This window comes from Haloarcula sp. H-hyl2 (assembly GCF_056934385.1).
The window spans coordinates 57,098-164,742 of the sequence record NZ_JBRIIJ010000001.1; the positions used below are offsets into that span (position 1 = coordinate 57,098).

The window sequence follows — 107,645 nt, forward strand, 5'->3', positions numbered from 1 at the left end:
GAGATACTGGAGCTTATCGACAAGCGATTCCGGGCGGCCGACCGACTGCTCGAAGACCACGACGTCGAGTTCCTCCAGGTGACGACGTTCTATCTGAACTCACTGCATCACTTCTTGTGGGACAGCGAAGCCACGCTCCGGGGCTGGCAGACCGTCGACGAACATCTCGGTCGCTATCTTGACCGGGGCCACAACGTCGTGCTCATGAGCGACCACGGCTCCACTCGCATCGAGACGGCGTTCAATATCAACTCGTGGCTCGAGTCGGAGGGGTATCTCGCTCTCGATACCGGGACGTCCGACTTCCTGCACCGCTTCGGAATCACGACCGACCGCCTGATTCGCCTCGCAACGGCGGTCGGTGTCCAAGACATCGCCGAACGATTCGTCCCGGAGTGGCTGATAAAACACGTCCCGGATGACTCGGGCGAGTTGACCCGAGAGAGCAAGACGGACAACGTCGACTGGCAGTCGACGACCGCCATCGCGAGTGGTCAGGGACCGGTGTATCTAACCGCTGACCCGTCCGATCCGGCATACGAATCCACACGAACGGCACTCAAAGACGCCCTCGAAGGACTCACTGACCCCGCAGGCCGGCCGATAGCCGCCGCCGTCCACCGTGGCGAGTCGGTCTACGACGGACCGTACATCGACGAGGCGCCGGATCTGGTCGTCGAACAGCGACCGGGCGTCCACATCACCGGCGGCATCGGGCGGGACGAAGTGTTCACCGATCCGAACGAGGACGGGTGGCTCGGCGAGAACAAACGGTCCGGGCTTTTCGCAGCGACCGGCCCCGACTTCACGAGCGGCGTCCTGTCGGACCTCTCGATACTCGACCTCGCGCCGACGTTGCTCCACCTGCACGGAACTGCCGTTCCGACCGACATGGACGGTCGGGTCGCGATGGACGCGTTCAGCGAGACGAGTGACGCACGGGACCGGCAGGTCCAGTATCGCGACGTCGAGGGACGCAAGCGGGAGCGCGAGCGGATACGAAACGTCGCCCGTCAGGTTGACCTGCCTCACTCTAGGTAGCCGAGGTCTTCGAGTCTGTTGGTGACGCTCTCGTCGTCGCTGGCAGTTCTGTTGTCACGCTCTGTCTCGGCTTCGAGTTCTCGAACCACCGTCTCGATGATGACTGCGCCGTACGCTTCGGCGGATTCAAAACCGTTCTCCGCGGCCCGACTGGACAGCAGTTCGTACACCTCGCGGTCGATATCTAGTTCCATACTACGACAATTGCCACAGCCAAGGAAATAGGTTCTTTTCTGTGGCCGTCACGGTGCCGAGAGGTTAGCCATCGTTCGAACTTCAACGTCACCATCTTGTTGGGCTCGACCGAGTCGCTCGATGAACTGCTTGACGATGGGGAACTGCACGTCGTTCGAGATGTTGAACAGATGGCTCCACAAGTGGGTTGACGACTCCGTATCGATAGTGCGGTCGAGAGCGCTACGGAGATACCGCCTGTGGATGGCTTTCCGGACCTGACGTGGTAACACCCGAAACGCGGGGTGGGGCGGTTGCTGTCCTATCTGTAAGTACGGTGCCGACAGTGACGTGTTCATGCTCGTTGGCGTTTCGAGTATGCCGTCGACCCGTGTTGGCTCTCGAACTGGATGACTGCGAGTGAGATAGTGCACGAACCTCTCGGTGCTGGTGCTGGGCGTTTCGCCCACTGGAACCCGGACACGGTCGATACTGCTGCGTCTGAGGACAGCACGGCTTGGAGGGCTGTGCCGGGGTGGAACGAGCGATACCGGGGCGTCCAGACCGTGCGCTTCATGCACCGAGCCAGCGCGACGCAACTCCCATTCGAGGATATCTTCGGAGAACTCCGCACACGGGATGTGGGTGTAGGTGTGTGTGCAGATTTCGTGCTCGACAGTGGCCTCCTTAATCCGGTTGAGAACATCCGGCGCGTGATACAGATGTTTGTCTGTCCCGTCGATGAGTGCCGTGGGCCACCAGTCGTCGGTGTGTGGCGACTGCTCGATGCCGTGGCCCGGGGAATTGAGCAAGTAGCCGACGATGTCGAAACTTACTGGCACGTCGGCGCTGTCACACACCGCGAGTAGACGGTCAAGCGTCCGGTGTTCGATAGCGCACTCGTCGGAGAACAGCTCCGACCCGTCTGTCTTATCGTGGAATCCCCAGCCCAGCTCGATTTCGAGACTGAGCGTCACTATCCCCGGCATCTATCGACCCTCCCGGGTGACGCTCCATGACTGCGCTCCGAGTTTCGGCTCACACATAACCAACTGAGAACACGCCGTGTTCATGCCTCTTCGGTTTCTTCGGACGTCACCGATGCCATCGCATCGAGAACGCTCTCGGTGAACTGTTCGATGGAGAATCGCTCGGTAGTCGCGTCGTCTGGATCCGTCTGGCTGCTGGAGACAGTTTCGCTGATTGCTGTGGGCATCGACTCGAGTGTCGCCAGAGTCAGTTTCGGGTGGTCGATTTCCGGGAGGATGCCGACGGGTGTGGCGACAACTGGTGTCCCGAGAGAGAGTGCCTCGAAGACGACGGTCGGGTACGCCTCAGCCGAGGATGTCAACACCAGTACGTCGGCGGCTGCGATAATCTTTAATGTTTTTTTGTGTGGTTGGTGGCCCAATAGGTCGACCCGATGGTCGACATCTGAGTCAGACACGGTACGTTCAACGACTGGACGATAGTCACCGTCCCCGACTAGTAGCAACCGGAAAGACTCGGATAACTCAGTGAGCAACTTGACCGCCTCGTCGGGTCTCTTTATCCGAACACACCTACCGACTGAGACGAGAATCGATTCACTCTGCTTGACCCCTAACTGGTCGCGTACAGACCCGATATCGGTCTGTTGTATGTCTTCGATAGCGGTTTGATCAATGAGCCCATGTACCAGTCGAACGTCCGACCGAGATCGCTCTTCGATTCGGTTGCGGACTGTGGGTGTTCGACACAAAACGAGGCGACTCATGAACAGCGTAAAAATAATCGCCTCGAAAAGATTCCTGAAATCAAGTGGATGCAGTTCAGTTCGTTCGCTAGGGGAGTAGCCGACGTAGTTCACCACAGGGATACGATATAGGAGACCGAGCAACTTTGCAGTTGGGTGTAGCAGGTGGTTAGTTGAATAGATTACATCAAAACGTTCGGTCCAAAGGATCCTCATTAGCCGAGCAGTGAGTACACAGACAAACAGGACACGATGAAAGACATTCCATAGCGAGTTCGGATGCCCACCAGCGGGGGTCGCAGCAAATGGTCGCCGGATTTCGACTCCATCAACGCGCTCTTTCGACGGCATCTCAGCCCCCCGTGGTGTGTACACCGTTACATCGTGTCCACGTTCCGCACTCAATCGTGAAAAGTTCCAGTCCTCGAACGCTCCGCCGGATGTGTCTGGGTAAAAGTCTTCCGACAGTTGTAATATATTGAGCCTGTCTCCCACTGCTTGTCCACCAGTGGTGCCCGAGGGCGGATGAGTGTCAGTCATTTGTACCCCAGTGCCTCGAGCCGGTCGGAGACATCGTCAGGAACCTCCGCACCCACCGTGTCGTCCGCCGTGGTCAGTTTCGAGTTGCTCTCCTCGTAGAGTTGGTCAAACAACCCCGTAACACTGTCGTCGGCCTCCTCAACTGGGACTTCGGACGCTTCGCCCGTTTGAACGTCGAAGAGGCGTTTCGAGACGATGCGGCCGGACTCCGTTTCTCGATCCATCTGACACAGCCAAGACTCGCTACGGAGTGCAAATCGCCTGATATTCGCGTCTTCATCCTCTCCCTGTGCGCTGCTAAACACGGGCCTTGAGACTGATTTCTTCCGGGGCCCCTCCCGGGCGTCAGCGAGCGGTATCCCCGGGAGCGAGGAAGCGTCGAGACCAGCCCACGCGAGTGCGGTCGGGACGATGTCGAGGGTGCTGACTGGACCCTTGACGACGCCGGTGTCACTGTTTGGTGTCGAGATGATGAGCGGTACGTGCAACAGCTCCTCGTGTGGGTACCGCGGATGCGTGTAGTATCCCCATTCCCCGAACGCGTCACCGTGGTCGGCGGTGACAACGATGAGCGCGTCCGAAAACAGGTCCCGTTCGCGTAATGCGTCGAAGAGTTCGCCGAGTTTGGCGTCGAGATATCTAATTTCGCTATCGTAAAGATCGACAAGCAGTTCCTGTTCTTCGTCGGTGATGCTTTCCGGGTCATCGATGGTCCGCTGATAGAGTTTCTGTGCCGCATTGTTCGAGAGAGACTCCGAAGTGTACTCCCGATATGTGTCCGGCGGATTGTAGGGTCCGTGAACGTCCATGTAGTGGTTCCATAGAAAGAACGGGCCGTCCGTCTCCGAGCGGGAGTCGAGCCACGAGAGCGACCGCCGGTTGAGTTCCTCGGCCCGAACGTGGTACGTTCCCCGATTGAACACGAACTTGTTCAGTCCCCGCTGTATGAGCGCTAACAGGCGGTTGTTACCGAGATAGAGATCGTCATAAAACTTATCGAACTCACCGTCGTAACCGTAGGCCCGCGAGAGGTACGGGTTCGAGTGAAATCCGGCAGTGGTGTATCCCGCCTGTTTGAGGTGACCAGCCACGCTGTCGGTCACGAGCCGGTATCCTGACGAAGCGAATGTATGAGGGGGCTTTCCAGTGAGTAGCGACGGGACTGCCTCACGGGTATGCGAACTGGCAGATATGGCGTTGGAAAACGACACACTGCTGCCAGCTAATTTGTCCAGTTGAGGGGTCGTCTCCCGATGGTATCCCTGATAATGGAGATGGTCCGCCCGGAGCGCGTCAATGGTTAAAAATATAATATTTGGGTTTGGCACAGGCAGCAATTGATTCTTCCAGTTCTAAAGTATTGTTTTCCAAGATGGGCACTACTAGCTCGGTGAGCGTAGCGAGCCGTTTCGATACCAGACGATAGAGGCCCGATATGCGGACTCGCGGTCCGGTTGACTTGGAGGAGTATCTCGGTAGAGGTACGCTGCAATCCGCCAGTTCCCTGTTTGTGTCGGTGGTGGCACCGCAACGACCTGCTGCCAAGACTGGTTGTGTCGGAGTCGGAACGTGTACTCTTCGATCAGTCGCTGCCGTTCAACGGTGACGGATTCGCCGGCGACGGCGGCATCCTGAGACGCCACCACGAGATGGTACTCAGTCGGTTTGAACTCGTTGTTCTGAACCCCGACAGTAGCGGCCCCACTGGTTGAACGGTCGCCCGTAGAGATGTTCGCTGCGGCCGGTGAATTGGCTGGGAGCATGTACAGTTCAGAGTATGACTGGCCTGATTTCGGCACGGCCATGGCGTAGGCTACTGTCGCTGTCGCGACTAGAAGCGTCGCGACAACTGTGATGTTTAGCAGCAGTTCATTGCGTGAATCGTCCGTTACCGATCGTTGAAACTGCGCCCGTAGCATCTCAGTTGTCACTCGACACTGCTTGGTCACCGGGAGCGACCGGCGGCGGTACTGTGCGGCAAGACAGCACGCACACATAGTCGTGGAAAGAGCGGCTGCTACTGCGGGCGCCGTAACACCAACGCCGGCCCAAACGGCGGCCACAGCGATAGCCGCCACGACGCCAATGCTGACCGCGACGGACAGGGCAACGCGGTACACCATTTCGTACGGTTTTGAATCGGCGAACGCGCCCATCTGTGGGAAGAGAGCGATAATGATTGGCCAACCGGGCGCAAAGAGCGTCATCACCAGTCCTGCGAAGGGGCGAACAAAAGTTTCTCGCAGACCCGGTGTGAAGACCGCTACAGGCCCCAGTACCGCTACGAGGCCCACCGCTACCAGATCGAACGAGAGTTCTCGCACCCGTCGTGGAAACAGCAAGCGGAGATTGACGGACATTCTCAACCTGTCCTTTTACATGAGACCTGAAAACCACTCGGGTTTGTTCCTGCTGAAACGACCGGTCGCAATGTCGAGACATGCTCCATCGCGCGTTACGATGAGTCCGACCCCGTCAACCTCGTCATTGAGTGCGCTGACGGCGTGTCACTCGCCCGCCGGCAGAACGACCCTCCGAAACAAGAGTGGTTCGTCCCCGGCGCCGCATTCAGAAGGGCGAACCATCTGCGAGGCAGTCCACCGGGTCGGCCGCGAAGAGTTGGCGTCAAAATGACTATCGAGACGGAATTGCGTACCTACGACCACTTCTGGGAGACGACCGGGGTTAAAAAGACCGGCGGAATACACTACGTCGTCCACAGTTACCGCGTAACGCCCGACTCGGAGGCATCGAACTGGACGACACGCACGACGGCAGCGGCGTGTTTCAGACCGGCGACCTCCCCGAAATCCATTCCTACGTCAAGGCGTACCTGATCGACGCGAGTCTGATAAAAGACGCTGATTGAATGTACCGCCCTCGGAACCTTGGTCGCGTCGCAAAGCAGTCTAGAGTTTGCCTCTGGTGCTCTCAATTGAGAGGTCACAGCTCATTGCTGTTTTGGTCGATCGGTGGAGCAGTCCGTCGAGGAACGATTGGTAGTACTCTGGATCGGCATACTTCACCAGCCGAAGTTGGAGTATCGCCTCTAATCCCTCTGCTGTCCAGCGCATCCACTGGTTCTTACAGCGCTTGCTGACTTCCCCTATCACCCGTTCGACGGGGTTCGAGGTCCACGGCACCTCGAACCCCTCGATGGCCTGCTCGGCAAACGTCACAATCGACGGCAACCACCGCCGGAGATACCCCGAAGCCTTCTCTGACCCGTACTGATCCAACTGCCACGCTGTCTTCTCGATACGCTCGGTCGTTCGCGCGATCCGCTCGCGGATCGCCGCGAACTCCTCGTCTGGACGGTGTTTTGCGACCGAGTTCTTCAGATGGAACACCTCGTCGATCACCTCCGAGACGATCTTGTTCCGTCGATCCAGGGAGAAGACTCCGTCGTCCCAGAGGTTGTAGTCCAGCGTCCGGCCGACGTGGACGAGATCGATCTGGTGATCGCGGTTCTCGTCGGTAAAGGACGTAACGATGCCGTCAGCCGCGTCACTGACGACCGTCGCGTCGTCAGTGACTGCGTCGATGTCATCAAGGCCAGCTGCTGTCTCGTCCCAATCAGCGTTCACCGAAAGATCCAGCAGGGAGCGTGACTCCTCGGCAGTATCTTCGCCGAGCGTGGCTTAGACGGAGTGGTACGAGCGGTCGTCGTCTTGGCTGTGACACTTCGTACCGTCAGGAATGACGGCGTCAGCGTCTGTGTCAGCGACACAGTCTGGAAGGAACTGCTTGAGCTTGCTGCCGTATTCTCTGGCGCGGCGGTTAATCGTGGTCGGCGACGGCATCTTCGAGAGGATGCCGTCGCCGTGGTCAGCAGCGTCACGATAGGTGAGCGAGGTAGCGAGATCGGCGCTTTTCGCGGCGATATCCTGCTGATAGCGGTTTTGCCCGTCGAAGTCGAGAACGTCTTCGACGGGCCGGAAATAGCTGGGTTCGTCGTGGTCAGCGGCGGTATCTTCGACGTAGTGAAGGTTGAATTCGTGTTCACCGGCGGTTGTGACGGCTGTGCGGGTGTCGGTACCGGCGCGTTGGAATCGCTGATCACCATTGCCGTGAGCGTGTTTCTCGCCACAGAGCGCCTCGACGCGAGCGGCGTCGAGGCTCTCGACCAGTCCTTCGAGAAGAACTGATTCGACGCTCTGGTCAGTGATGAACTCGGCAAGCGTGGCCAGCGGTATCGTTTTGTCGTCGTCGATGCTAACCGTCAACCGCACGTCGATTGTGGCGTGCATGGGACACCTCTTGGGTGGACACCAGAGGCGTCCCGTTCCTCACGGGAGCCAGTTGCTACTGAACTCTAGAGGACTTTGCGACACGACCGGAACCTTGATAAAGCTTCCATCAGGTCCCCCTCAATACAATATTTGGCTCGCTCGTCGGCGGTGTATAATTAAGGGTGAAAAGTGAGGCGGGAGAATTTCTTACTGCTTTATGACAGAAATCACCCGCCTCAACGGCAATAGAGAGTAGATTGATTTGGATTTTGTGGAGCGCGAGCGGACACCCGAGTCGGCGATGGCGTTTGGAATTTAATCGCGCGTTGCGGGACTTTCGCTGTCTAATACCGTCGAATTACTCGATTGTTTGGGTGTCCAACGGAGTCGAAAAGCCATTCACGATTGGGTACAAAAAGCCGATCTACAGCCCGAATCTGGATAACTCTGAATCAGGCTGCACTTGACGAAACGGTGATTCGCATCAACGATCAGCAATTCTGGCTGTACGCTGCCGCCAATCCGCAGTGGAACGAACTGCTTCACGTCCGATTGTTTGCGACAATTACGACCACTCTCACGGAAATTTTCCACGTAAAATCTGAGAAAAGCAAGATGTTGAAACTGCCGTCTTTCTCGTTGATGGCGCTCAACACCTCCAAACTGTACTTCAACGAACTGGCCACCGATTTCAGATGTGTCGCCACGGAAATCGGAACGCCGTCGAACGGATTTTTGAGAGCTGAAGTGTCGAACCTCGTCGTTTTCTAACTGCTTCAACCACGTCAAGCCGGAAACAGTCGAAAATTGCTTGCAGAGTTTCGCTCGCTGGCACAATACTCCAAACTAAACACTACCCTTGCGCTTATGCCGGTGTTAATTACGGATTTTGATCCGGCACCGAAGCCATCAGTTACCGAGAGCTGGTGGCAGCAGAGGAGATATGTTCCAAGGGAGCACGAGTCTCTTTGTCAAGAACGGAAATCTTGTACTCACTTGCCCGAACTCGCACCGGAAACCAGCCTTCCTCGTCGACACTCAGCAAGGCCTCCGAGTAGCCGTCGTCGTCGTTCCCAGCCTTCGCCGATCGCACCCAGTTCACCTCGCGCTCGCTCAGGCCGAACCACTCAGCTAACTCCGACGCCGCTTCGTCTACTCGATGAATGAGCGTCATCGAACACAGATTAGCGATCGTCCGAGCCTCCGGTGTCAACGCGAACTCGCCGCCGGTCTGGGTAACGAACTGCAGAGACAGGTCGTATTGGCGACTGTGTCGAACAGCCGTCTCCAAGAAGCCGAGTGACGTAGAATCATTCATCAGATAGTGTGCTTCGTCGATGACGAACAGCACACGCTTGTCGGTCTGTTTCGCGCGCTCATAGACGGCGTTGAACAGCACCTGCATCATGAGACTCGTCTCGGGGCGTCCACGACTCCCTTCATCCTGATGGAGGTCGATGTAGATGACGTCGCTCTCGAAGTCGAAGGCTGTCGGCTCAGCCAGGTTCGCGAGATCCCCACCCTCGCGGAACGACGGTCGAAGATCGATGAGCAAGGACTGGACGTCCGAGCGGACACGCTCCTGTTCACCCTCAGTCACGTACTCGAAGTCCCCAGGATCCGAAAGCATAGCCTCCAGAACCTCGATAACGTCCCGAACTGTCGGCGAGGGACTCCCGTGAGTATCTGGATCCTGCGTGATGCCTTGGCGCTCGTATGCTTCCTGGGCGGCCCGCCGAAGCGTCTGTTTACGACTTTCCAGCGGGCTACTCGCGACTGTCGCGAAGAACGTCTTGAAGAAGGCGAGCACCCAGGCGATCTGTTCGGCCCAGGGGTCCATATCTGGCACTGAGTCGAGGACGTACTGGGGCGTCTGTTTCAACTCCAGCGGATTGACACCGCGGGAGCCACCAACTGTAATTCGCTCGCCACCGAGTGCGTCGCTCACCCCCGCAAAGCCCTCCAGTGGATCGAGCATCACCAGTATCGTATCGGCGTCGTACATCGCACGACGAACCAACTGAAGTTTCGTCGAGAAGGACTTCCCAGCGCCGAGTTTCTCGATGACCATCGCACAGTACCCCGTCTCTCGGGCGAAGCGATCGAGGATGAGCGGGCTCTCGTTGAGCGCGTAGGTACCGTACTCGATGCCGGGTTCGGCGAGTGCGCCAGCGACGAAGGGGAACATCGCGCCGACAGCGCCGCCGAGCATGGGCGTCGTCGCCTGTAGGGATTCGTCGAGACGGTCGACACCCATCGGGCTCGCGGAGATCAGCGTGTCCAGTTGCGCCCACTGTGGCGTCACGGGCGTGAGGTTCGCCGGCGAGCGACGAGCGGTGTTAGCGACCGCATCCGTATCGAGTTTCTCGCGAGTGGGACCGCGAACGGTGAGATACATGGACGTATCGAACGCTCGTATCGACGTGTTCCGTAGCGTATCGTAGAGCTCGCGGTAGTCGTGCAGGTCCTTCTCGACGCCCCGAGCGCCTGTCCGGCGTTTCTCCGAGAGGTACTCGAAGTCGGCTTCGAGATCTTCGATCCGGTTCTCCAGTGAGTCGAGCGTCTGGTGGGTGTCACGCGGATCGAGGTGGATCGAGATGTCCGTCGTCCGGGTCTCTGCGGTCGAGTACAGCGTCTCGAAGAGGCCGTTCTGTGGTGTGTCGGGGTAGCCACCGACCCAGAGTGTTCGCGTCCACGTGTCGCCGGTCCGGACGCCGTTTGGTACTTCCTCGATACTCGACGGTGTGACGAGCGTCTGGTGCACGTCTGCAGTCGAGTCGAAGTCAGTCCCAGTCGGCTCGTAGGCGGCGATCGCATCCTCGGCCTCCGACTGCTCGGCTGTCTCGTTTCCCTCTCGTCGCCAGAACGCCAGCGAACCTGTTGCAGCAGGTCCGCCGCAGCCGGTTCCGACACGAACCGGCTTAGTGGGAACATATCGGGTACCGCTGTCGCGGTGCTCTTGCCCTCTTCGACCTTCAGCAGTGCCTCTCGTAATCAACAATCTACTTCTCAAGAGCGATCTTGTAATTTTGATGTATGTCGGGGGAACGCTATAGCGGTTATAGACGTGTTCAAATCGATGCTTGTAGCTATCGGTCAGAATATGCAACGAGATTTAAGAGCTCCTACCGCAGCGTAATCTTGGCATTCCTGTTGGGGGAGATGAAGCCGGCGAGCTATACCCGCTGCATCGTCGTCACGACCTCCCGCCCAGTCACCCGCCACTGACACCCGGTCCACACCGATTCCACCCGTTCGAAGCTCCCATCCGATCGCGGCTCGAATTCGATCTTCCGCTTGGGGCCACGCACAGGCTCGTAGATGAATGCCATCGCGTCGGCTACGGATTGGGTCATGCTTCCACCCCGTCGACAAGCTGGCCGACCAGGGACTTGTCGAGCCGAACCTCTGCCCAGCCACAGCAGTCAGCGGCCCACGCGGCGACCCACGCCCGCGGCGTATTCGCACTGTAGTACTCACCCCGATATACCGTCGGCTCCAACACGCCGTCGGCAGCAAGCGCGTCGAGGTCGTGGACTTTGAGAACACGACTGGCATCACAGATGAACACGCGGTTGTCGGCCACGCTGCCGGCGAGGCGGTGTTCGTGACCGTTAGTGTCGATCCCGATGAGAGCAGTCCCATACGGGAGGTCGATACGCTCTTGTGGAGCGGATTGCGTAGTTGCCATTGGTTCTTTCCCGGAACCACGCGCCTCGGTGTCCTACCACCGTGGCGATTTCGGAAGAAATCGAACAGCGGCGCGTGTGTTCCTAAGTGTTACTGTTGTCCCAGGGGAACAAAAAACTATTGCTCTAGAGTAACAACTGGGGATTGAAACAGAATGGTTACTCGTGGACCAGAACGGCAGGTCAGTGACAAAGAGCTACTTGACTGCTTCGACGACGTTGACAAGCCGTTCGTGACAACAGCAGATATCGCAGCCCGTGTAGATCTGTCCCAAACCAGAATTCGCCAGCGTCTGAAGTCGATTCAAAAGAACCAGCAGATAGAACGCCAGAAAGTTGGAAACGCGGTCGTCTATTGGCTTTCTGATGAGAAGTTGGGGTCCAACTGAGCACGGCCTAGATCCGTAACCCAGTACACCCGTGCTCGGCCCACACGCTCCGATTCGACCCAGTTCTTCTCTTCCATATCTTGCAGTTTGTTGCTAACGGCAGTATTGCTAATATCCAGTCGTTCGGCGAGGTCTTTTGGTGCCTGCACCGGCGGATAAGCAAGCCGGAGTTCTCTCAGGACATCGATTTGAGTGACTGACGGATCGGGTCCGGGCTTAGACACTTTGGCGGAAATTCGACCGGTCCAAACATAGTAATGTCTCTCGACAAGTGTTCTCCTAGAACAAGTATTATGGGTGTGGCTCCAACAAAATGAGATAGAGGGACGTCCACTAACCGCGGCGTCCCAGCGAACCAATGACCAGAAACAAGCCCACACACGATGAGAGGCATCGCTCTCACCCGGTCGAAGCCAGGAGATGGCACTGTCCTTGGCCCTGCCGGACTGTAGTCACTCACCTGCCCATGGGGTCCCGAACTCACGGGGTTCCGGCGCGATCTCCTGACGGCGATCCCTGGCTGGTGGTCGTCACCATCGATCGTCCCACCGATCCAGTCCGTGCAGTCCTGGGCGCTAATCTGGCAGACAAGCGCTCCAGCACTGCAGGACCAGGACTCGTAGCCATGTAGCCAGCGGCGATCTGCCGGAACAGACTGCCCAGCCACTGGTGAGCGACAGCTCTCGCTCGCCCTATCGACTGCCCGTGCCGAGGTCGGGTCGTCCCGGTTCGAGTCCGGGCGCGGGCCTGCCGTATGCGTACCATAACAACCCAAACCGAACAGCGGACTCGCTTGCAAGCACCTCATGCTGAGACTGTCCCTGCGGAGGCCGACGGCGATGTGTGAAGACTGCCTGACCCGGGAGGAGGTCGAACAGCTCATCGAGGAGAAAACGGCTGACCTCCAAGCGGAACTCGAGGCAGAACGCCGTCGACGCCGCGAGGCCGAAGCCGAACGCGACCTCCTCGTGCTCTTCGTGGTGATGCAGGGAGAAGTCTCCGTTCTCGAACCATACCACTTCTAGACGAGCGCTCTGAACGCGCTACGGATAGAATCCGGCATTGTAGTGACGGATGACGCGATCCGGCGCGAATTCTGGTTGGTGTTCGACTTTGGTGAAGCGGTCATCTGTGGCGAATCGCTTTGCGATGACGTTAAGCCGGTCGAAGTCGGTCGGTGCTCGCTGAATACTGTCTTACGGCGAGCGCGGTAGTGACTCCTCACCCATCGGATTCGTGGAAATTAGCTAGATAGCGGTCACCGAACAAGAGGACGAGCGCTGCACCTACGAGATTGAATACGAGGTCGAGAACGGTATCTTTCCTGCTGTAGAATACGAGGATCGGCTCAATCCCGAGGCGGTTGGCCGTGGCGTGAATGAGATACTCGATGATCTCCCAGAGGACTCCCAGCGTGGTGACTGATCCGAGCACCAGTGGCAGAGGGTCTTTCCCACGACGTTTGGCTGATACGAACGTCGCTCCGCCGAGGATACTCGCCGACAGGGTATGCGTAACGTGATCCCACCCCCGGATATCGTCATACGGCCCGAGCATCCCTATCGCATGCAGAAACATGGCGGTTGCCACGTACAGACGTTGCCAGGGCCTGAACTCAATGGCGAACGCTCGTTCGATCATGGCGGGGACGCAGGTCCCGACAAATGCGAAGACCGCGTTCACCACGGCACCGGGATTGCGCTGACGGACCCCGATAATAAACACGGCCACGATCCCAGATCTGATGCTCCGTTCGACAGCCTGGTCTGACCACACTGGTTGTTCACCCGCTCGGAAACGGATGGAGCCACTCGATAAATAGCTTTCATCTTCCTGTTCTGCACCAGCAGCGCTCGTGTGGGGGCAACTACTTTTCAGCGGATGTACCTGGCAGGGAGGTACGCTAACAGGCGATCCGGAAGCATCCGCTTGAGGAAGCTATCAACGAGTGTTTCGACGGCGGTGGCGAGCCTGCGGCGGAGAACAGCGTAGCCTATCGAGACGGTTAGGGCGCCGATCACGATCCATCGGAACTGGCCGTCAAAAACGAACAGGAGTGGGCCAGCGATCGAGAGCGACAGGAGAAAATCCTCTGGGGCTCCGTCGTACCGGATCAACCGTCGCGGGGCGATCCAGTGATTATGAAAGTGATTGTATACGGCCCGTTCCGAATTCGCTTCCCAGGGTCGCAGTTCGAGTCCGCCACCGAAAATGTCCATCCCGCTGTGGACGGCGGCGGCAACCAGACCGACCGTGACCGCGATGATCCACGGCGTCCGAACGAGCACAGCGGCCGATAGCACGACTCCGCTGAGGACCGAGTAATAGACGGGGAAGTGGAGCGTTTTCCGGTGGCCGATATACAGATCGAAATCGGGGAAGACGCTACCGAATAGGCCACTGAAGAGAAACAGACTGGCGAACTCCGGGAACGCGAGCGAAACAGGTAACGCGATCGCCAGCCCCATGAGAGCGTGTGTCGGAAGCATCATAGCAATGGGTATATCGAGTCGTTCGACTGTTTGAACGTATCGCTTCTACAATAGAGGACGTGCCTCTCGGTAATAACGATGGCTGCAGAACAAAAATCCTCCCGAACATCCCACCGAGGCAGGCTATCGTACTCTCTCGAAATCTGTCATACAGTATTAAGCTTCAGAAGCACGTTCTAGGTATCGGTCAAACTATCAGACTAGTGAGCGTTACAATGCCAGAGTACGAGGTCACAGACGGAAGCATCGCACATGTCGAACTCATCTCCGAGGACGTCGACGCCTCAGTGCGGTTCTACGAGGCGGCCTTTGGCTGGGAGATCGCCGTCGACGAGGAGAGGGACTACACGATGTGGCGAGCGCCAAACGCACCCAGCGGGGCGTTCTTCGACGCGAGCGAGTGGCCGTCGACGCCGCCGTCGGCGCTGTTTTATGTGACCGTCGCCGACCTCGATGCGACGACGGCCGCTATCCCGGACGCTGGCGGTGAAATCGTCATACCGGAGACTGTCGTTCCCGAGATGGGCAAGTTCGTCGTGTTCCGTGACCCCGGCGGCATCGTAGAAGCTGTCTGGGAGGACACCTACGATGGTGATCCGAACGAGGGCGAGTGGCTGCTGTTCACCGATGACCCTGAAGCGTCCAGCCTCGTCCACTTCGAGTTCTACAGCGAGGATCCTGCGGCGACACAGCGGTTCCACGAGGAGGTGTTCGGCTGGGGTGTCGAACGACTCGAAGACGACGCGTATACGATGGTCTACCCGCAGACCCCTCCCTACGGTGGCCTGATGCAAGCGACCGACGAGATGCCCGCCGGGACGCTGGTGTATCTGTTGGTCGGGAATGCTGCAGACGCCTGCAGCGCAATCGAAGCGGCTGGGGGCACCATCCTCCGCGATCCGTACGAAGTCGAGGGCTGGGGCCACATGGCCATCTTCGAAGCTCCCGGCGGTATCGTGCAGGCGGTCTGGGAGAACGTCGAGGATACGGGCGAAACCGTCGAGGAAGCCCAGCGCCGCACCGTCACCTGAGCAGGCTCACTCCGGCGAGTGCTACCCCCGGCGAACGACGCCCGACTCGTCGAGAATTACCCGGATTTCGTCGATGTCCACCATCCAGATATCCAGCAGCTGGCTCGGTGGGCGCCGTCGCAGAACGCTGGTCAAACCGAACACGTGACGGATACTCATCATACGCATCGAGAGACTCCCACCGATTGCGGCGGACGAGGATGTCACGGAACCGTTCTGCTACAAATCTTCATCGTTCGGGCGGACACATTCTCCGGTATGATCTCGAAGCGCTCGACTGACTCGTCCACTGAGGAGTCCCCGGCCTCCTCCGAGAGGAAGACCGATTCGAGAAACCGGCGGCGAATCCCGGACTTGACCAACCTCGTCGTGTTCGGGTATCTATCGCTCCCGGGCTTTTTCATCAGTGACCTCGCACAGCTCCGCGTCCTCGCGCTGTTTTTCCTGTTCGGGTTCTGGCCACTCGTGAGTTCACTCGGTGCCTCGCGTGACGACCCGCCGGCGGGCTGGATCCAGACCGGGGATCGCTTCACCGTCGCACGGTTCGTTCTCTCGTCGCTCGCGCTGGAAGCGAACCCGTACGTATTGCTCCAGTCACTGCACCAGATGGCCGGCCAGCTGACCATCTACGTCAGGTACCGGTTCGACCTTCCCGACCCCGACTCGTACGAGCAACGGACCACCTACCGACTCCCAGTCGAAGGAGTGTGGACGGTCGCCAACGGGAGCTACGACCGCTCGTCTCACCCTGAGGCGTTCTTGGCCAGCGCTACGTCTACGACTTCGTCAAAACCGACGACGAGGGGTGCACTCACGCCAGCGATGGAACCGCCTGGGAAGACTACTACTACTGGAACCAACCGGTCGTCGCACCCGCGGACGGTGTCGTCGTCGCTACCAGCGACGGCCACCGGGACGCGCTCTCGACCATCGGCTGGCTCAACCTGAGACAGCGGGATATCCGCGGGAACTACGTCGATATCGAACACGCGGGCGAGGAATACAGCCTGCTCGCCCACCTGCGCGAAGGCTGTATCACCGTCAGCGCAGGGGATTACGTTAGCAGTGGCCAGCAGGTCGGGGGGTGTGGTCACTCGGGGAACTCGACTGAACCGCACTTCCACTTTCACGTTCAGGACAGCGCCTCGTTCTACCGGGGAATGGGACTCCCCGTGGCGTTCACGAGCGTCGACGTCGGGGAGGGGCCGACTGAGGGGACGAGGCATCTCGACGAGGTACTGCTCGCAGCTGGCCAGCGTGTCCGCCATCGGACCCGGACGACGCCAGACTGAAAATACAGCTCCCAGAACACGCTGCGAAGAAGACGACGCTTACTCTCCGAGCAGCTGATCGACGATCGCCTCGGGGTCGAACTTCTCCAGGTCGTCGTAGTCCTGGCCGGTCCCGAGGAAGAGGATCGGCTTCCCGGTCACGTGGGCGATCGAGATCGCAGCGCCACCCTGCGGATCTGCGTCGGCCTTCGTCAGCACGGCGCCGTCGATCTCGGCGGCGTCGTCGAACTCTCGGGCGCGGTTGACCGCGTCCTGGCCGGCAACGGCCTCGTCGACGAACAGCGTCATGTCGGGGTCGATGTTGCGGTCGATCTTCTCCAGTTGGGCCATCAGGTCATCGGACGTGTGCAGCCGGCCGGCCGTATCGCCCAGCACCACGTCGATGTCGTTGGCGTTGGCGTACTCGACAGCGTCGTAGACGACCGCGGTCGGGTCCGAACCCTGCTCGTGGGCGATGACCTTCTTGTCTAAGTTCTCGGCGTGTTGCTGGAGTTGCTCGTTGGCGCCGGCCCGATACGTGTCGCCGTTGGCCAGCACCGTCGAGAGGCCGCGGTCCTCGAAGTACCGGGAGAGTTTGGCGATGGTCGTCGTCTTGCCGACGCCGTTGACGCCGGTGAAGACGATGACGACGGGCTTGTCGGCCGCCGCGACGCGCTCGTCGAAGTCGAACTGGCCGACGCTGATGACGTCGTACAGCGCCTCGCGAACCGCGTCCTGGACCATGTTGCCCGTACTCGACAGCCGACGGCGGGTCTGGCCGGTGAGGTTGGCCTTCACGCCCTCGAGGATCTCGTTGGCGACGCCCATCTCGACGTCGCTGGACAGCAGCGCCAGTTCCAGGTCGTCGAGGTGGTTCTGGAGGTCCTCTTCTTCGATGACGGTCTTCCCGGTGGCCATGATCTTTGCCTTCTCGGTGAGGCTCCGGCCGCCGCTGTCGTCTTCTTCCTCGGCGGCACCTTCTTCGTCGGAATCTGCCTCGCCGGCGTCGGCTTCCTCCGCCTCGCCTGGCGCGTCGGACTCGCTCTCGTCGGCGACGGCGGCGTCTGCCATCTCGGCCTCGGCCGTCGGCGCTGTCTCCTCGGACTCGGGCGCAGCCGTCGCTGCTGAATCGTCGGCCTCGGTCGCTTCAGCGTCGGCTTCGCTCGACGCCGTTTCCGAGTCGGCTTCGACCGCGTCGGCTGCCTCGTCAGCAGCCGCTTCGTCGTCGACATCTTCTTCGACGGCGTCCTCGTCGACGTCCTCCTCGACGTCGCTCGTGAAGCTACTGAGCTTGTCTTTCAGTCCGTCGAACATGGCGGCCTTACTCGTCGTCGGCGTCTTCCTGCTGCTGTTGCTGTTGCATCATCTGCTGCATCTGCTGCTGTTGCATCTGCTGGGCCTGCTGTTCGAGTTCCTCCTTCTCGGTCTCGACCTCGGCCTTGTCGGACTGGAGGTCCTCGATGTGGTCGTCCAGCGTCTCCTGCTTGGTCTCCAGCGTGCTGATGGCGCCCTCCTGGTCGCGCTCGGCGGCGTAGCCGCCACCCAGGGAGACGACGATCTGGTCGATGTCGTCGACCGTCGCGCGGATGTAGGCGTCGCCGCCGACCGGGACCTGCACCGTCGAGCCGGTCTCGAGGGTCTCGATCGCCTCGACGGCGTCGTCGATGTCGACCTTCTTGTCGCGCAGGCGCTCGATCTCCTCGTCGATAGCCTGGACTTCCTGTTCCATCTGCTCGATCTCCTGGGAGATCTGCTGCATCTGGCCGCCGCCGCCACCGCCACCGCCGCCCATCATGCTGCCACCTCGTCGATGGTGATCTGTGTGCGCTTGAGGCCGTGCTGGGAGCCGAAGTTGCTGTAGACGCGTTCTTCGGCGACGTCCTCGTTGGGCGCTTCGACCTCCTGCTCGAACTCCTGGGGCCCGTCTCGGGCCGGGAAACTGCCGCGAACAGTGTACGTGCTCATACCTTCTGGTGTGAGCAGGGCAGGGAAGTATCTTCCCCTTCCACCTTTTTCGTCGTCGGGTTCGAGTCGCGCCGTCGGCGCGCTCGAACCACTCCTCGAAAAACGTGGGCGAAAAAGGCGGGACCGTCGCTTCGCTCGGTCCCGTGAAACCGCTCGCTCCGCTCGCGGTATGCTCTCCGGCAGCCCTGCCCTTCCCCGGGTCGGCCGACGGAGCGGCCTCCCGGCCGACCGCACAGCACCGCGACCGCCTGCTCACGCTCCGCACCCACACGCACACCGCACCACTCGGCACCGTACCGCTCACGAGGGGTGCTGATAGGCGATGCGTTCGGCGACGGTCCCGGGCACCTGCGTTCCGCAGTCGCTGCACTGCCAGGTCCGCGTGGTCCCGCTCCGGTCGACAGTGAGGTCCTGTCTGTACCGCAGTGTCTTCCCGCAGACACACCGGTGAGTCGTGCCCATGGGATAGGGTTAGGACCGGCGTCGCAAAAACCGTCCCGAACTAGTGTCAACCGTTAAGATGGATGCCGGCGAAAGGCCAGTATGGTACAGCAAGAGGCCTCACAAGACCCCTTCATGTGCCGGAAGTGCGACTACTCGACGGACGTGCTCAGAGCGTTCTGTCCCGAATGTGGCGGGGACATCATCTCGAATCCCAACGCCGGGTAGTCACAGGGTCGCGATCGTCAGCGCGTTCAGCGCGACGACCACCAGTGAGATCACGGCGAAGACGGTCAGCACGACCGTCGCCCGGTGGTCGTCGAGGACGGCCCAGAGCGTGACCACGAGCACCAGCGCGCTGAACTTCAGGAGGCCGATGCCGGGACTCCCGTAGGTCGCGACGAACGCTCTGGCGACGGCGTTGCCCTCCGTCAGTCCCAGTTCGAGGCCGACCATCGTCGTCACGACGTCGAACAGCGACGCGAGGATGACGACGGTCCAGAGGACGGCGTGGTTCTCCGAGAGCTGTCGCTGACTCGGAAAGAGCGTCCGGATATCGTCGCTTCGCGACTGGTCGGAGCCCACCGTTCTGTCCGTGCCAACGGAGCGGCGGGTCAAAAAGCCACGAGATACGCCCTAGTTGCGCAGGACCGCGACGGTGACGTTAGCACCGCTGTCGGTCGTCACGTCGACGGAGTAGCTGCCACGGGGTTCGACCGCCCAGAGGGTTCCATCGTCGCCGGTCGCACCGATCCGCCTGTCGCTGATCGAGACGGTCCCCGGGACGGGCATGCCCGTCTCGTTGTCCGTGACGGCGATCTGGATCGGCCCGGTCTCGTAGGCCCTGGTCACCTCGACGCGGACGGAGTTGTTGACCGTCGAGCGGGTCCCCGTCGCTCTGACAGTCGATAGTTGCAGGCGCTGGGATTCGTGGAAGACGTCCGTCGTCCCGCCGTCGATGTAGGTCGCCAGCTGCCCGCTGGGATGGTTGGCCGTCAGCTGGTAGATACTACTGGTCCCGTAGGTGTTGACACTGGGGAGTTGCTGGTCGTAGAGCCACGGGTAGAGATCCTCGGCGCGCGTGTTGGCCGCCCGGAGCGGGTCGGTGTCGCTCGTGACGAACTGGTCCTGTGCGCCCGGGTTCCGGGCGCTCGCCAGATGGGTTTCGCGGATGTACTCTGTCTGTGTCGTCGTCGCGAGCATGTAATCCTGCGTGGACACCATCACGTACACTGGGGTGGAGGTCGTGGCGCCGGTGAACGTATTGCCCATGCGTTCGCCGACGGGCCCACGGAGGACACGGAGTTCGCCCCTGACGTTCTCGAGCCGTGTCCGCTGGCCGCTCGTCATCGTGAACGATGGTTCGCTTCGTTCGACGCGGTCGATCATGTCGAGCGTCTTCGCCAGTTCGCGGGCCTCGGTGTCGACGAGCACGCGAGTTCGGATGAACCCATCCGCCGTTATCGATCCGTCCGCGTACTGTCCGAGGCGTCGTTGCTGGTGATCGACGAGCGCCTGCTGTTGTTGCTCGATGTTGTTCAGTTCCGAGCGGATCAGCTGGGTCCGTTCGGACTCGCTGTCTGCCCTGTAGAAGGCGCGCTCGAACGTCCGTGTCTCGTGTTCTCGCTGGAGGCGTTCGGAACTCATCGAGATCGCGGCGCCGACGTCGATACTGGTTCCGGTGTGTTCGGCTTGCTGGACGTCTTCGTCGGGAATCGTCAGATGGTTGGTGAGGTTGTCGACAGTCGTCACCCGTGGGAGGTCGTTCCCATCGGCTCCTGCAGCAGTCCCGGTCGGGGTGGCACCCGGAACTGCGGGGACGACGAGGGCGATCACGACGAGGAGGATGCCCAGGAGAGCGGGGAGGCGTCGCATCAGTGCCGGATAGAGCGCCGGAATACAAAAATGCCCCACATTCGTTCACTACAGATACTGGTCGGAGAAGCGCCGAGACCTTTCACGCGGGGCGTTGAAGTTTTATTCCCGGATGGAAAGCGTTTTCCCCACGGGCCGTGGACTGACGCGTGGAAAATGTCCCCGCGGGTACTCGTTTCCCTCTTTGCCCTCCTGCTCGCGACTCTCCTCCTGGCGCCGGTAGCCACAGCGGTGGCCCCAGCGGAATCGGTCGCGGCCCAGCAGTCCACTCCGACACAGACGAACGCGACGGTCTCGGAGTCGACGACGATCGAACTCCAGCTCCAGCCAAACGGAGACGCACAATGGACCGTGACACAGACGTATGCACTGGAGAGCGAGGTCGGAGAGGAGACGTTTCGGTCGCTCGGTGAGGATTACGTCGCCGGCGAGACTGGAACCGGACAGCTGGAAGCGTTCAGAGCCGCCAACCGGGCTGCGACCGACGCCTCGGGTCGCCAGATGAACATCACGGACGTCGATCGCGCCTACGATGTCGACGGCCCGCGCGGGACACTCACGCTGTCGTTCACCTGGACGGACTTTGCAACGAGCGAGGGGGACCGACTCGTCGTCGACGACGCGTTCAACACGACCGACGGCACGTGGTTCCGGAGCCTCGGCGAGAACGACACGCTCGTCATCTCGCCACCGACCGGCTACGGCGTCGACAGTGCGCCAATCGGTGTCGAGAACGGGCAACTCCGGTTCGAGGGTCCCCGGACGTTCGAACCGGGGACGCTCCGGATCGTCTACACGGGCGACCAGGCGACACCGACCGCGACCCCGACACCGACGCCTGACCAGCCGTTCGCCGGTGGGCTTCCGCTCTGGTTCGGCATCGCGGTCATCGTCGTCGGCGTCGTCGCGGTCGTCGGGTACATGACTCGCCAGGGGACCGCAGGCAAACCGGCGCAGTCGGCGATCGAGGCCGATGACGGTGGCGACGACGCTGGAACCGAGGCCACCGAGACCGACACGGTCGAGGAGATCGACACCGAGCTGCTGAGCGACGAGGAACGCGTCGAGCGCCTGCTCGAACAGAACGGCGGGCGCATGAAGCAGGCCCGCATCGTCAAGGAGACGGGCTGGTCCAACGCGAAAGTATCGCAGCTCCTGTCCTCGATGGACGAGGAGGGCCGGATCGACAAACTCCGCATCGGCCGGGAGAACCTCATCTCGTTCCCCGACGAGGACATCACGGAGTTCGACGAATAAGGCGGTCTGTCACGGAACAGGTTCTCGTTGGCGGCTCACGCTGTGTCGTCAGGTACTTTTCGGGGTGGTCCTAACCGGAGGGTGATGGAGTATCTGGAGCAGCGGCGTGACCGCGTCGAGGACCGGTTACGGGAGGTCCTCGACGAGATCGAGCCGACGGAACTCGCAGCGCAGATCCGTCACGTCGCGCTCTCGGGCGGCAAACGCGTCCGACCGACGGTCACGGTGCTGGTCTGTGAGGCCCTGGGTGGTGACCCGGCCGACGCCGTCGACTACGCCGTCGGTATCGAACTGGTCCACAACGCCTCGCTGGTCATCGACGACATCATCGACGAGTCCGAACTCCGCCGCGGGACACCCGCCGCCTGGGCGGAGTACGGCCACGGCCCGGCGATCATCGCCTCCGACGGCCTGCTCGGTGAGGCCTTCGCCCTGTTCTCCTCGGACGAGCGGGCGATGCAGACCGTCGCCGAGTCGATGGTCGAACTCGGCGAGGGCGAGGCGACGGAACTGGTCGCCCAGCCGACCAACGAGGCCGAGTACATGGATCTGGCCAGACGGAAGACCGGTGCGCTGTTCCGCGCAGCCGCCGAACTGGGTGCCATCGCCGCCGACGCCGACCCCTACACCGTCGAGGCCGTCGGGACCTACGCCGAACGGGTCGGCGTCGCCTTCCAGATGCGCGACGACGTGCTGGACGCGACCGCCGACGCGGAGACGCTGGGCAAGCCGACGGGCCACGACGCCGAGATGGAACGGCCCTCCCTCGTGGAGGTGACCGATCTCTCGCCCGAGGAGGCCAACGAACGGGCTCGCGGCGAGTCCGACGCCGCGCTGGAGGCGCTTGCAACCGTCGACGCGCCGGATTCGCAGTCCCTGGAGTACCTGAAGGATCTGGCGGAGTTCGTCGTCGTGCGCGAACGATAGGGCTTTTGCCCGCCGCTGGCCAACGCTCGCCAATGACAGTTATCGGTATCGTCGGGTTGCCGGGCAGCGGCAAGAGCGAGGCGGCCAACGTCGCCGCCGACAGAGGGGTCCCGGTCGTGACCATGGGCGATGTCATCCGCGCGGAGTGTCGCGAGCGGGGACTGGACCCCGCGACCGAACACGGTACGATGGCCAAGACGCTGCGCGAGGAGAACGGGCCGGGTGCCATCGCCGAGCGCTCGCTGCCGATCATCGAGGACCACCTCGACGACACCGACACCGTCCTGGTCGACGGTATCCGTTCGGACGTCGAGGTAGAGGCGTTCCGCGACGCGTTCGGCGACGACTTCGTCCTCGTCGAGATCGACGCCCCCTTCGAGTTACGCGCCGAGCGCCTGGACCTGCGCGGGCGGGACGCCGGCGCCGAGGACGGCGGCGAGTCCCTGGAGGAACGCGACGAGCGTGAACTGGGCTTCGGCATGGGCGCGGCCATCGAGATGGCCGACGTGACCATCGAGAACACGGAGACGCTGGCCGCGTTCCAGCGGAAGGTCCGAACCCTCCTGCGCGATGGGCCGGAGGACCTGGAATGAGCGCCGTCTACAGCGTCGACGTCCGCATCGTCGCCCCGGTCAACGACACCGAGGTGACCGACCGCGTCGCCGACGCCATCCGGAACCTCTTCCCAGAGGCCAACCCCGAGCAGCGACCCGGCGAACTGGCCGCCGAGGTCCACACGCTGGAGGGCTTCTCGGAACTACTGCACGAGTACGAGATCCTCGACACCGCCCGCTCTGTCTTCTTCGACTCGCTGGAGGGTGACCGGTTCGCCTTCGACCTGAAGAAACAGGCGGCCTTCGAGGGTCGTGTCAACTTCGCGGTCGGCGAACCCTCGGAACTGGGCGACATCCACGTCGAGGTCACCGTTCGGGACCCCGACGCCGAGTCGTACATCGACTACGTCGCGCCACCGACGGAAGACGGTACGCCCCTCGACGTCGAATGACCACCGCCGTCTGTTTCGACCTCGACGGGACGCTGGTCCACTTCGACCGCCCCTACGACGAGATCGTCGGCGAGGTCTTCGCAGCCCACGGCATCGACCGCGACCCCGGCCGCCACGACGCGGGCCGCGATGCGTTCCGGGCCGCCTTCGACGCGCTCGAACCGAACCCCCAGTGGGCGGCGATGCAGGCGGTCGTCGACGACGCTGCTGTCGACGCCGACCCCGAGGCGATGGCCGAGACGCTGCTGGACTTGGAGTGTGCGTACTCGGTCGTCCGCGAGGGAACCGTCGACTGTCTCGACACGCTGGCCGACGACGGCCCGCTGGGCGTGATCACGAACGGCGAACCGGACTGGCAGCGCCGAAAGCTCGCCCACCACGGTCTGCTCGACTACGTCGACACCGTCGTCACCTCCTACGAGGCCGGCGCTCACAAGCCCGACCCGGCGCCGTTCGACCTCCTGCGCGAACGACTCGCCGCCGAGGAGTACGTCATGGTCGGCAACGACTACGAGGCCGACGTCGAGGGCGCCCGTAACGCGGGGTTCGTCCCGATCCACTACGAAGAAGACGACGGACCGACCTTCTGGGCGACGTTGTCGGCGATGGTGTAGCGGCCGATACCCGCCCGGTCAGAAGCCGCTGACGAAGATTGCGAGCCACTCGCCGATCTCCCGGCGCTTGCTCACCCGAACTTCGGTGACCCACTTCACCCACTGGAACCCCCGGCGATCCGGCGCGACCAGGCGCAGCGGGAAGCCGTGGCCGTGCGAGAGTCGTTCGTCGTCGACGTGTGTCGCCAACAGCGCATCGCGAGCCTCGTCGATGGGGAGGCTCCACCGGTAGCCGGTCACCGACCGGAACTGCACCCAGGCGGCGGCGTCGTCGGCGTCGGCGGTGTCCAGTAGCTCCCCGACGCGCACGCCGTGCCACGCGTGCTCGGAGTACCACCCGCTCGTACAGTCCAGCAGGGCGTCATCGCTGGCTGTCGGGCCGACCTTGTCGATGGTGTACTCGGTCGGTTCGGCCACCCGGCCGGTGACCGCGAGCGACCAGTCCTGGGGGTCGATCGGCTCGGGGTCGTCGGCGACCCAGCTGGTCACCGGGAAGCGGTTGCCCTCGCGGCTGCCGTCCTCGCGCGAGCCAGTGTACCGGCGGTCCGCACCTGCGGTCTCCAGAAAGTCGTTGACCGGCTGCTGGACGCGCCAGGCCAGCGCGCCCGCGGTGAGGACGCCGGCGTAGGCCAGGACGTTGCGCCGGCCGCCGACGGTCTGCCGGGACGGCGTGTGGAACCGATAGCGGAGGTGCCACAGGAGCAGGGGCGGGACGAGCAGGCCGAGGCCGACGTGGAGGTGGAAGAGTCCCCACGGACCCAGGTCCAGCGTCCCACCGAAGATCCACCAGACGCCCGTCGCCAGCGCCGCCGTCGCGTCGACGGCCAGCGCTATCGAGAGGACCCGCGGCGCGGTCAGCCGGTCGGGCGTGACCCGGTGGCGGACCCGCCAGAGCTTCATCGGCAACAGGACGATCAGGACGACCCCCGCGATCGCGTGGAGGTCGATGACCCACCCGGTCGCCGGCGTCCCAGTGAACATGGTCGCCACGCCGGTCGCCAGCAGCGTCGTGACCGCGACCAGCAGCCCCCAGTCGACGGCCCGTGGTGAGGGGGTCAGGCGCCGGTAGTCCATGTGGCCGGTTGGCGCTCGACGGACAAATACTGCGGGTCGTGACCGTGTCACTCAGTCCCCTGTCGCCACGGCTCGCGCGCGGCTTACCCGTCTGGAGCCCGTAGTGAACGTACGAGATGACGACACAGACTCGACTGCTCGAAGTACAGCTACTCGCCCTCGTGACGGCGCTCGCGGGCGACCTTCTCGGGAGCACGGCGCTCACGACGGTGGGTGTCGCCGGCGTCGCGCTCTCCCTGCTGGCGCTATTTGCCGTGCAGGGATGTGCGCTGGTCGGCGGTGTCACGGAATGGGTCCGCATGCGACCGTCGCCGCTCCTGACGCGGTAACGCGTTTTCCTCAGTACGACCGTTCCAGCACGACCGCGCCCGACGCATTCTTCACGATCACCGTATCGCCGCCGTTGTTCCAGACGGCGCCGTTCTGGCCCCAGTAGACGTCCGTGTCGGTGTCGGTCCCGCTGCCGGTGTGGAGCGTCACCGACGCGCCGGGCGCCAGCGTCAGGTCGCCAAAGGTGTAGCGGTGGCCGTACTCGTCGCTGACCGTCCAGCCGTCCAGGGCCAGGGCTTCCTCGCCGCGGTTGACGAACGTGATCGACTCGGCGTTGAGGTTGTCGTTGTCGTTGCCCGGCGCGTCGTAGTCCAGCGCGGCGATGGCCAGCCCCGACTCGCTGGCGGTGACCGTCCCACCATCCGCCACGGCGGTCCTGCCGTCGGCACACCGCCACAGCCCGCGTCCGGCCTGTCTGGCGTCGGCCTCGGCACGGTCGAACGCCGCCCGCCGGGTGAAGTCGCTCTCGTAGACCCTGGCGTGGCCGGTCCGGACGAGCCGGTAGTTGAACAGGCGGTCCTCGACGACGACGTAGGCGAGCAGTCGGTCGTAGTAGCCCCGCCGGTCGAGGTTCGGGTCGAACGCCAGGCCGACCGTCCGACCCAGGAGGCGGTCCTTGGCCAGGTTCGAGGCGTCGACGCCGGCATCGCGGAGACAGGCCGCCCCCGATTCCGTGTCGGGGACGCCCTCGAACTCCGCCGGATCGTTCTCGACGTGGACCTCCGGCGTGTCGACGCCGACGAGCCTGACCGTATCCCTGGTCCCGTTGGCGTACTCGATGCGGATGGTGTCGCCGTCGACGACGGCCGTGACGGACACCTCGATGGCGGGTTCGGGGACCGAGACACCGCCGGCCGGTCCGGCCGTGCTGGGCGCCGCTGTCGGCTCTGCCGGTGCCGAGATGCCGGTACAGCCGGCCACGACGAGCAGGAGACAGCAGACGACGGCGCGTGTTCGCATTGCCGGTGGGAAGGTGGCCACCACTACAAGTCTGCCGGCGCGTCGGTGATATCTGTGGTTCGTCAGGGCTGGAATCGTGGATTTGCACCCCACGGATCTTCCTGTTCCGTATTGGACTCCGATCTTGGCGCGTGCAAGATACAGCGTGGAATTCGGCCAGTACAGACGACTTACAGCCAGTCGGTAGTCATGTACGTCACTGTATCCATTGCCTCTCGATTGGGGAACGCTTCGATAACGCGCTGGATGATATGGTATAGTTCGTGCGGGGGGAGCGACTGGTCAGCAACGTAGAACACGCCCCTGTGTGAGTCGGCGGGCATCTGGACGAAGTCGTCGTCGCTGGTGACGATGAGACGGTTCTCCTGGACGGCGTACCGGCAGATGGTGGTGTCATCAACGCCTTCTCCCAACTCACTCACGGCGACGACACGCTCCACGTCGTGGCCTGCTTTGTCGAGTTTGTCAGCCAGTGGGGCCGCGATGTTCTCGTCGAGAAGAAACGACACCTGCATGCCTACGATTCCGGCAGATCCTCGGGTCCGGTGATGATTCTCGGGTCTTCGTCTGCGGCTTCGTGAAGCTCCTGACGGCGTTCTTCGACCGCCCGCATCTCTTCGGGGTGGTCGTGATAGTACGCCAGTGCGTGGTAGACTTCCGAGCGGGTGAGGTCAAAGCGGTCCGCAACCGTCTGCGCGTCGAGGCCGCGCTCCTCGACCAGCGCGTGGATATGGCCCACGGTGATTCGCCGGTCTCGGACGTGGGGCTCGTCGTGTATCTCCGACTCGTCACCCGAGACGATGGCGCTCAGTTGCTTCGACATAGTCGAAACTATCACTGCAGTGGCCTTCAGTCTTTGCTGACACGGCCAGTCAGACGCGGCGCTCTGTACGGCAATGACTGTTCACGGCCCTCACTGCTCCAATACGTTCTAGTAGCGAATCGCCACCGAGAGTTATACCATCGGCCTGTGTGTGACCAGATACCATGCTCGTCGACCTGCCCGTACGGGACGTCATGAACACACCGGCCCGGACCGTCACCGCCGAGACGGCCATCGTGGACGCCGCGGCCCGGCTCCGGGACGAGGGAATCGGCTCGCTCGTGGTCCAGTCCGCGGGCGAGAACGTCGGCATCATCACCGAGAGCGACATCGTCGCGGTCACCGCTGCGGAGGGGGATACCCGACAACTGACCGTCGGCGACGTGATGTCGACGGCGCTGGTCACCATCGGCCCCGACGCGACCATCGAGGAGGCGGTCGAACGACTGCGCACGCACGGTATCAAGAAACTCCCCGTCGTCGAGGACGGGACACTGCTCGGCGTGGTGACGACGACGGACATCTCGAACTACCTCCCGCATTTCGCGCACCCTCAGCCGACGACCGAGGCCCAGACTCAGCGCACGCGGTTCACGCGACCGGACACCAGCTACGAGCGCGACGACTGGGAGTTCGAGAGCTACGGCGTTGCCGACGGCATCGACGTCGGCGACCACGTCCGGTTCAGCAAGACCATAGACCAGGAGGACGTCGAGGCCTTCGCCGAGGCCAGCGGCGACACGAACCGCCTGCATCTCGACGACGAGTTCGCCGAGGGGACCCGGTTCGGCCGGCGCATCGTCCACGGGACGCTCGTCTCGGGAATCATCAGCGCCGCACTGGCCCGCCTGCCGGGGTTGACCATCTACATCTCCCAGGAGGTCAGCTATCGCGGGCCGGTCGACGTCGGCGAGCGGGTCACCGCCCACTGCGAGGTGGTCGACCGGATCAGCGAGGACCGGTTCCGCCTGACGACGGCTGTCGACGACGCCGAGGGTAACAGCGTCGTCGAGGGGAGTGCCGTCGTCATCTCCGACCCGATTCCCGACACTGGCTGAGATCGCTGTCTGCGGATATTGTTAGCAAACAACAATGATTATGCGGGTGGGAACCGTTCACACACGCATGGACACGATCGAGCGGCCGACGTTCGAGACGAACGCGGCCAGCGAAGTGTACCAGTACGTCGAGCGCCACGGGACGGCGACGCGCGAGCGGGTGCGGGAGGCGACGCGGCTACGACCGGACGAGTTCGAGGAGACGCTGGAGCATCTGCTGGCGAAGGGATACTTGCAGGACGAGGGCGGGACGCTGTCGCTCGCGCTGGATATCGGGGCGGTCGAGACACACACCACCGGAACTGAGACGTACGTCATTCGTCCCTCCCGGCCGGCGGACTTCGAGGGCCTCGTCCAGTTGATCCGGGACGTCTCGGCCAACGGTACCTACGTCGTCGCCGAGAGCGTCGCCGAGCAGTTGCTCTACGAGGATGCGATCACCCGACACAACACCGTCGAGTCCCGCGTCTTCTTCGTCGCGACGATGGACGACGACATCGTCGGCTGGTGTCATCTCGACCTCCCGCAGGTCGAGACGCTGCGCGGGACTGCCCAACTGACGGTCGGCGTCGCCGCCGACGCGCGCGGCCGGGGAATCGGCAGTCAATTGCTCGAACGCGGGACCGACTGGGCGCGGGCCAACGGCTACCGGAAGCTGTACAACAGCGTCCCCGCGGTCTCCGAGCGCGCACTCATCTTCCTCGACGAGCACGGGTGGCACACTGAGGGGATCCGCAAGGACCACTACACCATCGACGGCGATCTGGTCGACGAGGTGATGATGGCCTACACCATCGAGTAATCGGGCACGAGCAACACCGCCAGCGCCAGCACGATCCAGACGATCTTCAGCCCGGTGTTGACCACGATCACCTTCGAGCCGAACTCACGGCCCCAGATACCGTACTGGAACGGGATCGACCGCTTGAACGTCGAGACGGCAAAGGAGATGATCCCGCCGACGAGCATCGTCGCCACGGCGGTCCGGGCGGTGAACGTCCCATCCCGGACGAGCGGCGAGAGCACTGTCGCGCCGCTGGTGGTATCGAGGGCGAACGCGGCGACGACGGGGATGGCTGCTCCGGGCAGACCGAGCACGCTCGCCGCGCCGTCGGCGACGCCCGTCACCGTCGCGCCACCCTGTCCGAGCAGGGCCATGATGGCATCGGAATAGGCCACGAGTAGCGAGACCACGACGTAGATGGCTGCCAGTCGCGGGAGGATCTCACGGACCTTCTCGCGGGTCTCGCCGAACGCTTCGCGGATGGCCGCGCCACGTGTCTCGGGGCCGTCGTCGCCGAGCCCGTCGGGGGCGCCGTGGCCGCCGTCGGGTGTCGGCGTCTCGGTCCCATTCCGTGCCGCCCCGCGGTTCAGCAGCACGCTCCCGGCGGCGATGCCGGTCAGCGTGATCGCCAGCGCGACCAGCCCCCGCATCGTGACGTACAGCAGGCCGACGCGCAGGCCGAGAATCGGGATCAGGATGGGCGCGTAGAAGGTGACGATGTGCTGGGCGAACCCGAAGAACGTGTTGATGGTCACGGCCACCAGTGTCGCGCGGTCGTCCAGCATGCCGGACTCACGGAAGTCCGCCAGCATCCCGTAGCCGGCGGTCGGCGAGGCGGTCGTCGTCAGGATGGCGGTCCCGACCTCGTCGGGGAGGTTCGCCGGCCCGGTGAGATAGCGTGAGATCGCCGCGATCTTCTCGACGAGGCCGAACGCGACCGCGAGGTTCGCCAGGAACACCCCCAGCGAGAGGAAGACCGTGATCCGCAGCACGCGGACGAGGACGTCGACGAGCAGGTCGGCCAGCACTGGCACAGGCGGGCGTAGGTGGGGCGAGCGCAAAGGAGCGTCGGTTTCTGGATGGTGGGCGCGGCGAGTGTCCGTGCGTTCGAGCGCAACGGCGTGCTGAATCCAGGCGATTCGACAGCAAGCGATAGCAGTCAATCGCCTCGGGGTCAAGTCCCGAGGCTTGTCAGTGGACTCCCGCTCTAACTGCGTAATGCAGTAGGTCGAAAGTAACTATCTCGAAACATGTCGGAACGTGAGTACGTGCAACATGATACAATATTCAAATTATCAAAACTTGTTTATACTCGGACTGGTATGTATCTGAGTAATGACGTGGGGGTGGGGAAGGCCGTTTCGGAGATCGTTAGATATCTGCCATCTTCCATGGTTGGATGTCGGTCGATTGTCGCTCGTCGTTCTGTTAGCTGACGTAGGGTTCGTGTATTCGACTCGACGACCGCGTCCACGGAGTCGTTCGGTGTCAAGCAAGCGACGAACCCACACGACAGCGCCAGCCGTCGCTGAGTGGTGTCCCCGCGGTGCGTCGACTCAGGTCACACCCAGACGATGTGAGGCGACATGAGCGGTCGCGACGAGTTCCTGCCAACGCTATCCGGGAGGGGCTCTCTATGGTAGTCGTCCTCCAGACCGTCCAGGCGGTTCGGGATCTGTTGTTCGCCGCCGTGTTGCTCCCTATCCTCCTCGTCTGGATTATGGTGAATCTCTACATCTACTATCCGGTCTGCAGGATGGTCTGCAGACGAAAAATCCACGACTATCGCTATCGACTCCAACGCCTCCGTACTGACACTGGCGATGCTACCCGAAACGGTGAGCGATCCAGACTGACCGTTCGAACCACCGGTGACGAGATGCTTCGCGACGACCAGCTGCCAACGATGGGCGTCTTGCTCCCGGCATACGAGGAGTCCGCTGTGATCGAACAGTCCATCGAATCAGTTCTCAACGCGTCCTATCCGTCGTCGAAGTTGGAACTGTACGTCCTCACAGAACCCGACGACGAGGACACACCGACCGTGTTAGACCCGCTCTCCGAACAGTATTCGTTCACCACCATAACCGTTCCATCGGCGTATCCAGACGAAGCGACCAAACCGCGGGCCCTGAACTACGGCTTCGAGTATTCCGACGAGGATATCGTCTGTGTTATCGACGCCGAAGATATCGTCGCTCCCGATCTCTTCCGCCTGGCAGCATCGGAGATGGTCGCTGGCGACCTGGACTATGCGCAGGCCCGACTCGACATGGTGAACGAAGACGATGGCTGGCTCAATCTCATGTTCCGTGCCGACTATGCCTACTGGTTCCGGTCGGTACTCCCGGCGTTTGCCGACGCTGGCTATCCGATGCCACTCGGCGGGACGAGTAACTTCTTTCGCCGGTCGACGCTGGAGGAGATGCACGGCCTCCGGATGGCAGAGTACGGGGACCCGTGGACTCGCTCGGACTGGGACTGGGTTACCGGACATGGGATGGCCGGACTCCGTCCCTGGGACCCCCAAAACGTCACCGAGGACTTCGAACTCGGGTTGTTTCTCTGGAAGGAACACAAGGAGTTCGCGTATATCGATATCGAAACGAGCGAAGAGTCGCCGCTGACGCTCGACGGCTGGATCCGACAACGCACGCGCTGGAAGAAGGGAAAACTCTACACGTACCTCCAGTACCGGGAGACACCGCCGGAACGGTGGCGGGCAAAATTCCACCTCTTTCTCCAGTCGATGTTACCCCACACCGGCCCCATCAATATCGCTGGTGTGGTGATCACACTCATGCTCGCGAACTTCGCGAGCTTCGGGCCGGGTGCGTTGCTGACCGGCGGCGAATTCGTCGGCCTGGGGTTCGTCCTACTGGCAACGTGGTTTCACGCACAGGGCTACTGGCGTGTTTCCGAGAAGCCCCCGCTACTGCGCCTCCAACGGGCGATACGGGTCGCACTCACCCTGCCGTTCTACTGGCTGCTCCAGTGGGGAGCCGACATCAGGGCGCTCTATCAAACGTACAATGGCCAGCTAGACGAGTGGGAGCTCACGGAACACTTTGGCCGTAACAACGCAGCCTCCGACACAGATGCAACGTGGGGTAGCATTCGCCCTGAAACAACTCCCACAGACGTCACTCCGGTCGAACTATTCGGATATACGCGAACGATCGTCCTGCTATCCGGTATCACGCTCTCCGGGGCGGCAGTTAGACTGTTCAACCTCACAGAGTGGAGCCTCTCTGGAAGTGAGCTACACTGGCTCGGACGGGCGAGTGGCCCGCTACCCACGCTGTTGATCATGCCCGGCGATCCACAGCCGCCGCTGTATGCGATCGTCCTCAGAACGTGGCTCTCGGTCGCTGGGACGGACGACGTCGCTCTCAGACTCCTCTCGGTCGTGTTCTCGGTGTTCGCGATCCTTGCGCTGTTCGCACTCGGACGGGCACTGTATACGAACGCGACTGGCCTCGTTGCAGCAGGCCTGTTCGCCATCGGGATGACACAGGTCCACTTCGCTCGCGTGGTCGGGCCACACGCGATGACAGTCGTCCTCGTGACAGTTTCGTGGTACTTCTTCACAAAGCTCGCCACAGATGAGCGGGTTGCAGGACTGGGATACGCTGTCACGACCGCGGCGCTGTTGTATACGCATCTCGTGGGAATCGCCCTTCTGTTGACTCAGTGGGCGTACGCGGGGCTCTCCGAGGGTGCACCCTCGCTTCAAAACACACGGATACGAACCCATCTCGGTATCACCACAGTCGTCTCAGCACCCGTGCTCGGGAACGCTGCTGTACAGTCGTTCACTCGTCCGCACCTACAGTCGTCACTCGCGTACGGGTGGCTCCCACAACTCTCACTGACTCAGATACGGACGACGATCCTGGCGTTGGGGGGACATCCGGCTGTGTACCCCCTGACTGCCGGCAATATCCTCACCTGGGCAGTCGCCAGTGCTGTGATCATCATATTCGTGTTCTCGGGCATCTTTTCTGTGTTCACCTTCCGTCGGGAAGACGGTCTTCGGTTCGCTATCGTCGACCAATCCCAGGCGGCTGGCCTGTTGTCTCTGCTGCTCGCTCTGCTTCTCGTTCCGTTTCTCTGTTCGCTGGTAACGTCGTCGGTATTCGTTCCTCGATACACGTTTGTCGCGACGATTCCGCTCTATCTCCTCGTCGCCCGTGGACTGACGAATATCGACGAACGGTACGTACAGCTTGCGCTAGCTGTCTCGCTCGTACTGGCAGGTAGCGTCTTCGGCGCGTTCTACGTCTCCAGCCCGACACAGGAAGATTGGCGAGGAGCGACCCAGCAGGTCGAACTGAGCGCGGACAGTGGGGATCTGGTCATCTTCCAGCCGACTGTCGCCAGCGTCGGGTTCGATCACTACTACGCAGGCCCGGCAGTGGAGACTGCGACACTCCCCCACAGCAGCAAAATCGACGAAAGCGGGCTCCAGAACGTACGCGAGCAGATCAGCGGGCATCGACAGATCTGGGTACTCAGGTACCACGATCGTGCGACCGGTCCCGCTATGCGACTCCTCGAAGACGAACGCGGACCGGTTACCGTATCGAATCATGGCGTCGTCCGTGTCTATCGGTTCGGACCCGCGGACAGCTGATCGTCGGTCCTGACGACTCCGCTGTGGAGAGTTCCTGGCTGGGCAGTCGTGAGCCGATCGCCTTCCTGCACAGCAGGTGCCCACTCGTCGTCGGCGTCAGACCAGCACTCGGACCACGCCGAACAGGACGAGCACGCCCAGCACGTCACAGACGTTCGTGACGACGGGGATGACGACGTCGTCGGGGTCGAGTTCGAACCGGTAGGCGGCGTAGGTCGTCACCGTCGTCACCAGGATGGCCAGTACTGCCAGCGTGATCCCGCTGAGCGAGGCGACGGCGACGACGGTCCACAGACCCAGTCTGGCTCCGCCCAGCAGCGACTGCAACAGCCACGCGCCGGCACCCACCAGCGGGAACACCGTCAGCGCCAGGCCGACGGTGGCGACGGCGTTGCCGCCCAGTCGGTCGTCGCTCGGGTCGAACGACAGCAGCCCCAGGTGGACCGCCGTCGAGAGCCGCGAGGCGAGGATGCTCCCGAGGTTGCCGGCCATCCCGATAGTCACCGGGACCAGCACGAGCAGCGAGGGGTACTGCAACAGCGTCTCCTCGAAGGTGTCAAGCACCAGCCCGCTCCCGAGTTCGATGGCCGTCAGCACCACCAGGACGGGGAGCATCGTCCGCATGATGCCTTTCACCGACCACTGTGCTTCGTAGCCCGACACGCTAGCCGCCCCCCAGCGCCAGGACCAGTCGGGTCGCCAGCAACAGCGTCGCGATACCGACCACGTCACCGGTCGTCGTCACCACTGGGCCTGCCAGTGTGTCGGGATTCAGCCCGCGGCGGTAGCCGACGAAGACCACCGTGACGACGGCGACGGTGAGCAGGAGGCCCGAGACGAGGCCCGCGATCAGCGCGATGCCGACCAGCGTCGGGAGCGACGCCGACGGCCGACCGAGCACCGCGAGCACGGCGACCGTCATCACCGCCGCGAGGCCGCTGACCAGGACGCCGTTGGCCAGCGCCGCCGAGACGGCTGCGTTGACCCGGTAGTCGCCGGTCGAGAAGCGTGGATCGATCAGCCCCTGGTGGAGCGCAGAGCCCAGGCGGGCCCCGAGCGAGCCGTAGACGTTCCCGCGGGTCGCCAGCAACGCGGGGACCAGCACGAGCAGGCCGGCGACCTGCTCCAGCTCGGCGTCCATCCCGCCCAGGACCACGCCCGCGAAGAGGCCGCCGACGGCGCTGAGGCCCAGCACGGGCAGTGCCTCCCGGTAGGCCTCGACGGCGACCTCGCGGACGGTCATTGTGCGTGGGAACTGGCGCCACTGGCAAAAAGGCCCGCGGTCGCCGCGATACTGTAGCCGTGTCAGTCCCGGTCGGTCCGGTACAGTCGCCCCGACTCGTCGAACGCGCCGTAGTCGCCGGTGTGGTACCACTCGCCCTGCGTGGCGCTGACGGCGACGTCGCTGGTCTCCCAGTAGCTGTCGACCACGTGGTCGCCCCGGAACACGATCTCGCCGTCCTCGGCGACGGCGATCTCGGTCCCCGGCATCGGACTCCCGAGCGCGTCCGGCGCGGACGACCCGTGGCTGGTCAGACAGCCGACGCCGGTGAGTTCGGTCGCGCCGTACACCTGGCTCACCGGGACGCCACAGCCCCAGAAGAAGTACAGCAGATCCGTCGGCAGGTGTCCCAGCCCCGAGAGCGCGTGCTCGACGTCGCCCAGCCCCAACTGCTCACACAGCGGCCCGAAGACGAGTCGGGCGGCGGCCGACTCCGTCAGCGAACTGCCGGCGCCCTCGCTGAGTGCCTCGCCGCGTTCGATGGCGGCGCCGTCGGCCAGCCGCCGTTTCACGCCGCCGAGGTCGTCGATACGGTCCTGGAAGACGTCGTGGAGGTGCTCGTAGATCCGCGGCACACCGACGAGGACCTCGGGTTCGACGGCCCGCAGTCCCGCGACGATATCGTCGGGCGGCAGATAGGCGGTCCCGGCACCGTTGTCCCAGCAGTAGTACGTCGCCACTCGCTGGAAGATATGGGACAGCGGGAGCAGACAGGTCCCGGTCGTGCCCGCCGAGATCGGGAACTGATTGCCGAGCATCGCCACCGCCGCCAGGAGGTTCCGGTGGGTGATCGCACGGCCCAGGGGGTCGGCCTCCTGGCCGAGCTGGTGGACGACGGTGGCGACGTCGTCCGGGTCGGCGTCGAACCCCGGAAGGGAGTCGGGCGTCGCGGTCGGGAGAGACTCGAGCGTGAACACCGTGTCCGCGACTGCCGTGACCGCCTCGCTGGCCTCGTCGTCGGTCACCAGGACGGAGATTCCGTCGGTGGTCTCGGTCGCCACCGCCCGTTCGTCGCTGAACGCCGGGTAGATCGGCACCGAGACGAACCCGGCCAGGTGACAGGCCACGTCGACGACCGACCACTCGTCGGATGGCTGGGCACGGATCCCGACCGGAGTCCCCGGTTCGACGCCCGCATCGAGGAGGCCGGCGGCGACCTCGCGGGCGTGCTCGTAGAACGCCTCGAAGGTCCGGGTCTCGACGCCGCTGTTCGTCGGGACGTACGCGATCGGTCGGTCGCCGTAGCTCTCCGCGAGGTCGGCCAGCCAGTCGGCCATCGTCCCCTGTGGGATCGAGACGGCACCGCCGACGTGGACGTCGCTACCCAGTTCGACCGTCGCAGCGTCGGCTGCCGGCTCGTAGGTTCGCTCGTCCGCTCGGTCGGTGTTCAACTTCCCGGGGCTGTACTCGTAGTCGTCGGGCACCGACTCGCGGTAGTAGCGCCCGTAGTTCTGGTCCTCGTCGCTGGCGGCGATGTGGGCGTCCAGCCAGTCGCGGGCGAACTCCAGGACGTCCATCGTGATCGGTTCGCCGTTCTCGTGGCGCTGTCGGAACTCGCTGACCGTCTGGGCGAACTCCTCGTGCATCTCCCGGTGGTTGTAGAAGCAGTCAGCACAGTCCATCGCGTACCCACAGTCCTGCATGAACTCCTCCTCGTCGCCGAAGTGGTACTCCGTGTACCGCTCCAGTTCCCGGAGGATCTCGCCGACGGTCTCCTCGGAGTGTCCCTCGTCCATCGCGACGTAGAGATCGTTCAGCAGGCCGAAGAGGTGCTTGTGCTGCTCGTCGAAGCGGTCGATATCCGTGCTGTACCGGTCGTCGATCCACTCGATGAACGTCCCGTCCGACCGAGATTCCATACGAACGTGTTCGACATCGAATACAAAAATCGGGGTTGGCGTTCCCAGGTGCTGAAAACGGGACGGCGCTGCCGTCGTCCATCTATCTCGGACGAGCGGCACGCAGGGTGGCCGCTGGCTGGCCTACGTGCCTCGCCCGCTACAGACCAGCACCGGCCGGTCGGTGTCGAGGACGACGCGCTGTGTGACACTGCCGAACAGTACTTTCCCGGTCGGCGTGCGCTTGCGCCCGGCGACGACGATGAGGTCGGCGTCGACCTCGTCGGCCGCGTCGAGGATGCCGTCGGCGGGGTTGCCGGTCGACGACGAAAGCGAGACGTCCAGTCCGCCTTCGACCAGCGTCTCGCGGGCACGCTGGACGGCGTCGATGTCCTCGACCGATCGGTCCGCCTGCGGCTCGTCGAAGGTATGCTGGAGTGTGACGTGGACCGTCTCCGCGTCCAGTGGCATGTCCAGAACCTCCTCGGCCTGGATCCGCGCTCGTGCCTCGTTGTCGTCGATGCCGATGACGATCTCGTACATTGCTATCTAGACCGACGGCCCCGTCCCCCGTCAGCGTACTGGTCGTGTCATCCAGTCGGCGCCGACGCCTTCCGGCCGGGACCGAAGCGTTGACCGTCGCCGCTCCCCGACCGAGAGACGATGGCCGAGCCAGCGGTCCTCCTGACGAACGACGACGGCATCGACGCACCGGGACTGACGAGCATCTACGAGGAACTCACCGCGGTCGCGGACGTGACGGTCGTCGCGCCGAGCGAGAACCAGAGCGGCGTCGGACGGACCCGCAACCACCGTACCGTCCGCGAGTCCCACCCCTGGGGATACGCGCTTGCCGGGACGCCCGCTGACTGTGTCGCCTACGGCCTGCGGGGCCTTGAAACCGACTTCGATCTGGTGGTCTCGGGCTGTAACCACGGGCCCAACGCTGGCAACTACCTCGTCGGCCGGTCGGGGACCGTCGGCGCCTGCATCGAGGCCGCGTTCCTCGGGACGCCCGGCATCGCCGTCTCGGCGTACCACGGCGAGGACTTCTTCGTCTCGCCGCCCGAATCCTACGACTTCGACCGGCCGGCCCGCGTCACCCGCGAGGTCGTCGTCCGGGCGCTGGCCGACGATGCCTTCGACAGCGCGGACATCCTGAACGTCAACGTCCCCGTCGACGTCGCCGACCCGGCGATGCGCCTGACCGAACCCCACCACGACTACGATCTGGTGGTCGACCACGAACCGGCCGAGGACGGCGGCCCCGGCGACGCGTCGGCGGCGGTCGGCGCCGAGGACGACGACGGCGACATCGCGCTCCGGGACGTCGTCTGGCCCGAGACCGTCGGCTGGGAGAACCCCTTCGGCACGGACGCGGATCTGGACGAGCGCTACCCCGTCGGGAGCGACCGCCGGGCGCTGGTCGACGGCGAGATCAGCGTCTCGCCGCTGTCGGTCCCGGCCACCAGCGTCTCGGACCCCACGCTGGAGGGACTCGTCGCCGGGTTCAACGAGAACGAGGCGGCGCGGCAGCGCGCCGGGGGCAACGATTAGGGTTCTGGCGTCCTCCCAGTCGCGTATGTCGCTCACACGTAACGTCGGCGGGCTCGACCGCCTGGCTCGTGGACTGCTCGCCGTCGTGCTGACCGTGGTCTCGCTCCGTGCACTCACCGACGGCCGACACACCGTCGCGCTGCTGGCCGGCCTGGGTGCGCTCGGTGCCGGTTTCAACGCCACAACCTGCTTCTGTGGCCTCAACGCCGCGCTCGGACTGGACACGTCGGACTGACGACCGCCTGGAGGCCCGCAGCCGGCTTATTTGTCGGTGGCCGTCGAACCCCCACTATGCACGTCAGTCGGGGCCGTATCCGTGAGGTGCTGCTGGCCATCGTCCACGAGGTCAGGACGGAGAAGATCACCTTCCTAGCGGGGTCGATCGCCTACCACGCGTTCCTCTCGATCCTGCCGCTGTTGTTGTTGTTGCTGGCGATCCTCCAGCAGGCCCGGAATGTCGTCCTGCGTGATTCGATCGTCCGCATCATGGAACTCGTCCTGACCAGAGAGGCCAGCGACGTCATCCAGCAGGGACTGGCCCAGGCCGACACTTCGGTGTCGCTGCTCGGGATCGGCATCCTCGTCTGGGGGGCGCTGCGCATCTTCCGCGGCCTCGACACCGCGTTCTCCGACATCTACGAGACGGAGGGCGCGAACACCTTCGTCGATCAGATCGCCGACGGCCTGCTCCTGCTCGTGACGGTCGCGCTGGCCATCGTCGCAGCCAGCGTGCTCGGCGATCTCGTCGCGGTCGACGGCGACGGCCTGCTCGCGGCCCTGCTCCGGGGCGCGGTCACCGTCGTCGGCCTCTTCCTGGTCTTCTACCCGATGTACTACATCTTCCCCGATGCGGACTGCTCGTTCGTCGAGGTGGTGCCGGGGACGGCCTTCGCCGCGGTCGGCATCGCCGTCGCGCAGGTCGTGTTCACGACGTTCAAGTCCGGCGGCGCCGGCGGGAACCTCGTCGCCAGCATCCTCGTGTTGCTCACCTGGCTCTACGTCGTTGGCCTGGTGATCCTGCTGGGTGTGGCGATCAACGCCGTGCTCTCGAACCGGTCGCGGGACGTCGACATCGACCCGGTCATCGGCGGCGTCGCACGACGGAAGGCCCCTCGCGAGGCGAACGTCGACCGCGAGCAACTCCTGGCCGACCTGGACGCCCTCGCAGCGCACTTCCGGGACCGCGGCGAACCGGTCCGGATCGAACTCGACGGCCGGACGGTCGAACTCGAACGGCCACAGGTGGCGAGCGTCGACCGCTCCAGTGCCGTCTTCGGGCTGGACAACTCCGTCGGGCTGACGTTGCGGTGGTGGCCCGACGGCGGGGACCGCGATGACTGAGTCGCGTTCGCCGACCCAGCGAACGCGCCTCCCCCTTTTACTGACAGCCGTGACTACAGCCGAGCGTGGCCGGTGACTGTGACCCCGCTGCCGTGTTCGCCCTCCTCGACGACGAGTACGCGCGTTCGCTGCTCGCCGCCACGAGTCACGAACCCATGACAGCAACCGAACTCAGCGACCAGTGCGAGATGTCGCTCTCGACGGTGTATCGACGGCTCGACCAGCTCGAAACCTGCGGGCTAGTCGCGGCCGAGACGGTCCCCGACCCCGACGGCGACCACACGAAGACCTACGAGGCCCGGCTCGACGAACTCCTCGTCACCCTGGAAGACGGCGAGTTCGGGGTCAGTCTCTCGACCACCTCGACGACGGCGGAGTTCGCCGACGCCTTCACCGACCTCTGGGAGGGACTGTGATGGAGATCGCCGGGCTCGACGCACGGACCTGGGTACGGATCGGGCAGGCGATCTGGTGGCTCTCGTCGCTCGTCGGCCTCGCGATCGTCGCTCTCGCGGTCGCCGGCTACCGGCGAAACCGGAGCACGTCGATGCTGTTTCTCGGCGCTGGCATCGCCACGCTGACGGTCGTGAGCTTCGCGACGACGCTGCTCGCCGCCCGCCTGTTCAGCCGGACACATCTCTCGGCGATCCTCCCGGCACTGGACGGACTCACACAACTGGTCGGGATGGCGTTGATCCTCTACGCGATCGTCCTCGCCCGGCGGGAGTGAGCCGCCCTCACCCGAACGGGCCGCCGGGACCGCCCATCCCGCCCATGCCGCCACCGCCGCCGCCCTGCTGTTGCATCTGTTTCATCATCCGCTCCATGTCGCCGTCGCCCATGCCCTGGAACTGCTTGAGCATCTGTTCCATCTGGCGGTGCTGTTCGAGCAGTTCGCGCACCCGCTCTGTGGGCTTGCCCGCCCCCTGGGCGATGCGCTCGGTCCGGGACTGGCCGACCACGCGGGGGTTCTCTAGCTCCTCCTCGGTCATCGAGTCCATGATGACGTCGAAGTCCTGCATGCGCTCCTGGGTGACGTCCAGTGCGTCGTCGGGCAACTGGTCCATCAGCCCGCCGCCCATCCCCGGGATCATGTCGAGCACCTGATCGAGCGGCCCCATGTTGTTCATGGTCTGCATCTGCTTGCGCATGTCCTTGAGGGTGAACGGGCCGTCCATCATGTCCTCGGGGTCCCAGTCGTCCTCGTCCTCCCCGGTCTCCTCCATGGCCCGCTCGACGCGCTCGGTCAGTTGCTTCAGGTCGCCCATCCCGAGCAGTCGGGAGATGAACCCGGAGGGCTCGAAGCGCTCGATGTCCTTGACGGTCTCCCCCGACCCGAGGAACGCGATGGTCGAGTCGGTCTCGTTGACCGCCGCCAGCGCGCCCCCACCTTTCGCCGTCCCGTCGAGTTTGGTGATGACGACGCCGTCGATGCCGATGGATGCCTCGAAGTCGGCGGCCTGGCTCTTGGCGCTCTGGCCCATCGCCGCGTCCAGCACGAGCAGGTTCCGGTCGGGGTTCACTTCCTGCTCGATGCGTTCGATCTGGTCGATGAGCTCCTGGTTGAGCCCGTCACGACCGGCCGTGTCGACGATGCGGACGTCGGCGTCCTTCGTCGCTTCCAGACCCTCCCGGGCGATGGTGACGGGGTCGTCCTCGTCGGGGTCGCCGTAGAAGTCGACCTCGGCGCGCTCGGCCATCTGCTTGGACTGGTCGTAGGCGCCGGGGCGGTCGGTGTCGGTCTGGATGATCGCCGGCCGGAGTCCCTTCGTCGAGAACCACCACGCCATCTTGGCCGCGGTGGTCGTCTTCCCCGACCCGTAGAGGCCGGCGAGCATGATGGTCTGCTCTTCGAGCGGGAGATCCGTCGACTCCCCGACCATGTCGACCAGTTCCTCGTAGACGATCCGGAGCACCCAGTCACGCGGTGTCGTGCCGGCCGGCGGCTCCTCGTCCAGCGCGCGTGACTTGATGTTGTTCGAGAGCTCCTGGACGAGACCGACGTCGACGTCGGCCTGGAGCAGCGAGCGCTGGATCTCCTTGACGATGTCCTCGATGTCCTCCTCGGAGAGCCGTGACTTCCCCCGGAGGTCGTCTAAGGTCCCCCTGAGTGAACTGCCGAGATTATCGAGTACCATTGTTGGTCCGAGGTACGCGACCGCACCGGTAAAGGCTTGTTGTCACAGCGAGGACTCGATCGGCGACGTTTCCGAAGGCTCAAACCCCTGAATCGACCACCATCGGACATGGACGCAGCCGGCCGCTTCGCGTACCTGCTGGGGATGCTCGCGGTCGGCGTTGGCGCCCGCTGGGTCGGGTTGCTCGACGAGCACCGGCGCGACCGACTCAACGCACTCGCGTTCTACGTCGTCCTCCCGTCGCTGATCTTCGTCTCGACGTACGACCGGGCGCTGGCGACGCTGCTGTCGCCCTCGCTCGTCTTCGGTGTGTGGGTCGTCGTCTTCGCCACCGTCGGGATGGCGTGGCTGGTTCACCGCCGGCGGAGCCGGGCCGACCGCCGCGGGGTCGCCGTCGTCCAGTCGTACCACTCGAACCTGGGGTATCTCGGGCTCCCGCTCGTGGCAGCCACCTTCGGCCCGGACGCGACGGCGACCGCAGGATTGTTGCTCGGCCTCGTCACGCTCACGCAGGTACCGGTCACCGTCTGGGTGCTCGTCACCGTCGCCGACGCCGAGGTGTCCGTGCGGGCGCAGCTGCGCGAACTCCTCACGAACCCCGTGCTGATCGCGCTGGCGCTTGGCATCGCCGTCGCGTGGTTCGGGCTCGGTGTCCCCGCACCCGCCGTCACCGGCCTCTCGCTCGTCGGCGAGCTGGCGCTCCCAGTGGCGCTGATCCTCGTCGGATCGGCTCTGGAGGTCGATCAGTCCGTCGTCGACCCGACGGCGACCGCCACCGTCGTCGCGCTCAAACTCGGCTGGATGCCCCTGGTGGCGTGGCTCACCTTCTCTGCGCTGGGGGTCGACCCCGCCGTCTTCACCGCCAGCGTCCTGATGCTCGGGATGCCCACGGCCGTCTCGACGTTCGTCTACGCGACGGAACTGGGCGGGGACACCGAGTTCGCCTCGCTGAACGTCTTTGCGACGACGCTTGCCTCGGTCGGGACGCTGTTCGTTCTCATCCTGTTGCTGGGGTGACTTCCGGGGAGAAATTGTTTCTCCGGGGCACTGCAACGCCAGCTATGGCCTACCACCATCTCGACCCTGACGCCCTGCCCGAGACCGAGGACTACCCCTGTGACCGTCGCGGCATCTCCGATGCTGCCGAGTTGCACGCGCTCCACGCCGCGACCTACGCGATGGACCCTGGCGAGCAGTTGCCCCGCACGTACCACTACCACCAGCAGCGTGAGGAACTGTTCTACGTCCTCTCGGGGACGCTGCACGTCGAGACGCCCGACGGGGAGTTCGTCGTTCCTGCGGACGAGGCCTTCGTCGCCGAACCCGAGAGTCCCCACCGGGCGTACAACCCCGACGACGCCGACGGCCCCGTCCGGGTGCTCGGCGTCGGCGCACCCAAGACCGATATCGCGCTGCCCTACGATCCCGACGGGGACTGACACCTTCCACATACGTTTTTGCCCCCTCCCCACGCACCCGCAGCCATGACGAGCAAACAGGAGACTCAGCAACGACTCATCGACAGCGGCGTCACGGCCGTCCTCCGTGGCATCCCCGAGGAACAGATGGTCGACGTCGCGACAGCCATCCACGAGGGCGGCGTCACCGCGCTCGAACTCACCGCCGACGCCAAGCGGTGCTCGGACATGATCGCCGCCGTCGACAAGGAACTGGAAGGGACCGATGCCATCATCGGCGCCGGCACGGTCATGGACGCCGCCGCCGCCCGCAACGTCATCGAGGCCGGCGCGGAGTTCGTCCTCGCGCCGAACCTCAACGAGGACGTCATCGACGTCTGCAACCGCGAGGGCGTCGTCTGCATTCCCGGCGTGATGACACCGACCGAGGCCGCCCAAGCGATGGAGGCCGGTGCGGACATCCTCAAGATGTTCCCTGCCTCGACCGTGGGTCCCGGCCACATCGGCGCGCTCCAGGGCCCGCTCGGTGACGTCCCGATCATGCCGACCGGCGGCGTCTCGACGGACAACGTCGCGGAGTACTTCGACGCCGGCGCGGTTGCTGTCGGCGCTGGCTCCGCGCTGGTCGACTACGAGGCCATCGAGAACGACGACATGGACGGCGTCCGCGAGAGCGCCGCCGCGTTCGTCGAAGCCGTCGAGGCCGCTCGCGAGTAGTCCTCACTCGACCCGCTCGAACCCGGAATTATCAAGAAACCCGGTCGCCAACCCTCTCCCAATGCACGTCAGCATCGTCGGGAGCGGGTACGTCGGCACGACCGTCGCCGCCTGTCTCGCCGACCTCGGCCACGAGGTCACGAACGTCGACATCGACGAGGGTATCGTCGCTGCGATCAACGACGGCGAGTCGCCGATTCACGAACCCGGCCTGGACGAACTGGTCGCCGAACACGGCGGCAACCGCCTGCAGGCGACCACCGAATACGGGGTCGTCCCCGAGACCGACCTGACGATGCTTGCTCTGCCGACCCCCTCGAACGAGGACGGTAGCATCGACCTCGCGTACATGGAAGCGGGCGCCGAGTCTATCGGCGAAGCGTTGGCTGCCGCGGAATCGGACACCGAGGATCCCCATCTCGTCGTCACCAAGTCGACGGTCGTCCCGACGACGACCGAGAAGCGACTCGCCCCGGCCATCGCCGCGGCCGGCCTCGAACGCGGAACGGACTTCCTGGTCGCCTCGAACCCCGAGTTCCAGCGCGAGGGGACCGCCGTCGAGGATTTCCTGCACCCCGACAAACTCGTCTTCGGCGCCGACGACGAGCGCGCCTTCGCCACGCTCCGGGACCTCTACGCCCCGCTCGTGGCGGCCGCTGACCACGAGGTCCCGACCGTCGAGACCGGCATCGCCGAGGCCGAGATGATCAAGTACGCCAACAACACCTTCCTCGCGAGCAAGGTCAGCCTCATCAACGATATCGGGAACATCTGCAAGGTGTTCGGCGTCGACGCCTACGAGGTGGCCGACGCCATCGGTCTCGACGACCGCATCGGCGAGCAGTTCCTCCGGAGCGGCGTCGGTTGGGGGGGCTCTTGTTTTCCAAAAGACACGAACGCCATCATCGCCGCCGCCCGCGAACGCGGCTACGACCCGGCGGTCCTCTCGGCGGCTGTCGAACTGAACGACGCCCAGCCCGGCCGCCTCCTCTCGCTGCTGGACGACCACGTCGACGTCGCGGGCAAGCGAGTCGCCGTACTCGGACTGGCGTTCAAGCCCGGTACTGACGACATCCGAAACACGCGTGCGGTCCCGGTCATCGAGGGGCTACTCGACCGCGGGGCCGAGATCGTCGCCTACGACCCAGTCGCGACCGAGAACATGCGCGAGCGGTATCCCGACATCGAGTACGCCGACTCGGCGGCCGACGCTCTGGACGGCGCATCCGGCGCTGTCGTCGTCACCGACTGGGACGAGTTCGCGGCACTGGACGAGGAGTTCGATACGATGGCCGACCCCGTCGTGGTCGACGGCCGTCGGATCGTCCAGCGGCGTGACGGAATTACCTACGAAGGACTGACCTGGTAGCCCGGCCGTTATCGCGTCGCTCCGGCAGAGTCCTCACGGCCGAACACGAACCGATCTAGCGCGAAGACGACGAGCGCGACACCCACCGCCAGCACTGTCACGCGGCTATCGGACGTCACGTAGAGGCTCGGTGTCGGCGGACGCCAGTAGATCGGATAGAGCCAGAAGTTGCTTCGCCCGTCGGCGAACATTCGCATGCCGTCGACGACCAGAGCGCTGGCTCCGCCAGACAGTAACGCCGCGTAGGCACGTCGTCGCAGGCCGTCGCCGAACAGGAGCGCGATACCGGCGCCGATGACGAGGACGCCACCTAGCGAACTGATCGGCGACCAGGTGAATCCGTAGCTGACTACGGACTCGACCACCGTCGAATCGACGACGAGTTCGATCTTGCTCAGGTCGGGAATCGCCGCCCCACCCATCGCGACCGGGACCCAGCGGCGGTCGAATTCCCAGTGCCACCCGGCGACGGTCAACAGGACGTACGGGACGAGGACGTGTGTGAGTAGCTCAGCCATCTTCGTCCTCCCTGGGCACGAACGCCCACTGTCCGGTGTCGGGCCGCCAGCGACGGAGGAAGAGGACGAGGACCAAGACAGCCCCGACTGCCGAGACGCCGTACTTCACAGTGGTCGAGGAGCCGACTGGATTGACGACCACCACATTCGTCGCCTCGATGGTGTTGCCCGGCTGGAGTGTGCCGTAGACCTGGACGACACCACCCGGTTCGACAGCGGCATCGAAGCCGGTTACGGACAGTTCGAGTGGCCCTGCCGAGGTTTCCTGTCGAATCGTCGCTGTCTTGCTGGCCCGGTCGACTGACTGCACGGTCCCCCACAGGAGCGTCTCGCTACCGACGTACGGCTCGTAATCGGTAGCGATCTCGTCACCATCGGGATACGGCCAGTGCTGCTCCGACTGTGGGCGATCCATCCCCGCATGTAGCCCCATCCCAAAGACCAGTCCCAGGAGCACAACGGTAGTCACGACGCGACGAGCGAGCGTCCACTCCACGCGGGTAGGTCAACGCGTCTCTGAATAGCTGTTACGCTTTGGGAGACTCCGCCGGGGCCTGTCGGTCCCGCCGTTCCGGAAGGGTTAAAAATATCACCACCATTGGCCTAGTTGCTATCGCACGGGCCGGTGGGGTAGCCTGGTATCCTTCGGCCTTCGGGTGGCCGTAACCGCGATTCGAATTCGCGCCGGCCCACTTTTGCGCCGCGAACAAAGCCGTGAGCGGCGCACACGTGAGAGGCGCGAATTCGGGCAGGGAAGTCGCAGCGCGAACGGTGTGAGCGACCGTCTTCCCGTGTTCGACCTTCGCGCCGGCCCATTTTCCCACATCTCTCTCGACGAGTCCAGCTGTTAGTGTGGACTCGACCGCGCTCCCCCAGGGTCGCTGTCACTCGCGTCTACTCTCACAGGATGCACTCATCGCGACCGACCAACACTGAACAGTAAGAGATCCGAGAGGGAACGTCAGACGTCGCGACCACAGGAGAGACAGACTGTCGGCAGCCAGGGCTTGTCCTCGTGGACTGGCTGTTTCCCATCGCAGTGCGAACAGAACTCGGTTTTCGTCGCCATCACCTAGTGGTGTGGTAGCACGGTAGTTAAAGATTAGCGTGCGGACAGGTATTGCGACCGGCCGGCTGTCGATGCACGTAAGTCGGTGCTGGTCCAGAGGCAGGTATGCGCCAGTTCGTCGTCGTCGGCCACGACGCGCCGACAACGCCCGAGTTCTCGTTAGACGATCTCGCGGGCGGAGCGGGACGGCTTGACGTCCTCTGTCGGTGTGTCACGAGCGCGTTCTTCCTGAGCCACGCCATCCGTGAGGACGTCCGAACGCATCTCGTGTTGGCAGACGAGTACACGATCACGTTCGACGGGGCGGACCTGCGGCGACTCAATCCGGACGAGCGGTCGACTGCCGCGCTGGTCAGGAAGGCACTCGAAGAACGCGAGGAGGCCATCGGACACATCCCGGTCGAGACGTCGCCGGGGGTCTCGCTGACCCGGCGGGGGTTCGAGGGGACTCTCGACGACGTCGCTGCGGACGGTACCGTGGTGCAGTTACACGGCGAGGGGGACCCGGTCGTCGACGTTCCCACGCCGACCGATCCGGTCTTCGTGCTCTCCGACCACCACGACTTCGCAGACGAGGAGGCGGCCCTCCTCGCAGAGTACGCCGACGAGCGCGTCTCAGTGGGCCCGGAACGACTCCACGCCGACCACGCCATCACCGTCGCACACAACTACCTCGATACCGACGGGTTCACGGTGTACTGATCGGCTGGCCGGAAGACCTATGGCTCGCTGTCCGTACGTGGCCGGTATGTCTGCTGTCCCTGCCCGCCATCTGAGTGTCCCCGATATTGGCCCACAGCACGATGAGTGACAGTCCTGGAATCGACCGACGAACCCTGCTCACGACGCTCGCCGGAGCCGGGACCGCATCGCTCGCCGGCTGCCCGCTCGGCGCCAGAGAGGAGGACGGGGAGACCGTCCAGGTAGCGGGCGACAACGACACCGAGTCCGGCACCCAGGACGGGAGTTCGAACCCCTACGCCGACCTCTTGCGTACGTATGCGCCGACACTCTACTTCGATAGCGCAGAACAGTGGTTCCCGACGGACCCGCGTCCGTACACGAGCGACCGTGACGGTGAGACCATCGTCGACGGGTTCGACGCGTTCGACGGCTACCACGCCGCCTTCGAAGCGGGCGACCCGCCCGACCCGACCGTCTTCTACAACGTCGTCGAATACGAGGAGTCGCCACTCGTCGCGATCCAGTACTGGCTGTACTCGGCGTTCGATCAGTTCACGACGAACTTCCACTGGCACGACTGGGAGGTGTTGCACGTCTTCGTCGACACGGACAGCGGCGAGCCACAGTTGTACGTCGCCAGTTCGCACTCACGGAAGGTGCCCAACAACGAGTATCTCGACCCGGCACCGGAGATGGTCCCGCGTATCCTCTCGGAACTGGGCTCACATTCGAGTGCGCTGTCGGTCAACGACGTCCCGGACCAGTTCCAGCGGCTTCCGGTCGACGGTGGTTTCGCCGACATCACGAACAGCGCCCTCGAAGGTATCGAGGACGTCGCGTCGTTACCGGTCGCCTACGGGTTGCCCCGAGACGAAGGGTCCCGGCTCCCGTACGTGGTCCCAGAACTCGATGGCGCGCCACTGTACGAACACGAACGGCTGCCCAACGTCGACCGCTCGGCGCTCGTCCCGTCGGAACTGACCGTGCGGTCCTTCGAGGAGCTATCGTCGCCACCGTCGGCACTGCCCGAACGTGAGAACGGGCTGGTCTTCGAGCACAGCGGACGTGAGTCGTCGGGGGATATCGAGTACGAGCTGGTCCCGACGACCGCTATCGAGCACATCACCGACTTCACCGGTCCACAGCTCAGTTTCGAGTTCAGCGTCCCGAAAGCCGCGGAGGACGCCATCTCGGGACACATCTCGACGACGGGTGCGCCCTGGGGACAGCCACGCTACGAGAACCCCGCGGCCGACATCACTGATTCGGGTCACCGACGTGAGTTGTCCCAGCGGTACGATGCCATCGGCGCCCCCGCCCCGGGAACCGTCGTCGTCGGGACCGTCGCACAGACGGTCGTGGACCCGGACGCACCCGACGGGAGCGGCGTCACGACCCAGTCCTCTCCCGTCGAGGCCGTCGCCCTGCTGGAGAGTGAGCCGGAGGCCGTGCCGACGTTCGCCGGGACCGCCGTCGTCCAGGACGTCCCGCCGGGCGACCACCGACTGACGGTCAACGCTGCCGGGTCGGCCCCGCACAGTGAGCAGGTGACCGTGGCCGACGGTGGCGGGGAGGCGCCGACACCGACCGTCGCTGGGGTCGACGGCCAGATACCGCTCGTCGCGAACGAGGACGCCACGCGGCTCACGGTCGATCCGGCAGACGCCGACAGTGAACTGACGAACCTGGCTATCGACGACGACTTCGGCGGACGGCTGTACGACGCCCCGCTGACCGGGCCGGACGCCGTCTACGTCCACAGCGGCGGAGCCTACACCACGGAAGTCCGGGACGCCGACGACGCCGTCGGTGCCATCCGCGTCAACCCCGCGGCCGATGCCGCGTCGGTCGCCATCGAGAACCCCGCGACCGGGAAGGCCTCGCTGGCGCGATTCCTGGTCTCGATCGTCGAAGAGACACAGACCGACGTCGTGGCAGCGACGGGCGTCGACCCCGACGACGTCTCGGCCGAGGACGTCACGGACGCACTGGGCGACGCCGTGACCGGTGGCGGCAACGGTGCGACCGGCTCCGCCAATGCCGTGCGTGGACTGACGACCGCCCTCGCAGCGGTCGCGACCGCGGCTCAGCGGGCGGCTGACCGGGCCGACTCGGGTGACCGCACTGGTGCGAACCAGCAGCTTCGTGGTGTCAGCAACGCGCTACAGCAGGTCGGGGACAGACTGGCGACGGCCCGGTCGGCGCTTTCCGGCCCGCTCGCGAACGCTGCCGACAGACGGCTGGACGAAGCGACCCGACGGGCCGAGCAGGCACGACAGCAGACGAAACTGTGACTACTGTCGCGTCGCCGTTGACACGCGCTCTCAGTCACGCACGCTGGCCCACAGCGGACCCACCCACGCCAGTCCACCGTCGGCCTGGACCACGCGGAGGTAGTAGCAGTCGTCGTCGGTCCTGCGCTCGCCGTCGTAGGTCATCCCGGTGACCGGTTCGTCGTCGATCAGCGTGGCTGTCGTCGTGAACGTCGACAGACCGGCGTCCGCATCTTCGGTTCCTTCGAGGGAATAGAGAAGCTCAGTGTTCTTGATCACCTCGACCACTTCGATGGGTGCGGTCCCGGCGACGTCGATCCCGATAGTCCGTGGCGTCGTCGGGTCGTCGACCTCGACCGTCGAATTGGCATCTCCAACAGAAATACCTTCGAGAGAGAAATCTACGAGGATGCGGTTCGGTTGACTGGTCCCGTAGACCCGGCGGGACTGGAGTGCGTCGAAGACAGCGTCGCGCGTGTGCTCGGTCGCGCGGAACGCCGTCAGCCCACCGGGATGGCTCGGTTCGTTCCAGAGCCGCCAGATGTGGCCCCAGCCGATGCCGTCCTCGCGCCACTCGGCGAGACTCGGGAGGTGCGGTTTCGCGTGGACGAGCGAGTGACCTGGGTGGGGGCCGTGGTAGTCCGAGCCGGCGAGCATCCCGACACGGTACCCCATCGACAGGGCGTCCTGAACGTAGTAGCCATCCTCGTCGATCTCACCCGATCCCATCGTCACCGGCCGGCGGTTGCCCTCGCGGCCGGGGTACTCGCTGGACCCCCACTGGGAGTACACTTCGACCAGCGGGGCGACCTCGTCGTCGTAGTCGACACTCGCGAAATCGAAGGGGTACATCGACTCGGCCGGGTGGTGTGGAATCGCGATAGCGTCGTTGTCGCTCTCGGCGTTCCACTGGCGGAGTCGCTCGAACAGTTTGTCGTAGGTGTTGCTCCTGGTCGTGAGCGAATCGAACAACGGCGCACCGTCGCTGTCCCGGAAGTAGATGTTGACGTGCCCGCCCATGTGGGGCTGTTTGGTCCACTCGTAGGCGAACAGCGTCACGAACTCGCCGGGGTCGTGAAGCCGGTCGGTCCTGGCTTTCATCGCCTCGAAGTTCGAGCGATGCATCAGCCAGCGCTGGGCCTCCGGCGGGATGAAGAATCCCATCGTGTCGTGGTCGGTGTAGGCGACGACGTCCAGGTCCATCACGTCCCGGCCGAAGCGCATCCCTTTGAGCATGGACCCGGCGCCGTCCGAGAACTGCGAATGGAGGTGGATGTCGCCCCACAGCGTCCGTCGCTCCGGTTCAGACTCGTGGACACGGACCGGGTTACTGTGGAACTGCCGGCCGGTCGCCGCGTCGGTCAGCGTCAGGTAGTGTGTCCCCGGCGTGGCGAACTCGATGCCCGACTGTGTGGTGTAGCCGTTGTCGGCGGGTTCGATCTCGATTCGGTCGGGGACGGTCGCGCTCTCGTCGGTCGTACGCAGGCGAAACCGGCGGTCGGTCGTGTGGAGTCGTTCGTATTCGTCCCACGTCTGGACGGTCGCGGTGATCGACTCGCCGGCGACCGCGTCGGAGGGAACGATCACGTGTGCACGGTCGAACCTGCCTGTTCGGCTGTTCCACAGGTCCCTGACCGAGGGTCGGCGCTCGGCGAACACCTTCGCGACTTCGGCGAACTTCGCGAGGACCGACATGCCGATAGAGAGGTGGTCACCGACAAAAGACGTGTCGGCGGGTTACAACCCGAGCCAGCGAGCAACTCCGCCCGCCAGCGCCACGAGCGTACCGGTGATGAAGGTTCCCGGGAGGGGGAGGACGAACAGACCGAGACCGACCAGGATGACGGCCGTCGATATTCTCATACATTTACACTTATCGCCAGGCACTGGTACGTCTTGTGGCCACCCTACCGTCACGCGTTTGATGCCCGCGCACACAGAGACGGCTATGGTAGACGACCTCGCCTGGGAGACACTCGCCGCCGAGACCGCCTACGACTGTCCGGGGTTCGACGTGGTCCACGAGGACGTCCGGTTGCCCGACGGCACCGAGACGGACTTCGACTACCTCCGGGAGGGCGACAGCGTCGTCGTCCTGCCGTTCACGCCCGACGGTGACGTCGTCGTCATCGAGGAGTGGCGACAGGCTGTCGGCCGCTGCAATCGCGGGTTGCCCGCCGGGAGCATGGAGGACCACGACGCTGACCCGCGGGCCGCCGTCGACCGCGAACTCCGCGAGGAGACCGGCTACGAGGCCGGCGACGTCGAGTTCCTCTACACGGCCGAACCGGCCAACGGCTACGCCGACTCGGTGTTCCACTACTTCCTCGCCGCGGACTGTGAACCGACCGGCCAGCAGGACCTCGATTTCAACGAGTCCATCCGCGTCGAGACGACGTCCTTCGAGGACCTGCTGGAGAGTGTCCGGTCCGGGGACCTGCGGGACGGCCGGTCTGCGGTGGGGATCATGTACTACGCGCTGTTCGAACGATAGCGGTACCAACGTTTATTCAGTAACGAACGGTGCGCTACAGCAATGGTAACGGCAGTCAAGGTCGACGAGGATGCCAAGTCCCGTCTCGAAGAGTTACAGGCCGAGATCCGACTCGAGACGGGGCGGAACGTCACGCAACAGGCCCTCCTCTCTCGTCTCATCGACGATGCCTACCAGTCCCGCGAGGAGTTGATCGACTCGTTCCGTGAGGAGACCGTCCCGCTCTCCGACGACGAGAAGCGGGCGATGCGAGAGGGGCAGTTCTCTTCCGGTGTCGAAACGGACGAATCGGACATCGACGATATCCTCTACGGATGAGTGTGCTGGTCGATACCGGCGTCCTGTACGCCGAACACGACAGGGACGCGAGTAGACACAGTGGCGCGATGGATGCACTCGACGCCGTCTACGACGGTGACCTCGGACAACCCTACGTCAGCGAGTACGTCTACGACGAGGCAATCACGCTGACGCTCCAACGCAGCGGCTCACACGAGCCAGCCGACGACTCGGCCAGCGAATCCGCGGTGCTGGCCAGTTTCCGCGGGCGTACGAACTCCTGCACGTCTCGAAGGAGACGTTCGAAGCGGCCGTGGAGGTATTCGAACGGTACGACGACCAGCGGTTGAGCTTCACCGACGCAGTTCAGATCGCGCAACTCCGTGCCCAGGATATCGATCGGCTTCTCAGCTTCGACGACGATTTCGACGGTCTCGTCGAGCGCCGTGACCCCGCTGGGCTGTCGTAGCGGAACACAACCCTTAGGCGCGCGCCGCGTCCACCGCAGGTAATGAGCCACTTCGAGGTCAGGACCTACGACGCCGCGGGACGGGTGGGTGAACTCACCGTCCCCAGGGCCGGGGTCACCGTCGAGACGCCGACGCTGATGCCGGTGGTCAACCCCCACGTCCAGACGGTCGCGCCGGCGACGCTCGAATCCGAGTTCGGCGCCGAGATCCTCATCACCAACAGCTACATCCTGCATGGCTCGGACGAACTCCGTGAGCCGGCCCTCGACCAGGGCCTGCACGACCTGCTCGATTTCTCGGGCGCGATCATGACCGACTCGGGGTCGTTCCAGCTGGCCGAGTACGGCGAGATCGACGTCACGACCGAGGAGATCCTCCAGTTCCAGCAGGAGATCGGGAGCGACATCGGGACGCCGGTCGACATCCCGACGCCGCCGGACGTCGCCCGCGAGCAGGCCACCGAGGAACTGGCGACCACACAGGAGCGCCTGGAACGGGCAACCGAGGTCGACACTGGCGAGATGCTCGTCACCGCGCCGGTCCAGGGGGCGACCTTCGCGGATCTCCGGGAACGGGCCGCTCGTGAGGCTGCCGGGACTGGACTCGACGTCTTCCCCATCGGCGCGGTCGTCCCCCTGATGAACGAGTACCGCTACGACGACCTCGTCGACGTGGTCGCGGCCAGCAAGCGCGGCCTGGGCGAGCGGGGCCCGGTCCACCTGTTCGGCGCCGGCCACCCGATGATGTTCGCGCTGGCGGCCGCGCTGGGCTGTGATCTGTTCGATTCGGCAGCGTACGCACTGTACGCCCGCGACGACCGCTATCTGACCGTCCGGGGGACCGAACACCTCGACGATCTGGACTACTTCCCGTGTCAGTGTCCGGTCTGCACCGACTACGACCCGGCCGAAGTCGCGTCGATGGGCGCCGACGACCGGGAGGAACTGCTCGCTCGCCACAACCTCCACGTTACCTATGGCGAGATTAGGACGGTCCGGCAGGCCATCCGAAGTGGGAACCTCCTCGAACTGGTCGACTCGCGTGCACGCGGCCACCCGACGATGCTCGACGGCTACCGGACGCTGCTGGACCACGCCGCGCAACTGGAGCGGACCGACCCGGTCTCGAAGGACGCCTTCTTCCACACCTCGACCGAGAGCGCCCGCCGCCCGGAGGTCCTACGGCACCAGGAGCGACTCGACCGCTTCGATCTCGACGGCGAGGACGTGCTGTTGACCGAGGGGGGATCGAATAGCAGCTACGACGAGACCTGGGGCGTCGTCCCGCCGTTCGGGCCCTATCCACGGGAACTCTCGGAGACATACCCGCTGACCGCGGAAGTGCCCGAGCGGACCGACCGCGCCGCGTACGAGGCGGCCGCAGACGGGGTTGCACGGCTCGTCGACCTCCATCCGGACGTGTCGTTCACGCTGGTCCACGACGACTGGCCGGCGACGGCGCTCGAACGGGTGCCCGACGCCGTCGACCTGCGGGACCTTCACGCCCGCGAGTAGATCACACGTCCCTCGCTCAGTGCATCTCGCCGGTGATGTCCGACGAGGAGACCATCCCGATGTAGTCGTCGTCGACGACCGGGAGGTGGTTGATCCCGAAGTTCGTCATCATCGCCGCCGTCTCGGTCAGCGGCAGTTCGGGTGGCACCGTCTCGACGGACTCGGTCATCAGGTCCGAGACGAGCAGGTCCGCGGTGTCCAGTTCCTGTGCGACCGCATCGAGGATGTCGGTACTGGTGATGATCGAGGGCGGTGCGGTCGTCACGAGCAGCGCGCTGATGTCCTTGTCACGCATGAGGGCCGCCGCCTCGACGATCTCGGCGTCCGGCGAGATGCGTTCCAGGGGCGTCGTCATGATGTCTTTTACGAGGGTTCGGTCGTCTCCCATAGGCCCACCAAAGGTCGGCCAGGGGTATTGATGTTTGTGTCGTCCGGGTGATCTCACCGGGTGTCGTCGCTCGGTTCCAGCCGGCTCCCGTCCCGCGGACAGTAGTCGTAGGACTCCACGGTCGCCTGGAACCCACAGTGGGGACACTCCTGGACGACGTTCGGCCCGTCGTCACCGAGCCCGCGGAACAGGAACGGCACGAACGGCACGAGCAGAAATACGAGCAAGGTATCGAAGTACCACCACAGAGCGACCGTCACAAGAAGGCTCGCGACCAGCCCGACGGCGGCGGTGGCGGTTCGAGATCCGACCATAGACCTGGTATGTGTCCGGGGCCGAAAAGCCCTCATACCGATTTCGTGTAGACGTACTCCGCGACGTCGAGGTGCTCGTCGTAGCGCTCGCCCGTCCGGGTGAACCCGCAGGCCTCGTAGAAACCGATGCCGACGTCGTTGCCGGCCATCACGACGAGGCGGAGCCTGTCGGCGTCGCGGTCCCGGAGCCGGGCTTCCAGCTCCGACAGCAGCGCACTCCCGACGCCCTTTCCCCATCGGTCGGGGTGGACGTAGATCCGCGAGAGCGACCACGTGCCGTCGGCCTCGTCTGTCGGTCCCGACCCGGCGAAGCCGACGACACGCTCCCGTGTGGTCGCCACGAGGAAGATCCGCCTGTCGTCGGTGATCGGATCGACGAGACTGTCCTCGTCGTAGTGGCGCTGGAGGAAGGCATCGACGACGTCGGGGCCGACGATGTCGTCGTGGGCGGCGTGCCAGGCGCGCCGGGCGACCCGCTGGACCGACTCGACGTCGGCGGGCCGACCGGCTCTGACAGTCACGTCCATGTCCTGCGGTTCTCCTAGACAGTACAAAAATTTGATGTGTGAGCGCCGAGTCCCAGAAGAGCAAGATAGTTGGTCGCCCGTGGCGGATGGGTGGGCATGACCGACTACTTCGAGGTCCACGAGCGCGACGCCGCCGCGCGACTGGGCGAGCTTCGCCTCGCCGAGTCCGTGACGACGCCGGCACTCGTGGACGACGTCGACGCGGACACACCCGCGGACCCCCATCGGATTCTGGCCGACGCCGGGAGCCAGTGGGCGACCGAGCCCGAAGAGCCCGAGGGCGACGAGTCGACGCTGACGATCCTCCCGCATCGTGGACTCCCCGCGGGGACGCCCGACGAGGTGAGCGAGGCCTTCGCCGCCGATCCCGGGGCTGTCGCGTTCCCCAGTGCCGCCGTCGTCTCGCCCGACACCGCCGCCGACCACGGGACCGACAGCTACGTCCTCTCCGGGGCGCCCGGCGTCGTCGGCCACGCCGCTGCGTTCGTCGACGCGGTGACGACCGTCCGGGCGGCCGTCCCGGCCGACACGGCGCTCTATCTCCCCGGCGTCGCCACGCCCCGCAACGTCGCGACGCTGGTCTACGCCGGCGTCGATCTGGTCGACCCGCATCGGGCCGTCATCCGGGGCACCGAGGGGCGGTATCTCACGACCGACGAGGCGTACTTCCTGGAGGACCTGGACGAACTCCCCTGTGCCTGTCCGGCCTGCCAGACTCCCCGGAGCGAGTTCGACCGGCAGGACTGCGCAGCGCACAACGTCTACGCGCTCGCCGCGGAACTGCGCCGGGTCCGCCGCCGCATCCGTGACGGCCGACTGCGCGACTACGTCGAGGGCCAGGCCCGCCAGGACAACTGGCTGACAGCGACGGTCCGACGACTGGACCAGGAGTACGGTTACGTGGAAGAGCGGACGCCGCTGGTCCGTCGGGCCGAACTCGCGGCCGCGACCGAGGACGCCATCCGGCGCGTCGAGATCCAGCGGTTCGCCCAGCGGGTCACCGAGCGCTACGTCCCGCGGTTCGACGACCGACCGCTCGTGTTGGTCCCGTGTTCGGCACGGAAACCCTACAGCGACTCCCAGAGCCACAAGCAGTACCACGACGCGATCAAGTGGCGTGCCCACGTCGTCTCGATGACCTCGCCCATCGGCGTCGTCCCCCAGGAACTGGAACTGACCTACCCGGCCCAGCACTACGACTCGGTCGTGACGGGCCGCTGGAGTGCCAACGAGATCGAGTTCGTCTCACGGGTCCTCGAACAGTACCTCGAGGACGCGGACTACCCAGAGATCATCGCCCACGTGCCCGGTGAGGGCTACCGTGACATCTGCGAGCGCGTCGCGGACGCACTGGACCTGGAGTTTACCTACACCGTCACCGACCACCCGACGACAGCTGACTCGCTGGGGAACCTCGCCGCCGAACTGGAGGGGTGGGACAGGTATCCCAAGCGGGAACGCGAGCACAACACGATCCGCGCCGTCGCCGACTACCAGTTCGGGGCCGGCGCCGGCGACGAACTGTTCGACGACCTCTCGACGCAGGGGCGGTATCCGCAACTCAGAGCCGACGACAGCGATGGCGAGCAACTGGCGGCGCTGGCCCAGCAGTATGGGACCCTCTCGCTGACGACTGCGGGGGCGCGCCGCTGGGTCGAGAGCGACGTGCCGACCAAGACTGTCGAGATCGAGCCGTTCGTCCCGCACGGCTCCGTGCTGGCGCCTGGCATCGTCGATGCCAGCGACGACATCCGCGTCGGTGACGACGTCGTGGTCCAGGGCGACGCCGCCTTCGGCGTCGGCCGCGCCGAGATGAGCGGGCTGGAGATGCAGTCCTCGACGCGGGGCATCGCGGTCCAGATGCGCCACACCGACGAGCGCTAGGATGTTTTCGACGCGGTCGACGTCGGTTTGTCCCGGTGACCGCGCGACTTATCGGCCGTGGTGGCGAACGCTCCGGTATGGACCTGTCAGGGCATCGGCGCCATCTCCCCGCCGTCGCGGTCGCACTGGCCCTGCTGGTCGCCTCGCTCGTTCCGGTCCCCGAGAGCGCCGGGGAACGGGTCCCGACGCTGCTGGGGCTGGCGCTGGACAAGTGGGTCCACGCGCTCGGTTACGCGGCCCTCGCCGGGACTCTCTCGTGGGCGCGCGACGTGCGCACGGCCGGTTCGGCACTGCTTCTCGTCGTCCTCGTCACCGCCTACGGCGGGGGAATCGAACTGTTGCAGGGGCTCGTCCCTTCCCGGGGAACGAGCGGTGCCGACCTGGTGGCCAACGCCGTCGGGGCGGCGGTCGCCGGAGTGGGCTGGCTCGCCGTCGGCCGGGACGGCGACTAACGCAGGAGATTTACGGCCCCGTCGGTTACTCCGCGCCAATGAGCAAGCCCAGTCCCGAAGTCTACGAGCAGGGCAAGGGCATGGACGCCCACAACGCGGTGATGCGCGACATCCGGTCGCGCAACGACTCCACCTACGACCCCCGCGAGCCCACGCGGGTGTGGATCGACGAGGACAACACGCCCGACGGAGTCTACCAGAGCCTGACGATCATCCTGAACACCGGCGGCTGCCGGTGGGCCCGCGCTGGTGGCTGTACGATGTGTGGCTACGTCGCCGAGTCCGTCGAGGGCGGCAGCGTCGCCCACGAGGACCTGATGGCCCAGATCGACCACTGTCTGGACCACGAGGCCGAGGAAGCCGACGACGAGAGCGGCCTCATCAAGATATACACGTCGGGCAGTTTCCTCGACGAGCGTGAGGTCCCGGCCGAGACCCGCCAGGCCATCGCCGAGACGTTCAGCGACCGCGAGCGCATCGTCGTCGAGTCGCTGCCGGACTTCGTCGAGGACGACCGCGTGAGCGACTTCGTCGACGTGGGCCTGGAGACCGACGTCGCGGTCGGCTTGGAGACCGCCACGGACCGCGTGCGCCACGACTGCGTGAACAAGTACTTCGACTTCGCCGACTTCGAGGACGCCTGCGCGGCCGCCCAGGAGGCCGGCGCCGGCATCAAGGCGTACCTCCTGATGAAGCCGCCCTTCCTCTCCGAGCAGGAGGCCCTCGACGACATGATCTCGTCGGTGCGACGCTGTGCCGGCGTCGAGGGCTGTCACACCGTCTCGATGAACCCCTGTAACGTCCAGCGGTACACGATGGTCGAGGAACTCTACCACGACGGCGGCTATCGCCCGCCGTGGCTCTGGTCGGTCGCCGAGGTGCTGGAGTCGACCGCGGACGAGGACGTCATCGTCGTCTCGGACCCCGTCGGCCACGGCAGCGACCGCGGGCCGCACAACTGCGGGGAGTGCGACGACCGCGTCCAGCGCGCGATCAAGGACTTCGACCTGCGCCAGGACCCCAGCGTCTTCGAGCAGGTCGACTGTGAGTGTGAAGCGACCTGGGAGGCGGTTCTGGAGCGCGAGCGGAGTTACTCGCTGCCGCTCGCGCGGTGACGGTTTCGGGGGCTGGCTCACTCCGTCGACGGTCGCCAGACGAACGTCCCCAGCGCCACCCAGGCGACGCCGAGCGGGACGAACAGCACAGGCGTCCGAACCACGACCATCCGGACCGCGAGCGGGAGCACCGCGCCGGTCACGAGCACCACGACGGGAACGACCGGCGCCAGGAGACAGAGGGCGACGGTGATCCTCGGCGCGGTTGGGAACCTGCGGAGTGCGACACCGACGAGTCCGGTTCCGCCCATCGCCAGCGCGTAGCCCAGCAGCGCGAGCCAGGTGAGCACCAGGCCGGCGGGGTCCTCGCCGGTGGCTGGGACCGGCCGGACGCCCGCCTCGACGACGGCCCAGACGGCCCGGAGCGCCAGCAGGGAGAGACAGCCAAGGCCGGCGGCTGTCGCGCCGACGGCGATCCGGCCGAGCCGGCCAGCCCTATCCCCGAGCACGCGACGGGAACTGAGGAGACCGCTCCCGACCAGAAGCAGGCCGGCGAGTACGCCGACATCCGAGGGCGTCCCGACGTACGGCCGCGTTCCGTACGTGGCCACCTGGATCCAGGGGATCACCGTCCAGCAGAGGGCGCCGACGAGGATGGCCGGGCCTGACCACGATGGGGCTCGCCCGCCCACCGTCGTACCGTTGCTGTCCATACCCTGTACTCTCGCCGTCGAGGGAAAAATATCGGGGTGACCGACGACTGTTCGGATACCCTATAAATCTGCCTCCATGTGGTGTGTGTGGAACCATGATAGATACCGACACTACACTCGAATATGAGCATCAGAGACTCGTTACCGTTCGGTGGCGACGCGAGTGCCGAGGAGGCGTATCACCGGGACGACCAGCGGACCTACAGCCAGCCGGAAGCCATCGAACCGAAGCGGATCGAGGAACTGGAGCTGTTCGACCTCCGCTGGCAACCGACGGCGAAGTTCGTCGTCGCCTTCGCCATCGGCGCATTCTTCTTCCTCATCCCGGTCCCGTGGCAGGGCGAGGTGACGGTCCCGTTCGACATCGCCGTGAGCTGGATCACCGAGACGTTCCCGACCGGCGCGAGCGTCTACGCCTTCCTGCTCATCCTCGGGGGCGGGATACTGACGACGATCGCCGAGTTCGACCGCCGTGACTGGCTCTCGGTCGGCGAATCGACCGCCAGTCGGCTGGTACTGGACTACTGGGAGACGACGCCGTCGTTCTGGTTCCTCCGTGTCGTCGGGGCGGTACTGGCGCCGATCATGTTCTTCACGCTGGGCCCCCAGTGGATACACACGCCGGCGACCGGCGGGCTCGTCTGGGGGACGCTGATCATCAGCGTGGCGGTCATCATCCCCGTCGGGGCCATCTTCGTCAACCTCTTCGTCGAACTCGGCGGGCTGGAGTTCGTCGGCACGCTCGCTCGCCCAGTGATGCGACCGGTCTTCCACATCCCCGGGCGGGCGACGCTGGACGCGCTGGCCTCCTGGGTCGGTTCCTACAGCGTCGGGATGTACGTCACCCGGAACGTCTTCGACCGCGGCGAGTACAACAAGCGGGACGTCTACATCATCTGTACCTGCTTCGCGACGGTGAGTATCGGCTTCGTCGGCGTCGTCGCGGCGACGCTGGAACTGCTCGCGCTGTTCCCGGTCATCTTCGTCGCCTACCTGATCGCCATCGCCGTCTCGGCGGCTATCCTCGTCCGGGTGCCGCCGCTCAGTAGCATCCCCGAGGAGTACATCGAGGAGCCCAACCCCGAGACGCCGGTCACGGGGTCGCCGGTCGACTACGTCCGGTTCGCGATAAGCGAGGCCGTCCGGAAGGCCGATGAGGGTGACTCCCTCGTCCGGGCGGGCGTTCGCGGCTTCGTCGACGGCCTGAAACTCGCCATGCTCATCCTGGGGACCATCCTCGCCGTGGGGCTGGCGGCCGTCCTCGTCGCGGAGTACACGCCCGTCTTCGACATCATCGCGACGCCGCTGGTCCCGGTGGTTTCGGCGCTGGGCATCCCGAACGCCGAGATGGTCGCGCCGGCGACCATCATCGGCATCACGGAGATGTACATCCCGGCGCTGCTGGTCGTCGAGGCCGCCCCGAAGGCCAAGTTCTTCATCGCTGTCCTCTCGATCTCACAGCTCATCTTCTTCTCCTCGGTCGGCCCGATGATGATGGACATGTTCAGCGACATCCCGATCCGGTTCCGCGATCTGGTCGCGCTGTTCGTGATGCGGACCGTGATCCAGGTCCCCGTCATCGCCGCGATGACCCACGTCGTGGCGATGCTGGGCTTGCTGTAGGCCCGTCTTCTCCCCCTGTCAAGTCTTCAGATACGGCACCAGCGCGTCGGCCAGTTTCTGCTCGGCGCGGTGGAGGTGTTCCTCGGCGGTCCGGCGCTCGACCCCCATCGCGTCGGCGATCTCCGAGGTCGTCGCCCCCCGTGGGACGCTGTAGTAGTCCCGTTCGTAGGCCTCGACCAGCGCCTCCTGCTGGCGGCCGGTCAGGTCCGGCAGGACCTCCTCCAGGGTCAACAGCGGGCGCTGCTGGCGCAACATCGTCAACTCGCGTTTCCGGTCGACGACGACGTCGTGGCCCTCCCCGACGAGGTCGCGGTAGACCTGGGTGAGGTCGTCGGGACCCAGCGCGAGCAACCGGACGCGCTTCTCCCCGTCGGCGTACCGCAGCGGCGGTAACAGCAGACAGTTGTGTCGGACGAGGTACTGCTCGATGTTCCGGTCCGTGTGGTCTTTGAGACACGTCTCGGTGACGACGAGGTGGCCGGTCCCTCTATCGGTCTCGTCCCGGATTCCGAGTTCCGGCGCGATCTCGGCGACGAAGGCGTCCGCGTCACCGCCGACGACGTACAACAGGTCACAGTACTCGTTGCACCACAGCGTGACCCCGACGTCGAGGTCGACGGTGGCCTCCGTGAACCACCCGCCGTCGATGACGCGGAAGATCGCCTCGTACATGCCCGATATTTGTTCTCCGGTGACATAAACCACCCACCATATGGCGAATCATGAGTGTTTGTCACGTGGCCCCAACGTCCGCGTATGGCCACACACCCACAGCAACGGCCCGACCGTATCGGCGAACCGAGCGAGCAGTGGCGCGAGTACCAGGGTGCGCCGACTGGGACCGACATCGAGTGCGAGGGGTGGCGCCAGGAGGCCGCGCTCCGCCTGCTGAACAACAACCTCGACCCCGAGGTCGGCGAGGACCCCGAGAACCTCGTCGTCTACGGCGGAACCGGCCGGGCCGCACGGTCCTGGGACGCCTACGACGCGATTCTCGACGAACTCCGGTCGCTTGGCGACAGCGAGACGCTGCTCGTCCAGTCCGGCAAGCCCGTCGGCCGCTTCGAGACCCACGAGATGGCCCCCCGCGTGTTGATCGCCAACTCCAACCTCGTCGGGAAGTGGGACAACTGGGAGCACTTCCACGAACTCGAAGCGGAGGGGAAGATCATGTACGGCCAGATGACCGCCGGCTCCTGGGCCTACATCGGCACACAGGGCATCATCCAGGGGACCTTCGAGACGCTGGCGGAGTTGGCGCGCCAGCAGTTCGACGGCGACCTCCGGGGGAAGATTGTCGTGACTGCGGGCCTCGGCGGGATGAGCGGTGCCCAACCGCTCGCCGTAACGATGAACCACGGCGTCTGTATCGCCGCAGAGGTCGACGAGGACCGCATCGACCGGCGTATCGAGACGGGCTACTGCCAGGAGAAGACCGACGACCTGGAGACGGCTATCGAGCGCGCGGAGAAGGCGGCCGCCGCGGGCGAATCCTACAGCGTCGGGGTCCACATGAACGCTGCCGACATGCTGGAGGCGATGCTCGACCGGGATTTCGTCCCGGACGTACTCACCGACCAGACGGCGGCCCACGATGCCCTCGAAGGCTACTATCCTTCGGGCTACACCGTCGCGGAGGCCGACCAGTTGCGCGAGGAGGATCCAGAGCGCTACCGCGAGGAGAGTCTGGATACGATGGAACGCCACGTCGACGCCATCCTCGACCTGCAGGACCGGGGTGCGGTCGCCTTCGAGTACGGCAACAACATCCGCGGCCAGGTCCAGACAGAGCGTGGGAAGGAGGACGCCTTCGACTTCCCCGGGTTCGTCCCGGCGTACATCCGCCCACAGTTCTGTCGCGGCCGGGGGCCATTCCGCTGGCTCGCGCTCTCGGGCAACCCCGACGACATCCACCGGACCGACGAGGCCATCACAGAGCTGTTCCCCGAGAAGGACGCGCTGCACCGCTGGATCGACCTCGCACAGGAGCAGGTCCAGTTCCAGGGGCTCCCCTCGCGGGTCTGCTGGCTGGGCTACCGCGCCGCGGACGACCCGGAGGGCATGACCGAACGCGCTCGCTTCGCGCTGCGGATCAACGACCTCGTCGCCGAGGGCGAGATCGAGGCGCCCATCGTCGTCACGCGGGACCACCTCGACGCCGGCAGCGTCGCCAGCCCGAACCGAGAGACGGAGGCCATGAAAGACGGGACCGACGCCGTCGCGGACTGGCCCATCCTGAACGCCCTGTTGAACTGTGCCGCCGGTGCGGACATCGTCAGCGTCCACGACGGCGGCGGCGTCGGCATCGGCAACGCCATCCACGCCAACAACCACGTCGTCCTGGACGGGACTGACCTGGCCGCCCGGAAGGCCCGCCGGGTGTTCACGACCGACCCCGGGACCGGCGTGATCCGGCACGCCGACGCGGGCTACGAGACGGCGCTGGACGAGGCCCGCGAGTCTAACGTCCCAGTGCCGATGGCCGACCGATGACGATCGACCGGTCGGAATCTGACGCGTCGCCGTTCGTGACCCCCCCGTGGGACGGCTGGGACGGGCCGTCGACGGACCCGAACGACGAGCAGTTCGGCGACCGCGTCACCCCCACGTCGCTGGACGCCGCTGCCGACCACGACGTCGTCCTGGTGGGGGAGCCCTACGACGGCGCCGTCATCGGCCGGCGCGGGGCCCGCGAGGGACCGCTGGCGATCCGGCGCGCGCTGGCGGGCGTGAAGACCCACCACTTCGGCGTCGGCGCGGTGACCGACCGGCTCTCGGTCGCCGACCTCGGCGACGTGCGAGCGACCCACGGCACCGGCGACGCGGCCGCTGCCGGGCGGGGTGGACTCCCGAATGTCACCGCCGTCCAGGAGGCCGTCCGGGAGGTCGCGGCGCGGATACACGACCGCGATGTCCTCCCCGTCTTCCTCGGCGGGGACAACTCGCTGTCGTTCGCCAATGCGGCCCCGCTGGCCGCGGACCGTCGTCTCGGGGTCGTCACGCTCGACGCCCACCTCGACTGCCGGGACCCGACTGATGGGCCCTCCAGCGGAACGCCCTACAGACAGCTGTTCGAGGCCGGACTCGACGCCTACGTCTGTCTCGGCGCGCGCCACTTCGAGACGTCGACGGCCTACGCGGACTACGTCGTCGAACGGGGCGGCGACGTGGTCACTGCCGAGACGGTCGCCACCGACACGCCGGCAGTGCTGGAACGCGTCCGGGCCGCACTCGACGGCGTCGACGCGGTCTCCCTCAGTCTGGACCTGGACGTCCTCGACGCCGCGGCGGCACCGGGCGTCAGCGCCCCGACGCCCGGTGGACTGACGACACGAGAACTCTATAGCCTGCTCAGACACTTCGCAGCCGCCGAACGGGGTCGCCTCGCGGGCTTCGAGGTCGTCGAATGCGCCCCGCCGCTGGACGAACAGGGCCGGACCGTCGACGCCGCCGCCCGCGCCGTGGCGCACTTCCTGGCGGGCTACGCCACGGGCGACGGCGGGGAGGTGGGGACGGATGGCTGACCTCTCTGCCGTCGTCCACGACGCCGCCACGGTCGTCGTCGGTCCCGAAGCGGACAGTGGCGCGGGCTTCGACCGGCTCCAGACACACGCAGACGCGGCGGTCGCCGTCGTCGACGGCCGGGTCGCCGCGGTCGGGCCGACCGCCGATATCGTCCGTGAGTACCCACCCGAGAACGCCGCGACGGCCGTCGACGCCGACGGGAGGGCCGTCCTGCCGGGGTTCGTCGATAGCCACACCCACGCGGCCTTCGCCGGCGACCGGTCCGACGAGTTCGCGGCGAAACTCCGCGGGAAGACCTACCAGGAGATACTCGACGAGGGCGGTGGCATCCTGCGGACCGTGCGGGCCGTCCGGGCCGCCAGCGACCAGACCCTGCAGGAACGACTCCGCGCGCACCTCGATACGATGCTCGCCGCAGGGACGACCACCGTCGAGGTGAAATCCGGGTACGGGCTCGATACGGCGACCGAACGCCGACTGCTCGACGCCGTCGCCGCGGTCGACGCCGACCACCCGGTCGACGCGGTGCCGACGTTCATGGGCGCCCATGCCGTCCCCGAGGACACGGACGCCGAGACATACGTCGACCGCGTGGTCGACGAACAACTCCCCGCCGTCGCGGAGCGCGATCTGGCGGCGTTCTGTGACGTCTTCTGCGAGGCGGGCGTGTTCTCGGTCGAGCAGTCCCGGCGCGTCCTCGAAGCGGGCCGCGAGCACGGCCTCGTCCCGAAGGTCCACGCCGAGGAACTCGACCGCATCGGCGGCGCGCAACTGGCCGCCGAGGTCGGTGCCGCCAGCGCCGACCACCTCCTGCACGCGACGCCCGCTGACGCCGACGCGCTGGCGGAAGCCGGCGTGACACCGGTCCTGTTGCCCGCGACGGCCTTCGCGCTCGGGACCGACTACGCCGACCCCGATATCTTCCGCGAGACCCGCTCTCCCATCGCCGTCGCGACGGACTTCAACCCCAACTGCCACGCCCCGACGATGCCGTTCTCGGTGACGCTGGCCTGTGTCGGGATGGGGCTCTCCCCGGAGACGGCGCTGGCCAGCGTGACCCGCGGCGGTGCGCTCGCCCTCGCGGCAGACCACGACCGCGCGCTGGGCCCCGAGACGTCGGTCGGTACGCTCCGGCCCGGCGCACCCGGTGACATCGTCGTCCTCGACGCCCCCTCGCCCGTCCACGTCCCGTACCGGTTCGGACAGCGCGTGGTCGACGTGGTACTGAAACGCGGTCACCCGGTCACACCCCGATCGGACGTGTCTCAGTAACAACCATTCCGGCGTGAACGGCCGTGTGGCTACTCCTCGTCTCCACTTTCACTTTCACTCCGGTAGGGTGGGGCTTATACCATTGGCCGGTCTAAACGTCGGTAGGGGCCGCCGGAACAAGTCACACGCTCCAGCGACCCCTTCCCTTTCCCTTTGGACACGGCCAGTGGCGACACAAGACACATACCGACGGTACTGGACACTCCGGTATGCGCCGCCTGCTCGCAGTCGCCCTCCTCGCCAGCCTCGCGGTCGGCGGTGGGTTGGCAACCGCCGACGTCGGGCCGTTCGCCGATCCCCCGCCAGTCCGGGTCACTGACGACGCGTCCGGTGGGGTCCTCTGGCCGTTCCTGAACGACAGTGCGACGACGCTCGACACCACCCACGTGGGAGCACCGTCGAACAGTCGCCCGGAACCGGTCGGCTTCGTCGTCGAGAACAGCGGGCCACGCGAGTCGGTCCCGCTGATGGTCGTCCACCGACCCACGGGCGAGAGCGTCGTCGACCGGACGATCACGATGGATACCGAGACGGCGATAGTGATCGTGTTCCACCGGCCGTCGAACTACGGTGTAACCGTCGAGACCGAGCGAGGGGTGAGCGAGTATCCGGTCGAACGGGACGACTTCGACTGCAACGAGAAGACGATGGGTGTCCGCATCGAGGACGACGGCCAGACGGCCTACACCACTATCTCGACCTCGATGGGCTGTCCGTCGCTACTCGGCGAACCCTTCGAGGACGCCCTCGCCGTCGGTCCGGCCCAGATCGGCGAGTGACGCGCGCTCGGGGTGGGGCATCATGACGGCGACGTGGTCGGACTCGCCCGTGACGCCGGCGACGTTGTGCTTCGAGCCGTTGGGGTTGGCTTCGGGCGTAATATCGCCGTTCTCGTCGCAGTACTTGAAGAGGATGCGGTCGTCGGCCTCCAGCTCGTCCAGTCGCTCGTCGGTGATCTCGTAACGTCCCTCGCCGTGGGCGATGGGGAGTTCGACGACCTCGCCTTCCTCGTACTGGTTCGTCCAGGGCGTCTCGGCGTTCTCGACGCGGAGGTGGACGTGCTCACACTGGAAGCGGGCGCTCTCGTTGGTGGTGAACACGCCGGGCGTGAGCGCGGACTCACAGCCGATCTGGGCACCGTTGCAGACGCCGAGTACGGGCGTCCCGTCGGCGGCGGCCTCGCGGACTTCGGCCATGATCGGCGAGCGAGCGGCCATCGCGCCGGCACGCAGGTAGTCGCCGTAGGAGAAGCCGCCGGGCAGCATGATGCCGTCGACGTCCTCCGGCAGGCCGTCCTCGTGCCAGACGAGCTCGGCGTCGAATCCCAGCGACGCCAGAGCCTGCACGGAGTCGCGGTCGCAGTTCGAGCCGCCGAATTGGATGACTGCTATCATTCCCGCTCGGCGACCTCCACGTCGTAGTCGTGGATCGTCGGGTTCGCCAGAAGCCGTTCGGTCATCTCTTCGGCACGCTCGCCGGCCGCGTCGGCGCTGTCGGCCTCCAGGTCGACCTCGAAGACGTCGGCAGAACGCAGGTCCGACAGTTCGAAGCCGAGCCGTTCGAGCGCCTGCTGGGTGGTCTCGGCCTCGGGGTCCAGGACGCCCCGCTTGAGCCGGACGGTGACAGTGGCAGTATAGGCGGTCATTAGTGACAGGCGTGCGGTCGGTGGAGAAAACGCTTGTGTTATCCGTCCAGCGGCGTCCACTCCGTCGGCTGGTCGGCCAGTCCTCTGGTCTTGATCTCGCGGCCAGCATCGGTCTCCCGGAGGTCGATACGGCCGTCGAACGCCTGGGCGATACTGCCCAGCACTCGCTCGTCGTGGGCCTCGGGGTCGATGACGCAGACGCCGATGCCGTCGGCGGTCCGGATCCGGCTCGTCACCGTGTTGACGAACCGGTACACCGGACGGACGTCGTCCGCGTAGACCAGCAGCGGTGTGAGGGTGTAGATCCCCGTCCGGACGGCGTCGAACCCGCGGGCATAGACCTGCTCGTACTGGTTCGAGTACTCGATTCCGATACCGGTGAGGTCTGCTGGCGTCCCCACCGAGGAGACAAACTCGCCCAGGTTCGCGTCACTCTCCTGTGCGCAGTCGACGACGCGGATGCGCCCGTTCGAGGCGTCCTCGCCGGTGCGGTCGATGCCGGCCAGTATCTCCTGGGCGCTGACGTCCGTCGCGATGACGACGATACCGTCGTCCGGGTCGGCCGTGAGCATCTCCAGGGCGAACCGGCGCGTCCCGCCGAGTATCGGCCCGGCGACCAGCATGTTCGTTCCCGGATCCACCGGCGACACCGGCAGCCCGTCGAAACTATACCGTTCCGCCCGTTGCATCTCACTCCCCTCCATCTGACAGTCGTTTCCTGAGCCGCAGTTGCTCTGCGACCTCGTCGGCGAACAGCCTGAGGTCGTCCCGCTCGGCGCGGCTGTACGAACGTGGTTCCGAATCGGTACAGCAGACCGCCCCCAGTGCGTTGCCCGTCTCGTCGGTGATCCGTGCGCCGGCGTACGACCGGATGTCGAGTTCTTCGAGACGGTCGTTGGCGGCAAAGCGCGGGTCCTCGTCGACGTCCTCGACGATCATCACCTCGTCGGTCAGGATGGTATGTGTACAGATGCTGTCCTCGCGGGCCAGTGTCGTCCAGTTGGCGCCCTCGCAGGCGACGAACCGTTCCTCGTGGGCGTCGACGAGTCCGACGAACGCGACGTCTATGTCGAAGTGGTTCGCGACGAGCGCCGTCACCCGCTCGAAGGTCGCCTGCGCGCTCAGGTCGTCGACGTCGTAGGCGCGGACGGCCGCGATCCGCTCGTGTTCGTCCCCCGGCAGCGGATAGGCAGCCTGTCCGCCGGACGCGACCGACCCCTGGACGATGTCGACCAGGCGCTCGCGGGCGTTCGAGACTGTCCGTGCGACGTACTCGACGACCTGGTCCGGCCGGCCCCGTGGGAGGTCGGACGGCGGTTCGTCGGTGAACAGGACACAGACACAGTCCGGGTTCGCCTGCCGGACGGCGTCGACGACGTCGAACGCGTCGCCGTCGGGGAACGTCGCGACGGTCACCACACACTCCGTGTCGGCGTCGACCAGTTCCGTCAGCGCCGCTACCGTGGCGGCACCGACGGCGTCGAGTCCGCTGGCTTCCAGTGCGTCTAACGTTGCCGACCGTTCGCGTTCGTCGGGGTCCGCACAGAGTACGGTCGGCGAATCCTCGGTCACACGAGGGTACTCGGCCCCTACCCCCATAGGTGTGGCGCCGGAGACCGACGGAAAACGAAGCCTTTTGCACTGCGCCCGTCCAACGGCGGTACAATGAGCGCAATCGCCCGGAGGTTGTGGCCGTGACGCGTGGCTTCACCGAGATCACGGTCGTCGGCGACGACGACACCGGTCTCATCGCAGAGGTGACCAGCCTGCTGTTCGAGCGCAGCATCAACATCGAGGATCTGGACCAGGCGGTCCGGGACGGGGTCTTCCGGATGACCATGCACGTCGACACCAGCGAGATGGTGACGACCGAGGAGAAACTCCGCGAGGACCTCACCGAACTGGGCGAGGAACTGGGCGTCGACGTCCAGGTCCGGTTCCCGGCCGACCGCGAGACCCAGTCCATCGCCGTCCTCGTCACCAAGGAGTCCCACTGTCTGGAGGCCCTGTTCGAGTCCTGGGCCAACGGCGACCTCGGGGCCGACATCGAGGTGGTCATCGGCAACCACAGCGACCTCCAGCCACTGGCCGAGAAGTACGACGTCCCGTTCCACGACATCGGCGACGAGAAGGGGACGCCCGACGAGGGGGAACTGCTGGACCTGCTGGCCGATTACGACGCCGACCTGATCGTCCTCGCCCGCTACATGCGTATCCTCTCGCCGGACGTCGTCTTCCGCTACGAGAGCCGCATCATCAACGTCCACCCGAGCCTGCTCCCCTCGTTCCCCGGCGCGTCGGCGTACATGCAGGCCATCGAGGAGGGCGTCCGCATCGCCGGCGTCACCGCCCACTACGTGACAACCGATCTCGATCAGGGACCGATCATCACCCAGCGGGCGTTCAACGTCCCCGACGACGCCACCGAGGAGGACCTCCAGACGATGGGCCAGCCCCTCGAAGCCGAGGCGCTGCTGGAGGCCATCCGCCTGCACCTCAACGACGACGTGACCGTCCACCGCGGCCGGACGAAGCTCCGTGACGACGAGGTCCAGGCCCAGCTGGGCGCGCCCGAGGACCTCAACGACCTCAACCCCGACCGACCCATCGACGGGCTCGGCGAGTACGTCGCCGAGGACGAGGAGTCCGAGGCGCAAGCCGACGACTGAACCCCTCCAGCGACGCCCTTTTCAGAGGTCTCGGACCGCGTCGACAGCGGCATCCAGCGACGGCGCGTCGAAGACGTCGCCGCCGACGTAGGCGTTCGTCCCGGCACAGTAGAGGTCCCGCATCGCGTCGAGTACCGACGCGTCGAGTGGCTCGGGCGAGCGCTCACAGAGGGACTTCCAGTCTGCGACACCTTCCTCGCTCGCGCGCTCTTTCGCCTCGCCGACTGCTTCGACCCACTCGGGCTGGGTGCGCTTGTGGTACTGGCGGATGACCTCCTTGGAGACCTGCTGGCCGTCGTAGGAGAAGCGGTTCTCGTCGAAGGTGCCGACCACGTCGGCGATTCGGATCTGACCCTCGTGGTAGAGACACTCGATCTTGCCGTCCTCGTGGACCAGGCCGGCCTCGTCGGCCTGGCGGGTGACGATGTGGTTGACCGCACGTGCCAGCTCTTCGAGCCGGCCGATGTCGGCGGTGCCGGCGATGCGGTCGGCCGCCTCGCGGTCGAGGTACCGGTCCTGCTCCTCGTACTTCGTGGAGAACTCGACGACCGGCCGATCCAGGTCGACCGCCTCGTCGGGCCACGTCTCGAAGTCCAGTCCGTGGTCGGCCGGGTCGGTCCGCGAACGCAGTGAGGAGCCGACCGGGACGCGGTTGCGGAAGACGATCTCCAGGGGGATCAGGTAGTTCTCGCCCGCGTCGGCGTGGTAGGCGTCGTAGTCGTAGCTGCCGTCCGTGAAGGGCAGATCGGGCACCTGGGTCAGTGAGATGACCATCTCCTCGGGGGCGGTGCCGGTCGACAGTGCCTCGCCGAGGTCGACCGTCTGGTCGCTGCCGGGCAGACGGACACCCTCGTAGTGGGTCGGGATGTGGTTCTCCTCTAACAGCTGGAAGTTGAACGCGCCCATCGTACAGAGCGAGGCGCCTTTCTCGTCGATCCGGTCGGGCATCTTCCCCCAGTCGAACACCGAGTAGTCGTCGGTGAACACGAAGGCCCCGCGGCCGAGTTCTGTGGCCGTCGCGGGCTCGTCGATGCGGAAGTCCTTGACGCTCGTCATTGGCGTGGGGTTTCAGGGCCGGCACAAAGACGTTTCTCATATTCTCGGTACCGAACGGTTTTGGTGGCCCGTGCCGACGGCTCGGATGATGGCCGCGAACCTGTTCGTCGAGGGGGGTATCATCCTCGTTGCCACGCTGGCGATCTGGAAGGGGAGCGACTGGCTCGAATCGTCGAGCGAGACGCTCTCGACGTACTACGGGCTGCCACAGGTCGTCCAGGGGGCGATCGTCGTCGCCGTCGGCTCCAGTTTCCCCGAACTGGCGACCGTCGTCGTCGCGGCCCTGGGTGGCGCGATGCCGTTGGGCGTCGGCGCCATCGTCGGCTCCGCCATCTTCAACATCCTCGTCATCCCGGCGGTCGCGGGAATCGCTACCGAGGACGACATCGAGTCCAACCGCACGCTCGTCTACAAGGAGGCCCAGTTCTACATGCTGGCGGTGTCCGTTCTGTTGATCACCTTCGCGCTGGCGGTGATCTACTACCCCGGCGGGCCGGACCTGACCGGCGACGTCACGCGCCCGCTCGCGTTGCTCCCGCTCGGGCTGTACGGCCTCTACATCTTCATCCAGTACCAGGACACCGCCGACCATCAGGCAGAGGACGCCGGCGGTGACGACGTCGCCGTCGGCAGGCAGTGGCTGTTCCTGCTCGCCGGGCTGGGCGTCATCCTGGTGGCCGTCGAGAGCCTGGTCCACTCCGTCGGTGTCATCGGCCAGGCCGTCGGCATCCAGGAGTTCCTCATGGGCGTGACCATCCTGGCGGCGGCCACGAGCCTCCCCGATACGCTCGTAAGTCTCCGGGCGGCCAGAGACGACCGCGGGGTCACCTCGCTGGCGAACGTGCTGGGTTCGAACACGTTCGACCTCCTGGTGGCCATCCCACTGGGCGTGCTCATCGTCGGCACCTGGACCGTCGACTTCGCCATGGCGGTGCCGATGTTCGGTATCCTGACCGGCGCGACCATCCTGCTCTTTACCGCCCTGCGGACCGATCTGGTGTTGAGCCAACCCGAATCCTACGCGCTGCTGGGCGCGTACGTCGCCTTCGTCGGCTGGGTCGTCGCGGAGTCACTCGACGTCGTGGCCGGTATCCTGCCGGCCTAGGATACTGGCCAGAAGCCCCGGTCCCGCCATGTTTTTGCGTCCCCTCACCTAGTCCGAGACAGATGTCCGACGCCTTCGACGCCGTGCCGACGGGTGACGTGGAGTTCACCCACCAGCCGATCAGCGACCAGTCCTTCGAGAACGCGCTGGCGAAGGCACGTGACGGCGACCGACTCACCGTCGCCGACGGCGTCGAACTCGTCACGACCGGGACCGACAGCGAGGGGATCGACCCCCGGCGCAAGGAGCAGGTTCTGGAAGCGGCCGACCGCCGGCGGGCCGAAGTCGTCGGCGACGAGGTGACCTTCGTCGCCAACCTCAACAACAACGTCACGACCGCCTGTAACACCGGCTGTCTGTTCTGTAACTTCAAGGACCGCTCCGAGCAGTTCCGGTCGAGCTACCAGGACGAGCACGGGGGGTTCACCAAGACCCCCACCGAGTCCCGCGAGATCGTCGCCGACGCCGTCGAGCGCGGCATCTACGAGGTCTGCTCGGTCTCGGGACTCCACCCCGCGCTGGCACTGGACGAGGAACACCGCGAACTGCTCGAAGCCAGCGACCGCGGCGATCTGAACTACCGCTCGCCGGCCGAGTACGACGTCGATCCGGGGACCTACTGCGAGCAGATCCGCGCGATGAACGTCGGCGGCGTCCACGTCCACTCGATGACGCCCGAGGAGGCCTACCACGCCCGACGAGGGACGGACTGGTCCTACGAGGAGGTGTTCCGCCGGCTGAAGCGGGCGGGCCTGGACAGCGTTCCCGGCACCGCCGCCGAGATCCTCGTCGACGAGGTCCGGGACGTGATCTGTCCAGCCAAGATCGACTCCGGCGAGTGGCTCGAAGCCATGGAGGCGGCTGCCAGTGTCGGCCTGGACACGACGGCGACGATCATGTACGGCCACGTCGAGAACGCGAAACACCGGGTGCTCCATCTGGAGCGCGTCCGCGAACTACAGGACCGGACCGGCGCGATCACGGAGTTCGTCCCGCTGTCGTTCGTCCACGAGGAGACGCCCCTCTACGAGCGCGGTCTCGTCGACGGCGGCGCCAGCCCCGACGAGGACGAACTGATGATCGCCGTCTCGCGGCTGTTCCTCGACAATATCGAGCACATCCAGTCCTCCTGGGTCAAGTACGGCGACACGCAGGGCCTGAAGATGCTGACCTGCGGGGCCGACGATTTCATGGGGACGATCCTCTCGGAAGAGATAACCAAGCGCGCTGGCGGGGACTTCGGGGAGTTCCGTTCGGTCCGGGAGTACGCCGACATGATCTCGGCGATCGGACGCACCCCGGTCGAGCGCTCGACGGACTACGAGCAGCGTCGCGTCGTCGACCCCGACGCGGACGTTCTGGGCCCGCGTCTGGGACCGACGGCCGACGGGACGCCGCTGCTGGAGTGAGGTGGGTACGGCGACAGCGGTAGCCGACCGTTCACCGTCGCCGCGGCGTCATCGTGACGTCCCCGCGTGGCTGGAGCGTGACCGAGGCAGAGAGATCGAGGTCGTCGTACTCGCGTTCGAGCGTCCACTCGTCGGCGATGGTCGCCAGGACCAGTTGCGCCTCGGCCATCGCGAAGCGGTGGCCGATACAGTGGCGGGGGCCGCCGCCGAACGGGAAGTAGGCGAACTCCGGTCGGTCGGCGTCGTCGAGCCAGCGGTCCGGGCGGAACGTCTCGGGGGCGTCCCAGAACCGGTCGTCGCGGTGGAGCACCCACGACGGGAGGACGACGAGCGCGCCAGCGGGGATGGTGTAGCCACCGATCTCGACGTCGTCGACCGGTTCACGCCGGATCTCGTGGGCCGGCGGGTAGAGCCGCATCGCCTCCTTGACGATGGCCTCGGCGACCTCGAACTCGAAGACGTCCTCGATGGTCGGGCGGCCGTCGAGCACGTCGTCGAGTTCCGCGTGCAGGCGCTTCTCGACAGCAGGATTGCGGGTCAGCAGGTCCCAGATGTAGGTCAGGGTCAGGGCGGTGGTCTCGTGGCCGGCAAAGAGGAAGGTGAGCATCTCGTCGCGGATCTGCTGGTCGGACATCTCCGTGTCGGCGGCCAGCAACATCGACAGGAGGTCGTCGCGGTCGTCGTCGCTGGCTCTCCGAGTCTGCAGGATGTCGTCGATCTCACGCTCGATGTGGCTGTGGGCGCGGTCGGCGCGGCGCAACATCGGGACGGGCGCCCAGTCGGGCGCGAAGAACGTGATCGGCTGGTTCTCGGGCTGGAGGGGTTCGTGAAGCCGGTCGACGGCGTCGTAGATGCCCCGCTCGGCCAGGTCGATGTCCTCGCCGAACATGCACTCGACGAGGATGTCCAGCGTCGTCCGCATCAGTTCGTCCTGGAGATCGAGCGATTCGCCGTCGGCCCACGTGTCGATGCGGTCGGCGGTCCGCCCGACCATGCTCTCGCCGTACTCGCGGATGTGGTCCATGTAGAAGGCCGGCTGGATGGCCTGACGCTGGCGACGCCAGAGGTCGCCCTCGCTCGTGATGAGGCCGTCGCCGACGATTTCCCGTAACTGGTCGGTGCCGGGCTGGTGCTTGCGGAACCGGTCGCTGTCGCCGACCAGCACCCGCTCGATATCGGCGGGGTCGGTCAGCATGTAGGCGTCCCAGCCCAGTATCTCGTAGTTGACGACGCGGCCGTACTCGCTGGCACAGCGCTCGCGGAACGAACACGGGTCGCGGGCCCACTGGTGGGTGTTGCCCAGGACAGGCAGTCCGCGTGGGCCAGGTGGGGTCTCTGTTGACTGCATGCTCGTCACACTCGGTGTTTCGTCGTGTGTTCCCCTGGCTCTGCTGCGCCGGATACGCGGTTCGTTTAAGACCCCCGATTCTTTGGGGGTCGCATCCGAACGGTCGACCATGCGCTACGTGACGGTCCGGGTCACGCCGGCCGAGGGCGAGGCGTTCCACCCGATCGGCCAGGCGCTGGCCGACGAGCCGTCGATCACCCGCGAGGCCATCCACCGCGTCGAACTGCTCGCCGACGGGACCGGTATCATGCTCGGTGAGTCACGCGGCGACCGGGACGCCTACGAGGCAATCCTCGACGGGAGCGACTACGTCATCGAGTACGCTGTGACGGGAGCCGAGGGCCGCTGGTACGCCTATCTGCACTTCGAACCCACCGAGACGACCCGGTCGATGATCGAACAGCTCCGGCAGTCGCCGGTGATGCTGGAGATGCCGGTCCCGGCTGACGAGGACGGCGCGATGCTGCTGACCTTCGTCGGCGACGGCGAGGGGTTCGCGGACGCCATCCCGGCGGCGCCCGACGTCTACGAGGTCGAGGTCGTCGAGACCGGCGAGCGACCCCCGTCGCTGGACGACCTCTTCGCCTGTCTGACCGCTCGCCAGCAGGAGATACTGGAGGCCGCCGTCGAGCACGGCTACTACGAGAACCCGCGGCGCGCGACACACGAGGAGGTCGCCGCGGTCGTCGACGCCGCTCCCAGCACGGTCGGCGAACACCTCCGGAAGATCGAACAGCGGATCTTCTCGCAGTTCACCGGTCCCTGAGTCCCGATCAGACGCGACCGGCCGGGTTCTCGCCGCGTTCGAGGACGGCGCGGAACCGCTCGCCGTGGGCGTCCACGCGGTCCAGCGCCGTCTGTATCCGCTCGGAGAGCCACTCGTCGGTAGCGTAGCGGTCGTAGACCGGCAGTCGCTCCGAGAGGGGAACACCCGCGTGGTCGGCGACCGCCTGTAGTTCCGACAGTGCCGGCCACTCGTACTCGGGGTTGATGTGGTCGACGGTCACCGGCGAGACGCCCCCCAGATCGTCGATACCACAGTCCACGAGGTCCCGAGCCGGCGCGAGGTTCGGCGGGACCTGCACGGAGATGCTCTCGGGAAGCGCCGCCCGTGCCATCGCGGTCACGCGGCGCAGCGTCGGCAGGCCGGGCGAGCCGTCCTGCCAGCGCTCGTTCTCGGCGACCGGCTGGACGATGACCTCCTGAACGTGGCCGTAGCGGTCGTCCAGGTCGCGGATCGCCAGCAGGCTCTCGGCGCGGTCGCGCCAGTCCTCGCCGATACCGACGAGGATGCCGGTCGTGAACGGGACGCCGAGTTCGCCGGCGGTCTGGATCGTCGCCAGGCGCTGGCCGGGGTTCTTGGCCCGCGGGCCGCCGTGGGCCTGGACGTCTGCGGTCGTCTCCAGCATCACGCCCATCGAGGCGTTCAGGTCGGCGACGGTCGCCATCTGTTCGCGGGTCTGGTCGCCAGGGTTGGCGTGGGGGAGCAGTCCCTCCGCCAGCGCGATCTCGCAGGCTTCCCGCAGGTACTCGTGGATGGTCTCGTGGCCCCACTCGGCGAGCTGGTCGTACACCGCGGTGTAGCGGTCGTCCGGGTCGTCGCCGAACGTGAACAGCGCCTCCGTACAGCCGGCGTCGGCGCCCCGGCGGCAGGTCTCGCGGATCTCTCCGGGGGACATGAGGTCGGCCTGCCCCGGCGGGTCGTAGTAGGTGCAGTAGGTGCAGGTGTACCGGCAGGCCGTCGTCAGCGGCACGAAGACGTTCCGGCAGTACGACAGCGACGGCGCGGCGTCGACGTCGGCGGGCGTCACCGACAGCAGGCGCTCGACGTCGTCGGAGTCGAACGCGATGTCGACGTCATATGCGTCGGCGCCGGGGATCACGTCCGAGGGTCGGCGCTCCGCGTTCAAAAGGGTTCAGTTCCGGGTGACGTGGTCGTGTTTTCCTTATCAGCTGTGTGCTCTGGCTGTTCACGTTCGGAATCGCGTAGCTAGACACTGCGACTGACGCCCACCCGACCATCCGTGACGGCCATCTCGAAGCCGGCGTCGGCCAGCCAGTCGGCCGCGCGGCCGTCGCTGTGGAGCAGCACCTCCGCCAGATCGTCGGGTTCGTCGACGTCGGTCGCCAGCCGACGGGAGTCGACCTCGGCGAGGTCGGCACCGATCTCGCGGGCGATCCGGCGATGATCGCTGATGGATGCGCCGTGGTAGTCCACCCGGAACGCCGGGTGCCGGCAGACGAACGCGTTGGTTCCACCTCCCAGTCCCGGTGCGAGCACCACGTCGGCGTCGGGCGCGAACAGCGATTCGACGGTATCGGCGGTCAACAGTGGGAGGTCGGCCATCACGACAGCGAGTGTCCCGCCAGTCTCGTCGAGCAGGTCGTTGACCAGCGGGTCCAGCGGGCGCTCGTCGAGGGTCACCGGGGCTGCACAGTCGACCGGCGCGGTCGCGACAACTTCGGGGTCGTGACCGGCTGCGGAGAGGGCGTCGAGGACGTCACCGAGCATCGCCTCGGTGAACGACAGTCGCTCGTCGGCGTCGAGAACGTCCGCGAGCCGCGTCTTCGGGGCCGACCCCGAGACGGGGACGACGACGCGCATCTACAGTTTGCTGTAGTCGTCGCCCTGCTGACTCCAGAGGTAGACCCCGCCGCCGAGCAGGAGCAGGACGACGAGCGCACCGCCGACCATCAGCAGCGTCTGGGTGGTCTGCTGGCTCTGTTCGGCCTGTTGTGCCTGGTTCTCGGCGTCTTCGGCCAGCGAGATGGCGTTCTCGAAGTTCTCACCCTCGTAGGCGGAGATCGCGCGGTCGACGTCGGCCTGTGCGTCGCTGTTGTCGCCCGGCGCGTTCTCGACGGCACTCTGTGCGCTGGCGATCGCCTCACGGGCGGCTTTGCTGTCCTCGGTGTAGTGATGGGCCGTGTCGTTCTGGAACTCCTGGGTGTTGTCGCCCGTCGTCTGGCTGAGCGAGGCGACCAGGAACTCCTCCTCGGGCTGATAGGTGTAGTTCGCTATCTCCGGGACGGTCCCGACGAGTTCGACGCGGACCTGATCGCCGTTGTTGTCGATGGCGAGGTCCCGTGAGAAGTTCTGGCCGCCCGCGGTGGTCTCGCCGTCCTCGACTGGGTTGCCGGCCCGCAGGACCGTGATGGTCCAGCTGACGTTCGTGAGTTCGGTCTCACCCGCAAGCGTCCACTCGTCGGGGGCGTCCGTGAACGGGTCGTCGATGGTGTAGGTCACCGAGACCTGTTCACCGACGGCCGCTTCGCCGGGCACCCCCTCCGTCGAGACGGTGAAGGCACTGACCGGGCCCGCGACCGCGAGCAAGCAAACGATTCCCAGCACTGCAGCGATACCCCTAGAACAACGGGTCGAGTTCATCTTCATCGTCTTCAACTAGATCAGTAAGGTTGTCTTCGCTTTGCTGCCGAATCTCGTCGATATTGTCCTGTGCCTCGATCGCGACCTGCTGGAGCTCCTTGATCCGCGGGACGTTGTGGACTCCCGAGAGCAGGATCGACGCCGCTACTTTCGGCGTCTCGGTCGGGTAGTCGCCGCCACGGACCTCCATCGAACCGGTCTGCTCCTCGAGCCACTTGCGCCCGCGCTCGATCCCTTTCCGGTTGAGATGTTCGGGCGGGCCGGCGATGACCAGCAGCGCCCGCTCGGCGCCGTCGATCTCGCAGGGCAGTGTGAGCCGTCCCAGCGCGGCCTTCCGGACGAGCGAGGTGATACGGTTGGTCGTGTTGGCCGTGTCCAGTCCGTCGTCCATCCCATCGTCGCCGCCCTTGAACCGCGAGAGGAGCCCGCCGCCCCCGGAGAGTTCGACGTCCTCGGCGGCGTAGCCGACCGTGGAGACGCCGCCGCCGTCGAGCGTGTTGATGATCTCCGAGGAGTCGACGACGCTCTCGGCGACGTTGTCACCTGCCTCAACCTCGCCGGCCCCGAACAGCACGCCGAAGCGCCGGACGATCTCGTCGTTGATGTGGTCGTAGCCGCCCTCGACGGACTCGCCCGTCTGGCGCCAGGCGTCGTTGTCGAAGACGAGCAGGTTGTCGACCTCCCGGACGAACGTCTGGAACGACCGGGCGGCGTTGAGGGTGTAGATACCCCCCTCGTCACTACCTGGCAGGACGCCGAGCCCGTAGACCGGTTCGGTGTAGATCCGTTTCAGGTGTTTCGCCAGCACCGGGGAGCCGCCCGACCCGGTCCCGCCGCCCAGCCCGGCGACGATCAGGAACGCGTCGACCTCGTGGACCGGGATGTTGTCGATGGCTCCCTGGATCTCGTCGATGTCTTCCTCGGCGATCTCCGCGCCGAGTTCGTTGTCCGCGCCGACCCCGTGGCCCTTCACGCGCGCTTGCCCGATGAGGACCCTGTTTTCCTGCGGAATGCGCTCGAGTCCGAGCAAGTCGGCCTTGGCAGTGTTGACCGCGACCGCCGACCGTACGATCCCTGACCCCGTCTTGTGGTCGTACTCGAGGAATTTGTCGACGATCTTGCCGCCGGCCTGCCCGAAGCCGATCATGGCGAGTTTCATTATATGGTACTCCGCTTAAAAGTGGTATGCGGTATCGCGCGTATAAGTTTTTTCCCCAAATCTCACCGATGAAACCCTTGTTGAAATACATGATGGAGTAGATGTGGCAATATGAGCTCTATACACCGTCGTATCGGGGATGTGTGGTATTGACTGGCGAGTAGCCCGATATTTCACAGCGGCAGAGACGTTCGTAAAAAGACGATCTGCGAGCTCTAGACGGGTACGCGGAGCCTACGCACCGCGCAGATAGTCCCCGAGCGTTCGCAGTTCGCTCGGATCGTATCCCAGGGCCGGCAGGTCGTTCTCCGAGGGCACGTTGTCGAAGTCCAGCGACTCGTACTGATCCTCACCCATCTTGAACCCGAGATTCCCAAGAACAGTGAGTCCGATCTTCGCCATCGGCATCGGCAGCGGGACGATAGTGATCGACCTGCCCTCGGCGTCGTAGACCGTGTTGGTAACTTCCCGGAGCGTCAGGACTTCCGGTCCACCGATCTCGTAGGTCTGGCCGGCGTGGCCGTCTTCTTCGAGGACGTCGGCCAGCACGGGGGCGAACTCCTCGACCCAGATGGGTTGGAATCGCATCGTATCACCGCCGGCGGGGAGCGGATACAGCGGGAGGCCGGGTGCGAACATCCCCTTCAGCTGTTTCGTGAAGCTGACGAACTCGCCGCCGTCGCCGAAGACGATAGACGGACGGATGATCGTCCAGTCGAGGTCCGAGTCCTCGACGACTTTCTCGGCTTTCCCTTTCGCCCGGATGTAGTGGGTGTCGCCGTTCGGGTCCGCACCGAGGGCACTCATCTGCATGTACCGGTCCACACCGTGTTCCTCGGCCGCGCGGACGCAGTTCTCGGTCCCACCGAGGTGAACCGTGTCGTGCATCTCGTTGCCACCCTTCGGTTTGAACAGCGGCGACACCGCCACGAGGAAGACAACCGCGTCCTGGCCCTCGAAGGCGCCCTCGATACTGTCGTAGTCGGTGACGTCCCCCTGCTTTCGGGCCACACCGTCCGGGAGCGACCCCTCGCGCGGGTTACGTGCCAGGGCAGTGACATCGTGCCCTCGACTATCGAGTTCCCGACACAGATACTGTCCGACGAAACCGGTCCCGCCGACCACGAGTACGTCCATATATATGACAACTCTCGGATACCGTATAAGTGTAGGGCGCAACTGGTTTGGGTCGGCCCCGGTCGGCGTGCTTACATAGCCCCCACTGTACCATCACGGTATGCTCGTCACGCTGGAGGGACTCGACGGGAGCGGCAAGACGACCGTCTGGGAACGGCTCCGGGCGGCCGACGCGATTCCAGGCGACGCCGTCTTCACCCGCGAACCCACGGATAGCTGGTACGGCGACGCGGTCCAGCGGTCGATCGACGACGCCGACGCCGACTCGCTGGCGGAACTGTTCCTCTACACGGCCGACCACGCCGCTCATCTCGCGGACACCGTGCGGCCGGCCCTCGCGGAGGGGCGACTCGTCGTCTCCGACCGCTACAGTGACTCCCGGTACGCCTACCAGGGGGCGACACTCGCCGAGTCCGAGCACCTCTCGGACCCGCTGGCGTACGTCCGGGAGGTCCACGCCCCCTGGACTCGCCCCCCGGACCTGACCGTCTATCTCGATCTCGATCCGGAGACCGCCGCCCGGCGGAGCGGCGCGACCAACAAGTTCGAGACCGCCGACTACCTCGCGACAGTGCGCGAGAACTACGAACGACTCATCGAGGACGAGCCAGACCGCTTCGTTCGGGTCGACGCGACCCGCTCACCCGAGACGGTCTACACGGCCGTCCGCGACGCGGTGGTCGAACGGTTTTAGTTCATCGACTGGGGCAGTTCGACCTCGTCCGGAGCGGGCATCCAGACGTAGTCGAACGTCATCCCCAGTGCCAGCGGGATCCCGATCGTCACCATGAGCGCCAGGAAGCGACTACCGAGGTTCCCACCCAGACTGAAGACACCGCTCAGGACGAGCACGACGACGAACATGACGACCGGACAGAGCAGTATCGCGTAGACCAGACTGCCCCAGCTGGTGTTCAGCCGGACCCGGAAGAACCGTGTCATGAGGGCGGTCACTGCGCTGTTGGCCAGCACGATGACGAGCAGCCCGATGATATCGACGACGGCGACCATACCACGGGTAGGGCGCCGACACTCTTTGCCGTGTCGGAACGTGCTACTCCAGACAGATGTAGGTCCGCGTGTCCAGCACCCCCTCGATATCACGGACCTGGGTGGCTACCGACTGCATCACGTCGTACACCTCGCCGCTGGCCTCGGCGACGATGTCGTACTGTCCCGCGACGATGTGTGCCTCGGAAATTCCAGTCAACTCCTGGACCTTCGCGAGGAGGTCGTCGGACTTGCCGGTGTCGGTCTTGAGCATGATGAACGCGTCGACCATACGGTGTGGTACCATCTCACATTATAAAACCCTTGCTGCGGTGTCACGTGTTCGTGGTCTATCCGGGCACGGACCACCCGCTATCGGACTGTCGTCGTCGGGTCTCGATGGCGGCATATCGACGGGCTAGCTTTATCCACCCCCGTGCCATACGACACCACATGCGATTCGTTATCGTGGGTGCCGGTCGCGTCGGACTGCGCACCGCACGCGTCCTGCGTGAGAGCGACCACGAGGTCGTCCTCATCGAGCGCGACGAGGGTGCAGTCGAGCGGGCCCGGAACGCCGGGTTCGAGGTAATCTCCGGTGACGGCGCGCTCGAGGACACACTCGGGCAGGCCGATCTGGCGGCGGCCGACGCGTTGGCCGCGCTCACCGGCGATCTCAACGACAACTTCGTCGCCTGCATGGTCGCCAAGGAACACGGCTGTCGCACCGTCATGCGCATCGACGAGGACTACCGCGAGGAGATCTACAAGCGCTACGCCCAGGACGTCGACGAGGTCATCTACCCCGAACGACTGGGCGCAATCGCCGCCAAGAACGCCCTTCTGGGCGGGAACATTCGCGCCGTCGCCGACATCGCCCACAACCTCCAGCTGGTCGAGTTGGCGATCACCGAGTCCTCGCCCATGCGTGGCTACTCCCTCTCGGAACTGGAACTGCCCGCGAAATCACGGCTGCTCGCCCACGGCAAGGGCGAGGGCCCCCTGACCGTCCCGAACCCCGACGAGACACTCGAACTCGGCGACCACCTGGTCGTCCTGGCGGACTTCGACGTCCTCGCGGACGTCCGGAGCCTCGTCGTCGGCGAGACCGACCGCGCGACCGCACTTGGAGGTGCCTGACTGATGGTTACTGCATACGTCATGATCAAAGCGAACACGGGAGACGCTGACCGCCTGCGAGACGAGATCGAAGCCGTCGACGGGGTGCTCGAAGCCCACATCGTCGCCGGTGACGTCGACCTGATCGCGAAGGTCCAGGTCGACAGCCCCGCGGCCGTCAAGGACGTCGCCGCGACCCACATCCAGGGCATCGACGGCGTCGAGAGCACCCAGACGTACATCGCGATGGACTAGAGACCACTTTTTACTGCGGGGGGTGTCCTCGGGCCTTCGGACCTGCGGCACCCCCCGTTGCAAAAACGTGGGAAAAACTGCCGGACGTCGCGCTCTTCGAGCGCTCGTCCGGTGAAACCCCTCGCTTCACTCGGGGTATGCTCGGTGGTCAGCCTGCCCTTCCCCGTCTTCGCGGCACGGCGGCCGCGAACGGCCACCGCCCCGCCACGGAACCGTTCCGCCCAGCCACCGCTCCGCCCCACGACAGCACCGTCCCACGACAGCACCGCCCCGCTACAGCGGCGTCCCGCCGCGCGTCCCCTCGCTGCCGCCCGTACTTGCCGAATCCATCAGCTCTGCGACGACGCCCACGTAGTCGTAGCCGGGGATGATCCCCTCGACGTAGGTCCCCTCGACGTACTCGACGAAGGCCTTGGCCACGTCGGCGGCCTGGTGCTCGTTGCCCAGGCTGAACCGGAAGGTGACGACGACCTCCTCGCTGTCGCGCTCGACGGTGTACTCGTCGAGGTCGACGGACGCGCGAGTGGACTTGGGGGCGTCCTCCAGGCGGCGCTCCAGCGTCTCGAACCACCCGTCGGCGACCGCCTCGCCGACCTCGTCGGCCGTCGCGGCCTGGAGCGTCGGCGCACGGACGGTCACCTCGTACTCTGTCTTCCACTTCTCGCCCTCGCTGGCGGTCACGAACCCGCTGAAGCGGGTCGAGTCGACGGCGTAGCCGTTCTGGCCGGCGACGAACGAGTCCCGACGGTCGAAGACGTCGGCCACGTCGCTTGGTACCTCGGTCATTGGCCATCTATAGCCGTTTGAACAGGAAAAATACGTCGTATCCTGCCGTCGACGACGGCCTCGCCACAACCGTCTTGCTCGCCACTGTCCTCTGGGTGGCATGGATCCTCCCACGACGACTCTCTACATCGCCACGAGCGTCGACGGGTTCGTGGCCGCCCCGGACGGCAGCGTGGCGTGGCTCGACGAGTTCCACTCTGCACCCACCACGGACGCCTACGAGGCGTTCTTCGCGGAGATCGACGCGCTCGTCATGGGCGCACGGACCTACGAACAGATCCGGTCGTTCGGGGACTGGCCCTACGGGGACCGGCCGACCTACGTCCTCACACACAGCGAGGAGCCGCCCGCACTCGACACGGTCGAGTACGTCAGCGGCGACGTGGCCGATCTGAGCTCCCGCCTCCGCGACCGACACGACCACCTCTGGCTGGTCGGCGGTGCGGACGTCGCCCGGGCGTTCCTCCGAGCGGGGCTGGTCGACGAACTCCGACTGACCATCGTCCCGGTGTTGCTCGGTGACGGCGTTCGACTGTTCGGTACGGACGGGCCGAACAGTCGTCTGGAGCTTCTCGACTGTACGCGATACGATATCGGCCTCGTGGAACTCCGGTACACCGTCGGGTGATCGGATCGCTCCTGCTGCAGGTAGCCTCTCGCTATTACGCCGGCGCGGCGACTCACGAGCAGGTCGCAGATGCGAGGGATGGGATTCGAACCCGATGCCAGACCTCACTGCGTTCGGTCTGCCGTGCTTCGAATCCATCCAGACGATTCGGCACGGCACGGAATCGCGCCGCGCACTCATGCGAGGGATGGGATTCGAACCCGATGCAAACGCTCGCTTCGCTCGCGTTTCCGTGATTCGAATCCCAACAACTGCATTTGCGGCTCACGATGTGTTCGCCGCAAAATGCGAGGGATGGGATTCGAACCCATGGACCCCTACGGGAGCGGGTCTTAAGCCCACCGCCTTTGGCCAAGCTCGGCTACCCTCGCGCACTCCCCACTCTACGCCCCTCGGGAAAACGGGTTTCGATTACCAATCGACTGAGAGGGTCCCGTCGCCGTTGGGGTCGGGGGCGATCTCCTCGTTCGTCCGGCGGTCGACGACGTGGATGACCCCGCGGTCCTTCTTGGCCGGGCAGGCCTCCGCGGCCGCGACGTTGTGGTCGAGGTCCTCCTCGTCGATGAAGTACGTCGCGGGTTTGGCGATGCCCGTATCGAGGTCCAGCGACCACGTCTCGGAGACCTCGGCGCACTTGCCCGCACCGAAGCACTTGTTGGCCTCGAAGATGATCTTGTAGGGCTTCTCCTCGATGGGTGGACCGTCCTGTTCCCCGAACTCGCTGGGGTCTACGGGACCGTCTGCGTCTGCCATGCCCGCCGGTTAGCGGCCGACGCTCTTTCCGCTGTCGGTTCCCGCCCTACTCGCCGTCCAGGACTTCGACCTCGTCACCGACCGCGAGTGTCTTCCCGCGGTCGGCCTCGGGGACGCTGGCGATGAGCATCACCGTATAGAAGTGGTCGAAGGCGCCGCGGTCGGCCCACCCGGGGAACGTCTCGCGGCGGCGCTGGACGAACCGCTCGCGGAACTCCGGTGTCGGGTCACCTGTGTCGGGATCACGCTCGGGGACGACACAGCGACCACAGGGTGTGACGCCCTCGATACGGACCTCGCCCGCGCGGAACGCGGGCGCGTCGGCGCCGACGAAGCGGTCCTCCCAGAACGCCGGGACGTCGCCGACCTCGATATTGGCACGGAGGCGCCGACGCGCGCCCTCGACGGTGACATCCTCGAACCACGAGGCGACCGTCTCCAGCGTGGCCGTGCTGATGACCGAGGGGCCCATCTCCCGGCGGTCGACGTAGCCGTGGGTCTCGTCACGGACCACAGTCAGGTCGATGTCGAAGCAGTCACTGAACCACGCCGAGGCGTTCGCTCGCCCGTTGTCGGTCCCGAGCGTGAACTCGCGGCGCTCGCCAGGGGCGTCGACGGTCAGGGTCCGCGTCGCCGGGTCGAACGTCGTCGTCAGGTCGTGGACCTCGGCGGCTCGCTTCCCGTTGTAGGCCTCGCCGTCGGCGTCGTGGAGGGCGAACTCCCGGTCGAACGCGAGCGTCCCGCCGGGCAGTATCTCGCTCGCCTCGCGGTCCATCCCGTCCAGGGCCTTCACCGGATAGACGGTGAGTCGCTCGATGTGTGCCACTACCGGGTGGGTGGCATCGCGTGGATATAGGCGTTTGTCTCGCAGGCGCACGCGTCGAACCCGGTCTCTCGCCCGGCAAGGCGTGGTGTGCTGGACCGATCACCGAGTGGTGGAGTCCACCTGCTGCAGTGAGGGTGTGTCAGCAGGCAGTTTCGGTGCCTGCGAGGAGTTCAGTCGTCGTCGGCCGGCACCGCGTCACTGAGATCTTCGGGCTCGACGCCGAGTTGCTGCATGAACCCGAAGGTATCCGGCTGGATCCACCACTCGACGACCTCCCCGTCCGCCATGTGGAGGAAGGCCATCGTCTGGATCTCGTATTCCTTGCCGGTCGGCTCCATCCCCATGAACACGCCGTCGTGGGTACCACGCTCCGTCATCCGGATGGCGACGGTATCCTCGTCCGCGATAAAGTCGTGGATCGTCTCCGTGGAATCCGAAAACGCCTCGCGGTCGCTTTCGTACATCTCTCGGACCGCCTCGCGACCACTGAACTCTCCCATCGGCGTGTGTACCGCAACGTCTGCTGCAAATATCTCGTCGATCACGTCGAGGTTCCCCGCTTCCTCGATCTCGTCGCGAATTCGGCTGACGATACGCTTGTTCTCCTCGGCTGTTGTCATTGCTGGGACCACCGTGCAGACGAACCGGACGAACGAAGTTGGTAATAGAGAGTGTACCGCAACGATACGGCTGTGTTACCGGGCTATCCGAGAGCTTACTTGGAGACTCACAGCGACCGGGCCATGTGACGGGGCATTACAGGGACAGACGGGATCGATAGTGGCCCCGGACCGCGCACGAGCGCCACGCTGAAGCCCCTCCACGAAGCGCTCCCCGCGCTGTTCCCGGAAGCGACACAATTACATGAGGACTGATACAATCGCTGTTCCAACGGATGGTCGAGCACACCCGCACACTGGATTTCAAGATCGCGTTCGCCATCGGCCTCGGCACGATGATCGCGGCCGGTATCTTCTCGCTGTCGGGGACGGCGGTCGCCGCGATCGGGTCGAGTGCGGTGATCGCGTTCGTCATCGCGGCGCTCATCGCCGGGGTCACCGCCGCCGCGTACTCGGAGTTCGCGTCGGTGTACTCCGAGAACGGCGGGGGGTATCTCTTCTGTTCGCGGACCTTCGAGGACCGGGATCTGCTGACCTACAGCATCGGGATGTCGCTGTTCCTGGGCTACACCGGGACGACGGCGTTCTACCTGGCGACGATGGACGAGTGGTTCTTCGAGTTCGTCCTTCCGGAGTGGCTGCATTTCCTCCCTCACGGGACAACCGGTGTCGTGGCGGCGCTCCTGCTCGGGACCCTCAACGCCCGCGGGACCGAAGAGAGCGGCGGCTTCCAGTTGATCGTCACCGGTGCGAAGGTCGCCGTCCTGTTCGCGTTCATCGGCGGCGCCTTCGCGTTCCGGGGGCCCGGCACCGCCGTCTCGACGTTCGCCGGCAACTTCGGCGGTGACGCCGTCGGCATCCTCACTATCTCCGCACTCGCCTTTATCACCTTCTTCGGGTTCTCGGCCATCGCGGCCAGCGCCGGCGAGATTATCGATCCCCAGCGGACGGTCCCGCGGGCCATCGCGGCCAGCATGGTGACGGTCACGATCCTCTATGCCTTCGTCATCGTCGCGATGGTGAACTCGCCGATCCCGCCGGAGGTCATCGCCGAACAGGGCGAGACGGCCATGGGGCGGGTCGCTGCCGGGTTCCTGGGCAGTATCGGCGAGTCGCTCATCGTCGCCGGCGCCATCTTCTCGATGGTCTCGGCGTCGAACGCGTCGATCCTGGCCGCGAGCAGTATCGGCTCACTGATGGGCCGGCAGGGCCAGGCTCCCCGGCGGTTCTCGCGCATCCACCAGGAGTACGGGACGCCGTTCTGGAGCGTGATGACGGCGACGGCGACTATCGTCGGCCTCATCGCGGTCTTCATCGGCGTCTTCCCCACCGAAGGCGGACTCGGTGCGGCGCTGAATCTCAACCTCGGACTGACCGCGCTGACCGGGTTCGCGACGCTGAACCTCCTGCTCCCGTTGGCGGTCGTCAACATCGCACTGATCTTCTCGCGCCGGAAGTTCCCCGACATCACGCGCGGGTTCCGCGTCCCCGGCGTCCCGGTCGTCCCTATCGTCGGCGTGCTCGCGAACCTGGGACTCATCTACAACCTCCCGCGAATCGGCGTCGCGACAGGACTGGTCCTCACGGCCGCGCTCGTCGTCGCGTATCTCGTCTGGGGTGGCGCACCCGATCAGGAGGAACTCGTCCAGGAGGTCGTCCCGCCCGAACCGGGCGAAGCGCCGGCGACCGGGATCGTCTCCGAAGCGGAGACGGAGGCCCCGGCCAGCGAGCAGTTCCGCGTGCTCGTCCCCATCGCCCGGCCCGACCGGACCCTGCGGTACGTCAGGTTGGCGGCCGCACTCGCGAAGGTCTCGGACAAGGAAGCGGTCGTCCACGTGCTCAACGTCACACAGATCCCCGACCAGACGCCCTGGGAGACGGTCCAGGACACGGCACGGGCACGGACCGAGCGCATCCAGGAGGAACTGGCCGATACCGACATCGGCGTCGACTACCTCGTCGAGGGCCACACCTGCCGTGACATCGCCTTCGACATCCTCCAGACGGCACGCGACGACGAGGCCGACCTCGTCCTGATGGGCTATCCCGAACGCCACCGGGAGGTCACCGAGACCGTCGAGCGCGAGGCGCCGTGTGACGTCTTCTTCGCGGACAAGACCGTCGACGAGGACGACCTCGACGTCATCAACATCGGTGCCGGCGGTGGGCCCCACCACAAGGCGCTGCTGCCGCTCGTCAACGCGCTGGGCCAGCACGGAAGCGAACTCCACCTCATCAACGTCTCCTCGGGCGAGCGGGGGTCGGACGAGACCTCCGGGGTGACGATGGACGCACTGGAGGGCGTCGAGACCACGCAGGTACACAACGTCACGGCCGGCTCCGTCGCGGACGGTCTGGTGGAGACGGCCGCCGAGAACGGCGGTGTGCTGGTCATCGGCGCGTCGCGGGACCGCTGGCTCCGCCAGGCGCTGTTCGGGAGCACGCCCGACGAGGTCGTCGCCCTGGCCGCCGAACGGGACGTGCCAGTCCTCGTGTACGCCAGCCAGACCGGGGTCTCGGACCGCCTCAGCGAGCGCTTCTTCCCGGTCGCGCGCTACCTCAGAAAACGGCTCTCGCGGTCGGGCCGGCGGAAAGGTTCCAGTCCCGACTGGGGCTGACCGCGCCTAGCGGTGGATCTCGACCGATTCGAGCAGCAGCTCCGACTTCGGGGCGTCGTTGCGGTCGGTGTCGGCGTTGCCGATGGCCTCGACGACGTCCATCCCGTCGGTGACACGGCCGAAGACGGCGTGTTTCCCGTCGAGGTGGGGCTGGGCGTCCAGCGTGATGAAAAATTGCGAGCCGTTGGTGTTCGGGCCGGCGTTGGCCATGCTGACCACGCCCGCGCCGTCGTGGGTCAGGTCGTCGTGGAACTCGTCGTCGAACTGGTAGCCTGGGCCACCGCGGCCGGTGCCGGTCGGGTCGCCCATCTGGATCATGAAGTCGTCGATGATCCGGTGGATCTCGATCTCCGTATAGAGCGGGTCGATGCGCTTCTCACCGCTCTCGGGGTCCTCCCAGGCGCCCGTCCCCGGGCCGACTTCGGTGCCCTCGTAGTCGTTTGCGCCCTCCGCCAGGCCGACGAAGTTCTTGACCGTGGTCGGGACGCGGTCGTCGTACAGTTCGATCTCGATGTCGCCCTCGGTGGTGTGCAGTGTCGCTGTCAGGTCGCTCATGCCCGGCCAGATGGGGCCGCGGGGGAAAAGCCTGCCCACTGGTCGTGTGGTGTGGTACCACCACAAACGCTGTTACCCTCCGGCCCGACGACTCGCTCGTCATGTCAGATCCGGTCGAAGATACGGACGACCTCCCGTCGACAGCCAGCGACTTCGCCGATGCGTATCCGGATGTCTGGGACCGCTACTCCGAGTTGGGGAAGGCCTGCTCGGAGGCCGGACCGCTCGACGGCGAGACGAAACGCCTCGTGAAACTCGCGCTCGCGGTCGGCGCCCAGTCCGAGGGCGCGGTCCACTCACACACCCGTCGCGCGCTCGACGAGGACGTCGATCCCGAGGCGCTCGATCACGTCGCCGTCCTCGCGACGACGACGCTGGGCTTCCCGAAGGCGATGGCGGCCCGCTCGTGGATCCGGGACGTCACCGAGTGACGGGGTCCGACTCGACGCCGAGGTGGTCGAGCAGAGCGTCGGTCACGCTCGCTGGCCGCTCGTGGTGCACCCAGTGGCTCGCCTGGGGGAACCGCTCGACCCGGATGTCGGGCACCCACTGGTCGAGGCCCGCCAGGTTCCCGGTCGTCAGCGCGCCGTCCCGTTCACCCCACAGCAGGAGCGTCGGCACGTCGACGTCGACGTCACCGACGCCGCCCTGGGTCAGTCCGAGTGTCGCGCTCCGGCGGAACGCCGCCCGGTAGTAGTTGAACGCGGCGGTGAGCGCCCCTTCGCGGGCGATGGCGGTCCGATAGTACCGGAGGTCCTCGTCGGTGAACGCGTCGTCGCTGACCGCCTCACCCCGGAAGATATCTTCCAGTTCGGCGTAGTCGTTCCGCCGGATGCTGTACTCGGGCAGCCAGGGCAACTGGGCGGCGAAGACGTACCACGACTTCCTGAACTGGGCGACCGACCGGAGCTCCCGTTCGTAGGCCGAGGGGTGCGGCGAGTTGAGGACCGTGAGCCGGTCGACCACGTCCGGCCGGTCGGCGCCGACCTGCCAGGCGATGGTCCCGCCCCAGTCGTGGCCGACGACGTGGGCGGCCTCTCGACCGGCGTGGTCGACGAGTCCCGCCACGTCCGCGACGAGTTCGTCGATGTGGTACGCACCGACGCCTGCCGGCTTCTCCGAGCAGTTGTACCCCCTGAGGTCCGGGATCAGGAGGCGGTAGCCGGCGTCGACGAGCGGGTCGATCTGGTCGCGCCAGCTGTACCAGAACTCCGGGAAGCCGTGCAACAGGACGACCAGGTCGCCGTCGTCCGGGCCAGCGATGACGGTGTGGAGCGTGACGCCGTCGACGGTCGCCGTGTCGTGCGCCCACACCGCCCCGTCGTCCGGAACCGTCCAGTCGTCGCCGTCGGGTGGCGTTGGTGCCATTGTTCGCAGTTCGGACCGAGAAAAGAAGGGTGTACTGGTCGTGTTTCTCAGCTAGAATCGAGACCGGCGACAGTCAGCGGACGGGGATGTCGTGGCCGCTGTCCCCGCCACGCCGTGGGCCGTCACCACGTCGTTCGGGTCCGCGCCGTCGGCGGCCGTCCTCGTCGCCGCCTCCCTTCGGACCACGTCGCCTGTGGCCGCGCCGGCGTGGCCGCGACGCGGGGTCGGGCCGTTCACCGAGCGTGAGCGACTCAGTGAACTCGCCGCCGTCCCGACGGACGGTCAGTTCGACCGTGTCACCGGGCGCTGTCTCGGTCAGCAGGTAGCTGGTCAGTTCCTCGGTCGAGCGGACGGTGCGGTCGTCGATACCGACGAGGACGTCGCCGCCGGTGGGAATCTCCCGACCGCGGGTCTGCCTGACCCGATCACAGCCCCGCAGGGACGGTGCCGACCCCTGTCCGACGTCGACGACCAGCACCCCGGTGGGCTCGTCGAGGCGGTTCGCCTCGGCGACCGACGGCGAGACGTCGACCGTTCGGACGTCCAGATACGCAGACCGGAAGACGCCCTCCTCGATCAGTGCCGGCACGACTCGCTCGACGATGACCGGCGCGATGGCGAAGCCGATGTTGTCGCCGCCCTTCGCGCGGTTGACGCCGACGACGGTGCCGTCGAGCGTCAGTAGCGGGCCACCGCTGTTGCCGGGGTTGACCGCCGCGTCGGTCTGGATCGTCTCGGGGATGGTGAAGCCGGTCCCCGTCGGGTTCGAGCGGTTCGTCCCGCTGACGTAGCCGACGGTGATGGTCCCGTCCAGCCCCATCGGGTTGCCGATGGCGACCACGCGTTCGCCGGGTGACGGATTCGCCTCCGCGACCGGCAGCGGTGTGGCCGTCGCCGGCAGGTCCTCGACGGCGACGACGGCCAGGTCGGTGTAGGGGTCGGTCCCGACGACGGTTCCGGTCCGCCAGTCCCCGTCGTGAAAGCGGAGTTCCACGTCGTCGGTGTCGCCGACCACGTGCTGGTTCGTGACCACGTTGCGCTCGTCGTAGACGAACCCCGATCCAGCGCCGCCGCGCCGTTGCTCGCCGACGGTCGTGACGTACACCGACACGACCGACGGGATCGTCTCCTCGTACAGTTCCGTTAGTGGTGGCTCTCCTGACATCACTCGCGTCCTGCGGCCGGCGACTGTGCCGTGCCAACAAGACTCACCTAAGGTAACCGCTACCCGTATAAATAGTTCTCGGCGCTCGTGGCCGCCGCCCACGGCGATGACGCCGCCGTTCGCGGCACCGAGGGTCCCTCGCTACTCCCGCAACAACCGGAACGCGATGTCCCTGCCGTGGGTCCGGCTGAGGTCGATCCACAGGCGCGCGAGGTGTTCCAGACGGTCCGCGGCGTCCAGATCGCCGGCGACCACTGGCTCGAAGCCCAGATCGGCCGCGAGATCGGCGACGGTATCGGTGGCCTCGCCCGCGAGGAACATCGTCGCTCGCTCGCCGTCGACGACGGGGTCGGTCATCCGGTTGGCGCCGATGGTGTTGAACGCCTTCACGACGCTGGCTTCGGGGGCGGCCTCGGCCACCCGCTCGGCCAGCGACCGGTCCGCGGTGGGCTCGGGGTATTCGTTCGTGGCGTCGACGAGGGGCTTGCCGGCCAGCGAGTCAGCGAGGTCGGCGGCGACAGTCGGTGCGGCACCACCGGGGACCGCCAGCACGACGACCTCGCCGTGGACGGCGGCATCCTGCTGGCTTGTGACCGACACCCCGTCGGGCCCTGTAGTCTCTGTCGGCGACCGCGACCCGAGGACTACGTCGTGGTCCGCCGCCGCGAAGCCAGTTGCCAGTGCCGTCCCGACGCTGCCAGTACCGATGATGCCGATTCGCATGGGGGCCGATAGGCGTGCCGAACAGATAGCGCTCGTGGTGGTGACACCGGGCTTTTGTCCATCCGGGGCGACCGCTCGGATATGACCGAGGAGCGCGATCCCGAGGCCAGTCTCCAGGAGTGGAAAGCGACGATGCAGGCCGAACACGAGGACGCCATCGCCAACCCGGATCCCGATGCCGACCACCGGATCGAGGGCGTCACGCAGGTCAACTACCGGGTATCGTTCGCCTACGACGCCGACAGCGACGAACTGGAGCGGACCGAACGGGAGCAGGTCGACGAGCTACGGGACCCGGAACTGCTGTCGTGTGCCTGTGGCGTCCGCGGGATGACGCCCGAGGAAGCGCGCCAGCATATGGCGGCCGCACACGACTGGGAGTAAGAGTCCTCCCGGCCTGGACCGCGGCGGCTATCTGTCCGGCGGCCCCACGGTGTGTCGTGGATCCACGCACGAAGACCGTCGGATCGTTCGTCCTGCTGGCCGGCCTCTGGGGACTCTCCTTTCCGGCCATCGCGATCGGCCTGGAGTCGCTCGCACCGGTGCTGTTCGCGGCGTTCCGGTACGACGTCGCCGCGGTGGTGTTGCTCGGCTACGCTGTCGTCGTCGCGGGCGAGTGGCGGCCGGCGGACGCTGGGACGGTCGCGGCCATCGTCGCCGGCGGCGTCTTCCTGGTCGCAGGCAACGCACTGCTGTTCCTGGGCCAGCAGACCGTCCCCAGCGGTGTCGCGGCCATCCTCCAGAGCCTGGTCCCCATCGCCACGTCACTGTGGGCGCTTTTCCTGTTGCCCGAGGAGCGCGTCTCGGCGACCGGTGCAATCGGCATCCTGCTCGGCTTCCTCGGTATCGCCCTCGTCGTCCGGCCGGACCCGGCGAACCTGCTCGGCGAGGACGTCGTCGGCCGACTGCTCGTCCTCGCGCAGGTGCTGAGCGTCGCTCTCGGCGGTGTGCTGGTCCAGCGTGCGCGGCCGACACTCGACAAGGCGGCGCTCTCCGGGTGGTCGATGCTGCTCGGAGCGGTGCTCTTACACGGGGCCAGCGTCGCCGTCGGCGAGACGCCGGCGCTCCCGACGACAACGAACGCGTGGCTCGCGGTCGCCTATCTGGGTGTGTTCGCGACCGCTATCGCCTTCTTCATCTACTACACGCTGCTGGAGGTCCGGGGTGCGCTGGAGACGTCGCTGGTCGCGTATCTCGTGCCCGTCGTCGCGACCGTCGTCGGTGTCACGTTCCTGGACGAACGACTCACGCCGCTGACCGTCGGTGGCTTCCTCGTCGTCGCGGCCGGGTTCTTCGTCCTGAAACGGCAGGCGATCGCAGCGCTCGTCGCCGGCAGCCGAGTCGGCGATTAGAACGATCTGAGCGCGTCCAGCGTGTCGGCGGCGCTCCCGTCGGCCAGCACGTCGCGGGCCTGTTCGAGGCCCACTTCGATGCTGTCGGCATCCTCGCCGGCGTAGATGCGCAGTGCGGCGTTGAGCGCGACGGCGTCGGCGAAGCCGTCCTCGCGCTCCCCGGTCAGGACCGCTTCGGTGATCTCCGCGGAGTCGGCGGCAACGTCGTCGACCTGGAGGTCCTCGCTGGTGAGGTCCATCCCGTACTCGGCGGTGCGAATCTCGAAGTCGGCGATGTCCTCCTCGTCGGAGTCGCTCCCCTCGACGGGCCACTCGGCGACGATGGTCTCGCCGGGGCGGACGTCGTCGTACCCCTCCATCCCCTGGAAGAACAGCGCCCGCGAGACGGTGCTGTGCTCGGAGTTCGTGAGCGTGCGGACCATCTTCTTGGCGAACGGCAGGTGATAGAAGCTCCCCAGGTGGACGTCGGCGCCGGCGGGGTTGGCCAGCGTCTCGACGGTGTTGACAAAGGAGCGCACACCCATGTTGTCCCGTCGCTCCCAGAGGTCGTCGATGCCGGGGTTGAACGCCGGTTGGTAGTAGAAGCCGAAACCGACCTCGTCGACCATGTCGGCGCTCTCCTGGGGCTCTATCTCCGTGCTGACGCCGAGTTCGTCCAGTACGTGCTTGTAGGCGTCCTGCTTCTGTGTCGGGACGCGGTCGCCCGAGTGGACGACGATGGGGGTCCCGGCGGCGGCCGCGACCAGTCCCGAGGCGACCCCGAGGATGGCCGACCGGCCCTTGCCGTCGTAGTTGGCCCCACAGTCGACGGGATCGGCCTCGGGTTCGGCGGTGACGACCGACTCTTCGTGCATGACGTCGACGTAGGCGCCCAGTTCCTCGGGGGTGTTGCGCTTCCAGCGGTTCGCGAGCCAGAACGCCCCCAGCGTCGTGTGGTCGGGTTCGTCGTCGAGGATGCGCTGGAAGGCCTCCCGAGCCTGCTCGCGTGTCATGTCGTCGGCGGACTTGTGGCCGGAACCGACGACTTCGGTCATCAGTCGTTTGAGCGGCCATTCGCCGTACTCCCGGGTCGCTTGAGCCATGGGAACGCGTTCGGGCGCGAGTTCAAAAGCCCCTGCGTTTCGTTCCCAGCACGCGGGAACGGCCGCTGAGGACGAAAGGGATACACCCCTCGACTCCTAACGAGAGCCAATGAGCCTCCAGTCGGGTGACTGGCGCGAGCGCATCGACGACGTGGACGCCGCGCTGATCGACGGGTTCCAGAGCGACTTCCCGATCGAAGAGCGGCCCTTCGAGGCGGTCGGCCGGGAACTCGGCGTCGACCCCGCCGACGCCCTCGACCGCGTCCAGCGGCTCCGGGACGAGGGTGTCTTCCGCCGGTTCGGTCCCGTCCTCAACCCGCCGGTCATCGGCTCCTCGACGCTGGCGGCCGTCAGCGCCCCCGAGGATCGCTTCGACGAGGTGGCCGAGGTCATCAACGACTACCGCCAGGTCAACCACAACTACGCCCGCGACCACGAGTGGAACATGTGGTTCGTGGTGACCGCAGGGGCACGCGAGACACGCGACGAGATTCTCGCCGACATCGAGGCCCGGACCGGCTGTGAGGTGCTCGTCCTCCCGATGTTGACGGACTACTACATCGACCTGGAGTTTCCGGTGGTCAACGGGGACAGATTTGCGCGGGAGACGCGCTCGGAGAGCGGGTCTCCGGACGAGCAAGCGGGGGACCCGCGAGCTAGAGACAGCCTCGACGCGACCGACGCCAGTGCCACCCGCATCAGCGAGGACGCCGCCGCGGACCTCTCGGATCTCGACCGGCGACTCCTCCTGGAGATCCAGGAGGGGTTCCCGCTGACCGCGACACCGTACCGGGACGTCGCAGCGGCGGTCGACGCCGACGTCGAGGAGGTGCTCGCCGCTATCGATGACCTGCTTGCCGACGGCTGCATCAAGCGGATCGGCTGTGTCGTCAACCACATCGTCACCGGCTTCGACAGCAACTGCATGGTCGTCTGGGACGTCCCCGACGACGCCCTCGACGAGCGGGGCCAGGCCGTCGGCGAACTACCCTACGTGACACTCTGTTACCACCGCCCGCGCCGGCCCGACCAGGAGTGGCCGTACAACCTCTTTACGATGATCCACGGTCGGGAGGCCGACGCCGTCGACGCGAAGATCGACGAACTGGCGACCGAGCATCTGCCCTACGACCACGACCGGCTCTATTCGACGGCGACGCTGAAACAGACCGGCGCGCGATACGACGATATCGTCGGCGAGTGACCGCCGGCGAGTCGGCGCGAGTCTCCTGGATGGATCGGCAGCCTGACTGTTCGTTTCACCCCACCGACTCGCCGGAACGTTTTAGTCCGTCCTGGGGAATCATTGTAGTGGTATCAGATGACACGCCAGGGGAGCGTGACGGTGTTGGTCGTCGACGACGAGTCGGCCGTCGCCGACGCGTACGCCGAGACAGTCGGGAAACGGTACGAGGTCGAGGTCGCATACAGCGGCGCGGAGGCCCTCGACAAACTCTCCGCAGATATCGACGTGGTGCTGCTGGACCGGCGGATGCCGGACATCTCGGGCGACGAGGTCCTCGAAGAGATCCGTGACCGCGGTATCGAGGCCCGAGTCGCGATGGTGACAGCGGTCGATCCGGACCTGGACATCATCGAGATGCCCTTCGACGACTACATCGTCAAGCCGGTGTCACCCGACGCGCTGTTCGAGACCATCGAACGCCTCCACAGGTGTGTCGACTACGAGGACCAGCTCCGCGAGTACTACTCGCTGACGGCGAAGTACGCGGCACTCCGGTCGAGCAAACCCGCAGACGAACTCGAAGCCAGCGAGGAGTTCGTCACGCTGGAGTCGAACATGACCGAGAAACGCGACCAGCTCGACGACCTCACCGCCTCGCTGGACGACCAGGACTTCCAGAAGATGTTCGCCGACATCGGCTCCGAGCGCGAGTGGGTCGGTGACGAGTAGGCCTGGAACCGCACGATTCTGCCCGAGTGACCTTCCGAAAGCACTAACGGTGTCTCTTCCCTAGGGCGGTCAATGAGTCAGCAACTCCCGGACGTGCAGGCGTCGAGTCCGGACGTGACCGTCGGCCTCAACCGCGTCGGCGTGACAGGTGTCGAGAAGCTTGTCAAGTTGGGGCGGCGCGACCGCGACCCCATCGTACTCATGGCCGAGTTCGAGGTGTTCGTCGACCTCCCGTCCTGGCGCAAGGGCGCCGACATGTCCCGGAACATGGAGGTCATCGACGAGACCTTAGAGACCGCGGTCTCCGAGGAGGCCTACCGCGTCGAGGACGTCTGTGGCGACGCCGCCGACCTCCTCCTGCAGAAACACGACTACACGACCAAGGCGGAGGTCCGCATGGAGGCGGAGTACGTCACCCACGAGCAGACTCCCCAGTCCAACGTCGCCACGCAGTCGACCGCCGACATCATCGCCTCGGCGACCGCTACCGAGGACGGCACCAGCGAGGAGATCGGTGCCCGCGTGACTGGCATGACAGTCTGTCCCTGCTCGCAGGGGATGTCTGCGGCCCGCGCCCGCCAGACGCTGCGCGGCATGCAGGTCGACGACGAGGTCATCGACCAGTTCCTGGAACAGATGCCACAGGCCGGCCACTCACAGCGTGGTCACGCCACCCTCACCGTCGAGAGCGACGGGGCTCCCGAGGTCGACCTCAACGAACTCATCGAGGTCGCCCGCGACTCGATGAGCGCACGTATCTACAACCTCGCGAAGCGACCCGACGAGGACCACATGACCTACGAGGCACACAAGGACGCCAAGTTCGTCGAGGACTGTGTCCGGGCGCTGGCCGAGGGCGTCGTCGAGCGATTCCCGGACCTGGACGACGAGGCCATCGTGACGATGAAACAGTCCAACGACGAGTCGATCCACCAGCACAACGCCCACGCCGAGCGAGTGGCGAAACTGGGCGATCTGCGGGACGAGATCACGGCAGAGGCGGCTACCGGCGACGACTAGGGCGGTCGGATCGGCGTCGCGCTCTCCCAGTGGTCGGCGAAGGCGTCGCTGATATCTTCGGTGAAATCGGGGTCCTTGAGGTCGATGACACCGAAGGTCTCCTCCATCCCCAGCGGGTGGGGCACCTCGATACACACCTCGACGTCGTCGATGAGTTCGAACGTGGTCGTGATGTTGGAACTGGCCCGCGCAGTGTAGTTGTCGTAGGGGGACAGGCGGTCGTAGTACTCCTTGTTGGCCGACCGCGGGAGGTTCTCGAAGAGGTCGGGCCGGACCAGTAGTGAGACGTCGACGCCGCGTTCGAGCGCCGCCTCCAGTTCGTCGACGATGCGCTCGGTGCCGGCCATGATGTCGACCTGCCGGGCCGGCGCGGAGCCGACCATGACGATGCGACGGTCGGCGGCTGCCAGACGTTCGAGCAGGAGATCAAGCGAGTCCTCCGGGCCGACCGCGGCCGTCCAGAACGGCTCCTCGACGGGGTCGGCGCTCTCCAGTTGCTCGGCGAGGTCGTCGACGATGTTCTCGTACTGTTCGGATTTCTCCTCCAGTTCCCGTTTCTTGTCGGCCAGCAGTCGGTCCAATGCCGTGTCCGGTTCGACCGCGACGTACTTCTTCGGACGGCTCGCGGTCTGGCTCCGGACCAGGTTGTAGGTCACGAGGCTGTTGAGGACGTCGTAGATACGGCCCATCGGGACGTCACTCGCCCGCGACAGTTCCTTGGCCGTCGTCGGGCCCGTCTCCAGCAGCGATCGATAGGCCCGCGCCTCGTATTCAGAGAGACCGAGATCTCGCAGACTTGCCATACCTCGTCATGGGAGGGGACTGCCTAAAAACTAGCTGTGTGTTTACCGTTTCTCCCCGTTCAGTGATGCGCTACTCCGTGCCGGTGAGCGCCGCCTCCAGTGCCGCCGGCGTGTCCGCTTCGGCCGATATCGTCCCGTTCTCACGGAGACGCGCGACTCCGTCGCCGTCGGGATTCGGAACAACTGTCGTCTCGTGGTCGGCCAGTCGGAGTGCCGCACGGTGGAGGTCGGTCCCCGCCTCGGTCCCCACGACGAGTGCCTGTGGCTGCTGGAGCCGTGCGGCCACCGCGGCGTAGCCCGCAACCTCGACGCCCATCCGTTCTGCGGCGCCCGCGAACGATTCGACGGCTTCGGTCGCCGCCTCCCGATAACGGTCGTCGCCGGTCAGCGCCGCGAGGTCGACCAGCGCGTCAGCGAGTTCGACGGTCGTATCCAGCGGGTGCAGCGACCGGCTACAGAGCCCGGCGCCGCTGTCGGGGCCGTCCCGGAATGCGCCGTCGTCCTGCTGGCGGTGGTCGATGGTCCAGTCCGCGATCGCTTCGGCCGGTCCGGCCTCGCCGGTCACCTGCCAGCTAGTCGTCAGGCCCTGGAGCAGGCCGGCCTGGTCGACGAGCAAGCCGCGTTCGCTGTCGGCCCCGTCGTAGTGGGCGACGGCGCCGTCCTCGACCAGCGACTCACAGACGGCGTCGCGGGCCCGTTCGGCGTACCGGCGGGCCCGCTCGTCGTCGGTGTAGGCCGCGAGCCACAGGGACGCGTCGACGGCCAGCCCGTTCCGGTCGGCGAAGACCGTCTCGTCGACGTGGGGCGCGTCGGCCGTCTCGCGCTCGCTGGCCTCCAGTCGGAAGTAGTCGTCGTCGCCGGCCTGGCTCCCGGCGAAGGCGTCGGCGTCGTCGGCCCACAGCGTCGTGGTGAGGTACTCGACGGTCCGCTGAGCGGCGTCACGGTAGGTCTCGGTCCCGGTGTAGCGATAGCCGTGGGCGAACGCCCGGACCAGTGCGGCGTTCTCGTCGAGCAGTTTCTCCCGGCGCGGGTTCCCCCAGTTGCGCTCGGTCGCGTAGCGGAAGAAGCCGCCGTCGTAGGTGTCGAACAGGTGCGTGTGGACGGCTTCGAGCGTGCGTGTCGCCTGGTCGCGCGCCCGGACCAGCGCGAACTCGATGGTCCGGGGCAGCGGGAACTTCACGTCGGTCCCCCAGCCGCCGAACTCCTCGTCGTAGGCGCCCAGCAACTGCTCGACCATGTGCTCCTCGATACGCGGGCGCAGGTCGCCGGACGGCGGGGCCTCGTCCTGCAGTTGTCGGGGGACCGATCCAGCGGCGTCCCCACGCGCGTCCCAGGACTCCCGGACGCTGTCGAGGATGCCACGGAAGCCGTCGGGCCCGAGGAACGTCGCACCGGTGATCACCTCGCCCGATGGCGTGAGAAACACCGTCGATGGGAACCCGCCCATCGTGTAGCGCTCTCGGACGCGTGGGTTCCGGTCGGCGTCGACCCGGACCGGGACGAACCCGTCGTTGATATTGGCCGCGATGCGCGGTTCGCCGTAGGTCCCCCGGTCCATCGCCCGGCACTCCGGGCTCCAGGGGACCGAAAGCGCCAGCAGGACCGGCTTGCCGCTGTCGGCGGCCGCCGCGAAGGCGTCCTGGCCCCACTCGCGCCACTCGACTTTCGTATCGGCCGCGAACTCGTCCATACCGACCGTCGGCGACGCGCGTACAAAGGCTCTTCATTCCCGGTAGCACCCGCACTCGACGGCGCCCGACGAAAGACCGATTGGCGCCCCCTCCCAAGGCTCGTCCATGTGTGCCCAGCAGGCCGGTCGCACCGTCGCCGACCCCGTCACGCCCGGCGACCGACCGCCACGACTCGGTCGCGTCCCCGTCGTCGACAACACCGTCGCGATGCTGCGTGACCCCCTGGCGTTCTACGACCGGGTCGGCGCCCACGAGGCCGACGTGGTCGCGTACAACGTCGCCGGGACGACGGGCTACTTCCTCACCCATCCCGATCTCGTCGAGCAAGTCCTGGTCACCGACGCCAGCGACTACGAGAAGGGTGCACTGCTCCAGCGGACGCTCGGGCAGTTCGTCGGTGAGGGGCTCTTCCTCCTGGAGGGCGAGGAGTGGCAGCGCCAGCGGACGGCCCTCCAGCCCGCCTTCTACCGGGAGCGCATCGAGACCTACGGCGAGACGATGACCGACTTCGCCGCGGCGACGGCCGACGAGTGGACCGACGGGGAGGTCCTGGACGTCCGCCCCTCGATGCAGTCGCTCACGCTGCGCATCCTCGGGAAGACGCTGCTGGACGTCGACATCGAGACGACCGCCGACGCGCTGGAACCGCTGCTCTCCGCGCTCCGACACCGCCTCGATCCGCGGACGCTGTCGGCGTACCTCCCGCTGTGGGTCCCGACGCCGATCAACCGCCGCGTGAACAGGTCGCTGGCGGCCTTCGAGGCGACGCTGGACGACATCGTCGCTGCCCGTCGGCAGGAGGATACGTCCACCCGCGAAGCCCGTGACGACGTCCTCTCCCTGTTGCTGGCGATGGACGAGGGGACGATGGACCGCGACCGCCTGGGCGACCAGTTGCTGACCTTCCTGGTCGCCGGCCACGACACGACGTCGCTGACACTCTCGTACGCCTGGTTCCTGCTCGCGACCCACCCAGAGGTCCAGCGCCGCCTCCACGACGAACTCGACGAGACGCTCGGTGGGGCCACACCGACCGCTGCTGATCTGTTCGAACTCCCCTATCTCGACCGCGTGCTCTCGGAGGTGCTCCGGCTCTACCCGCCGGCGTTCACTGTCTTCCGCCAGCCGACCGAACCGGTGACGCTGGGGGGATACGATATCGCGTCCGACGCGCAGTTGACTCTGCCTCAGTGGCTCGTCCACCGTGACGAGCGCTGGTACGACGACCCCGACGCCTTCCGGCCGGACCGCTGGACCGACGACTTCGAGACGACGCTGCCGGACTACGCCTACTACCCCTTCGGTGGCGGCCCGCGCCACTGTATCGGGATGCGCTTTGCCCGCATGGAGGCGAAACTCGCGCTGGCGACCATCGCCCAGCAGTTCGCCGTCGACCCGGTCACCGAGCCACCCCTGGACCTGGCGATGCAGATCACGCTCTCGCCGGCCGAACCGATCCAGGTCCGGGTTCGCGAGCGGTAGCGTTCATCGGTTCCCCACCACCCCATCCCGCTCTCGAAAGGCGTTTGGGGCCGGCCCTGCAAGGACGGGTATGCTCCGGGTCATCGGGCTGCTGTTGCTCATCCCGCTGTTCGACATCGTGTTACTGGTGACCGTCGCCATCCCCTTCTTCGGCCCGCTGGTGACGGTCGCTCTCGTCGTCCTGACCGCGCTGGTCGGCATGCTCCTGGTCCGCGCCGAAGGCCGGGCGACACTCAGATCCATCCAGCAGAAACTCGCCCAGGGAGAGGTCCCCACCGACGAACTCGTCGACGGTGGCCTCCTCATCGCTGCCGGCGCGTTCTTCCTCACGCCCGGGCTGGTGACGGACTTCGTCGGCCTCCTGCTGGCGATTCCGTTCACGCGCTACCCCATCCGCGCCGCGACGAACCGCTGGGTCGTCGGGCCCTACATCGACGCCAAGACGGGCGGGTTCGCCAGCGGGCAGGTCTACGTCGGTGGCTTCCCCAACGAGGGCGGCCAGGGTGGCGTCGGCACTGGGCAGGGTCCCGACAGCGGTTCCCGGCCCGGCAGTGGCGACAGTTCGGGCAGCGGGTTCGACCCCGACGAGGCGACCGATGTCGACTTCGAGGACTCCGATAGGTAGTCACTGCCCTGGGGCGGTTTCACACCCGGACGGCGGCGAAACGTTACCCTTTTCACTACCCCTCGGGTACAGATTGATGCGTCCAGCGGGCCAATAGCTCAATCAGGTTGAGCGCTCGGCTGATAACCGGGAGGTTCGCGGTTCAAATCCGCGTTGGCCCACTCGCTTTCCTTCCGTTTCCTTGCCGACGAGCGTTCCGAGATAGCGGCGGCTGGGTGCCGCGGTAGCCGTTCGCCGACCTACAACCGTCGGGGAACCGTCTCCCGGAGTGCCCACGTATCCGTCTCCGGATCGAGGTTCGACGGCTCCGAACCACGCTCGGTCAGCACGCCGGCGTGATAGAGCATCGCCTTCAGCTGGAACACCGTCGGGGAGTGGTAGGCATCGCCGTCGATTAGTGCGGAACGACGGAGGTCGCCGTCGTCGGTGAGGACGCGACCGCGGACCTCGGCGTCGCCACGGACGAACAGCTCGATGGTGAACGTCGGGTGATTCGCGTGGAGGTACTCGACTAACTCGACCAGCGACGGTGTCGGGAAGCCGTCGTCGTGGAGGCACTGGAGTTCCTCGACGAGGAGTTGCGTCGCGGGATAGGCGTAGACGACGCGGCGGGTCAGTTCGCCCCAGCGCGGCGCGATGTCCACGAACCGTTTCCGGGAACGTTTCCACTGCCCGAACGCGTCCAGTGCGTCGTCGACGGACCCGTACTCGCGGAGGCCGAACCGGACGACTTCGCGACCCAGCGGCGTGAGGCTGTGGTCGGGAACGCGGTCGAGCAGGCCGAGAAACGCCGCGCCGCGGCGGGCGTCGTCGACGGCGCCGACGACGCGCTCGGCCAGGAGGCCGTCGGTCGGGTCGTCGTGGACCACTGCCAGCGGCACGGCGAGGTAGTTCTTGGGATGGTTGAGTCCGAAACTCCGGTCGGCGACGCCCTGTGCGCTGGCCTGGAAGCGGATGGCGGTCGCTTCGTCGGGCGCGCGGGCACCGACGACCCGGGGGCGCTCCAGCACGTCGACACCGTCGGTAGTGACACCGAGGACGCCGACGTTGACCTGGCGGGCGAGTGTCCGGACCGACTGGGAGACCGACGCGGCCGGTGCCGCCACGAACGCGACGTTGGCCTCGCCGAGGCGGTCGTGGGCCTGGACGATCCCGCGTTCGACGTCGACGGCGCCGTGCCGTGTGGCACCTTTCGCTTCGACGACGACGAGTGGTGGGTCCTCGCCCAGTCGGTCGACGGCGAGCAGTTTATCGTCCAACTGGCCGACGCCGACCAGGTCCGGGTAGCCAGTCCCCACGCGGACGTGGTTGAAGGGGGCGAGCGCTGCCCGTGTCTGCTCGGCAATGGTGGTCTCTTCGACCCATCGCTCCTGGGCGAACTGGGTATCGGCGACGACGTACTGGTCGCTCCCGTCGTCGGGGAAGAGCCGGCGTTTCGCCCGGACGAGGACCTCCGGCTCGGTCTGTGACGCGGCGGCCATGGCCGTGGTTCAGCCAGCTCTACAAAGAGTGTTCGGGGCCGACGGACTTGTCGCACGACGGCAGCGACGGTAGCGACAGCAACGGCTCGCCTACGCCCGCTGTCGCGGGCCGGATGGCCGGAACCACCGGGTTTTTGTCTGCCGCGTTAGAGGTGACAGATACAATGACAGTTCTGTCGACGAACGACGAGGGGAAGTTCCTGATGGACAACGAGGGCGAGCAGATCGGGATCGTCACGGAGGTCGACGCCGAGGAGCAGGTCGCCTACGTGGAGCCGGAACCGGACGTTGCGGAGGCGATCATCCAGGGACTCGGCTTCGGTGACGCCGATGCGGACGATATCGAGGTCCCCGCCGATAGCGTCGCGACGGTGACCGACACGGAGATCCGGGTCGCGCGGGACCTGTAGGCCGACGACCTGTTTTCGGACAGCCAACCGTTAAACCCTCCCGGACGGACAGGTGAGGTATGAGCGACGAGGCACACGCGTTCGTCCCAGGTCACGTGACGGGCTTTTTCACCGTCGACCAGGACGAGGATCCGACGAAGGCGGGCTCTCGCGGCGGCGGACTGGCCCTCTCGGACGGTGTCAGAGTGACGGTCGAACAGGCCGACGAGACCACGGTCGAACTCGACGGCGAGTCCGTCGAGATGGACGCTGTCGAGCGAGTCCTGGAAGCGTTGCGGGCGAGGGCACATGTGACCGGCGAGACGGACCTGCCGCTGGGGGCCGGCTTCGGAGTCTCCGGCGGGATGGCACTGGGGACGGCACTGGCTGCCAACGCTGCCTTCGACCGGGGGCTGTCGTACAACGAACTCGTGACCATCGCCCACGGCGCCGAGGTCCAGGCCGGGACCGGCCTCGGGGACGTGGTCGCACAGGCCCGTGGGGGCATCCCGCTCCGACTCGAACCCGGCGGGCCACAGTACAACTACGTCGACGCCGTGCCGGCGCGCACTCGCGTCGAGTACCACACGCTGGGTGGACTGTCGACGGCCGAGGTCATCGGCGGCGAGACCGAGGCACTGACGACGGCCGGCGAGCGAGCCATCTCGCAGGTGGTCAAGGAGCCGACGCTGTCGACGTTCATGCAAGCGTCCCGGATGTTCGCGCGGGAGGCCGACCTGCTGACGCCCGACGTGAAACGCGTCATCGACGACGCCACCGAAGCCGGCGGTGACGCGTCGATGGCGATGCTGGGCGAGACGGTGTTCACGCTGGGGACCGGGCTGACAGACGCCGGCTACGACGCCAGCGTCTGCGAGGTGTATCCGCCCGGCGCGACGGTCGAAGACGGCGTGTGACCGACGGATTTTCTACCTTCGGGAGTCCAACAGGCGGTATGAGCGACGAGGTCTCCGTACCGGAGAGCCACCCGCGATACGAGTCCCTCCTGACGCGCCACCGGATCGAGACCGGTGTCGAGCGTGGCATCACGTCCAAACAGGGGCTTATCGCGGAGGGCCGGGGGGAAGCGTTCGATTATCTACTGGGGGAGGAGACGACCGACAGCGCCGACCGCGCGGCGCGTGCGGCCGCCGCTTACCTCCTCCAGGCCGAACACGCGGTCGTCTCCGTCAACGGCAATGCCGCCGCGCTGGTGCCCGAAGAACTGGTCGACCTGGCGGCGGTGACCGGCGCCGACCTGGAGGTCAATCTGTTCAATCGGACCGAGGAACGCATCGAAGCGATCGCCGACTACCTCCGTGAGCACGGCGCCGAGGAGGTCAAGGGGCTGGACGCCGACGCCCGGATTCCGGGGTTGGACCACGAGCGAGCGAAGGTCGACGCCGACGGCATCTACGACGCCGACGT

General features: G+C 65.7%; 118 protein-coding genes, 3 tRNA genes and 5 pseudogenes (2 of these 126 running past the window's edge). 62 read left to right on the forward strand and 64 right to left on the reverse strand.

What is annotated here, in order from left to right:
* Nucleotides 1-1,041: the 3' portion of an alkaline phosphatase family protein gene (locus tag Hhyl2_RS00285; RefSeq protein WP_483548709.1), read on the forward strand. 504 nt of this gene lie to the left of the window's left edge; 1,041 of the gene's 1,545 nt are visible here — the last part of the coding sequence; its start codon lies off the left edge, out of view; it ends in the stop codon at nt 1,039-1,041.
* Here the strand turns inward: Hhyl2_RS00285 and Hhyl2_RS00290 are convergent.
* From Hhyl2_RS00290 to Hhyl2_RS00315, 6 genes and pseudogenes are all read right to left on the reverse strand, one after another.
* Complete coding sequence (locus Hhyl2_RS00290) at nt 1,029-1,235, reverse strand: hypothetical protein (protein ID WP_483548710.1); 207 nt, start codon at nt 1,233-1,235, stop codon at nt 1,029-1,031. The genes Hhyl2_RS00285 and Hhyl2_RS00290 overlap by 13 nt on opposite strands.
* Nucleotides 1,236-1,283: 48 nt before the next feature.
* The gene (locus Hhyl2_RS00295; RefSeq protein ID WP_483548711.1) at nt 1,284-2,204 is read right to left on the reverse strand and encodes a polysaccharide deacetylase family protein; all 921 of its coding nucleotides are present in this window, start codon (nt 2,202-2,204) and stop codon (nt 1,284-1,286) included.
* Nucleotides 2,205-2,284: 80 nt separating this feature from the next.
* The gene (locus Hhyl2_RS00300; protein WP_483548712.1) at nt 2,285-3,490 is read right to left on the reverse strand and encodes a glycosyltransferase; all 1,206 of its coding nucleotides are present in this window, start codon (nt 3,488-3,490) and stop codon (nt 2,285-2,287) included.
* Nucleotides 3,487-4,818, reverse strand: a complete 1,332-nt coding sequence (locus tag Hhyl2_RS00305) for a sulfatase (protein ID WP_483548713.1) — start codon at nt 4,816-4,818, stop codon at nt 3,487-3,489. Before Hhyl2_RS00305 ends, Hhyl2_RS00300 begins: the two co-directional genes overlap by 4 nt.
* Nucleotides 4,819-4,872: 54 nt before the next feature.
* On the reverse strand, nt 4,873-5,850 hold the full coding sequence (locus tag Hhyl2_RS00310) for a DUF1616 domain-containing protein (RefSeq protein ID WP_483548714.1): 978 nt from the start codon (nt 5,848-5,850) through the stop codon (nt 4,873-4,875).
* Nucleotides 5,851-6,399: 549 nt separating this feature from the next.
* A pseudogene (locus Hhyl2_RS00315) lies at nt 6,400-7,740 on the reverse strand (ISH6 family transposase).
* Between the two features lie 238 nt (nt 7,741-7,978).
* Here Hhyl2_RS00315 and Hhyl2_RS00320 point away from each other — a divergent pair.
* Nucleotides 7,979-8,572: pseudogene (locus tag Hhyl2_RS00320) on the forward strand (IS6 family transposase).
* Between the two features lie 63 nt (nt 8,573-8,635).
* On the opposite strand, the gene Hhyl2_RS00325 reads toward Hhyl2_RS00320, so the two are convergent.
* From Hhyl2_RS00325 to Hhyl2_RS00340, 4 genes are all read right to left on the reverse strand, one after another.
* Nucleotides 8,636-10,594, reverse strand: coding sequence for a VirB4 family type IV secretion system protein (locus Hhyl2_RS00325; RefSeq protein ID WP_483550539.1), 1,959 nt, complete (start codon nt 10,592-10,594; stop codon nt 8,636-8,638).
* A gap of 304 nt (nt 10,595-10,898) precedes the next feature.
* Nucleotides 10,899-11,078, reverse strand: coding sequence for a hypothetical protein (locus Hhyl2_RS00330; RefSeq protein ID WP_483548715.1), 180 nt, complete (start codon nt 11,076-11,078; stop codon nt 10,899-10,901).
* Complete coding sequence (locus Hhyl2_RS00335; RefSeq protein WP_483548716.1) at nt 11,075-11,413, reverse strand: hypothetical protein; 339 nt, start codon at nt 11,411-11,413, stop codon at nt 11,075-11,077. Before Hhyl2_RS00335 ends, Hhyl2_RS00330 begins: the two co-directional genes overlap by 4 nt.
* Nucleotides 11,414-11,763: 350 nt before the next feature.
* Nucleotides 11,764-12,180 (reverse strand): MarR family winged helix-turn-helix transcriptional regulator, encoded by a 417-nt coding sequence (locus tag Hhyl2_RS00340; protein ID WP_483548717.1) that lies wholly within the window; start codon nt 12,178-12,180, stop codon nt 11,764-11,766.
* Nucleotides 12,181-12,639: 459 nt separating this feature from the next.
* Here Hhyl2_RS00340 and Hhyl2_RS00345 point away from each other — a divergent pair, with 459 nt between their 5' ends.
* Entirely contained in the window at nt 12,640-12,825 is a 186-nt protein-coding gene (locus Hhyl2_RS00345) for a hypothetical protein (protein ID WP_483548718.1), read from the forward strand.
* Here Hhyl2_RS00345 and Hhyl2_RS00350 read toward each other — a convergent pair.
* The 3 genes and pseudogenes from Hhyl2_RS00350 to Hhyl2_RS00360 form a co-directional block, all read right to left on the reverse strand.
* Nucleotides 12,754-12,990 (reverse strand): annotated as a pseudogene (locus tag Hhyl2_RS00350) (hypothetical protein); the annotation flags it as partial. The gene Hhyl2_RS00345 and the pseudogene Hhyl2_RS00350 sit on opposite strands and share 72 nt — an antisense overlap.
* 31 nt (nt 12,991-13,021) lie before the next feature.
* Nucleotides 13,022-13,576 carry a DUF2238 domain-containing protein gene (locus Hhyl2_RS00355; RefSeq protein WP_483548719.1) on the reverse strand — a complete coding sequence of 185 codons (555 nt, stop codon included), beginning with the start codon at nt 13,574-13,576 and terminating at the stop codon, nt 13,022-13,024.
* A gap of 98 nt (nt 13,577-13,674) precedes the next feature.
* Nucleotides 13,675-14,292 carry a metal-dependent hydrolase gene (locus Hhyl2_RS00360; protein ID WP_483548720.1) on the reverse strand — a complete coding sequence of 206 codons (618 nt, stop codon included), beginning with the start codon at nt 14,290-14,292 and terminating at the stop codon, nt 13,675-13,677.
* Nucleotides 14,293-14,507: 215 nt separating this feature from the next.
* Here Hhyl2_RS00360 and Hhyl2_RS00365 point away from each other — a divergent pair, with 215 nt between their 5' ends.
* The 4 genes and pseudogenes from Hhyl2_RS00365 (at nt 14,508) to Hhyl2_RS00380 (ending at nt 16,615) form a co-directional block, all read left to right on the forward strand.
* A complete protein-coding gene (locus tag Hhyl2_RS00365; protein ID WP_483548721.1) occupies nt 14,508-15,323 on the forward strand; it encodes a VOC family protein in 816 nt (271 codons plus the stop codon).
* 258 nt (nt 15,324-15,581) lie between these two features.
* A complete protein-coding gene (locus tag Hhyl2_RS00370) occupies nt 15,582-16,271 on the forward strand; it encodes a hypothetical protein (protein ID WP_483548722.1) in 690 nt (229 codons plus the stop codon).
* A pseudogene (locus Hhyl2_RS00375) lies at nt 16,238-16,402 on the forward strand (M23 family metallopeptidase); the annotation flags it as partial. The gene Hhyl2_RS00370 and the pseudogene Hhyl2_RS00375, both read left to right, overlap by 34 nt.
* Before the next feature lie 81 nt (nt 16,403-16,483).
* A complete protein-coding gene (locus Hhyl2_RS00380; protein ID WP_483548723.1) occupies nt 16,484-16,615 on the forward strand; it encodes a hypothetical protein in 132 nt (43 codons plus the stop codon).
* Nucleotides 16,616-16,654: 39 nt separating this feature from the next.
* Here the strand turns inward: Hhyl2_RS00380 and ftsY are convergent, their stop codons facing one another.
* The 4 genes from ftsY to Hhyl2_RS00400 all read right to left on the reverse strand — a co-directional run bounded on the left by ftsY (nt 16,655) and on the right by Hhyl2_RS00400 (nt 19,021).
* Entirely contained in the window at nt 16,655-17,908 is a 1,254-nt protein-coding gene (gene ftsY, locus Hhyl2_RS00385; RefSeq protein WP_483548724.1) for a signal recognition particle-docking protein FtsY, read from the reverse strand.
* A 7-nt stretch (nt 17,909-17,915) separates the two neighbouring features.
* Nucleotides 17,916-18,389: a prefoldin subunit alpha gene (gene pfdA, locus Hhyl2_RS00390; RefSeq protein ID WP_483548725.1), complete on the reverse strand. Its 474-nt coding sequence runs from the start codon at nt 18,387-18,389 to the stop codon at nt 17,916-17,918.
* Complete coding sequence (rpl18a, locus tag Hhyl2_RS00395) at nt 18,386-18,559, reverse strand: 50S ribosomal protein L18Ae (RefSeq protein ID WP_483548726.1); 174 nt, start codon at nt 18,557-18,559, stop codon at nt 18,386-18,388. Before rpl18a ends, pfdA begins: the two co-directional genes overlap by 4 nt.
* 300 nt (nt 18,560-18,859) lie before the next feature.
* Complete coding sequence (locus Hhyl2_RS00400; RefSeq protein ID WP_483548727.1) at nt 18,860-19,021, reverse strand: hypothetical protein; 162 nt, start codon at nt 19,019-19,021, stop codon at nt 18,860-18,862.
* An 81-nt stretch (nt 19,022-19,102) separates the two neighbouring features.
* Between Hhyl2_RS00400 and Hhyl2_RS00405 the strand changes: the two genes are divergently transcribed.
* Nucleotides 19,103-19,228 carry a hypothetical protein gene (locus tag Hhyl2_RS00405; RefSeq protein WP_483548728.1) on the forward strand — a complete coding sequence of 42 codons (126 nt, stop codon included), beginning with the start codon at nt 19,103-19,105 and terminating at the stop codon, nt 19,226-19,228.
* Here the strand turns inward: Hhyl2_RS00405 and Hhyl2_RS00410 are convergent, their stop codons facing one another.
* Nucleotides 19,229-19,585, reverse strand: a complete 357-nt coding sequence (locus tag Hhyl2_RS00410) for a DUF5658 family protein (RefSeq protein ID WP_483548729.1) — start codon at nt 19,583-19,585, stop codon at nt 19,229-19,231.
* 51 nt (nt 19,586-19,636) lie between these two features.
* Nucleotides 19,637-20,875, reverse strand: a complete 1,239-nt coding sequence (locus tag Hhyl2_RS00415; protein ID WP_483548730.1) for a DUF7096 domain-containing protein — start codon at nt 20,873-20,875, stop codon at nt 19,637-19,639.
* Between the two features lie 156 nt (nt 20,876-21,031).
* On the opposite strand from Hhyl2_RS00415, the gene Hhyl2_RS00420 reads away from it, so the two are divergent.
* The 5 genes from Hhyl2_RS00420 (at nt 21,032) to Hhyl2_RS00440 (ending at nt 24,679) form a co-directional block, all read left to right on the forward strand.
* Nucleotides 21,032-22,132, forward strand: a complete 1,101-nt coding sequence (locus tag Hhyl2_RS00420) for a helix-turn-helix transcriptional regulator (RefSeq protein ID WP_483548731.1) — start codon at nt 21,032-21,034, stop codon at nt 22,130-22,132.
* A gap of 84 nt (nt 22,133-22,216) precedes the next feature.
* Nucleotides 22,217-23,059 (forward strand): polyprenyl synthetase family protein, encoded by an 843-nt coding sequence (locus Hhyl2_RS00425; RefSeq protein ID WP_483548732.1) that lies wholly within the window; start codon nt 22,217-22,219, stop codon nt 23,057-23,059.
* Between the two features lie 32 nt (nt 23,060-23,091).
* Nucleotides 23,092-23,652, forward strand: a complete 561-nt coding sequence (locus Hhyl2_RS00430) for an AAA family ATPase (protein WP_483548733.1) — start codon at nt 23,092-23,094, stop codon at nt 23,650-23,652.
* Entirely contained in the window at nt 23,649-24,065 is a 417-nt protein-coding gene (locus Hhyl2_RS00435; protein ID WP_483548734.1) for an RNA-binding domain-containing protein, read from the forward strand. The genes Hhyl2_RS00430 and Hhyl2_RS00435 overlap by 4 nt, the downstream gene beginning before the upstream one ends.
* Entirely contained in the window at nt 24,062-24,679 is a 618-nt protein-coding gene (locus Hhyl2_RS00440; RefSeq protein ID WP_483548735.1) for an HAD family hydrolase, read from the forward strand. The genes Hhyl2_RS00435 and Hhyl2_RS00440 overlap by 4 nt, the downstream gene beginning before the upstream one ends.
* Before the next feature lie 18 nt (nt 24,680-24,697).
* On the opposite strand, the gene Hhyl2_RS00445 is transcribed toward Hhyl2_RS00440, so the two are convergent.
* A complete protein-coding gene (locus Hhyl2_RS00445) occupies nt 24,698-25,753 on the reverse strand; it encodes a molybdopterin-dependent oxidoreductase (RefSeq protein WP_483548736.1) in 1,056 nt (351 codons plus the stop codon).
* 116 nt (nt 25,754-25,869) lie between these two features.
* On the opposite strand from Hhyl2_RS00445, the gene Hhyl2_RS00450 reads away from it, so the two are divergent.
* The gene (locus tag Hhyl2_RS00450) at nt 25,870-26,082 is read left to right on the forward strand and encodes a hypothetical protein (protein WP_483548737.1); all 213 of its coding nucleotides are present in this window, start codon (nt 25,870-25,872) and stop codon (nt 26,080-26,082) included.
* A gap of 10 nt (nt 26,083-26,092) precedes the next feature.
* On the opposite strand, the gene Hhyl2_RS00455 is transcribed toward Hhyl2_RS00450, so the two are convergent.
* The 3 genes from Hhyl2_RS00455 to Hhyl2_RS00465 all read right to left on the reverse strand — a co-directional run bounded on the left by Hhyl2_RS00455 (nt 26,093) and on the right by Hhyl2_RS00465 (nt 27,866).
* On the reverse strand, nt 26,093-27,043 hold the full coding sequence (locus Hhyl2_RS00455; protein ID WP_483548738.1) for a lamin tail domain-containing protein: 951 nt from the start codon (nt 27,041-27,043) through the stop codon (nt 26,093-26,095).
* Between the two features lie 170 nt (nt 27,044-27,213).
* Nucleotides 27,214-27,558, reverse strand: a complete 345-nt coding sequence (locus Hhyl2_RS00460; RefSeq protein ID WP_483548739.1) for a DUF5615 family PIN-like protein — start codon at nt 27,556-27,558, stop codon at nt 27,214-27,216.
* A 2-nt stretch (nt 27,559-27,560) separates the two neighbouring features.
* Nucleotides 27,561-27,866, reverse strand: coding sequence for a DUF433 domain-containing protein (locus tag Hhyl2_RS00465; protein ID WP_483548740.1), 306 nt, complete (start codon nt 27,864-27,866; stop codon nt 27,561-27,563).
* Nucleotides 27,867-28,030: 164 nt separating this feature from the next.
* Here Hhyl2_RS00465 and Hhyl2_RS00470 point away from each other — a divergent pair, with 164 nt between their 5' ends.
* Nucleotides 28,031-28,924 (forward strand): CBS domain-containing protein, encoded by an 894-nt coding sequence (locus tag Hhyl2_RS00470; protein WP_483548741.1) that lies wholly within the window; start codon nt 28,031-28,033, stop codon nt 28,922-28,924.
* A gap of 67 nt (nt 28,925-28,991) precedes the next feature.
* Entirely contained in the window at nt 28,992-29,726 is a 735-nt protein-coding gene (locus Hhyl2_RS00475; protein ID WP_483548742.1) for an N-acetyltransferase family protein, read from the forward strand.
* On the opposite strand, the gene Hhyl2_RS00480 is transcribed toward Hhyl2_RS00475, so the two are convergent.
* Nucleotides 29,711-30,742, reverse strand: a complete 1,032-nt coding sequence (locus Hhyl2_RS00480) for a nucleoside recognition protein (protein ID WP_483548743.1) — start codon at nt 30,740-30,742, stop codon at nt 29,711-29,713. The genes Hhyl2_RS00475 and Hhyl2_RS00480 overlap by 16 nt on opposite strands.
* Before the next feature lie 602 nt (nt 30,743-31,344).
* On the opposite strand from Hhyl2_RS00480, the gene Hhyl2_RS00485 reads away from it, so the two are divergent.
* Nucleotides 31,345-34,344 carry a glycosyltransferase gene (locus tag Hhyl2_RS00485; RefSeq protein ID WP_483548744.1) on the forward strand — a complete coding sequence of 1,000 codons (3,000 nt, stop codon included), beginning with the start codon at nt 31,345-31,347 and terminating at the stop codon, nt 34,342-34,344.
* A 96-nt stretch (nt 34,345-34,440) separates the two neighbouring features.
* Here Hhyl2_RS00485 and Hhyl2_RS00490 read toward each other — a convergent pair whose 3' ends face one another.
* The 4 genes from Hhyl2_RS00490 to Hhyl2_RS00505 all read right to left on the reverse strand — a co-directional run bounded on the left by Hhyl2_RS00490 (nt 34,441) and on the right by Hhyl2_RS00505 (nt 38,007).
* Entirely contained in the window at nt 34,441-34,968 is a 528-nt protein-coding gene (locus Hhyl2_RS00490; protein ID WP_483550540.1) for a magnesium transporter, read from the reverse strand.
* Nucleotides 34,969-35,008: 40 nt separating this feature from the next.
* A complete protein-coding gene (locus tag Hhyl2_RS00495) occupies nt 35,009-35,587 on the reverse strand; it encodes a magnesium transporter (protein ID WP_483548745.1) in 579 nt (192 codons plus the stop codon).
* Between the two features lie 62 nt (nt 35,588-35,649).
* The gene (locus tag Hhyl2_RS00500) at nt 35,650-37,485 is read right to left on the reverse strand and encodes a bacteriohemerythrin (RefSeq protein WP_483548746.1); all 1,836 of its coding nucleotides are present in this window, start codon (nt 37,483-37,485) and stop codon (nt 35,650-35,652) included.
* 123 nt (nt 37,486-37,608) lie between these two features.
* Nucleotides 37,609-38,007, reverse strand: coding sequence for a universal stress protein (locus Hhyl2_RS00505; RefSeq protein WP_483548747.1), 399 nt, complete (start codon nt 38,005-38,007; stop codon nt 37,609-37,611).
* 120 nt (nt 38,008-38,127) lie between these two features.
* On the opposite strand from Hhyl2_RS00505, the gene surE reads away from it, so the two are divergent.
* The 5 genes from surE (at nt 38,128) to Hhyl2_RS00530 (ending at nt 41,092) form a co-directional block, all read left to right on the forward strand.
* Nucleotides 38,128-39,021, forward strand: coding sequence for a 5'/3'-nucleotidase SurE (gene surE, locus Hhyl2_RS00510; protein WP_483548748.1), 894 nt, complete (start codon nt 38,128-38,130; stop codon nt 39,019-39,021).
* Nucleotides 39,022-39,046: 25 nt separating this feature from the next.
* Nucleotides 39,047-39,256 carry a YgaP-like transmembrane domain gene (locus tag Hhyl2_RS00515; RefSeq protein WP_483548750.1) on the forward strand — a complete coding sequence of 70 codons (210 nt, stop codon included), beginning with the start codon at nt 39,047-39,049 and terminating at the stop codon, nt 39,254-39,256.
* Between the two features lie 56 nt (nt 39,257-39,312).
* Nucleotides 39,313-40,362: a YihY/virulence factor BrkB family protein gene (locus Hhyl2_RS00520; protein ID WP_483548752.1), complete on the forward strand. Its 1,050-nt coding sequence runs from the start codon at nt 39,313-39,315 to the stop codon at nt 40,360-40,362.
* Nucleotides 40,363-40,427: 65 nt separating this feature from the next.
* Complete coding sequence (locus Hhyl2_RS00525; RefSeq protein ID WP_483548753.1) at nt 40,428-40,778, forward strand: ArsR/SmtB family transcription factor; 351 nt, start codon at nt 40,428-40,430, stop codon at nt 40,776-40,778.
* Nucleotides 40,778-41,092, forward strand: coding sequence for a DUF7521 family protein (locus tag Hhyl2_RS00530; protein ID WP_483548754.1), 315 nt, complete (start codon nt 40,778-40,780; stop codon nt 41,090-41,092). The genes Hhyl2_RS00525 and Hhyl2_RS00530 overlap by 1 nt, the downstream gene beginning before the upstream one ends.
* A gap of 7 nt (nt 41,093-41,099) precedes the next feature.
* Here Hhyl2_RS00530 and Hhyl2_RS00535 read toward each other — a convergent pair whose 3' ends face one another.
* Complete coding sequence (locus Hhyl2_RS00535; RefSeq protein WP_483548755.1) at nt 41,100-42,500, reverse strand: signal recognition particle protein Srp54; 1,401 nt, start codon at nt 42,498-42,500, stop codon at nt 41,100-41,102.
* A 108-nt stretch (nt 42,501-42,608) separates the two neighbouring features.
* Here Hhyl2_RS00535 and Hhyl2_RS00540 point away from each other — a divergent pair, with 108 nt between their 5' ends.
* The 4 genes from Hhyl2_RS00540 (at nt 42,609) to aglM (ending at nt 46,004) form a co-directional block, all read left to right on the forward strand.
* Nucleotides 42,609-43,517, forward strand: a complete 909-nt coding sequence (locus Hhyl2_RS00540; RefSeq protein ID WP_483548756.1) for an AEC family transporter — start codon at nt 42,609-42,611, stop codon at nt 43,515-43,517.
* A 44-nt stretch (nt 43,518-43,561) separates the two neighbouring features.
* Complete coding sequence (locus tag Hhyl2_RS00545) at nt 43,562-43,939, forward strand: cupin domain-containing protein (RefSeq protein WP_483548757.1); 378 nt, start codon at nt 43,562-43,564, stop codon at nt 43,937-43,939.
* A gap of 45 nt (nt 43,940-43,984) precedes the next feature.
* Entirely contained in the window at nt 43,985-44,635 is a 651-nt protein-coding gene (locus Hhyl2_RS00550; RefSeq protein WP_483548758.1) for a bifunctional 4-hydroxy-2-oxoglutarate aldolase/2-dehydro-3-deoxy-phosphogluconate aldolase, read from the forward strand.
* Nucleotides 44,636-44,696: 61 nt separating this feature from the next.
* Nucleotides 44,697-46,004, forward strand: a complete 1,308-nt coding sequence (gene aglM / locus Hhyl2_RS00555; protein ID WP_483548759.1) for a UDP-glucose 6-dehydrogenase AglM — start codon at nt 44,697-44,699, stop codon at nt 46,002-46,004.
* Nucleotides 46,005-46,012: 8 nt separating this feature from the next.
* On the opposite strand, the gene Hhyl2_RS00560 is transcribed toward aglM, so the two are convergent.
* Nucleotides 46,013-46,522, reverse strand: coding sequence for a hypothetical protein (locus Hhyl2_RS00560; RefSeq protein ID WP_483548760.1), 510 nt, complete (start codon nt 46,520-46,522; stop codon nt 46,013-46,015).
* Nucleotides 46,515-47,018 (reverse strand): OB-like fold-containing membrane protein, encoded by a 504-nt coding sequence (locus tag Hhyl2_RS00565; RefSeq protein WP_483548761.1) that lies wholly within the window; start codon nt 47,016-47,018, stop codon nt 46,515-46,517. The genes Hhyl2_RS00560 and Hhyl2_RS00565 overlap by 8 nt, the downstream gene beginning before the upstream one ends.
* Before the next feature lie 123 nt (nt 47,019-47,141).
* On the opposite strand from Hhyl2_RS00565, the gene Hhyl2_RS00570 reads away from it, so the two are divergent.
* From Hhyl2_RS00570 to Hhyl2_RS00580, 3 genes are all read left to right on the forward strand, one after another.
* Nucleotides 47,142-47,214: transfer RNA gene (locus Hhyl2_RS00570), tRNA-Pro, on the forward strand.
* A 482-nt stretch (nt 47,215-47,696) separates the two neighbouring features.
* Nucleotides 47,697-48,293 carry a tRNA (pseudouridine(54)-N(1))-methyltransferase TrmY gene (gene trmY / locus Hhyl2_RS00575; protein ID WP_483548762.1) on the forward strand — a complete coding sequence of 199 codons (597 nt, stop codon included), beginning with the start codon at nt 47,697-47,699 and terminating at the stop codon, nt 48,291-48,293.
* Nucleotides 48,294-48,394: 101 nt separating this feature from the next.
* Nucleotides 48,395-50,569 (forward strand): hypothetical protein, encoded by a 2,175-nt coding sequence (locus tag Hhyl2_RS00580; protein WP_483548763.1) that lies wholly within the window; start codon nt 48,395-48,397, stop codon nt 50,567-50,569.
* A 30-nt stretch (nt 50,570-50,599) separates the two neighbouring features.
* Here Hhyl2_RS00580 and Hhyl2_RS00585 read toward each other — a convergent pair whose 3' ends face one another.
* Together Hhyl2_RS00585 and Hhyl2_RS00590 are read right to left on the reverse strand one after the other, a co-directional pair.
* Nucleotides 50,600-52,243: a DUF3604 domain-containing protein gene (locus tag Hhyl2_RS00585; protein ID WP_483548764.1), complete on the reverse strand. Its 1,644-nt coding sequence runs from the start codon at nt 52,241-52,243 to the stop codon at nt 50,600-50,602.
* A gap of 42 nt (nt 52,244-52,285) precedes the next feature.
* The gene (locus Hhyl2_RS00590) at nt 52,286-52,411 is read right to left on the reverse strand and encodes a hypothetical protein (protein WP_483548765.1); all 126 of its coding nucleotides are present in this window, start codon (nt 52,409-52,411) and stop codon (nt 52,286-52,288) included.
* 85 nt (nt 52,412-52,496) lie between these two features.
* Here Hhyl2_RS00590 and Hhyl2_RS00595 point away from each other — a divergent pair, with 85 nt between their 5' ends.
* The 4 genes and pseudogenes from Hhyl2_RS00595 (at nt 52,497) to tgtA (ending at nt 55,305) form a co-directional block, all read left to right on the forward strand.
* Entirely contained in the window at nt 52,497-53,042 is a 546-nt protein-coding gene (locus Hhyl2_RS00595; RefSeq protein WP_483548766.1) for an NUDIX hydrolase, read from the forward strand.
* Nucleotides 53,043-53,084: 42 nt separating this feature from the next.
* Complete coding sequence (locus Hhyl2_RS00600; protein WP_483548767.1) at nt 53,085-53,360, forward strand: hypothetical protein; 276 nt, start codon at nt 53,085-53,087, stop codon at nt 53,358-53,360.
* Nucleotides 53,357-53,790: pseudogene (locus Hhyl2_RS00605) on the forward strand (type II toxin-antitoxin system VapC family toxin). The gene Hhyl2_RS00600 and the pseudogene Hhyl2_RS00605 overlap by 4 nt, the downstream one beginning before the upstream one ends.
* A 42-nt stretch (nt 53,791-53,832) precedes the next feature.
* Nucleotides 53,833-55,305 (forward strand): tRNA guanosine(15) transglycosylase TgtA, encoded by a 1,473-nt coding sequence (tgtA, locus tag Hhyl2_RS00610; protein WP_483548768.1) that lies wholly within the window; start codon nt 53,833-53,835, stop codon nt 55,303-55,305.
* Between the two features lie 16 nt (nt 55,306-55,321).
* Here the strand turns inward: tgtA and Hhyl2_RS00615 are convergent, their stop codons facing one another.
* Genes Hhyl2_RS00615 through Hhyl2_RS00625 form a run of 3 tightly spaced genes read right to left on the reverse strand, consistent with a single transcriptional unit; the run spans nt 55,322 to nt 56,534 of the window.
* A complete protein-coding gene (locus Hhyl2_RS00615; protein WP_483548769.1) occupies nt 55,322-55,693 on the reverse strand; it encodes a CBS domain-containing protein in 372 nt (123 codons plus the stop codon).
* Nucleotides 55,694-55,746: 53 nt separating this feature from the next.
* Complete coding sequence (locus Hhyl2_RS00620) at nt 55,747-56,007, reverse strand: hypothetical protein (protein ID WP_483548770.1); 261 nt, start codon at nt 56,005-56,007, stop codon at nt 55,747-55,749.
* 32 nt (nt 56,008-56,039) lie between these two features.
* Nucleotides 56,040-56,534 carry an N-acetyltransferase family protein gene (locus Hhyl2_RS00625; RefSeq protein WP_483548771.1) on the reverse strand — a complete coding sequence of 165 codons (495 nt, stop codon included), beginning with the start codon at nt 56,532-56,534 and terminating at the stop codon, nt 56,040-56,042.
* Nucleotides 56,535-56,630: 96 nt separating this feature from the next.
* Between Hhyl2_RS00625 and arcS the strand changes: the two genes are divergently transcribed.
* From arcS to Hhyl2_RS00640, 3 genes are all read left to right on the forward strand, one after another.
* The gene (gene arcS, locus Hhyl2_RS00630) at nt 56,631-58,418 is read left to right on the forward strand and encodes an archaeosine synthase subunit alpha (protein WP_483548772.1); all 1,788 of its coding nucleotides are present in this window, start codon (nt 56,631-56,633) and stop codon (nt 58,416-58,418) included.
* 77 nt (nt 58,419-58,495) lie between these two features.
* Entirely contained in the window at nt 58,496-58,870 is a 375-nt protein-coding gene (locus tag Hhyl2_RS00635; protein ID WP_483548773.1) for a VanZ family protein, read from the forward strand.
* Nucleotides 58,871-58,908: 38 nt separating this feature from the next.
* Nucleotides 58,909-59,985: an archaeosine biosynthesis radical SAM protein RaSEA gene (locus tag Hhyl2_RS00640; RefSeq protein WP_483548774.1), complete on the forward strand. Its 1,077-nt coding sequence runs from the start codon at nt 58,909-58,911 to the stop codon at nt 59,983-59,985.
* 17 nt (nt 59,986-60,002) lie between these two features.
* On the opposite strand, the gene Hhyl2_RS00645 is transcribed toward Hhyl2_RS00640, so the two are convergent.
* Nucleotides 60,003-60,638, reverse strand: coding sequence for a hypothetical protein (locus tag Hhyl2_RS00645; RefSeq protein ID WP_483548775.1), 636 nt, complete (start codon nt 60,636-60,638; stop codon nt 60,003-60,005).
* A 123-nt stretch (nt 60,639-60,761) separates the two neighbouring features.
* Here Hhyl2_RS00645 and Hhyl2_RS00650 point away from each other — a divergent pair, with 123 nt between their 5' ends.
* Complete coding sequence (locus tag Hhyl2_RS00650) at nt 60,762-62,261, forward strand: YjiH family protein (protein ID WP_483548776.1); 1,500 nt, start codon at nt 60,762-60,764, stop codon at nt 62,259-62,261.
* A gap of 18 nt (nt 62,262-62,279) precedes the next feature.
* Here Hhyl2_RS00650 and Hhyl2_RS00655 read toward each other — a convergent pair whose 3' ends face one another.
* A complete protein-coding gene (locus tag Hhyl2_RS00655; protein WP_483548777.1) occupies nt 62,280-62,933 on the reverse strand; it encodes a helix-turn-helix domain-containing protein in 654 nt (217 codons plus the stop codon).
* A gap of 84 nt (nt 62,934-63,017) precedes the next feature.
* Between Hhyl2_RS00655 and hutU the strand changes: the two genes are divergently transcribed.
* From hutU to Hhyl2_RS00675, 4 genes are all read left to right on the forward strand, one after another.
* Nucleotides 63,018-64,754, forward strand: a complete 1,737-nt coding sequence (gene hutU, locus Hhyl2_RS00660; protein ID WP_483548779.1) for a urocanate hydratase — start codon at nt 63,018-63,020, stop codon at nt 64,752-64,754.
* The gene (hutG, locus tag Hhyl2_RS00665) at nt 64,751-65,785 is read left to right on the forward strand and encodes a formimidoylglutamase (protein WP_483548780.1); all 1,035 of its coding nucleotides are present in this window, start codon (nt 64,751-64,753) and stop codon (nt 65,783-65,785) included. The genes hutU and hutG overlap by 4 nt, the downstream gene beginning before the upstream one ends.
* Complete coding sequence (hutI, locus tag Hhyl2_RS00670) at nt 65,778-67,058, forward strand: imidazolonepropionase (RefSeq protein WP_483548781.1); 1,281 nt, start codon at nt 65,778-65,780, stop codon at nt 67,056-67,058. The genes hutG and hutI overlap by 8 nt, the downstream gene beginning before the upstream one ends.
* Before the next feature lie 209 nt (nt 67,059-67,267).
* Nucleotides 67,268-67,837, forward strand: coding sequence for a hypothetical protein (locus tag Hhyl2_RS00675; protein WP_483548782.1), 570 nt, complete (start codon nt 67,268-67,270; stop codon nt 67,835-67,837).
* On the opposite strand, the gene purQ is transcribed toward Hhyl2_RS00675, so the two are convergent.
* The 4 genes from purQ to Hhyl2_RS00695 are packed head-to-tail and all read right to left on the reverse strand — an operon-like array spanning nt 67,778 to nt 70,275.
* Entirely contained in the window at nt 67,778-68,452 is a 675-nt protein-coding gene (gene purQ / locus Hhyl2_RS00680) for a phosphoribosylformylglycinamidine synthase I (protein WP_483548783.1), read from the reverse strand. The two genes, Hhyl2_RS00675 and purQ, sit on opposite strands and share 60 nt — an antisense overlap.
* On the reverse strand, nt 68,449-68,703 hold the full coding sequence (purS, locus tag Hhyl2_RS00685) for a phosphoribosylformylglycinamidine synthase subunit PurS (RefSeq protein ID WP_483548784.1): 255 nt from the start codon (nt 68,701-68,703) through the stop codon (nt 68,449-68,451). Before purS ends, purQ begins: the two co-directional genes overlap by 4 nt.
* A 38-nt stretch (nt 68,704-68,741) precedes the next feature.
* Entirely contained in the window at nt 68,742-69,392 is a 651-nt protein-coding gene (locus Hhyl2_RS00690; protein WP_483548785.1) for a DUF7504 family protein, read from the reverse strand.
* A 1-nt stretch (nt 69,393) separates the two neighbouring features.
* Nucleotides 69,394-70,275, reverse strand: coding sequence for a GAF domain-containing protein (locus Hhyl2_RS00695; RefSeq protein WP_483548786.1), 882 nt, complete (start codon nt 70,273-70,275; stop codon nt 69,394-69,396).
* A gap of 122 nt (nt 70,276-70,397) precedes the next feature.
* Here Hhyl2_RS00695 and Hhyl2_RS00700 point away from each other — a divergent pair, with 122 nt between their 5' ends.
* Nucleotides 70,398-71,372 carry a formyltetrahydrofolate deformylase gene (locus tag Hhyl2_RS00700; protein ID WP_483548787.1) on the forward strand — a complete coding sequence of 325 codons (975 nt, stop codon included), beginning with the start codon at nt 70,398-70,400 and terminating at the stop codon, nt 71,370-71,372.
* A gap of 21 nt (nt 71,373-71,393) precedes the next feature.
* Here the strand turns inward: Hhyl2_RS00700 and Hhyl2_RS00705 are convergent, their stop codons facing one another.
* Nucleotides 71,394-72,428, reverse strand: coding sequence for a phosphoribosylaminoimidazolesuccinocarboxamide synthase (locus Hhyl2_RS00705; protein ID WP_483548788.1), 1,035 nt, complete (start codon nt 72,426-72,428; stop codon nt 71,394-71,396).
* A gap of 88 nt (nt 72,429-72,516) precedes the next feature.
* On the opposite strand from Hhyl2_RS00705, the gene Hhyl2_RS00710 reads away from it, so the two are divergent.
* Nucleotides 72,517-73,533, forward strand: a complete 1,017-nt coding sequence (locus Hhyl2_RS00710) for a sodium:calcium antiporter (RefSeq protein WP_483548789.1) — start codon at nt 72,517-72,519, stop codon at nt 73,531-73,533.
* Nucleotides 73,534-73,595: 62 nt separating this feature from the next.
* The gene (cofH, locus tag Hhyl2_RS00715; protein ID WP_483548790.1) at nt 73,596-74,942 is read left to right on the forward strand and encodes a 7,8-didemethyl-8-hydroxy-5-deazariboflavin synthase subunit CofH; all 1,347 of its coding nucleotides are present in this window, start codon (nt 73,596-73,598) and stop codon (nt 74,940-74,942) included.
* Between the two features lie 31 nt (nt 74,943-74,973).
* Here cofH and Hhyl2_RS00720 read toward each other — a convergent pair whose 3' ends face one another.
* Nucleotides 74,974-76,290, reverse strand: a complete 1,317-nt coding sequence (locus Hhyl2_RS00720; RefSeq protein WP_483548791.1) for a cytochrome P450 — start codon at nt 76,288-76,290, stop codon at nt 74,974-74,976.
* A 109-nt stretch (nt 76,291-76,399) separates the two neighbouring features.
* Here Hhyl2_RS00720 and Hhyl2_RS00725 point away from each other — a divergent pair, with 109 nt between their 5' ends.
* Complete coding sequence (locus Hhyl2_RS00725; RefSeq protein ID WP_483548792.1) at nt 76,400-77,056, forward strand: helix-turn-helix domain-containing protein; 657 nt, start codon at nt 76,400-76,402, stop codon at nt 77,054-77,056.
* A gap of 7 nt (nt 77,057-77,063) precedes the next feature.
* Here the strand turns inward: Hhyl2_RS00725 and cofG are convergent, their stop codons facing one another.
* From cofG to Hhyl2_RS00750, 5 genes are all read right to left on the reverse strand, one after another.
* Nucleotides 77,064-78,173: a 7,8-didemethyl-8-hydroxy-5-deazariboflavin synthase subunit CofG gene (gene cofG / locus Hhyl2_RS00730; RefSeq protein ID WP_483548793.1), complete on the reverse strand. Its 1,110-nt coding sequence runs from the start codon at nt 78,171-78,173 to the stop codon at nt 77,064-77,066.
* 107 nt (nt 78,174-78,280) lie between these two features.
* Nucleotides 78,281-78,895 carry a 2-phospho-L-lactate guanylyltransferase gene (gene cofC / locus Hhyl2_RS00735; RefSeq protein WP_483548794.1) on the reverse strand — a complete coding sequence of 205 codons (615 nt, stop codon included), beginning with the start codon at nt 78,893-78,895 and terminating at the stop codon, nt 78,281-78,283.
* Entirely contained in the window at nt 78,896-79,675 is a 780-nt protein-coding gene (locus Hhyl2_RS00740) for a hypothetical protein (RefSeq protein ID WP_483548795.1), read from the reverse strand.
* Nucleotides 79,653-80,834, reverse strand: a complete 1,182-nt coding sequence (locus Hhyl2_RS00745) for a tubulin/FtsZ family protein (protein WP_483548796.1) — start codon at nt 80,832-80,834, stop codon at nt 79,653-79,655. Before Hhyl2_RS00745 ends, Hhyl2_RS00740 begins: the two co-directional genes overlap by 23 nt.
* Before the next feature lie 234 nt (nt 80,835-81,068).
* Nucleotides 81,069-81,971 carry a complex I NDUFA9 subunit family protein gene (locus tag Hhyl2_RS00750; protein WP_483548797.1) on the reverse strand — a complete coding sequence of 301 codons (903 nt, stop codon included), beginning with the start codon at nt 81,969-81,971 and terminating at the stop codon, nt 81,069-81,071.
* A gap of 100 nt (nt 81,972-82,071) precedes the next feature.
* Here Hhyl2_RS00750 and tmk point away from each other — a divergent pair, with 100 nt between their 5' ends.
* A complete protein-coding gene (tmk, locus tag Hhyl2_RS00755) occupies nt 82,072-82,665 on the forward strand; it encodes a dTMP kinase (protein WP_483548798.1) in 594 nt (197 codons plus the stop codon).
* Here tmk and Hhyl2_RS00760 read toward each other — a convergent pair.
* Both Hhyl2_RS00760 and Hhyl2_RS00765 read right to left on the reverse strand, forming a co-directional pair.
* Nucleotides 82,662-82,982, reverse strand: a complete 321-nt coding sequence (locus Hhyl2_RS00760; RefSeq protein ID WP_483548799.1) for a DUF7991 family protein — start codon at nt 82,980-82,982, stop codon at nt 82,662-82,664. The two genes, tmk and Hhyl2_RS00760, sit on opposite strands and share 4 nt — an antisense overlap.
* Before the next feature lie 43 nt (nt 82,983-83,025).
* Nucleotides 83,026-83,253 (reverse strand): Lrp/AsnC ligand binding domain-containing protein, encoded by a 228-nt coding sequence (locus Hhyl2_RS00765; RefSeq protein WP_483548800.1) that lies wholly within the window; start codon nt 83,251-83,253, stop codon nt 83,026-83,028.
* A gap of 161 nt (nt 83,254-83,414) precedes the next feature.
* Between Hhyl2_RS00765 and Hhyl2_RS00770 the strand changes: the two genes are divergently transcribed.
* Nucleotides 83,415-84,101, forward strand: coding sequence for a potassium channel family protein (locus tag Hhyl2_RS00770; RefSeq protein ID WP_483548801.1), 687 nt, complete (start codon nt 83,415-83,417; stop codon nt 84,099-84,101).
* Between the two features lie 3 nt (nt 84,102-84,104).
* Entirely contained in the window at nt 84,105-84,335 is a 231-nt protein-coding gene (locus tag Hhyl2_RS00775; RefSeq protein ID WP_483548802.1) for an Lrp/AsnC family transcriptional regulator, read from the forward strand.
* A gap of 273 nt (nt 84,336-84,608) precedes the next feature.
* Here Hhyl2_RS00775 and Hhyl2_RS00780 read toward each other — a convergent pair whose 3' ends face one another.
* Nucleotides 84,609-85,121 (reverse strand): DUF5813 family protein, encoded by a 513-nt coding sequence (locus tag Hhyl2_RS00780; RefSeq protein ID WP_483548803.1) that lies wholly within the window; start codon nt 85,119-85,121, stop codon nt 84,609-84,611.
* Nucleotides 85,122-85,221: 100 nt separating this feature from the next.
* Here Hhyl2_RS00780 and Hhyl2_RS00785 point away from each other — a divergent pair, with 100 nt between their 5' ends.
* Nucleotides 85,222-85,749 (forward strand): dihydrofolate reductase family protein, encoded by a 528-nt coding sequence (locus Hhyl2_RS00785; protein ID WP_483548804.1) that lies wholly within the window; start codon nt 85,222-85,224, stop codon nt 85,747-85,749.
* A 286-nt stretch (nt 85,750-86,035) separates the two neighbouring features.
* Here the strand turns inward: Hhyl2_RS00785 and Hhyl2_RS00790 are convergent.
* The 4 genes from Hhyl2_RS00790 to Hhyl2_RS00805 form a co-directional block, all read right to left on the reverse strand.
* A tRNA-Leu gene (locus Hhyl2_RS00790) sits at nt 86,036-86,120 on the reverse strand.
* 40 nt (nt 86,121-86,160) lie between these two features.
* Complete coding sequence (locus Hhyl2_RS00795) at nt 86,161-86,502, reverse strand: ferredoxin (protein ID WP_483548805.1); 342 nt, start codon at nt 86,500-86,502, stop codon at nt 86,161-86,163.
* A 46-nt stretch (nt 86,503-86,548) separates the two neighbouring features.
* Nucleotides 86,549-87,328 carry an MOSC domain-containing protein gene (locus tag Hhyl2_RS00800; RefSeq protein ID WP_483548806.1) on the reverse strand — a complete coding sequence of 260 codons (780 nt, stop codon included), beginning with the start codon at nt 87,326-87,328 and terminating at the stop codon, nt 86,549-86,551.
* Nucleotides 87,329-87,498: 170 nt separating this feature from the next.
* Nucleotides 87,499-87,948: an ester cyclase gene (locus Hhyl2_RS00805; protein WP_483548807.1), complete on the reverse strand. Its 450-nt coding sequence runs from the start codon at nt 87,946-87,948 to the stop codon at nt 87,499-87,501.
* Between the two features lie 275 nt (nt 87,949-88,223).
* Here Hhyl2_RS00805 and Hhyl2_RS00810 point away from each other — a divergent pair, with 275 nt between their 5' ends.
* On the forward strand, nt 88,224-90,566 hold the full coding sequence (locus Hhyl2_RS00810) for an amino acid permease (protein WP_483548808.1): 2,343 nt from the start codon (nt 88,224-88,226) through the stop codon (nt 90,564-90,566).
* A gap of 6 nt (nt 90,567-90,572) precedes the next feature.
* Here the strand turns inward: Hhyl2_RS00810 and Hhyl2_RS00815 are convergent, their stop codons facing one another.
* A complete protein-coding gene (locus Hhyl2_RS00815) occupies nt 90,573-91,121 on the reverse strand; it encodes a peptidylprolyl isomerase (protein ID WP_483548809.1) in 549 nt (182 codons plus the stop codon).
* A gap of 101 nt (nt 91,122-91,222) precedes the next feature.
* Here Hhyl2_RS00815 and Hhyl2_RS00820 point away from each other — a divergent pair, with 101 nt between their 5' ends.
* Nucleotides 91,223-91,552 carry a carboxymuconolactone decarboxylase family protein gene (locus Hhyl2_RS00820; RefSeq protein WP_483548810.1) on the forward strand — a complete coding sequence of 110 codons (330 nt, stop codon included), beginning with the start codon at nt 91,223-91,225 and terminating at the stop codon, nt 91,550-91,552.
* On the opposite strand, the gene Hhyl2_RS00825 is transcribed toward Hhyl2_RS00820, so the two are convergent.
* From Hhyl2_RS00825 to Hhyl2_RS00835, 3 genes are all read right to left on the reverse strand, one after another.
* On the reverse strand, nt 91,542-92,489 hold the full coding sequence (locus tag Hhyl2_RS00825) for an alpha/beta fold hydrolase (protein ID WP_483548811.1): 948 nt from the start codon (nt 92,487-92,489) through the stop codon (nt 91,542-91,544). The genes Hhyl2_RS00820 and Hhyl2_RS00825 overlap by 11 nt on opposite strands.
* Nucleotides 92,490-92,562: 73 nt before the next feature.
* Complete coding sequence (locus Hhyl2_RS00830; protein WP_483548812.1) at nt 92,563-93,654, reverse strand: S1C family serine protease; 1,092 nt, start codon at nt 93,652-93,654, stop codon at nt 92,563-92,565.
* Between the two features lie 141 nt (nt 93,655-93,795).
* A complete protein-coding gene (locus tag Hhyl2_RS00835) occupies nt 93,796-94,563 on the reverse strand; it encodes an NADPH-dependent F420 reductase (RefSeq protein WP_483548813.1) in 768 nt (255 codons plus the stop codon).
* Here Hhyl2_RS00835 and Hhyl2_RS00840 point away from each other — a divergent pair.
* On the forward strand, nt 94,459-94,761 hold the full coding sequence (locus tag Hhyl2_RS00840) for a hypothetical protein (protein ID WP_483548814.1): 303 nt from the start codon (nt 94,459-94,461) through the stop codon (nt 94,759-94,761). The genes Hhyl2_RS00835 and Hhyl2_RS00840 overlap by 105 nt on opposite strands.
* A gap of 56 nt (nt 94,762-94,817) precedes the next feature.
* A complete protein-coding gene (locus Hhyl2_RS00845) occupies nt 94,818-95,729 on the forward strand; it encodes a DMT family transporter (RefSeq protein WP_483548815.1) in 912 nt (303 codons plus the stop codon).
* On the opposite strand, the gene Hhyl2_RS00850 is transcribed toward Hhyl2_RS00845, so the two are convergent.
* Entirely contained in the window at nt 95,726-96,811 is a 1,086-nt protein-coding gene (locus Hhyl2_RS00850) for an anthranilate phosphoribosyltransferase (protein ID WP_483548816.1), read from the reverse strand. The two genes, Hhyl2_RS00845 and Hhyl2_RS00850, sit on opposite strands and share 4 nt — an antisense overlap.
* Nucleotides 96,812-96,920: 109 nt before the next feature.
* Between Hhyl2_RS00850 and ahbB the strand changes: the two genes are divergently transcribed.
* From ahbB to mptA, 3 genes are all read left to right on the forward strand, one after another.
* Nucleotides 96,921-98,015 carry a siroheme decarboxylase subunit beta gene (gene ahbB / locus Hhyl2_RS00855; protein ID WP_483548817.1) on the forward strand — a complete coding sequence of 365 codons (1,095 nt, stop codon included), beginning with the start codon at nt 96,921-96,923 and terminating at the stop codon, nt 98,013-98,015.
* A gap of 117 nt (nt 98,016-98,132) precedes the next feature.
* Entirely contained in the window at nt 98,133-98,726 is a 594-nt protein-coding gene (locus tag Hhyl2_RS00860; RefSeq protein WP_483548818.1) for a response regulator, read from the forward strand.
* A 72-nt stretch (nt 98,727-98,798) separates the two neighbouring features.
* A complete protein-coding gene (mptA, locus tag Hhyl2_RS00865; protein WP_483548819.1) occupies nt 98,799-99,746 on the forward strand; it encodes a GTP cyclohydrolase MptA in 948 nt (315 codons plus the stop codon).
* On the opposite strand, the gene Hhyl2_RS00870 is transcribed toward mptA, so the two are convergent.
* A complete protein-coding gene (locus Hhyl2_RS00870; protein ID WP_483548820.1) occupies nt 99,743-100,549 on the reverse strand; it encodes a TrmB family transcriptional regulator in 807 nt (268 codons plus the stop codon). The genes mptA and Hhyl2_RS00870 overlap by 4 nt on opposite strands.
* 70 nt (nt 100,550-100,619) lie before the next feature.
* Nucleotides 100,620-102,239 (reverse strand): DUF255 domain-containing protein, encoded by a 1,620-nt coding sequence (locus tag Hhyl2_RS00875; protein WP_483548821.1) that lies wholly within the window; start codon nt 102,237-102,239, stop codon nt 100,620-100,622.
* 106 nt (nt 102,240-102,345) lie between these two features.
* Between Hhyl2_RS00875 and Hhyl2_RS00880 the strand changes: the two genes are divergently transcribed.
* From Hhyl2_RS00880 to Hhyl2_RS00890, 3 genes are all read left to right on the forward strand, one after another.
* A complete protein-coding gene (locus tag Hhyl2_RS00880) occupies nt 102,346-103,722 on the forward strand; it encodes a cytochrome P450 (RefSeq protein ID WP_483548822.1) in 1,377 nt (458 codons plus the stop codon).
* Nucleotides 103,723-103,792: 70 nt separating this feature from the next.
* Nucleotides 103,793-104,347 (forward strand): FxsA family protein, encoded by a 555-nt coding sequence (locus Hhyl2_RS00885; RefSeq protein WP_483548823.1) that lies wholly within the window; start codon nt 103,793-103,795, stop codon nt 104,345-104,347.
* An 87-nt stretch (nt 104,348-104,434) separates the two neighbouring features.
* A tRNA-Ile gene (locus Hhyl2_RS00890) sits at nt 104,435-104,508 on the forward strand.
* Between the two features lie 78 nt (nt 104,509-104,586).
* On the opposite strand, the gene Hhyl2_RS00895 is transcribed toward Hhyl2_RS00890, so the two are convergent.
* Nucleotides 104,587-105,828 (reverse strand): hypothetical protein, encoded by a 1,242-nt coding sequence (locus Hhyl2_RS00895; protein ID WP_483548824.1) that lies wholly within the window; start codon nt 105,826-105,828, stop codon nt 104,587-104,589.
* A 164-nt stretch (nt 105,829-105,992) separates the two neighbouring features.
* Here Hhyl2_RS00895 and Hhyl2_RS00900 point away from each other — a divergent pair, with 164 nt between their 5' ends.
* The 3 genes in view from Hhyl2_RS00900 to Hhyl2_RS00910 are tightly spaced (at most 59 nt apart) and all read left to right on the forward strand, a layout consistent with a single transcriptional unit that may run on beyond the window.
* On the forward strand, nt 105,993-106,238 hold the full coding sequence (locus Hhyl2_RS00900) for a hypothetical protein (RefSeq protein ID WP_483548825.1): 246 nt from the start codon (nt 105,993-105,995) through the stop codon (nt 106,236-106,238).
* Between the two features lie 59 nt (nt 106,239-106,297).
* Entirely contained in the window at nt 106,298-107,134 is an 837-nt protein-coding gene (locus Hhyl2_RS00905; protein ID WP_483548826.1) for a pantoate kinase, read from the forward strand.
* 38 nt (nt 107,135-107,172) lie between these two features.
* Nucleotides 107,173-107,645: the 5' portion of a 4-phosphopantoate--beta-alanine ligase gene (locus tag Hhyl2_RS00910; protein ID WP_483548827.1), read on the forward strand. 274 nt of this gene lie beyond the right edge of the window; only the first 473 of its 747 coding nucleotides appear in the window; the start codon lies at nt 107,173-107,175; its stop codon lies beyond the right edge, outside the window.

Bases quoted from the DNA above. Each gene is read 5' to 3' on its own strand.
- Hhyl2_RS00290 (WP_483548710.1), bottom strand. From the start codon at position 1,235: ATGGAACTAGATATCGACCGCGAGGTGTACGAACTGCTGTCCAGTCGG.
- Hhyl2_RS00295 (WP_483548711.1), bottom strand. From the start codon at position 2,204: ATGCCGGGGATAGTGACGCTCAGTCTCGAAATCGAGCTGGGCTGGGGA.
- Hhyl2_RS00300 (WP_483548712.1), bottom strand. From the start codon at position 3,490: ATGACTGACACTCATCCGCCCTCGGGCACCACTGGTGGACAAGCAGTG.
- Hhyl2_RS00310 (WP_483548714.1), bottom strand. From the start codon at position 5,850: ATGTCCGTCAATCTCCGCTTGCTGTTTCCACGACGGGTGCGAGAACTC.
- Hhyl2_RS00330 (WP_483548715.1), bottom strand. From the start codon at position 11,078: ATGACCCAATCCGTAGCCGACGCGATGGCATTCATCTACGAGCCTGTG.
- Hhyl2_RS00335 (WP_483548716.1), bottom strand. From the start codon at position 11,413: ATGGCAACTACGCAATCCGCTCCACAAGAGCGTATCGACCTCCCGTAT.
- Hhyl2_RS00345 (WP_483548718.1), top strand. From the start codon at position 12,640: ATGTGTGAAGACTGCCTGACCCGGGAGGAGGTCGAACAGCTCATCGAG.
- Hhyl2_RS00360 (WP_483548720.1), bottom strand. From the start codon at position 14,292: ATGATGCTTCCGACACACGCTCTCATGGGGCTGGCGATCGCGTTACCT.
- Hhyl2_RS00365 (WP_483548721.1), top strand. From the start codon at position 14,508: ATGCCAGAGTACGAGGTCACAGACGGAAGCATCGCACATGTCGAACTC.
- Hhyl2_RS00370 (WP_483548722.1), top strand. From the start codon at position 15,582: ATGATCTCGAAGCGCTCGACTGACTCGTCCACTGAGGAGTCCCCGGCC.
- Hhyl2_RS00380 (WP_483548723.1), top strand. From the start codon at position 16,484: ATGGGACTCCCCGTGGCGTTCACGAGCGTCGACGTCGGGGAGGGGCCG.
- ftsY (WP_483548724.1), bottom strand. From the start codon at position 17,908: ATGTTCGACGGACTGAAAGACAAGCTCAGTAGCTTCACGAGCGACGTC.
- pfdA (WP_483548725.1), bottom strand. From the start codon at position 18,389: ATGATGGGCGGCGGTGGCGGTGGCGGCGGCGGCCAGATGCAGCAGATC.
- rpl18a (WP_483548726.1), bottom strand. From the start codon at position 18,559: ATGAGCACGTACACTGTTCGCGGCAGTTTCCCGGCCCGAGACGGGCCC.
- Hhyl2_RS00400 (WP_483548727.1), bottom strand. From the start codon at position 19,021: ATGGGCACGACTCACCGGTGTGTCTGCGGGAAGACACTGCGGTACAGA.
- Hhyl2_RS00405 (WP_483548728.1), top strand. From the start codon at position 19,103: ATGGTACAGCAAGAGGCCTCACAAGACCCCTTCATGTGCCGGAAGTGC.
- Hhyl2_RS00415 (WP_483548730.1), bottom strand. From the start codon at position 20,875: ATGCGACGCCTCCCCGCTCTCCTGGGCATCCTCCTCGTCGTGATCGCC.
- Hhyl2_RS00420 (WP_483548731.1), top strand. From the start codon at position 21,032: ATGTCCCCGCGGGTACTCGTTTCCCTCTTTGCCCTCCTGCTCGCGACT.
- Hhyl2_RS00425 (WP_483548732.1), top strand. From the start codon at position 22,217: ATGGAGTATCTGGAGCAGCGGCGTGACCGCGTCGAGGACCGGTTACGG.
- Hhyl2_RS00430 (WP_483548733.1), top strand. From the start codon at position 23,092: ATGACAGTTATCGGTATCGTCGGGTTGCCGGGCAGCGGCAAGAGCGAG.
- Hhyl2_RS00435 (WP_483548734.1), top strand. From the start codon at position 23,649: ATGAGCGCCGTCTACAGCGTCGACGTCCGCATCGTCGCCCCGGTCAAC.
- Hhyl2_RS00440 (WP_483548735.1), top strand. From the start codon at position 24,062: ATGACCACCGCCGTCTGTTTCGACCTCGACGGGACGCTGGTCCACTTC.
- Hhyl2_RS00445 (WP_483548736.1), bottom strand. From the start codon at position 25,753: ATGGACTACCGGCGCCTGACCCCCTCACCACGGGCCGTCGACTGGGGG.
- Hhyl2_RS00450 (WP_483548737.1), top strand. From the start codon at position 25,870: ATGACGACACAGACTCGACTGCTCGAAGTACAGCTACTCGCCCTCGTG.
- Hhyl2_RS00455 (WP_483548738.1), bottom strand. From the start codon at position 27,043: ATGCGAACACGCGCCGTCGTCTGCTGTCTCCTGCTCGTCGTGGCCGGC.
- Hhyl2_RS00460 (WP_483548739.1), bottom strand. From the start codon at position 27,558: ATGCAGGTGTCGTTTCTTCTCGACGAGAACATCGCGGCCCCACTGGCT.
- Hhyl2_RS00465 (WP_483548740.1), bottom strand. From the start codon at position 27,866: ATGTCGAAGCAACTGAGCGCCATCGTCTCGGGTGACGAGTCGGAGATA.
- Hhyl2_RS00470 (WP_483548741.1), top strand. From the start codon at position 28,031: ATGCTCGTCGACCTGCCCGTACGGGACGTCATGAACACACCGGCCCGG.
- Hhyl2_RS00475 (WP_483548742.1), top strand. From the start codon at position 28,992: ATGGACACGATCGAGCGGCCGACGTTCGAGACGAACGCGGCCAGCGAA.
- Hhyl2_RS00485 (WP_483548744.1), top strand. From the start codon at position 31,345: ATGGTAGTCGTCCTCCAGACCGTCCAGGCGGTTCGGGATCTGTTGTTC.
- Hhyl2_RS00490 (WP_483550540.1), bottom strand. From the start codon at position 34,968: ATGCGGACGATGCTCCCCGTCCTGGTGGTGCTGACGGCCATCGAACTC.
- Hhyl2_RS00495 (WP_483548745.1), bottom strand. From the start codon at position 35,587: ATGACCGTCCGCGAGGTCGCCGTCGAGGCCTACCGGGAGGCACTGCCC.
- Hhyl2_RS00500 (WP_483548746.1), bottom strand. From the start codon at position 37,485: ATGGAATCTCGGTCGGACGGGACGTTCATCGAGTGGATCGACGACCGG.
- Hhyl2_RS00505 (WP_483548747.1), bottom strand. From the start codon at position 38,007: ATGTACGAGATCGTCATCGGCATCGACGACAACGAGGCACGAGCGCGG.
- surE (WP_483548748.1), top strand. From the start codon at position 38,128: ATGGCCGAGCCAGCGGTCCTCCTGACGAACGACGACGGCATCGACGCA.
- Hhyl2_RS00515 (WP_483548750.1), top strand. From the start codon at position 39,047: ATGTCGCTCACACGTAACGTCGGCGGGCTCGACCGCCTGGCTCGTGGA.
- Hhyl2_RS00520 (WP_483548752.1), top strand. From the start codon at position 39,313: ATGCACGTCAGTCGGGGCCGTATCCGTGAGGTGCTGCTGGCCATCGTC.
- Hhyl2_RS00530 (WP_483548754.1), top strand. From the start codon at position 40,778: ATGGAGATCGCCGGGCTCGACGCACGGACCTGGGTACGGATCGGGCAG.
- Hhyl2_RS00535 (WP_483548755.1), bottom strand. From the start codon at position 42,500: ATGGTACTCGATAATCTCGGCAGTTCACTCAGGGGGACCTTAGACGAC.
- Hhyl2_RS00540 (WP_483548756.1), top strand. From the start codon at position 42,609: ATGGACGCAGCCGGCCGCTTCGCGTACCTGCTGGGGATGCTCGCGGTC.
- Hhyl2_RS00545 (WP_483548757.1), top strand. From the start codon at position 43,562: ATGGCCTACCACCATCTCGACCCTGACGCCCTGCCCGAGACCGAGGAC.
- Hhyl2_RS00550 (WP_483548758.1), top strand. From the start codon at position 43,985: ATGACGAGCAAACAGGAGACTCAGCAACGACTCATCGACAGCGGCGTC.
- aglM (WP_483548759.1), top strand. From the start codon at position 44,697: ATGCACGTCAGCATCGTCGGGAGCGGGTACGTCGGCACGACCGTCGCC.
- Hhyl2_RS00560 (WP_483548760.1), bottom strand. From the start codon at position 46,522: ATGGCTGAGCTACTCACACACGTCCTCGTCCCGTACGTCCTGTTGACC.
- trmY (WP_483548762.1), top strand. From the start codon at position 47,697: ATGCGCCAGTTCGTCGTCGTCGGCCACGACGCGCCGACAACGCCCGAG.
- Hhyl2_RS00580 (WP_483548763.1), top strand. From the start codon at position 48,395: ATGAGTGACAGTCCTGGAATCGACCGACGAACCCTGCTCACGACGCTC.
- Hhyl2_RS00585 (WP_483548764.1), bottom strand. From the start codon at position 52,243: ATGTCGGTCCTCGCGAAGTTCGCCGAAGTCGCGAAGGTGTTCGCCGAG.
- Hhyl2_RS00590 (WP_483548765.1), bottom strand. From the start codon at position 52,411: ATGAGAATATCGACGGCCGTCATCCTGGTCGGTCTCGGTCTGTTCGTC.
- Hhyl2_RS00595 (WP_483548766.1), top strand. From the start codon at position 52,497: ATGGTAGACGACCTCGCCTGGGAGACACTCGCCGCCGAGACCGCCTAC.
- Hhyl2_RS00600 (WP_483548767.1), top strand. From the start codon at position 53,085: ATGGTAACGGCAGTCAAGGTCGACGAGGATGCCAAGTCCCGTCTCGAA.
- tgtA (WP_483548768.1), top strand. From the start codon at position 53,833: ATGAGCCACTTCGAGGTCAGGACCTACGACGCCGCGGGACGGGTGGGT.
- Hhyl2_RS00615 (WP_483548769.1), bottom strand. From the start codon at position 55,693: ATGGGAGACGACCGAACCCTCGTAAAAGACATCATGACGACGCCCCTG.
- Hhyl2_RS00620 (WP_483548770.1), bottom strand. From the start codon at position 56,007: ATGGTCGGATCTCGAACCGCCACCGCCGCCGTCGGGCTGGTCGCGAGC.
- Hhyl2_RS00625 (WP_483548771.1), bottom strand. From the start codon at position 56,534: ATGGACGTGACTGTCAGAGCCGGTCGGCCCGCCGACGTCGAGTCGGTC.
- arcS (WP_483548772.1), top strand. From the start codon at position 56,631: ATGACCGACTACTTCGAGGTCCACGAGCGCGACGCCGCCGCGCGACTG.
- Hhyl2_RS00635 (WP_483548773.1), top strand. From the start codon at position 58,496: ATGGACCTGTCAGGGCATCGGCGCCATCTCCCCGCCGTCGCGGTCGCA.
- Hhyl2_RS00640 (WP_483548774.1), top strand. From the start codon at position 58,909: ATGAGCAAGCCCAGTCCCGAAGTCTACGAGCAGGGCAAGGGCATGGAC.
- Hhyl2_RS00645 (WP_483548775.1), bottom strand. From the start codon at position 60,638: ATGGACAGCAACGGTACGACGGTGGGCGGGCGAGCCCCATCGTGGTCA.
- Hhyl2_RS00650 (WP_483548776.1), top strand. From the start codon at position 60,762: ATGAGCATCAGAGACTCGTTACCGTTCGGTGGCGACGCGAGTGCCGAG.
- Hhyl2_RS00655 (WP_483548777.1), bottom strand. From the start codon at position 62,933: ATGTACGAGGCGATCTTCCGCGTCATCGACGGCGGGTGGTTCACGGAG.
- hutU (WP_483548779.1), top strand. From the start codon at position 63,018: ATGGCCACACACCCACAGCAACGGCCCGACCGTATCGGCGAACCGAGC.
- hutG (WP_483548780.1), top strand. From the start codon at position 64,751: ATGACGATCGACCGGTCGGAATCTGACGCGTCGCCGTTCGTGACCCCC.
- hutI (WP_483548781.1), top strand. From the start codon at position 65,778: ATGGCTGACCTCTCTGCCGTCGTCCACGACGCCGCCACGGTCGTCGTC.
- Hhyl2_RS00675 (WP_483548782.1), top strand. From the start codon at position 67,268: ATGCGCCGCCTGCTCGCAGTCGCCCTCCTCGCCAGCCTCGCGGTCGGC.
- purQ (WP_483548783.1), bottom strand. From the start codon at position 68,452: ATGATAGCAGTCATCCAATTCGGCGGCTCGAACTGCGACCGCGACTCC.
- purS (WP_483548784.1), bottom strand. From the start codon at position 68,703: ATGACCGCCTATACTGCCACTGTCACCGTCCGGCTCAAGCGGGGCGTC.
- Hhyl2_RS00690 (WP_483548785.1), bottom strand. From the start codon at position 69,392: ATGCAACGGGCGGAACGGTATAGTTTCGACGGGCTGCCGGTGTCGCCG.
- Hhyl2_RS00705 (WP_483548788.1), bottom strand. From the start codon at position 72,428: ATGACGAGCGTCAAGGACTTCCGCATCGACGAGCCCGCGACGGCCACA.
- Hhyl2_RS00710 (WP_483548789.1), top strand. From the start codon at position 72,517: ATGGCCGCGAACCTGTTCGTCGAGGGGGGTATCATCCTCGTTGCCACG.
- cofH (WP_483548790.1), top strand. From the start codon at position 73,596: ATGTCCGACGCCTTCGACGCCGTGCCGACGGGTGACGTGGAGTTCACC.
- Hhyl2_RS00720 (WP_483548791.1), bottom strand. From the start codon at position 76,290: ATGCAGTCAACAGAGACCCCACCTGGCCCACGCGGACTGCCTGTCCTG.
- Hhyl2_RS00725 (WP_483548792.1), top strand. From the start codon at position 76,400: ATGCGCTACGTGACGGTCCGGGTCACGCCGGCCGAGGGCGAGGCGTTC.
- cofC (WP_483548794.1), bottom strand. From the start codon at position 78,895: ATGCGCGTCGTCGTCCCCGTCTCGGGGTCGGCCCCGAAGACGCGGCTC.
- Hhyl2_RS00740 (WP_483548795.1), bottom strand. From the start codon at position 79,675: ATGAACTCGACCCGTTGTTCTAGGGGTATCGCTGCAGTGCTGGGAATC.
- Hhyl2_RS00745 (WP_483548796.1), bottom strand. From the start codon at position 80,834: ATGAAACTCGCCATGATCGGCTTCGGGCAGGCCGGCGGCAAGATCGTC.
- Hhyl2_RS00750 (WP_483548797.1), bottom strand. From the start codon at position 81,971: ATGGACGTACTCGTGGTCGGCGGGACCGGTTTCGTCGGACAGTATCTG.
- tmk (WP_483548798.1), top strand. From the start codon at position 82,072: ATGCTCGTCACGCTGGAGGGACTCGACGGGAGCGGCAAGACGACCGTC.
- Hhyl2_RS00760 (WP_483548799.1), bottom strand. From the start codon at position 82,982: ATGGTCGCCGTCGTCGATATCATCGGGCTGCTCGTCATCGTGCTGGCC.
- Hhyl2_RS00765 (WP_483548800.1), bottom strand. From the start codon at position 83,253: ATGGTCGACGCGTTCATCATGCTCAAGACCGACACCGGCAAGTCCGAC.
- Hhyl2_RS00770 (WP_483548801.1), top strand. From the start codon at position 83,415: ATGCGATTCGTTATCGTGGGTGCCGGTCGCGTCGGACTGCGCACCGCA.
- Hhyl2_RS00775 (WP_483548802.1), top strand. From the start codon at position 84,105: ATGGTTACTGCATACGTCATGATCAAAGCGAACACGGGAGACGCTGAC.
- Hhyl2_RS00780 (WP_483548803.1), bottom strand. From the start codon at position 85,121: ATGACCGAGGTACCAAGCGACGTGGCCGACGTCTTCGACCGTCGGGAC.
- Hhyl2_RS00785 (WP_483548804.1), top strand. From the start codon at position 85,222: ATGGATCCTCCCACGACGACTCTCTACATCGCCACGAGCGTCGACGGG.
- Hhyl2_RS00795 (WP_483548805.1), bottom strand. From the start codon at position 86,502: ATGGCAGACGCAGACGGTCCCGTAGACCCCAGCGAGTTCGGGGAACAG.
- Hhyl2_RS00805 (WP_483548807.1), bottom strand. From the start codon at position 87,948: ATGACAACAGCCGAGGAGAACAAGCGTATCGTCAGCCGAATTCGCGAC.
- Hhyl2_RS00810 (WP_483548808.1), top strand. From the start codon at position 88,224: ATGGTCGAGCACACCCGCACACTGGATTTCAAGATCGCGTTCGCCATC.
- Hhyl2_RS00815 (WP_483548809.1), bottom strand. From the start codon at position 91,121: ATGAGCGACCTGACAGCGACACTGCACACCACCGAGGGCGACATCGAG.
- Hhyl2_RS00820 (WP_483548810.1), top strand. From the start codon at position 91,223: ATGTCAGATCCGGTCGAAGATACGGACGACCTCCCGTCGACAGCCAGC.
- Hhyl2_RS00825 (WP_483548811.1), bottom strand. From the start codon at position 92,489: ATGGCACCAACGCCACCCGACGGCGACGACTGGACGGTTCCGGACGAC.
- Hhyl2_RS00830 (WP_483548812.1), bottom strand. From the start codon at position 93,654: ATGTCAGGAGAGCCACCACTAACGGAACTGTACGAGGAGACGATCCCG.
- Hhyl2_RS00840 (WP_483548814.1), top strand. From the start codon at position 94,459: ATGACCGAGGAGCGCGATCCCGAGGCCAGTCTCCAGGAGTGGAAAGCG.
- Hhyl2_RS00850 (WP_483548816.1), bottom strand. From the start codon at position 96,811: ATGGCTCAAGCGACCCGGGAGTACGGCGAATGGCCGCTCAAACGACTG.
- ahbB (WP_483548817.1), top strand. From the start codon at position 96,921: ATGAGCCTCCAGTCGGGTGACTGGCGCGAGCGCATCGACGACGTGGAC.
- Hhyl2_RS00860 (WP_483548818.1), top strand. From the start codon at position 98,133: ATGACACGCCAGGGGAGCGTGACGGTGTTGGTCGTCGACGACGAGTCG.
- mptA (WP_483548819.1), top strand. From the start codon at position 98,799: ATGAGTCAGCAACTCCCGGACGTGCAGGCGTCGAGTCCGGACGTGACC.
- Hhyl2_RS00870 (WP_483548820.1), bottom strand. From the start codon at position 100,549: ATGGCAAGTCTGCGAGATCTCGGTCTCTCTGAATACGAGGCGCGGGCC.
- Hhyl2_RS00875 (WP_483548821.1), bottom strand. From the start codon at position 102,239: ATGGACGAGTTCGCGGCCGATACGAAAGTCGAGTGGCGCGAGTGGGGC.
- Hhyl2_RS00880 (WP_483548822.1), top strand. From the start codon at position 102,346: ATGTGTGCCCAGCAGGCCGGTCGCACCGTCGCCGACCCCGTCACGCCC.
- Hhyl2_RS00885 (WP_483548823.1), top strand. From the start codon at position 103,793: ATGCTCCGGGTCATCGGGCTGCTGTTGCTCATCCCGCTGTTCGACATC.
- Hhyl2_RS00895 (WP_483548824.1), bottom strand. From the start codon at position 105,828: ATGGCCGCCGCGTCACAGACCGAGCCGGAGGTCCTCGTCCGGGCGAAA.
- Hhyl2_RS00900 (WP_483548825.1), top strand. From the start codon at position 105,993: ATGACAGTTCTGTCGACGAACGACGAGGGGAAGTTCCTGATGGACAAC.
- Hhyl2_RS00905 (WP_483548826.1), top strand. From the start codon at position 106,298: ATGAGCGACGAGGCACACGCGTTCGTCCCAGGTCACGTGACGGGCTTT.